General features: G+C 46.4%; 76 protein-coding genes and 1 riboswitch. Of the genes, 51 read left to right on the forward strand and 25 right to left on the reverse strand.

All coding sequences use genetic code 11. The features are described 5' to 3' along the window. Positions 1-227: 227 nt before the first annotated feature. The 3 genes from Q9R46_RS25460 (at position 228) to Q9R46_RS25470 (ending at position 2,257) form a co-directional block, all read left to right on the forward strand. A complete protein-coding gene (locus tag Q9R46_RS25460) occupies positions 228-851 on the forward strand; it encodes a deoxynucleoside kinase (protein ID WP_090917349.1) in 624 nt (207 codons plus the stop codon). Continuing rightward, positions 848-1,504, forward strand: a complete 657-nt coding sequence (locus tag Q9R46_RS25465; protein ID WP_145332922.1) for a deoxynucleoside kinase — start codon at positions 848-850, stop codon at positions 1,502-1,504. Before Q9R46_RS25460 ends, Q9R46_RS25465 begins: the two co-directional genes overlap by 4 nt. A 270-nt stretch (positions 1,505-1,774) precedes the next feature. After that, positions 1,775-2,257 carry a hypothetical protein gene (locus tag Q9R46_RS25470; protein WP_145415130.1) on the forward strand — a complete coding sequence of 161 codons (483 nt, stop codon included), beginning with the start codon at positions 1,775-1,777 and terminating at the stop codon, positions 2,255-2,257. A 106-nt stretch (positions 2,258-2,363) separates the two neighbouring features. On the opposite strand, the gene Q9R46_RS25475 is transcribed toward Q9R46_RS25470, so the two are convergent. After that, entirely contained in the window at positions 2,364-3,107 is a 744-nt protein-coding gene (locus tag Q9R46_RS25475) for a MerR family transcriptional regulator (protein ID WP_311282240.1), read from the reverse strand. A 336-nt stretch (positions 3,108-3,443) separates the two neighbouring features. Between Q9R46_RS25475 and Q9R46_RS25480 the strand changes: the two genes are divergently transcribed. Beyond that, on the forward strand, positions 3,444-4,631 hold the full coding sequence (locus Q9R46_RS25480) for an MFS transporter (RefSeq protein ID WP_311282298.1): 1,188 nt from the start codon (positions 3,444-3,446) through the stop codon (positions 4,629-4,631). Between the two features lie 40 nt (positions 4,632-4,671). Here Q9R46_RS25480 and Q9R46_RS25485 read toward each other — a convergent pair whose 3' ends face one another. From Q9R46_RS25485 to thiM, 4 genes are all read right to left on the reverse strand, one after another. Next, complete coding sequence (locus tag Q9R46_RS25485; protein WP_311282241.1) at positions 4,672-5,127, reverse strand: Lrp/AsnC family transcriptional regulator; 456 nt, start codon at positions 5,125-5,127, stop codon at positions 4,672-4,674. A 416-nt stretch (positions 5,128-5,543) separates the two neighbouring features. Continuing rightward, the gene (gene thiE / locus Q9R46_RS25490) at positions 5,544-6,209 is read right to left on the reverse strand and encodes a thiamine phosphate synthase (RefSeq protein WP_311282242.1); all 666 of its coding nucleotides are present in this window, start codon (positions 6,207-6,209) and stop codon (positions 5,544-5,546) included. Continuing rightward, positions 6,209-7,021, reverse strand: coding sequence for a bifunctional hydroxymethylpyrimidine kinase/phosphomethylpyrimidine kinase (gene thiD, locus Q9R46_RS25495; RefSeq protein ID WP_311282243.1), 813 nt, complete (start codon positions 7,019-7,021; stop codon positions 6,209-6,211). The genes thiE and thiD overlap by 1 nt, the downstream gene beginning before the upstream one ends. After that, positions 7,021-7,830: a hydroxyethylthiazole kinase gene (thiM, locus tag Q9R46_RS25500; protein ID WP_311282244.1), complete on the reverse strand. Its 810-nt coding sequence runs from the start codon at positions 7,828-7,830 to the stop codon at positions 7,021-7,023. Before thiM ends, thiD begins: the two co-directional genes overlap by 1 nt. Before the next feature lie 265 nt (positions 7,831-8,095). Beyond that, positions 8,096-8,198: riboswitch (TPP riboswitch) on the reverse strand. 227 nt (positions 8,199-8,425) lie between these two features. Between thiM and Q9R46_RS25505 the strand changes: the two genes are divergently transcribed. The 7 genes from Q9R46_RS25505 (at position 8,426) to Q9R46_RS25535 (ending at position 18,179) form a co-directional block, all read left to right on the forward strand. Continuing rightward, positions 8,426-9,307 (forward strand): radical SAM/SPASM domain-containing protein, encoded by an 882-nt coding sequence (locus Q9R46_RS25505; protein WP_090917367.1) that lies wholly within the window; start codon positions 8,426-8,428, stop codon positions 9,305-9,307. A gap of 254 nt (positions 9,308-9,561) precedes the next feature. Continuing rightward, positions 9,562-12,399 carry an S-layer homology domain-containing protein gene (locus tag Q9R46_RS25510; RefSeq protein WP_311282245.1) on the forward strand — a complete coding sequence of 946 codons (2,838 nt, stop codon included), beginning with the start codon at positions 9,562-9,564 and terminating at the stop codon, positions 12,397-12,399. 331 nt (positions 12,400-12,730) lie between these two features. Next, on the forward strand, positions 12,731-13,399 hold the full coding sequence (locus Q9R46_RS25515) for a pectate lyase (RefSeq protein WP_311282299.1): 669 nt from the start codon (positions 12,731-12,733) through the stop codon (positions 13,397-13,399). A 269-nt stretch (positions 13,400-13,668) separates the two neighbouring features. Beyond that, on the forward strand, positions 13,669-15,147 hold the full coding sequence (locus tag Q9R46_RS25520; RefSeq protein WP_311282246.1) for a sensor histidine kinase: 1,479 nt from the start codon (positions 13,669-13,671) through the stop codon (positions 15,145-15,147). Next, a complete protein-coding gene (locus Q9R46_RS25525) occupies positions 15,144-15,836 on the forward strand; it encodes a response regulator transcription factor (protein WP_311282247.1) in 693 nt (230 codons plus the stop codon). Before Q9R46_RS25520 ends, Q9R46_RS25525 begins: the two co-directional genes overlap by 4 nt. A gap of 120 nt (positions 15,837-15,956) precedes the next feature. Continuing rightward, positions 15,957-17,468, forward strand: coding sequence for an S-layer homology domain-containing protein (locus tag Q9R46_RS25530; protein ID WP_311282248.1), 1,512 nt, complete (start codon positions 15,957-15,959; stop codon positions 17,466-17,468). Positions 17,469-17,477: 9 nt separating this feature from the next. After that, on the forward strand, positions 17,478-18,179 hold the full coding sequence (locus tag Q9R46_RS25535) for an ankyrin repeat domain-containing protein (RefSeq protein ID WP_311282249.1): 702 nt from the start codon (positions 17,478-17,480) through the stop codon (positions 18,177-18,179). Between the two features lie 113 nt (positions 18,180-18,292). On the opposite strand, the gene Q9R46_RS25540 is transcribed toward Q9R46_RS25535, so the two are convergent. Then, the gene (locus Q9R46_RS25540; protein WP_311282250.1) at positions 18,293-19,258 is read right to left on the reverse strand and encodes a copper amine oxidase N-terminal domain-containing protein; all 966 of its coding nucleotides are present in this window, start codon (positions 19,256-19,258) and stop codon (positions 18,293-18,295) included. Positions 19,259-19,534: 276 nt separating this feature from the next. Here Q9R46_RS25540 and Q9R46_RS25545 point away from each other — a divergent pair, with 276 nt between their 5' ends. From Q9R46_RS25545 to Q9R46_RS25570, 6 genes are all read left to right on the forward strand, one after another. Then, a complete protein-coding gene (locus tag Q9R46_RS25545) occupies positions 19,535-21,958 on the forward strand; it encodes an outer membrane protein assembly factor BamB family protein (RefSeq protein ID WP_311282251.1) in 2,424 nt (807 codons plus the stop codon). Positions 21,959-22,112: 154 nt separating this feature from the next. Continuing rightward, positions 22,113-22,946 carry a methionine ABC transporter ATP-binding protein gene (locus Q9R46_RS25550; RefSeq protein WP_145332936.1) on the forward strand — a complete coding sequence of 278 codons (834 nt, stop codon included), beginning with the start codon at positions 22,113-22,115 and terminating at the stop codon, positions 22,944-22,946. After that, positions 22,943-23,614 carry a methionine ABC transporter permease gene (locus Q9R46_RS25555; protein ID WP_145332937.1) on the forward strand — a complete coding sequence of 224 codons (672 nt, stop codon included), beginning with the start codon at positions 22,943-22,945 and terminating at the stop codon, positions 23,612-23,614. Before Q9R46_RS25550 ends, Q9R46_RS25555 begins: the two co-directional genes overlap by 4 nt. A 52-nt stretch (positions 23,615-23,666) precedes the next feature. Further along, positions 23,667-24,503: a MetQ/NlpA family ABC transporter substrate-binding protein gene (locus Q9R46_RS25560; protein WP_145332938.1), complete on the forward strand. Its 837-nt coding sequence runs from the start codon at positions 23,667-23,669 to the stop codon at positions 24,501-24,503. A 232-nt stretch (positions 24,504-24,735) separates the two neighbouring features. After that, on the forward strand, positions 24,736-26,691 hold the full coding sequence (locus Q9R46_RS25565) for a methyl-accepting chemotaxis protein (protein WP_311282253.1): 1,956 nt from the start codon (positions 24,736-24,738) through the stop codon (positions 26,689-26,691). Between the two features lie 238 nt (positions 26,692-26,929). After that, positions 26,930-30,148 carry a response regulator gene (locus Q9R46_RS25570; protein WP_311282254.1) on the forward strand — a complete coding sequence of 1,073 codons (3,219 nt, stop codon included), beginning with the start codon at positions 26,930-26,932 and terminating at the stop codon, positions 30,146-30,148. Positions 30,149-30,170: 22 nt separating this feature from the next. Here Q9R46_RS25570 and Q9R46_RS25575 read toward each other — a convergent pair whose 3' ends face one another. Then, positions 30,171-30,845 carry a response regulator transcription factor gene (locus Q9R46_RS25575; protein WP_145332941.1) on the reverse strand — a complete coding sequence of 225 codons (675 nt, stop codon included), beginning with the start codon at positions 30,843-30,845 and terminating at the stop codon, positions 30,171-30,173. 74 nt (positions 30,846-30,919) lie between these two features. Beyond that, positions 30,920-31,768, reverse strand: a complete 849-nt coding sequence (locus Q9R46_RS25580; protein WP_311282255.1) for a helix-turn-helix transcriptional regulator — start codon at positions 31,766-31,768, stop codon at positions 30,920-30,922. 148 nt (positions 31,769-31,916) lie between these two features. On the opposite strand from Q9R46_RS25580, the gene fabF reads away from it, so the two are divergent. Continuing rightward, complete coding sequence (gene fabF / locus Q9R46_RS25585) at positions 31,917-33,155, forward strand: beta-ketoacyl-ACP synthase II (RefSeq protein ID WP_145333464.1); 1,239 nt, start codon at positions 31,917-31,919, stop codon at positions 33,153-33,155. An 82-nt stretch (positions 33,156-33,237) separates the two neighbouring features. On the opposite strand, the gene Q9R46_RS25590 is transcribed toward fabF, so the two are convergent. Further along, a complete protein-coding gene (locus Q9R46_RS25590; RefSeq protein WP_311282256.1) occupies positions 33,238-34,470 on the reverse strand; it encodes a nitrate/nitrite transporter in 1,233 nt (410 codons plus the stop codon). A 478-nt stretch (positions 34,471-34,948) separates the two neighbouring features. On the opposite strand from Q9R46_RS25590, the gene Q9R46_RS25595 reads away from it, so the two are divergent. From Q9R46_RS25595 to Q9R46_RS25615, 5 genes are all read left to right on the forward strand, one after another. Next, the gene (locus Q9R46_RS25595) at positions 34,949-37,243 is read left to right on the forward strand and encodes an FAD-dependent oxidoreductase (RefSeq protein WP_311282257.1); all 2,295 of its coding nucleotides are present in this window, start codon (positions 34,949-34,951) and stop codon (positions 37,241-37,243) included. 35 nt (positions 37,244-37,278) lie between these two features. Further along, positions 37,279-39,411, forward strand: a complete 2,133-nt coding sequence (nasC, locus tag Q9R46_RS25600; RefSeq protein ID WP_311282258.1) for an assimilatory nitrate reductase catalytic subunit NasC — start codon at positions 37,279-37,281, stop codon at positions 39,409-39,411. A gap of 317 nt (positions 39,412-39,728) precedes the next feature. Then, a complete protein-coding gene (locus Q9R46_RS25605; protein WP_311282259.1) occupies positions 39,729-40,148 on the forward strand; it encodes a hypothetical protein in 420 nt (139 codons plus the stop codon). A gap of 36 nt (positions 40,149-40,184) precedes the next feature. Then, on the forward strand, positions 40,185-45,158 hold the full coding sequence (locus Q9R46_RS25610) for a DUF4132 domain-containing protein (protein ID WP_311282260.1): 4,974 nt from the start codon (positions 40,185-40,187) through the stop codon (positions 45,156-45,158). Positions 45,159-45,427: 269 nt separating this feature from the next. After that, positions 45,428-45,880, forward strand: coding sequence for an acetyltransferase (locus tag Q9R46_RS25615; RefSeq protein ID WP_145332948.1), 453 nt, complete (start codon positions 45,428-45,430; stop codon positions 45,878-45,880). A 239-nt stretch (positions 45,881-46,119) separates the two neighbouring features. On the opposite strand, the gene Q9R46_RS25620 is transcribed toward Q9R46_RS25615, so the two are convergent. The 4 genes from Q9R46_RS25620 to Q9R46_RS25635 all read right to left on the reverse strand — a co-directional run bounded on the left by Q9R46_RS25620 (position 46,120) and on the right by Q9R46_RS25635 (position 48,152). Continuing rightward, positions 46,120-46,911, reverse strand: a complete 792-nt coding sequence (locus Q9R46_RS25620; protein ID WP_311282261.1) for a formate/nitrite transporter family protein — start codon at positions 46,909-46,911, stop codon at positions 46,120-46,122. Positions 46,912-47,002: 91 nt separating this feature from the next. Next, entirely contained in the window at positions 47,003-47,386 is a 384-nt protein-coding gene (locus Q9R46_RS25625; RefSeq protein WP_311282262.1) for a hypothetical protein, read from the reverse strand. Between the two features lie 236 nt (positions 47,387-47,622). Continuing rightward, positions 47,623-47,907: a hypothetical protein gene (locus tag Q9R46_RS25630; RefSeq protein WP_311282263.1), complete on the reverse strand. Its 285-nt coding sequence runs from the start codon at positions 47,905-47,907 to the stop codon at positions 47,623-47,625. 26 nt (positions 47,908-47,933) lie between these two features. Beyond that, on the reverse strand, positions 47,934-48,152 hold the full coding sequence (locus tag Q9R46_RS25635) for a hypothetical protein (protein WP_311282264.1): 219 nt from the start codon (positions 48,150-48,152) through the stop codon (positions 47,934-47,936). Between the two features lie 430 nt (positions 48,153-48,582). Between Q9R46_RS25635 and Q9R46_RS25640 the strand changes: the two genes are divergently transcribed. Continuing rightward, positions 48,583-50,970: an S-layer homology domain-containing protein gene (locus Q9R46_RS25640; protein ID WP_311282265.1), complete on the forward strand. Its 2,388-nt coding sequence runs from the start codon at positions 48,583-48,585 to the stop codon at positions 50,968-50,970. A gap of 31 nt (positions 50,971-51,001) precedes the next feature. Next, on the forward strand, positions 51,002-55,354 hold the full coding sequence (locus Q9R46_RS25645; RefSeq protein ID WP_311282266.1) for an Ig-like domain-containing protein: 4,353 nt from the start codon (positions 51,002-51,004) through the stop codon (positions 55,352-55,354). A gap of 236 nt (positions 55,355-55,590) precedes the next feature. Here Q9R46_RS25645 and Q9R46_RS25650 read toward each other — a convergent pair whose 3' ends face one another. Together Q9R46_RS25650 and Q9R46_RS25655 are read right to left on the reverse strand one after the other, a co-directional pair. After that, complete coding sequence (locus Q9R46_RS25650) at positions 55,591-55,872, reverse strand: hypothetical protein (protein WP_311282267.1); 282 nt, start codon at positions 55,870-55,872, stop codon at positions 55,591-55,593. Between the two features lie 83 nt (positions 55,873-55,955). Then, positions 55,956-56,948, reverse strand: a complete 993-nt coding sequence (locus Q9R46_RS25655) for a quinone oxidoreductase family protein (RefSeq protein ID WP_311282300.1) — start codon at positions 56,946-56,948, stop codon at positions 55,956-55,958. 208 nt (positions 56,949-57,156) lie between these two features. Between Q9R46_RS25655 and Q9R46_RS25660 the strand changes: the two genes are divergently transcribed. Further along, positions 57,157-58,017: a LysR family transcriptional regulator gene (locus tag Q9R46_RS25660; protein WP_311282268.1), complete on the forward strand. Its 861-nt coding sequence runs from the start codon at positions 57,157-57,159 to the stop codon at positions 58,015-58,017. Positions 58,018-58,032: 15 nt separating this feature from the next. Then, positions 58,033-59,133 (forward strand): threonine aldolase family protein, encoded by a 1,101-nt coding sequence (locus Q9R46_RS25665; protein ID WP_311282269.1) that lies wholly within the window; start codon positions 58,033-58,035, stop codon positions 59,131-59,133. Positions 59,134-59,205: 72 nt separating this feature from the next. Here the strand turns inward: Q9R46_RS25665 and Q9R46_RS25670 are convergent, their stop codons facing one another. Further along, positions 59,206-60,237: a PocR ligand-binding domain-containing protein gene (locus Q9R46_RS25670; RefSeq protein WP_311282270.1), complete on the reverse strand. Its 1,032-nt coding sequence runs from the start codon at positions 60,235-60,237 to the stop codon at positions 59,206-59,208. Between the two features lie 368 nt (positions 60,238-60,605). Between Q9R46_RS25670 and Q9R46_RS25675 the strand changes: the two genes are divergently transcribed. The 11 genes from Q9R46_RS25675 to Q9R46_RS25725 all read left to right on the forward strand — a co-directional run bounded on the left by Q9R46_RS25675 (position 60,606) and on the right by Q9R46_RS25725 (position 76,181). After that, the gene (locus tag Q9R46_RS25675) at positions 60,606-61,745 is read left to right on the forward strand and encodes a glycerol dehydrogenase (RefSeq protein WP_145332959.1); all 1,140 of its coding nucleotides are present in this window, start codon (positions 60,606-60,608) and stop codon (positions 61,743-61,745) included. Further along, positions 61,746-63,515 carry a dihydroxyacetone kinase subunit DhaK gene (gene dhaK / locus Q9R46_RS25680; RefSeq protein WP_311282271.1) on the forward strand — a complete coding sequence of 590 codons (1,770 nt, stop codon included), beginning with the start codon at positions 61,746-61,748 and terminating at the stop codon, positions 63,513-63,515. A gap of 529 nt (positions 63,516-64,044) precedes the next feature. After that, positions 64,045-66,192: a hypothetical protein gene (locus Q9R46_RS25685; RefSeq protein ID WP_311282272.1), complete on the forward strand. Its 2,148-nt coding sequence runs from the start codon at positions 64,045-64,047 to the stop codon at positions 66,190-66,192. A 478-nt stretch (positions 66,193-66,670) separates the two neighbouring features. Continuing rightward, positions 66,671-67,852 (forward strand): alanyl-tRNA editing protein, encoded by a 1,182-nt coding sequence (locus Q9R46_RS25690; protein ID WP_311282273.1) that lies wholly within the window; start codon positions 66,671-66,673, stop codon positions 67,850-67,852. Between the two features lie 20 nt (positions 67,853-67,872). Further along, positions 67,873-69,258: a DUF1963 domain-containing protein gene (locus Q9R46_RS25695; RefSeq protein ID WP_311282274.1), complete on the forward strand. Its 1,386-nt coding sequence runs from the start codon at positions 67,873-67,875 to the stop codon at positions 69,256-69,258. A gap of 154 nt (positions 69,259-69,412) precedes the next feature. After that, on the forward strand, positions 69,413-69,871 hold the full coding sequence (locus Q9R46_RS25700) for a GNAT family N-acetyltransferase (RefSeq protein ID WP_311282275.1): 459 nt from the start codon (positions 69,413-69,415) through the stop codon (positions 69,869-69,871). A gap of 343 nt (positions 69,872-70,214) precedes the next feature. Next, positions 70,215-70,358, forward strand: a complete 144-nt coding sequence (locus Q9R46_RS25705) for a hypothetical protein (protein WP_311282276.1) — start codon at positions 70,215-70,217, stop codon at positions 70,356-70,358. Positions 70,359-70,492: 134 nt separating this feature from the next. After that, positions 70,493-71,851, forward strand: a complete 1,359-nt coding sequence (locus tag Q9R46_RS25710; protein ID WP_311282277.1) for an amino acid permease — start codon at positions 70,493-70,495, stop codon at positions 71,849-71,851. A 311-nt stretch (positions 71,852-72,162) separates the two neighbouring features. Further along, positions 72,163-73,605: a WXG100 family type VII secretion target gene (locus tag Q9R46_RS25715; RefSeq protein ID WP_311282278.1), complete on the forward strand. Its 1,443-nt coding sequence runs from the start codon at positions 72,163-72,165 to the stop codon at positions 73,603-73,605. Positions 73,606-73,620: 15 nt separating this feature from the next. Beyond that, positions 73,621-74,100: a hypothetical protein gene (locus Q9R46_RS25720; RefSeq protein ID WP_311282279.1), complete on the forward strand. Its 480-nt coding sequence runs from the start codon at positions 73,621-73,623 to the stop codon at positions 74,098-74,100. A gap of 326 nt (positions 74,101-74,426) precedes the next feature. Further along, positions 74,427-76,181: a methyl-accepting chemotaxis protein gene (locus Q9R46_RS25725; RefSeq protein WP_311282280.1), complete on the forward strand. Its 1,755-nt coding sequence runs from the start codon at positions 74,427-74,429 to the stop codon at positions 76,179-76,181. 104 nt (positions 76,182-76,285) lie between these two features. Here the strand turns inward: Q9R46_RS25725 and Q9R46_RS25730 are convergent, their stop codons facing one another. Then, positions 76,286-77,191, reverse strand: a complete 906-nt coding sequence (locus Q9R46_RS25730; RefSeq protein WP_311282281.1) for a LysR family transcriptional regulator — start codon at positions 77,189-77,191, stop codon at positions 76,286-76,288. Between the two features lie 141 nt (positions 77,192-77,332). On the opposite strand from Q9R46_RS25730, the gene Q9R46_RS25735 reads away from it, so the two are divergent. Beyond that, a complete protein-coding gene (locus tag Q9R46_RS25735; RefSeq protein ID WP_311282282.1) occupies positions 77,333-78,376 on the forward strand; it encodes a 2,3-butanediol dehydrogenase in 1,044 nt (347 codons plus the stop codon). A gap of 202 nt (positions 78,377-78,578) precedes the next feature. Here the strand turns inward: Q9R46_RS25735 and Q9R46_RS25740 are convergent, their stop codons facing one another. Both Q9R46_RS25740 and Q9R46_RS25745 read right to left on the reverse strand, forming a co-directional pair. Next, on the reverse strand, positions 78,579-79,094 hold the full coding sequence (locus Q9R46_RS25740; protein ID WP_251507575.1) for a GNAT family N-acetyltransferase: 516 nt from the start codon (positions 79,092-79,094) through the stop codon (positions 78,579-78,581). Between the two features lie 470 nt (positions 79,095-79,564). Next, on the reverse strand, positions 79,565-80,332 hold the full coding sequence (locus tag Q9R46_RS25745; RefSeq protein ID WP_311282283.1) for a helix-turn-helix transcriptional regulator: 768 nt from the start codon (positions 80,330-80,332) through the stop codon (positions 79,565-79,567). Between the two features lie 217 nt (positions 80,333-80,549). Between Q9R46_RS25745 and Q9R46_RS25750 the strand changes: the two genes are divergently transcribed. The 4 genes from Q9R46_RS25750 (at position 80,550) to Q9R46_RS25765 (ending at position 87,416) form a co-directional block, all read left to right on the forward strand. Continuing rightward, positions 80,550-82,868: a beta-L-arabinofuranosidase domain-containing protein gene (locus Q9R46_RS25750; protein WP_311282284.1), complete on the forward strand. Its 2,319-nt coding sequence runs from the start codon at positions 80,550-80,552 to the stop codon at positions 82,866-82,868. Between the two features lie 899 nt (positions 82,869-83,767). After that, entirely contained in the window at positions 83,768-84,499 is a 732-nt protein-coding gene (locus tag Q9R46_RS25755) for a hypothetical protein (protein ID WP_311282285.1), read from the forward strand. Positions 84,500-84,511: 12 nt separating this feature from the next. Next, positions 84,512-86,200, forward strand: a complete 1,689-nt coding sequence (locus Q9R46_RS25760; RefSeq protein WP_311282286.1) for a vWA domain-containing protein — start codon at positions 84,512-84,514, stop codon at positions 86,198-86,200. Positions 86,201-86,276: 76 nt separating this feature from the next. Beyond that, complete coding sequence (locus Q9R46_RS25765; protein ID WP_145332981.1) at positions 86,277-87,416, forward strand: toxic anion resistance protein; 1,140 nt, start codon at positions 86,277-86,279, stop codon at positions 87,414-87,416. 89 nt (positions 87,417-87,505) lie between these two features. On the opposite strand, the gene Q9R46_RS25770 is transcribed toward Q9R46_RS25765, so the two are convergent. The 4 genes from Q9R46_RS25770 to Q9R46_RS25785 form a co-directional block, all read right to left on the reverse strand. Then, positions 87,506-88,120, reverse strand: coding sequence for a hypothetical protein (locus Q9R46_RS25770; RefSeq protein WP_311282287.1), 615 nt, complete (start codon positions 88,118-88,120; stop codon positions 87,506-87,508). A 111-nt stretch (positions 88,121-88,231) separates the two neighbouring features. Beyond that, on the reverse strand, positions 88,232-88,951 hold the full coding sequence (locus Q9R46_RS25775) for a YoaK family protein (protein WP_311282288.1): 720 nt from the start codon (positions 88,949-88,951) through the stop codon (positions 88,232-88,234). Between the two features lie 129 nt (positions 88,952-89,080). Continuing rightward, positions 89,081-90,118 (reverse strand): cupin domain-containing protein, encoded by a 1,038-nt coding sequence (locus Q9R46_RS25780; protein ID WP_311282289.1) that lies wholly within the window; start codon positions 90,116-90,118, stop codon positions 89,081-89,083. Between the two features lie 93 nt (positions 90,119-90,211). Then, positions 90,212-90,802 carry a TetR/AcrR family transcriptional regulator gene (locus Q9R46_RS25785; RefSeq protein WP_311282290.1) on the reverse strand — a complete coding sequence of 197 codons (591 nt, stop codon included), beginning with the start codon at positions 90,800-90,802 and terminating at the stop codon, positions 90,212-90,214. A gap of 193 nt (positions 90,803-90,995) precedes the next feature. Here Q9R46_RS25785 and Q9R46_RS25790 point away from each other — a divergent pair, with 193 nt between their 5' ends. Next, positions 90,996-91,754, forward strand: a complete 759-nt coding sequence (locus Q9R46_RS25790; protein ID WP_311282291.1) for an SDR family oxidoreductase — start codon at positions 90,996-90,998, stop codon at positions 91,752-91,754. Between the two features lie 233 nt (positions 91,755-91,987). On the opposite strand, the gene Q9R46_RS25795 is transcribed toward Q9R46_RS25790, so the two are convergent. Next, positions 91,988-93,022, reverse strand: coding sequence for a LacI family DNA-binding transcriptional regulator (locus Q9R46_RS25795; RefSeq protein WP_311282301.1), 1,035 nt, complete (start codon positions 93,020-93,022; stop codon positions 91,988-91,990). Between the two features lie 448 nt (positions 93,023-93,470). On the opposite strand from Q9R46_RS25795, the gene Q9R46_RS25800 reads away from it, so the two are divergent. The 4 genes from Q9R46_RS25800 to Q9R46_RS25815 all read left to right on the forward strand — a co-directional run bounded on the left by Q9R46_RS25800 (position 93,471) and on the right by Q9R46_RS25815 (position 98,478). Beyond that, on the forward strand, positions 93,471-94,760 hold the full coding sequence (locus tag Q9R46_RS25800) for a sugar ABC transporter substrate-binding protein (RefSeq protein ID WP_251507615.1): 1,290 nt from the start codon (positions 93,471-93,473) through the stop codon (positions 94,758-94,760). Between the two features lie 60 nt (positions 94,761-94,820). Continuing rightward, complete coding sequence (locus tag Q9R46_RS25805; RefSeq protein WP_145415057.1) at positions 94,821-96,176, forward strand: carbohydrate ABC transporter permease; 1,356 nt, start codon at positions 94,821-94,823, stop codon at positions 96,174-96,176. Beyond that, the gene (locus tag Q9R46_RS25810) at positions 96,173-97,009 is read left to right on the forward strand and encodes a sugar ABC transporter permease (protein ID WP_251507617.1); all 837 of its coding nucleotides are present in this window, start codon (positions 96,173-96,175) and stop codon (positions 97,007-97,009) included. Before Q9R46_RS25805 ends, Q9R46_RS25810 begins: the two co-directional genes overlap by 4 nt. Before the next feature lie 176 nt (positions 97,010-97,185). After that, positions 97,186-98,478 (forward strand): MFS transporter, encoded by a 1,293-nt coding sequence (locus tag Q9R46_RS25815; RefSeq protein WP_311282292.1) that lies wholly within the window; start codon positions 97,186-97,188, stop codon positions 98,476-98,478. Positions 98,479-98,626: 148 nt separating this feature from the next. On the opposite strand, the gene Q9R46_RS25820 is transcribed toward Q9R46_RS25815, so the two are convergent. After that, complete coding sequence (locus tag Q9R46_RS25820; protein WP_311282293.1) at positions 98,627-100,783, reverse strand: alpha-amylase family glycosyl hydrolase; 2,157 nt, start codon at positions 100,781-100,783, stop codon at positions 98,627-98,629. A gap of 500 nt (positions 100,784-101,283) precedes the next feature. On the opposite strand from Q9R46_RS25820, the gene Q9R46_RS25825 reads away from it, so the two are divergent. The 3 genes from Q9R46_RS25825 to Q9R46_RS25835 are packed head-to-tail and all read left to right on the forward strand — an operon-like array spanning position 101,284 to position 105,451. Beyond that, positions 101,284-102,681 (forward strand): alpha/beta hydrolase, encoded by a 1,398-nt coding sequence (locus tag Q9R46_RS25825; RefSeq protein WP_311282294.1) that lies wholly within the window; start codon positions 101,284-101,286, stop codon positions 102,679-102,681. Then, on the forward strand, positions 102,678-104,102 hold the full coding sequence (locus tag Q9R46_RS25830; protein ID WP_311282295.1) for a cysteine peptidase family C39 domain-containing protein: 1,425 nt from the start codon (positions 102,678-102,680) through the stop codon (positions 104,100-104,102). The genes Q9R46_RS25825 and Q9R46_RS25830 overlap by 4 nt, the downstream gene beginning before the upstream one ends. Then, complete coding sequence (locus Q9R46_RS25835) at positions 104,099-105,451, forward strand: class I adenylate-forming enzyme family protein (RefSeq protein ID WP_311282296.1); 1,353 nt, start codon at positions 104,099-104,101, stop codon at positions 105,449-105,451. The genes Q9R46_RS25830 and Q9R46_RS25835 overlap by 4 nt, the downstream gene beginning before the upstream one ends. Positions 105,452-105,730: the final 279 nt, after the last annotated feature.

Here is a 105,730-nt window from a genome sequence, read left to right on the forward strand (position 1 = left end):
AACACACTTGATGAAAATCAGGTGTGTTTTTTTGTGCGGACAATTAAGTTTAAGCTAAGTGGGAAAACAGTTTCAGTTATGGTACGAAACAAGTCTGACGAAACACCCTTATTTTGACTTGCTTTATACATAAAATACTGTCTTTCCATTGTGCCAAGCTGTGATACAATAGGTGAGGTCTATATAGAAACGGAACACGCATAATTACGAGGAGGAACCGTAACACCATGAAATCAGCCCCGTTTATAGCTGTTGAAGGTCCGATTGGAGCGGGGAAAACAACGTTAGCTACGATGCTTTCCCAGGAATTGAATCTCCCATTGGTTAAAGAAATTGTCGAGGAGAACCCATTTTTGGCCTCCTTTTATCAAGATATCGACGAGTGGAGTTTCCAACTCGAAATGTTTTTTCTGTGTAACCGATTTAAGCAACTAGAAGATACCGGCGCCCAATTTATTAAACAGAACAGCCCAGTCGTTTCGGATTATCATATTTATAAAAATTTGATCTTCGCTGAACGTACCTTAAAAGGAACGAAGCGGGATAAATACCGCCAAATCTATCATCTGTTAACGGATGACCTGCCCAAACCCAATCTGGTGCTCTACATTGAAGCTGAGCTGGATACATTGATGTACCGAATTAATAAGCGTGGGCGTTCCTTTGAGCAAGATATGGACCCTGCGTATATGGAGCAGTTAATTGCCGACTACAAAACAGGGATGGAGTATTTGGCCAATGGAACGAATCCGCCAGTCATTCTCAAGATTGATGCAGAGCAACTTGACTTTGTGGAACATCCTGAGGACTTCAGACAGATTGTTAATCAAGTAAAGGAGCTTATCATATGAATAACTATGGCATTCCAGCGAATGCATTAATTACAGTAGCAGGAACCGTAGGGGTGGGGAAATCCACACTAACGGCGGCACTTGCAGATCGATTGAATTTCAAAACGTCGCTTGAGCAGGTTGATCATAATCCGTATTTGGAAAAGTTTTATCATGACTTTGAGCGCTGGAGTTTTCATCTGCAAATTTATTTTCTCGCTGAACGTTTTAAAGAACAGAAAAAGATCTTTGAATTGGGCGGTGGTTTTGTACAGGATCGCTCCATCTATGAGGATACGGGCATCTTTGCACAGATGCATGCCGATCAGGGCACGATGTCTGCTACCGACTTTGAGACGTATAGTAGCTTATTTGAAGCGATGGTCATGACACCTTATTTTCCACACCCGGATGTTCTGATCTATCTGGAAGGCAGTTTGCCATCGATTCTTAACCGGATTAACGAACGTGGACGTGAGATGGAGATTCAGACAGATCGCTCGTATTGGGAGCATATGCATGAGCGTTATTCCGTGTGGATTAACCGGTTTACAGCGTGTCCGGTACTGCGTCTGAACATTGATGAGTACGATGTGCATGATCCCGCTTCAGTCGATGCTATTCTGGGGCAGATTGCGGCTGTTATTAAGCCTTCCAAAGAAGCTCAGGTATAAATTAATTATATTGATCCTCCGTAGGACAAGTTTAGGCGAAATAGACATCTCTTTTACAGTGATTCAGGCTGTGGAAGGGGTGTCTTTTTTTGATTTTTATATAAGTCAATTCCAAAAAAAAGGATTTAGTTGATCAAGCTTTATTGGAATATGTATGTATATAGCTATAAAAATACAGAAAAATGTTGAAATTTGAAGCTTTTTGTGGTTTTATAGGAAAGGTGAATTATGGAAATACAGTATAAGCATGACTCAGGAGGGAAAGACATCGTGGAAGAAAAGCAAGGAGTACAGATTGGAATGCCGATCATCGGTGGTTTGATTGCTGCCATACTGGGAGGTGTGGTATGGGCTGCGATTGCAGCTATGACGGAGTATGAGGTTGGACTTATTGCGATACTGGTTGGCGTGCTTTGCGGGTACGCTGTCGTGTTGTTCTCGAACAAAAAAATCGCAACGGTGCACAAGATTATTGCTGTTGTTTTCGCGTTGGTGGGTATCTTGCTCGGTAAATACTTAACAGTGGTTTATTTTACATCTGAATTGTTTACCGATACAAGTATGCTGACTCTGGTATTTGACGGAGAAATGATTAGTGCGTTTGCAGAAACGATACAAGAATACTTTAGCGAGCCTACAGATTGGTTGTTCATCGTTTTGGCGATTGTTTCTGCTTGGCAAATTCCAGGCCGGATGGCGAAAACAAGCATGGCATCAGAAGCATCAAGCTCTGATCAAGCACCAAGAGCGTAAGGAAGGTAGAAAGTTCTCGGAGTGGACATCGATATCAGGATGGTTCACATTGCGGCCGGGATCGGTGAAGGACGTAACGCCTAAAGGCGTTACGTCCTTTTTGATGTTATGGATTCTGCTCGGCGAATACAGCCATGGCATTACACATGAACTGTGCCAGCCCCTCCCCAAACTGATCGATGCTCCGTGTGAAACGTTCATCGTCTACATACATTTGGCCAAGGACTTTAAAGGCTTCCGGAGAGTAGCTCCCCAATCGATTCAGAACCATGTACCACTGTTTAATCTCGGCCTGTGCTTCGGCAGATTCGGGTGCAGTGTGGCGAATGGTAGCTAACCGTCTGAAGATATCATTCATCTGGTTAGATAGTTCATTTTGTTTGTCACCCGGCTGGTCATTTAATTTCTGGTTTGCCTCATTGACGGCTTTGTCACCCCAGCGCTCACGGGCCTCCTGTTCGTACGGATTTTGACTAAAATCGAAACCCTGAAATTGTTCTGTAGGGGTCATTTCAATCTCTCCTCTCAGATGTAATACGGTTTTATCGATGGTAGTAATCATTTGATCCAGACGCTGGCGTTTTTCCAGCAAAATGAGTTTGTGCATATGCAGTGCTTCCTCCGCATCAAAGGCGGGGTCATCTAAAATGTTTTTGATTTCTTTTAACGAGAAGCCGAGTTCTTTGAAAAATAAAATCTGCTGGAGTCGTTCCAGATTGGTATCCGAATACATTCGATATCCGGCAGCAGTGACCTCGTCCGGGACGAGTAACCCGATCTCGTCGTAGTGATGCAGTGTGCGCACACTGATCGAAGCAAGTTCGGAGACTTCCTTTACTTTCATGGCCATGGGTGAAACCTCCTTACACCATAAATTGTACAATGTCACGTTACGTGAGAGTCAATATGTTCATTTGGTTATGAAGGAGAAAGGCAACCAAGTCGAATAACTGTTTTTCCTTCATGTAAAGGACACCTTTTCCATTCAAGGGCACAAGAGGCAGATCAATGGAATTCAAAGCAAAGTATGCGAAAAAAAGGTTTTTCTTTGTTATCATGCTCAACTACCTTTGATGCTATATGCACAATCCCTGCTCATTTCTGTAAGCTTATCAAAGATAGCAAATGAACATTTGAGCTATCCAAAATACAGAATAAAGGGGCTTTCAATGTGATTTTAAACGAGATGGATTCCATTAAAGAAGACATATATGCCAAAAAACAAGGTCTTCCATGGGTTGCTTTGCTGGCGTTAGCTATGGCAGGGTTTATCTGCATACTTACTGAAAGTCTGCCTGCAGGACTACTACCTCAAATTGCCAATGATCTTGGCATAACGCAGGCAAAAGCCGGACAACTTGTCACGTTGTATGCTGCAGGCTCTCTGGTAGCTGCAATTCCGCTGACTGTGGCAACACGGGGGTGGAGACGCAGACCTCTTTTGCTGTTATGTATACTAGGCTTTCTCATATTTAACACGGTGACTGCCCTATCATCTGTATATGTTATAACGTTGATTGCACGTTTCTGTGCAGGGGTGGCAGCGGGGGTACTGTGGGGAATGACGGCTGGTTATGCACGTCGCATGGTGCCTGAGTCATTAAAAGGAAAGGCTGTAGCTGTTGCTATGGTAGGTACACCTTTGGCATTGGCGCTTGGTGTTCCGATCGGCACTTTTTTTGGAACTTATGCAGGCTGGCGCTTAATCTTTGGGACGGTATCCATACTGACGCTTGTCCTGATCGTATGGGTGTTCTGGAAAGTTCCAGATTATGAAGGCGAAGCCAAGCAAAATCAACTCCCGTTGCATCAGATTTTCTTGCTTCCTGGAATCCGGCCGATTCTGTTTGTAGTGCTTGCCTGGGTGCTGGCTCATAATATTTTGTATACTTACATTTCTCCTTTTCTGGCAGAGACAACACTGGCCCATAGAGTTGATCTGGTTTTGCTCATATTTGGCGTAACTTCAGTAATTGGCATTTGGATGATTGGGCTACTGATTGATCGTTACTTAAGGACACTGGTTCTATTAAGTATTGCAATATTTGCTTTTGCCTCAGCGGCGATGGGGATCTGGATCGATCAGCCGGCCGTTATCATTATAGGAGTAATCGCATGGGGACTGACCTTTGGCGGAGCGGCAACGTTGCTACAAACAGCCATTGCACATGCAGGAGGCCACAGTGCGGATATTGCTCAATCGATGTTGGTAACGGCATGGAATCTAGGGATCGGTGCGGGAGGTATGGTTGGTGCTATCCTGCTTCATTGGATCGGAGCTAGATTCCTGCCGAGCTCATTGGTGCTCTTGTTGTGTATTGCTCTTCTCATCACGTTTTGCTCTAAAAGGTATGGATTTCCCAGTTCGCGCTAAAAGGGGATATTTCCATAAACAAATCTGAGAAGATGAATGGTTAGGAATCCTTTGTGATCAGGAATTGGGGTTCTTCAATCAGGTTTTTGCACGCAATTGGCGAAGACATTGCGATAAGTGTAGTATAGGTCCCGTATTTATCACATTGATTTCCGAATGCCTCCAAGTCGGCAATAGAATCTGTCATGACTTTTAATAAATAGTTGTGTTCTCCGCTTACGCGATAACATTCTACAACTTCAGGCGAGGTACGGCAGAAATCAAGGAAAGCAGTGCATTCTCTAGTCTGAAATAGTAGATAGGATATACTTTGCTTACCTAATTTTTGCGGATTAATAATAGTGCGATACCCTTCAATAACACCACTTTCCTCCAGTCGTTTTACGCGTTCCGTGACGGCTGGCTGTGAAAGTCCCACCAATTTTCCTAATTCGGTCATGGACAATCTGGCTTGATTCTCCATATGAAACAGGATGTTTCTATCGATCTGATCCATAAACTCACTTCCTTTTATTCTATAGGAGATTTTTTGGAGATGCTTTTATATTCATAGTAATTAAAAGATAATGATCTGTAAATCTAAAGTATTATAGTAGAAATGATTTATATATTAAATGTGTTTGGGATGGAAGGGAGGGGGATGAGATCGATATGTGCGTGATGCAAGGTGGGAAGAAGGTGAGAAGAATGAAAGAATTTAAAGAATGCAGAAGGAGGTAAGGGGGCGCAAAAGGATGCACAGGTTGCGGAAGGATAAGGATTAAAGGGATGCAGGAGGATGTATAGATTGCAAAAGGAGGCAAAGGAAGCGAAGAATAAAACAAGAATGGAAAGGGGCGAAGAATAAAACAAGAATGCAAAGGATGCAGAGCGAGTGGCTGCATCCTTTGCATTACCGGGCCGGGAGCATGGCTATGCCTGCTCCCGGCGGGTGATCGCAGCGAGCTGTGCAGCCGCTGCGTGCACATCGGCCGCGCCCGCGATGGCGGAGATGACGGCTACGCCGTCGGCTCCAGCCGCCATCACGGCGGCCGCGGTATCGGGCATAATGCCGCCGATACCGACCACCGGAACTGCGATGCCTGCGGCGCGCAGTTCCGCAACCCCGGCGGGGCCCAGCACAGCGTGGGCATCCGCTTTGGAGCGCGTCGGGTACATCGGCCCGACGCCAAGATAGTCTGCGCCCGCCTGCACGGCACGGCGGGCTTCAAGGGCGGAGTGGGCGGATACGCCAAGCATCCGCCCATCTCCGATGCGGGCGCGTACCAGCGCCGCGTCCGCATCGTCCTGGCCGACGTGCACGCCGTCGGCCTCCACCGCCACAGCCAGCTCCACATCATCGTTCACGATGAACGGTATCCCGTGCTGGCTGCACACCTCGCGAAGCCGCAACGCAAGCGTTATGCGGGCTTCGCCTGTCAGGGCACCAGTTCCCTTCTCGCGGAACTGGAACAGCGTGATGCCGCCAGTGATCGCCTGGCGGAGCACCTCCACCGGGTCACGCGTCGTATTGACGCTGCCCATCACCAAATACAACGGCAGCGCGCGGCACACCGCTTCCGTATCCCATCTGCGCATCAGCGTTCACCCCGCTGTCTGCGCCGGTACGCAAAGTGATTCGTCGGCCCGTGCCCGGTCCCGAACCCCAGCTCATCTTCAATGGCTGCCTGAATGAATGCTCGCGCGGTCGTAACGGCAGCCAGAATAGGTGAGCCCTTCGCGAGTTCCGCCGTAATGGCAGCAGAGAACGTACAACCGGTTCCGTGGGTATGACGTGTCATAACACGAAGGTTCTCCAAATAATGAAAGGAATGCCCGTCATACAGGACATCAACAACCACAGCGCTCCCCGTATCATGTCCTCCTTTGATCAAAGCATACGTTGAACCCATCTGCGCCAATTGCTTGGCGGCTTCCTCACGCTCGCTCAGGTTCCGAATCGGCTTCCCGATAAGCAGTTCGGCTTCCGGGATGTTAGGTGTGATAAGCAAGGCGTGGGGAAGCAGATCCTGAATGAGTGCTTGCACAGCCTCCTGCTGAAGCAGAGGCGCACCGCCTTTGGCAACCATCACGGGATCAATCACCAGATTAGACCAGCCGTACTGCTGGCATTTTGCCGCGACAAGACGAATAATCTCGGCACTATATAACATACCTGTTTTAATAGCACGCGGCTGAAAGTCGGCTCCCGTTGAATCAAGTTGCTGGGCAATGCCGTGATAATCAATCGGAAACACCCCTTGAACCCCTGTTGTGTTCTGCGCGGCAATTGCAGTAATGACCGTCATGCCGTATACACCAAGTTCCTGAAAGGTTTTGAGGTCCGCCTGAATTCCTGCACCGCCGCCGTTATCAGACCCGGCAATCGTTAACGCTTGAGCAATATTCATCACACACCCCCACGAATCTGACGGATTTGTGCTTGCTCGGAGAACAGCGAAGGTGTGATCTGCGCCAGTTGATTTAACAATTCAATCTGGAAGCTGCCTGGCCCCTGATGAGCCGTTCGTGCTGCGGCCTGTTCAGCGGCTATACCGTAGGTTGAGACAGCTTCTACCACACTGTTCAGCATATCGCGTCCCGGCTCGCCAATCGCAGCAAAAGCACCAATGACTGAGCTGAGAAGACAGCCTGCCCCGGTAACTTGGGTGAGCAATGGATGTCCGTTGCTTGTGAGAAAAGTATGAAATCCGTCTGTAATAATGTCGTACTGACCTGTAATGACAACAATACAGTCAAGCTGTTGCGCTGCCTGCTCGGCAATGCCAATCCGGTCTCCTTCGCCAACCCCGGCATCCACACCTTTGATATTCCATGGTACACCAATAACATGAGCGACTTCGGCGACATTGCCTCGTAATACCGTAAGCCGAAGCTCACGAACCAGCATCTGTACTGTATCGGTGCGATATGTCGTGGCTCCTGCACCAACAGGATCAAGGACAACAGGCACATGATGTGCATTGGCCGATTGTCCGGCTAGACGTATCGCTTGAACGACCTTCTCATCCAATGTGCCGATGTTCAGAACCACCGCGCCGGCCATGCGAGCGACGTCAGCGACTTCTTCATGGGCATAGGCCATAAACGGAGAGGCTCCGAGAGCAAGCAGGCCATTCGCCGTAAAAGGGGCAACCACAAGATTGGTAATATTATGAACCAAAGGATTGAGTGAACGTACACGTTCAAGATAAGACATCTTCATTTCCTCCTTGATTTAGAATGATCTTGATGGTGATGAGAGTGAACCACACTCAGATATAGACAAAAAAAGCAATTTGTATCTTGCTCCCAATAACTACCTTCTTCTCATGGGATTACAGAGATTTCATATTGAGAACATTTGAATCCCAGCCAAATCGCCAAAATACAAAAAAAGCCCCGCCCATTTCCGGAGAAATGAGCAGAGCTATACGTGTGAACTGAAGTTGATCCCCGTCCAGGATAGAGATCATCCACTGCCAATAAAAGCCGCTCCACTTCCCTCCGCTGGTATAATCCAGATCAGGTTCGAAGGGTCCGAATCGTCGTATTCGTCTCAGCCTTAAGGCTCCCCTAGTGAAAATGTACAAGATATGCAGTTATATCCTCAGCATATATCCATCTCGTCTTAATGTAAATAGGACGTCAACGAAGTCTTGAAAATGGGCGGGGAATATACCGGAACTTTGTATAGATCCGCTATTGTGATTTACCTTAGCTCGTTAACCCGATATAATGGGGATTGGCCCATATGGCCGTACTACGAATGAGGGCAGGACCGTTGTTCCTCCCGGCAGAATGGGGACCCTGAGTTGAAAACGTTCAAGAAAGTATATATTGAAATTACGAGCATCTGTAATCTGGCATGCAGCTTTTGTCCACAAACGAAGCGAGCCAAAGGATTTATCGACCCTGAAGTCTTTAATAATATATTGGATCAGATCAAACCACACACAAAACATATTTACCTGCACGTCAAAGGGGAACCGCTGCTTCATCCCAAAATTGACCTGTTGCTGGATATGGCTCATGCCAAGGGATTTAAAGTGAACATTACGACCAACGGTACGCTACTACCGAAGACACAGCATAAATTATTGGGCAAACCTGCACTGAGACAGATGAATTTCTCGTTGCACAGCTTTGACGGCCATGAAGGTTCTACGGATCGCGACGGATACTTGCATAACATCTTGTCTTTTGTTCGTGAAGCGGTGAAACATAACGTCATTGTCTCGTTCCGACTATGGAATCTGACGCAGGATAACTTCACCAATGCTCAGATGAATCGCAATCGGGAGACGCTTGAGGTGCTGGAAAAGGAATTCAATCTGGACTTCCGTATTGAAGAAAAGGTTGTTGCAGGTAGTGGCGTGAAAATTGCACCTAACGTATACCTGAATCAGGACCATGAATTCCAATGGCCAAGTCTGGATGCACCTGAAGATGATGGAAAAGGTTTTTGTCATGCATTACGCAGTCAGGCAGCAGTGCTGGTTGATGGAACCGTGGTTCCATGCTGTTTGGATGGAGAAGGTGTCATCAACCTTGGAAACATTCATGAAAAGTCTTTTTCCGATATTGTGGATGGAGAGCGTGCGAACAATCTGGTATACGGTTTTTCCAAACGGGAAGCTGTAGAAGAACTTTGCCGCAAATGCGGATACCGCCAGCGTTTTGGAGCAGGAGCCTAAAATCATACGACAGATAACTAATGTGTTATTCGGTAATATTCCGGATAGCACATTTTTTTATTTCCATGTTAAGAGGAATAAGTAGTTACAATGTGATTCATGATTTCAACTAATATGTAAAATGGTAGTCTATTAATCTTGTTTTTATAAATATACATGGTATTATTATCCTACTGAACATAAAAGGAGGAGTAGTTCTAAAGTAATGTTTTTCTGCGCTAAATACCCTAAGTTTAAGAGGAGTGTGTCGAGTTTTGAATTCAAAATGGAAAAAGTTTAATCGAAAGTTGTCAGCAGTGCTCTCTACATCATTGATTGCCTCTATGTTTTCTATGCAATTGCTAGCCTCGGCGGAAGTGATCCCGTCATCTGTAACGTCATTTAAGGATGTTGAACAATCGTATGCCAAAACAGAAATTACGAAGTTAATTGAAAAAGGCATTTTATCCGGATTTGCGGATGGAACATTTAAACCCTCAGATTCAGTAACACGTGCTCAATTGGCAAAGATTATGGTGGGTGCGCTTCAATTAAAGCCTGACTCTACTGTAGCTAGTTCCTTTAAAGATGTGGAGCAATCCAAATGGTACGCTGGTTATGTATCTGCACTCGTTCAATCTGGTATTGCCCAAGGAACCTCGAAGGATACGTTTTCTCCAGATAAAAAAGTTACGAGAGAGGAACTGGCTGTATTCTTCGTAAGAGCATTCGGCTGGGAAACAAAGAACGCACCAACTCAAACAACGAAGCCACAGCTCGCTGATTTGGATAAAGTATCAGACTGGGCGAAGGATTCTGTGTCACTCGCATATCAATCCGGATTTATTAAAGGCATTGTTCAGAAAGACGGAACAACAACGTTTAATCCAACGGGTGTAGCGGATCGACAAGCATTGGCAAGACTTGCTTATGAGTTTGTCATGAATAAGTCTACATATGATAATATTATGATTCCTGCGAAGACAGACGAAGATAAAAACAACTCTAACCCCACAAAACCAGAAACAACGAAGCCTTCTGAAAACAGCAATAAAGGTAACAGTAGCAACAATAGCTCTACCGGAGATAATGGAAACAATAACAACACAGGTGGAAATAATGGTGGAGGTCAACAAACTTCCAGCAAAAACCTTACTTCTCCAGGCACATACACTTTGGGTAACGTAACTGGTAATGTCACGATTGGTTCTCAAGGTGTAATTCTGAAAGACACCAAGATCAATGGTAACCTTCAAGTTCTTGAATCTGTAGCTAATGGTGATGTTACACTTGATCACGTTACGGTTACAGGAACAACTAGCATTAAAGGTGGAGGACCTAACAGTATCCATGCACTGAACTCTGTTCTTGCGACTGTAATTGTGGATAAGGCAGATGGAAGTGTTCGTTTGGTTCTGGAAGGTGCGAGTGATGTACAACAGATTGAGATCAAGTCTGGAGCCATCGTAAAGAATGATTCCACAGGCGATGTTGGTCCAATTGAATTGACAGACTCTATTCCACATAATGCTGCGGTAGTGTTGAACGGAACGTTTGACTCTATTATGGTTCATGCAGAGCAGATTTCAGTAGAGTTTGGAGACAACTCCAACATCGGAAATCTCGAGGTGTTCCAACAAGCACTGAATACGGTTTTCAAAATCAATCAAGGCGCAACCGTAAATCGCGCGATACTGGATGCTATTGTGCAATTCTCTGGAGCGGGTTCGTTAACTTCTGCACAAGTCAATGTAGAGGGAAGTGACTTTAGCGGGCTGCAACAGCAGCCAAGAATTGAAGCAGATCCTACAGTGACTAGTTTGGTATACTTACCTGAAATTAGTGATCTTTCAGCTGTAAATGCTACGAAACAAATTGTGCTTACAGGCGTAACAGGCTCAGCGAACAAAGATGTGACGTCTCTTGCAAGCTGGGAAGTAGAAAATAACGGCATTGTCACTGTAAACTCGGGTAAAATTCAAGCTGTAGCTAACGGTACAACCGTTGTGAAGGCTAAATATGGAGAATATCAAATCCAAGTTCCAGTGACTGTTGCAGTATATAATGAATTGACACACCCAAGACTTGAAGGTGTTCAGGTTACCAATGGAAGTGCTAAACTGACATTTACCAATGGACTGGACGCATCTGAACTGACTGCTGAAGACTTTGTGGTACATGCATACTATAACGGTCAAGAGCGGGAATTGAGTAATTTGCAGTATCGCAATGGGGAATTTACATTTAGCCCTATCGATAGCTACGGTTCCACATTGTACATTACAGTTGATTCCAATACGGACAAAACTCAGTTTGCAGGAAGCCAAAGTGCTTCTGTAAAACTTACCGGATTCGGTGGACGTATTAAAGATGTCGCTGGAGCACCAGTAGCCAATTTGCAGATTTCCTTCAGAAAAGGTCTGGATAACAAAACGGGTGAGATTGTTGGTACGGTAACGACGGACACTTACGGTAAATATTACATCAATATGCAGCCAGGCATCTATACAGGTGAGCTTGGAGGCGGAGATACAAAGTACATTAGAACATATCTTATTGGTGTATCGGCAGTAAATGTAAATAACCAAAATGAAAATCAAACAGCTATTGAAATTCCGGCAGCTAATGAAACACGTTTTGTATTAACCTGGGGTAAAGATCCAGCAGACCTGGATTCACATCTTATCGGCCCGGCAGGTGATGGAGGAGTGTTCCATACCTACTACGTGGATAAACGTTATTATTATGATGACGAACTGATGGTAGATCTGGATCTGGATGATACTACATCTTATGGACCAGAGACGACCACGATTCGCCAATTGCTTCCGGGAACATATACCTTCTACGTACATCATTATTCAGGCACGAGTACAATCAAGATGTCCGGTGCTAAAATTGATGTATTCCACGGAGCTGTTCCAACGCCAAGTGCAACCTACACGGTTGAAGAAGGAAGCGGAAATGAATTGTACTGGATCGTTCTGAAAATGATTGTTGCCGAAGACGGTACAGTGACTTATGAAACTGTGAATCAATTTACGAATGTTAATCCGCTTCATACGCTAACACCAGAATCTTCTTCCCAAGAAACAAATGGGGCAGATGAGTAAGATAATCTTTGGTTAGACGAAGTATATATAGAACTCCCTGTTATTTTAAAAACAGGGAGTTCTTTTTTAGGTTAAAGATGATATCCAGACAATAAAGACGGCATATTCGAAGTTGATATCGGTATATATCAATGTAAAAACAGAATGTATATGTGCGAACAATGCAGAAGGGATGCCGAAAAATGTAAATATGGTCTCAAGATTATTCCTGTAATCTCCCTTTTTTTGTAGGATTAGGACAGGTTCCGAGCGTTGTTCTCTTCCGCAGTTTTGTGAGACAGGCTAACGTGCTTGGAGACAAATTCACTCATATTAAGGGAGGATGTTCATGATGAAAAAAATGTTAACGCTGTTGTTGTCCGCCGGTCTGGTCGCTTCCATATTTGGTGTACTGCCCGCAGCGGCTGCGCCAACGGTTGTAAACTCAACGATTGTTGTACCTAAGGGCACGACGTATGATGGACAGGGTAAAACCTTTGTGGCTAATCCATCCACCTTGGGTGACGGTTCTCAAGCAGAGAATCAGAAGCCGGTCTTCCGGCTGGAAGCAGGTGCTACACTGAAAAATGTCATCATTGGTGCGCCAGCGGCAGACGGTGTACATTGTTATGGTAACTGTAATATTTCGAATGTGGTATGGCAGGATGTGGGCGAGGACGCGTTGACATTGAAATCGTCAGGAACGGTAAACATTACAGGCGGTGCGGCATACAAAGCTTATGATAAAGTGTTCCAGATCAATGCTGCAGGCACAATTAACATTAAAAACTTCCGTGCCGATGATATCGGCAAGCTGGTGCGGCAAAATGGAGGCACAACATTCACTGTCAACATGACTCTTGATAATTCCAACATCTCGAATGTAAAAGATGCCATAATGCGTACAGATAGCAGCAGCTCCCAAGGCAAAATTACGAATACACGTTATTCCAAAGTGCCAACGCTATTCAAAGGATTTGCTTCGGGTAAAACGAGCCAGTTCGGTAATACGCAGTATTAAACTGTGCCAAGCTTAGTTATCCAAACCAGGTAGACTGGATCAGTGTACCAAGTTTATCTGTCGTACAGTGCGTTAGGAATCACTAATATAATTAAAGCCATATGCACCAAACAGGGTGAAGCAGCGTAAATGCTGCTTCACCCTGTTTTTTTGTGCTCATAACCGTACGACAACATCTAGCCTATTTGATTTGCATATGGGCAACAGGAAGCATCTTGTGATAACATGTGCACTAACTGTACCAATCGCAAGATTAAGAGGGGATACTTATGTCAATTCGCATCAAAATGTTGCTTTCGTTTACAGGCATGCTTGTTATCAGTCTCCTGTTTATTTTGCTTACAGCAAGTCTTTATACCATTGCGGCAACAGGAGATTTGCAAAGTTTTCGAGATATATACAAAGTCCATTATCAGATCAATCCACTGACGGAACAGGGAGAGACGATCTTTCAAGAGATGAAGTTTACGGCGAAAAGTAATCCGGACGAGCTACAGGACAAGGTATTGCTCCGGGAATATGATATGAAGCTTCGAGCCGAGAAATCGGGGCTCTACGTGAGGCGTGAGGACAGTCCGATCTTTGAATCGCGGACATTCCATCAACCCGGATTGGGACAGGCCCTTCCCGCCTATGATCTGAACAACAACCAGATTCGGAGCACGTTTAACATCGGTGAGCGCTTCTACGCATATGCCAAGTTTGATTTTCAGTATTCAGATGGAGAACGAGGCAGTATCTTTGTCATTCGGGAGAGAAGTCCGTTTGCAGAACTGACACGCAAGTTGTTACCTGTGATGTCTCTACTGTTGATTGGTGTCCTGATCATCGCTAACCTGCTTCTGTTCCGCTGGATTACACGCAGTTTCATTCAACCGTTGCATCAGTTACGAAGTTCGGCCGAACAGATTAAAAACGGTAATTTGTCTTTTAAGCTTAAACCTTCCTCCAATGACGAAGTTGGCCAGCTTAGTGAGGCATTTGAGAGTATGCGGAACCAGTTGCAGCGCTCCAATGAGTTGCGGCAGCAAGATGAGATTAACCGCAGAGAGTTGATCTCCAACATTTCGCATGATCTTCGCACGCCGATTACTAATATTAAAGGGTATATTGAGGGGATTCGGGATGGGGTAGCGAACACACCGGAGAAGATGGACACCTACGTCAACATTATTCATTCCAAAGCGGTTAGCATGGATAAACTGGTGGATGAATTGTTTCTATACTCCAAACTGGATTTGAACCAGGAACCCTTTGTGTTCAATCCGATAGATCTGGTTGATTTTATAGAGGATAGCATTGAGGAATTGCGATATGATCTGGAGGATAAGGGTGTAGTACTTGAATGGCATAACCGAGCATCAGGCTCCGTGGTGTCTGCTGTTGATCTCGATAAATTACAACGCACGGTAGTTAACATCGTAGAAAATGCACTGAAATATATGAATGATGACGACAAACGATTCCGCATTATACTTGAAGCCGATCAGGAGTGGAATACCATTACATTCCAAGATAATGGAAAAGGCATATCAGAGGAAGATCTGCCTTATATATTTGAGCGTTTCTACCGGGCCGAGCAGTCGCGCAACTCGTCTACGGGCGGAAGCGGTCTTGGGCTGGCTATTGCCCGCCAGATTGTAGACGGACATGGGGGCTTAATATGGGCTGAAAGCAAACCCGGTGAAGGCACGAGCATCCATATTCAATTGAGACGACTCAAAGACGAGAGGGGGATGAATCCATGACTGATATTCTGATCATTGAGGATGAAACGACCATTGCCGAACTGGAGCGGGACTATTTCGAACTCCACGGATTTACGGTAGATCTGTGTCATAACGGGGATGAAGGTTTGCGTCGTGCTCTGGGAGAGAATTACCGGCTTGTCATCGTAGATTTAATGCTTCCTGGTATGGACGGCTTTGAATTATGCAGGCTCATTCGTGAAGAGAAGGAAGTGCCGATCCTTGTTGTTTCCGCGAAAAAAGAGGAGATCGATAAAATCCGCACGTTTAATCTCGGTGTCGACGATTTCATTACGAAGCCGTTCAGCCCAAGCGAACTGGTCGCCAGAGCCAAGGCCCACCTGACCCGGTACGATAGATTGCTTGGTAAGAGCAAACCTGCCGAACAGGATGAGATCCACATTCGCGGACTCCACATCGACAAGGGATCACGCCGTGTATTTTTGAACGGAGAAGAGGTGGGCATTACCACCAAAGAGTTTGATTTGCTTGTATTTTTGGCGAGTCATCCGAACCGCGTGTTCAGCAAATCCGATCTGTTCGAACGAATCTGGGGCATGGAGTCGAATGGCGATATTGCAACGGTGACGGTGCATGTTCGCAAGCTGCGCGGGAAACTGGAGATTGACCCGAAACATCCGGAATATATCGAGACGGTCTGGGGTGCGGGTTATCGTTTCACCGTATAAGTTTAGAGAAAGATTCGACGCAGTTTATATATTGTTAATATATTTGTCCTTCGGAGTTTCTTTTTATCCCCTACGCTATAGATAGATGTAATAACTACCTACAGAGGGGAAGAACATTTCATGAATCTTACAGCTCGTAAACTAGTAGCACTGTTAACCATAACCGCAATGGGAACAGCGACACTCCCATTCACAACACCTCAAGCTCAGGCAGCTGGCTTCACAACTTCGATTTCAGCTACAGCGACACAGCTTACGAATCAACAGGTGCAGGCGGCCATCAAAGAACTGAACCGTCTGGGGATCATGAACGGATATAACGATCAATCGATGGGCGAGCTTCGGGCGATCACACGTGCAGAGTTAGCTTCATTGATATATAGAACATTCGATTTGCAGAACAAGACAGGAGACATTGCAGCAACGATAACGGATGTTCAGGCGAATGCTTGGTATGCACCGTATGCTCTGAAAGCAGTGGAGATGGGCATCATGCAGTCCGTGGAAGGAGAGTTCCATCCTCAAAGCCCGGTAACTGATGCGGAGCTGGAAGAGGTCGTATCTAAAGCATTAAAACGGGATGTAAAGTCAGTACATCACTGGATGAGTGCTTTCTACGAAGAAACGGGCTCTGTGACACGGGGCGAAACGGCAGTGTTGCTTCAGAAGGCGTATCAAGCCGTTCCTTCGGTTCAAGTCCGCATTGAGAGTATCAAAACGTTGAATAACATGACGCTCGTGATCACTTTGGACAAGCCGCTTACGGCAGAAGATGAAGTGTTTGCCAAATCCCGAACAGACTTTGCGTTTAGCGGGGGACTAACCTTAACCAATATGCCTCGTTTGAAAACAGGTTCTGTTGCTACATACATCGTGCCGACATCCGTTCAACAAGCTGGGGAAACGTACACTCTGACATATAAAGGTCAAGATGCCGGTTCATTCAAAGGCAGTGACGTTAAAGTAAATATGACTCAAGTGCATCAGGTTACGAATGATACGTTTGAGATTGAAGCTTTAAAGGAAAACGGAGTAGTGGATTACGGTTATATTATTTCGGCATACAGCGCTGGTCGGGGGGATAACGCCTTCATCCTGAACGATCAGGAGCAGGCAGACGGCAAAACATATCAGATTATTTCGTCCATGCAGGCAAGACAAGTTACCATTACGCCGGAAAGTGGCGAACCGATCATTGCCAAGTATGTTCCGTTTACGCAATCGACGGATGGCAGACAAGAACCCAAATTCCGATTGCCAGAAGGTCAGATTCTGAAACCAGGGGTATCTTATACCGTGACTTCTGAGTGGGCGAATATCGAACAAGCTTCGTTTACGGCGAAATCGTTTGAATCATTAGTGGTTGAGCGTGCCCAAGTTGCAGGGGAAACGTCCATTGAAGTGACACTTGCCCAAGATCCGGGAGATGAACTATTCTCTGGACGGAGTGTTACCCTGAACGCACCAGATGGGCAAGTCCTGACAGCTACGTATAAATATTCGAGCCGGAAAGGTGCAACAGGTGTATTTGAACTTGCGAGTGGAGAAAAGCTGATCTCCGGCACAATCTATACGCTGAACCCGGTTGGCGATTGGAGTATTGCATCATCGGTAACGGTGGTACAGCAGTAAGGAGGACCTATGAACAAATCCCTGATGCTGATTATTCTGATCAGCAGTGTGCTGTTCGTTCAAGGCTGTATGCTTAACGAAAAAAGTAATCTAAAGGAGGGAAGTCACATGGCTTCACTAAATCAGCAGTTATTCAGTGCAGCTGAAGCAAAAGATGCGAAGAGTATCGAAAAGCTCCTTCAGCAGGGGGCAGAAGTTCAGGCTCAAGATCAGAGCGGAAGAACGGCCCTGATGATTGCAACGTACAATCAGGATACCGCATCTGTGCAAAAGCTGATTGAAGCAGGTGCGGATGTTAACCAGCAGGATGACATGTTAAATAGTCCGTTTTTATATGCGGGTGCTGAAGGGTATTTGGATATTTTGAAGTTAACTATTCAGGCAGGAGCAGACCCTGCTATCACAAACCGGTACGGAGGAACGGCGCTCATCCCCGCTTCGGAGCATGGATACGTTGACGTGGTGCGAGAGCTATTGACCAATACCACGGTAGATGTGAACCATGTGAATAAATTAGGATGGACAGCATTGCTGGAGGCGATCATTCTAAACGATGGCAATGAACGGCAACAGGAGACCATTGAATTGCTCATTCATCATGGGGCTGATGTTAATCTGGCTGATGGCGATGGTGTGTCTCCCCTCCGTCATGCCAGAGCAAAAGGCTTTAAGGAGATCGAAGCTATTTTGTTGCAAGCAGGTGCAAAGTAGTGACTCGCTAGTGCTGCGGGCAAGCAGGTATCTGCGAAGAAAAAACTGAAGAAACAACAAAAAACGGGATGGAGCAGCTTTGGCTGTCTCATCCCGTTTTTTGTTGTTGTGAATTATTTTTGTTCCTCAGGTACTTCAACGATAACCTTGCCTTTGGCTGGCGTAGCAGAGCCGCTTTCAAGTGAGCCTTTCTTGTTCATCATCTCGTATGAGGTTTCCTCCAGCATGAGGGAGTATTTGAAGGATACGAGTGTTTTACCTGCAACAGAAGGGCGGATTCCTGCTTCAGCAACGGGCTTGGTTTTAATAAAGAACAAATCACCAAGCGTTCCGGCTTGTTTACCCAGATTTGCCTGCCATTTCAGCAGGGCATTGCCGTTTGCAATTGTATAGTAGCTGACCAGATCATTATCCTCAATCATGAAGAAGTGATCCTTTTTACCCTGCTCAAAAATATAAGCTGTCGATGAATCCACGGGTCCAAGCGGGCTTTTCACCTGCAGGCGCGGTTGACCGAGACTTGAAAGCCGTGGCAGCTGCAACGCTGCTTCACGGGCAACCGTCAAATCGGAGCCGTTGTAGTCCTTCACTACGGAAGCATTGGTGGTGTATATATAAGCTTCCTTGGCAGCCTGATTCCAGCGTACTTGTGCGCCAAACGTTTCACCGATGGCACGAAGCGGAAGCATAGCTTTCCCTTTGACCAAGATTGGAGCCGAGGACAAGGAGGCATTTTGTCCATTTTTTTTCATCGTTTTACTATTGGGTGTCAGCACGTATTGGTCACTGCCTGTTTTGATGGTGATTTGTTTGCTCTTATTATCATAACCGAAGGTATAATCTCCGAGAAATTGCAGTTCAGTCAAGGCAATGTACGTGACTCCTTGGCGGATGACCACCTCGTATTCTGCTGGCACATTGTTAACATAGGCCATAGGTTTTGTTGCAGCGGCGGCTTCAGCCACCGTAGGCGTGAACAGTGCAGGAGTTACTCCTGCGGTCAGAATGGAGGCGGCCAGCAGCATCTTCCATTTTTTCTGCTTCCAAATGGAGTTGTGTGATAGTGTTTTGTTTTTCATAATCAATCTCCTTTCAGATCATTAGACGGACTGATTATCCTAAAAGTTGCATATTATTGGAACATCCATAAGATATTAACCTAATTCTTGTATATTAAACTGTAGGATGAGGACGTAAAATGAAGCTCAGCTAAGGAAGGCACAGATATTGTGAAGTTGGACATACAATAGAGTATAGAGGATATGATTTTTCCAAAATTCATTCGGAAAACAGGTAACTTTTTGAGATGGGGAGCGTCATATATGGAAATAACTTCTATTGGGGGATGAATGTGTGTGAAAAAGGAGCGTAATCAGAGCATATGGCGTTATACTTGCTGCGTTACCTTAACGGGAATTACCGTGCTGCTGCTAACAGGATGTATGACGCCAGATCCCCAAACGTATGCGTTAGGCGGACAGGCTCAGGACTCAACGATAAAGGCCACTGATATGAAAGCTCCAATTCAAGTCTCCGATACGATTTATAACGACTTAGCGTTGCCCGGTTCACCAACCTCGCTCTCAGCGAAGCAAATTTCCGCCAAGCTCCCCTACAAGAAGGGAGAACAAGTAAAACTCGGAGAGGGTTTGCCTCTTTACAGTGGCCGGAAGGATCACCGCGTTGCGATAGATCAGATGAAGATTACATATCTTACTATACCGAAGGAAAAGTATACGCTGACTGGAGTTCAGGGGGAGTGGATGCAGGTCAAGAACCAGCAGCAAGATAGCTACTGGCTTCCTGCCTGGTATGCGCTTAAGCAGAGTGACAGCATAACGCAAACCGATCCTCATACGTTCACTGTTCGTACAGGCGGCAAACTATATCTCACTCCGGACAGTACGATAACTTGGCCTTCCGACCAGGAGATATTGAAGAGCGCATTCACCGTGGCTGAGTGGAAGGATTGGGTCGGCGTGTCCATTGCTCCCCGGATTTGGAGCAAGGAATGGACAGGTTACCACCATGCACTGCTTTGGATTAAGAAAAGGGATGTTACAGGTCAAACGCCTGTATCAGATGGATGGTTTGTAAGTGAGCCATCGTTACCAATCTCTATGATCCGCCATCTAGTAGATACCAAGCTGAATCAGACCACGACCACCAAGCAGGTTGCCAAGTGGTTAGGGGAGCCGGATTGGAAGGAGCAGTCCAGAAATCTGAATGAACCAGGTGATCCGATGCGAGTTAGGCAGACCTGGAGATATGAGAGGCATGATGCACATGTATTGTTAACCTTTAATAACAACGGCAAGCTAACTGAGATTCGCTGGAATATGCCAGCGAGTCAGGATAATGAGGCAGATCTCCGAAGTTACGAGCGTATGGGTACGTTTAGTTATATCACTCAGGTTGCTGTAGGGAAGTCTCTCCCGCCAACACTATCATGGAAACCGGATTGGGTGAATCAGGGAGATCTGAACTATACCTTTTTACAAGCGGGTACAGATGATGTGCTCCTCATGAAGGGGGACGACGGCGGGTTTAGCGGCATGCATTATGATGATTCCTACTACGCGCTGGATCGACATACAGGGAAACTACTCTGGAGAGTGCATAACGGATATGGTCCAGCTCAAGCGGTTTTAAATACCAAGCGGGATGCCGTTACGCTATATACAAGTTATGACACAGATCGCAAACAATATCTGGATCGCGTACGCCATATCAATCTGAAAGACGGAAAGCTTTTATGGGAATATAAGCCGCAGGGACAAGATAAGCAGAATAACGATACAAACAAGAAGAATACAGCTGACGATAGGGTATGGTTGAACGGCATTAAGGCTGCCCGAAATGTAGTTATTGTAGATATCCCTGCGGCTGAAGGCTCCAGCAATGGATGGATTCATGTGCTTAATAGTTCAACCGGTAAACGGTTATGGACTAAGAAATTAACGACAGGATATCAATTGGTTAATCGGAATGCCGATGAGCCTTGTGTTCTGTATCAGGAGAAAAATCAGCTTGTTGCCGCAGATCCTCTAACGGGACGAACGGTTTGGCAGGTGGAGGCAGCACCACCCGCGATAGAACTTATCGAGAACGATTCCTATTTTGACGGCATCCATCGTTATGATCCTTTTGCCTCAGCACCCCTTGGACGCTGGATGTTGCTGGAAGATCAATGGGTGTTACTTGATCTGACTTCTGGCAAGAAGCGATCTCAATTTCCTGCCCGTACAGGGCAGCAGTTAGAAGTGCTGAATGACGGTATGGTGCTGATTCGTGAGAATCAAAAAGGAGATCGTTACGGTGATTACGGCGACTATACAACCTCCTTGTTTGACCCAAATACAGGCAAGATTCGCTGGACGGTTGATGCGAAGATTGAACGCGGACTTCGAGAAGCGGATCAGCTGTATGTCATTAGAAACGGATATCCTGCCTCTATCGATTACCGTACCGGGGAGACAAGGTGGGATACGCAAGAATCTGTTGGAGCAAACCAATATTCGACCAATCAAGGCAGTTACCTCATTATCGGAGATCGTTTGTTGCTTCCGCGAAATGAAGACTTGCTTGTGATGGATAAAAAGGATGGGACGCTGCTAGGGCGTGTGCATGATGTAGTCATGGGCGCTCCGGAGCATCGGGATCGGGATGCAAAGAATGGCATGGTCAACCGAATTGACGATATGGTTTACGTTGGCTCAGCTAATGGACGTTTCCGTGTCCTTCCAGCTGATCTGCTGGAAGGAGAGATCTCTTTTTAAAAGCTTGTCTGAGCTGCCATGTTGTTTTATTATATATGAACAGGATTGCTCGCGCTCCGGTTATCGGCTGTGCGGGCTTTCTTCATGTGTTCTTGAAAGATTCTTGAGAGATACTTGAAGGAACCATACATGATCATTCACGGGAGGAATCTCCATGATTTCATTATATGGTGTGAGCAAACGGTTCAACGAGCGCGGTTCCCGTGCGGATCAGGGATTCGAGGCCTTGCGATCCGTCTCGCTTGAAATAGGTAAAGGGGAGATTCATGGCATTATTGGTTCCAGCGGGGCAGGAAAGTCGACCTTGCTGCGGATGCTCAACGGTTTGGAACAGCCTGATGCTGGAGAGGTCACCGTCAATGGTCAGCAACTAACCGGAATGAACGAGCGAGACTTGCGTCAGGCACGGCGGTCCATCGGTATGATCTTCCAGCATTTCAATCTGGTCAGCAATCGCACGGTGCTGAGCAATGTGAGTATGCCCCTGGAACTGGCGGGCAAATCACGTTCGCAGCGGCGAGAGCGAGGGTTAGAAGTACTTCGATTTGTAGGACTGGAGGACAAAGCGACCCAGTATCCGGCTCAGCTGAGCGGAGGACAGAAGCAACGCGTTGCTATTGCCAGAGCGCTTGCCAGTCATCCGGCTGTATTGCTCTGCGACGAACCAACGTCTTCACTTGATCCGCAGACAACAGGTGGAATATTGGATGTGCTTCGTCATGTGAACGAAACGATGGGGGTAACGATCGTCGTTGTTACCCATGAGATGGAGGTAGCTCGTCGGTTATGTCACCGCATTACGGTGATGAAAGAGGGTCAGATTGTGCGTACCCTATCTGAATCAGAAGTTCGCAGTATCCCGGTTCCGCAGCCGGATATTCTTACTTCACTGCTTGCAGACGACACTATGGGTGGAACAGGAACGAAAAAGGTAACGGGAACGGGAACCACTCTCCACCGTCTGGCGGAACAGGAGGACAGGCGATGATGTTACCTGATTCGGTCCTTAAATATCAGCATGAAATCTGGCAGGCCATTGGAGAAACATTTGTGATGGTGGGAATATCCATCGCGGCAGCAGTGCTGGTCGGTTTGCCTCTCGGTACGCTATTGTACCTGTTTCGTAAAGGGCAACGATACCAGAATCGAGCCTTGTTCACGGTTCTGGGCAGTCTTGTGAATATCATTCGTTCCTTTCCATTCCTGTTGCTAGTCGTCTTCATGATCCCGTTCACTCGGTTGGTTGTAGGCACATCCATCGGTACGTTAGCTGCAACGGTGCCTTTATCGGTCATTGCTATTGCTTATTATGCCCGCCTTGTCGAACAGGCGCTACTCGATGTGCCTAAAGGTGTCATCGAAGCGGCCTCCTCTATGGGAGCCTCGACCGTGCAACTTGTCCTTAAATTCCTTTACGTGGAGGCAAGGTCTGGTCTTGTGCTGGGACTTACCACAGCAACGATCAGTTTTGTTTCCTATTCTACCGTAATGGGGATTGTGGGCGGCGGCGGTGTTGGTGATTTTGCTATCCGTTACGGTTACCAACGCTTCGAAACGGAAATTATGATATTTACCATTGTTATCATGATTGTGCTGGTACAGATGATTCAATTCACCGGCAGTCGACTGTCTCGCTGGCTGGATCGCAGATCCTGACGAACCCGCTAAAAACGACTATACATTACACAGAGAAGGGGTAAACATCCAAATGAAAGCAAAATTAATGCTCATGTTGCTCGCGGTTATGCTCGTTGTATCCGCCTGCGGTAAAAAAGAAGAAACGCCTGCTACTGAAGGGGCGAAGCCAGAATCACAAGCCGGACAGGAAGTTACACTAAAAGTAGCGACATTGATTCCGCCAATGACGGATGTACTGGACATCGTTAAACCGCTTCTTAAAGAAGATGGCGTAAACTTGGAAGTTGTTGTACTTTCGGATAACGTACAGCCGAATACAGCACTGGCGAACAAGGAAGTGGATGCGAACTTCTTCCAACACGTGCCGTACATGAAACAGTATAACGAGGCGAACAATGCGACGCTGGTGCCTGTTCAGCCCATCTACAACGCGATCTATGGTGGATACTCCAAAACGTACAAGTCCATTGATGAACTGCCAGAAGGTGCAACGATTGCGATCGCGAATGATCCTTCAAACATCGGGCGCTCCCTCGTCATGCTGGAGCAAAACGGCCTGATTAAACTCAAAGAGGGTGTAGGTTTTAATGCGACACAAGCGGACATCACAGAGAACAAAAAGAACTTCAAGTTCAAAGAAGTAGATTTGCTGATGCTTGCCCGCATGATGGATGATGCAGATCTGGTAGCCATGACTCCTGCCTATGCGAGCCCGCTCGGTTTGACACCGAAGAAGGATGCCCTGCTGACCGAGAAGGACGATTCTCATTTTGCAATCACGTTGGTAGCTCGTGAGGATAACAAGGACTCCGAAGCCATTCAGAAGCTGGCTAAACGTATGGCTGGCCCTGAAGTGAAAGCCTTTTTCGAAAAAAACTACGCAGATATTGCTATTCCCGCATTCTAAGGTACAGACCAGTATAGAGATTTAAACATAGAGATCCGAGCAAATATGCTTGGGTCTTTTTGTTTTTGATCTGACTTCTGTTAACAACTGTTTAGAAACTTAATAGGACGAGAGTTAAATTCGTTTAATTTAGTTAATATTTTTTTTGTATGTTAGTGCAAATATCAATTTAATATGGAAGAGGTAGAGTGAATTGTCGTTGAAAAACAAAAAAACAGGTTGGTTAGGAAAGATGGCAACCGATTTTAAGGTCAAACTGATCATGTCCTTCATTATCTTTTTGGCGGCCCCTTCTATCACTATAGGTGTATTGTCTTATAACAATGCCAAAGAGGAAGTAAGGAAACAAATTCTACATAGCGCAGAGGAGAACGTGAATTTAGCTAATAGTACGATTGATTTAATCATCAATGTGAAACGTAAACAGGTTGAATATTATGCGAAGGTTTTTACCGCAGACACCATGAAAAATTCAGAAGCAAACATGCTGGAGGAAATAAAGGGATTCATCGGACAGAACCCGGATGTGGTTCTCGTCAGTGTAGGTGATCAAAATGGTAAATATATATCTTCTTCGGATACAGCTACCCCACAAGATTATGATCCTCGAACCAGACCTTGGTATACAGAAGCGATGAGTCAACCTGGTCAGGTTATCGTCACAGACCCGTATACCTCCACATCAACGAATTCAGTTACGGTTTCAATTGCAAAGGCATTGGACGACCGCTCTGGTGTAGTCAGTCTTGATCTGGATCTGAATGATATTAGCAGTAGTATAAGCAAGATCAAGGTAGGGGAGCAGGGATATGTGGTCTTGTTGGATCGTAGCCAAAAATATATCTCTCACCCGGACAACCCGGCTGGTTCAGAGGCGAAAGAGCCATTTTGGGCAGAGGTATTTAATCACGAATCGGGCACATTTGATTATCTCTATAATGATGAACCCAAGTTTATGTACTTTTTAACGAATGGTTCAACGAATTGGAAAATCGCAGGTACGATGTTCACCGCCGAGGTGGATGAGGCGACAGCTCCGATTCTGCATCGTATGATCATTGTGCTGTTATCTTGCCTTGGCGTTGGGGCCGTAATTATCTGGCTTGTCATGCGATCTATTATTAAACCGATCAGAGAATTGAAAAATCAAGCGATACAAGTGAGTGAAGGAGATCTGACACAGACTATTGTAAGTAAAAGTTCGGATGAGCTTGGTGAACTTAGCGACGCTTTTGGCAAAATGCAGACGAATCTGCGCTTGCTGATCCAGAATGTAGAGCATAGCGCAAGTCAGGTCGTTTCTTCATCCGAAGAGATGACGCAGAGTGCAGAAGTGACCAGTGCTGCGAGTGAACAGGTGGCTAGAGCCATTCAGGAAATTACGCTGGGGGCCGAGAAACAAATGCATGGTATTGAGCATAATCATGAGGCCATGCGCGAAATTACGTCTGGTGTGACCAATATTGCGGAGAGATCGGTTCATGTGTCCGAGTTAGCCAAACAGACCACGTTACAGGCAGAAGAAGGTGGAAACACGGTTAAGCAGACGGTAGATCAGATGAAATCCATTCAAGAGACCGTCTTACAGATGAGTCGTATCATTCAGACTTTGGATGAACGTTCTGAGCAAATCTCGGCGATCACAGAGCTGATGGGAAATATGGCGAAACAAACGAATCTACTGGCGCTGAATGCGTCGATTGAGGCTGCACGTGCAGGTGCACACGGGAATGGGTTCGCCGTAGTAGCTGGAGAAGTTCGCAAGCTCGCAGAACAATCCCAGCAGTCTGCTCAAGATATTACTACACTGACATCTGCGGTCCAGAAGGATACATTGGAATCCGTTGATATGATGAAGAAAGTGGCATTAGAGGTCGAACAGGGCATGGAGGTTTCCACTGAAGCTATTCAGAAGTTCGAACGTATTCTGGAGAGTATGCGTGAGACTACACCTCAGATTGAAGAGATCGCAGCCACTTCACAGCAGATTACGGCTGGAGTACAGGAGGTTGGGGCTGTGTCTAGCGAACTGGCAGGTATTGCTTCAGCGAATGCTTCAACTTCGGAAGAGGTCGCAGCCTCATCGGAAGAACAGCTGGCTTCGATGGAGGAGATATCCGCTTCTGCAAGAAGTTTGTCAAGTATGGCAGAACATCTGCAACGTCTGATCCAACAGTTCAAGTATTAGGGAGCCGTGAGGCTCCTTTTTACATTGTATCAGATGTTATATGTTAATATATGGAATCTGTATCGATGGGTAAATGTTAGAAGAAAGGAGGCAGAATTGTGGAGATATAAGGCAATATCCGCAATTGAATAAGGGGGGGGCTCGTAATATGATTTGATTATTGCAGAGATAAAATCGGCCAATGGGACCTTTTTTCATAAATGAATTAGCGCTGAAGTCGTAACTTGGATGGTGAACTTTGCTACGTGATATTGTTTTAAATTTTACTTTAATTTTAATTTTTGTCTTCCTCATTCATCACTATCTGAATCAATTAAGCAATCGGCATAAGCCATCATTTACCTCTCGCCTGATTATTGGGATAGCAATGAGCATGTTAGGTACGGCGTTATATTACTTCTCCATTATATTGGATGACGGTACGATGCTAAACTTTAGATCCATTGTATACCTTCTCGCCGCTTATTATGGGGGAGGCGGAACGGCGTTTATTACCTTTGCAGGTTTGTGGGTTTTTAGAATTAATGCCGGGTTTTGGCCGTCCATTGAAAATCTTGATTATGCTTTGTATGAGCTTTTGTTTGTATTAGCTGCATCCCTGAATTTCAAGTATATACACCGATTTATTTTCCGATGGTTTTCCGGATCGTTCCTGTTCATTGCGGTTTATCAGTTCACGATGTACATGACGTATCCGGCGACACCCTATAGTCATGGGATTACCTTACTGTCTCAAATTCTATGTATGCTTCTGATTGTATTGTTCATCTATTTCCTGAATCAGAATCATCAATACAGACAGTTGGTGGTACAAAAAGAGCAGGAAATGCTGGAGATGCTGCGTAGACAGCCAGGGTTTACATTTAAACTGCACAAGCTGAACGGAAAGTTTGAATTTCTTTTGCTCGAAGGGGAGATGTTGTCTCATCTGGGTATGGACATGCGAAGTCTGGAGCAGAGCTTCCAGCTGGGAACCATTAACGCACTGCCTCAGGAGAAAATTCAATTTTTGAAAACACAATTCAACCGCGCCTGGAGAGGCGAACACTTTTTTTTCGAGATTGAGCACAAAGGAAACTATGCTCTGGTTAAGCTCGGGCCTTTTCTGGAGGGCAAAATGGTGAAGTATGTTATTGGGTATGGACTTGATATTACAGAACATCGTGCTGTCAGGCGAAGGATTCAGGAAAGTGAGGAGCGCTATCGTTTGCTGGAGCGAGTGTCCTCCAATTGGGTTGCAGGATTGGACAGTGCGGGAAACATCGTCTCCATTAACCAGAAATTTCTCGATGTCCTTCAGGCGGATCGGCAACAGGTCATTGGTCGTGCGCTCGCAGATTTACTCGTGATGGAGAAATCAGATTGCTGGGTTACCGTTTTGCAAAAGGTTATCTCGTCTAAAACCAATCATGAAGCGGAATTGACCTTCCGGATCGGAGAAAGTGATGAATTGCATGTTCGTGTTCATCTTTATCCGCTCAAGTCATCCGGTTCCTGTGAGCAAATTAAAGCTGTCTTTCAAGATATGACAGATCAATATCACAGGGTGAAGGCGGATAAAGCCAGTCAGGCGAAGAGTGAGTTTCTGGCCTTGATGAGCCATGAATTGCGGACGCCTCTGAACAGTATTACCAGCTTCAGTTCCTTGTTGCAACGAACAGATCTTACTCCTCAGCAACAGGACTATCTTGGCAAGATCACCGTATCCTCACAATCTTTACTTGCGTTGATCAATGATATTCTAGATTTTTCGAGAATTGAAGCAGGTATGTTTAATGTGGAGAATGTCCCCTTTTCCCTGGAAGATGTATTTAAACGAGTGGCGGATCAGATCAGTACAGCTATCGGTAACAAGGATATTAAAATTATTTTTCATACCGATCCCGAGCTGCCTTTAACGGTCATTGGTGATCCGTTCAGGTTGGAACAGGTTCTTATTAATCTGCTTAACAACGCCATTAAATTTACGGATGAAGGGTATGTCATATTTCATGCAGAAGTGCTCACATTTGAGGATAAACATGTTGAAGTTCGGTTTGAGGTAGAGGATACCGGGATTGGCATCTCCCCCGAACAGATGGAGCGTTTATTTGTTCCTTTCAGTCAGGCCGAACCATCGACCTATCGAAGGTACGGAGGCTCTGGCTTGGGTTTGGTCATTTGTTACCACCTGATCACCTCTTTAGGTGGAAGTTTGCAAGTAGAAAGTGTGCTTGGTGAATACAGCATGTTTACATTTGAGTTGGTGTATGAACTGACAGAAACAGAGGATATTTCTTTCTTGCCAACCTACCCTTTGTTATATGCAGTGAATGATGTGATGATTGTGGAAAGTGATAGAAGAGTTGCGGAAAATCTGGAGCAGATGTTGCGCTCATTTGGCCTCAGGCCTCGAATCTATTCTTCTGTTCGAGAAGTGCCGGGCAACGATAAATATGATGACGAGGGGGATGAAACATCTTCTCTTTTGATCATGCTCGATATGGATACGGAACCTGTACACGATGAACCCAGCTGGGAGCGTTTGAAGGACCGGCTGAAGGATACCCGGATTCAGGTGTTAGGGTATACGCGTGGGGTTGGTGAGAATGCTCTTGAAGGCAAGCAAAATTCGATTGATCCGAAGGCACTCTTGTTTAAACCGATTACCCGTGTCGGGCTGTTTGAAACGTTGTTGACATTGCAGGATGGAGAAGTGCAGAATTTGAACCGAATTACAAATCAGGATGAGTCATCAAATCGAATGAATCAGGGAGCCATTTTGGTGGCAGAGGATCATGAGATCAATCAGATCGCCATTCGGGCGATGCTACAGCAACTTGGCTTTGAAGTGAAAGTGGTGAAGAATGGAAAGGAGATACTTAGCGAACTACCTGTTCAGCCATGGAAGCTGATTTTGATGGATTTATTTATGCCGCTAATGGATGGACTAGAAGCTGTTAAACACATTCGTCAGATGAGACAGTACGATCACTTACCCGTTATTGCACTTACGGCAAATAGCATGAAGAAAGATCATAAGGAATATATAGAGGCAGGTATGAATGCTGTTCTGACGAAACCGATTGATGAACAACAGCTCCAAGATGTACTGGTAGCCTGGATTGATCTGAGGGGCTTGCATGAAATCAGGGGGATTGATACGGATAAAGCCCTGAAACAGATGGATAACAAACCGCACATTTTGCAGTACGCGTTGAATAAGTTTGCTCTAGAATATAGCAGATTTGAGCAAAAAATGCAGATTTATCTTGAGCAAAAGCAAATGAATGATGTTGTACGGAGTACACATTCTCTCAAAGGTGTTGCAGCCCACCTGCATGCTGTGAAACTGCTGCAGGCCGTTCTGCATCTGGAATCGCTTTTGTCTCATCCATCTTCGGAAGTAGAGTTGACCCTCAGCCTGCAACGGGTTCAGCAAGAAATTGATCATATTTCAGAATCACTACCATGGTAAAGATGGCTAGCAGAGGTTATGCCTAAGGTGTGAATTTATACCCGACCCCCCATATGGTTTGAATATATTGGGGGTTTTTCGGGTTATCTTCAATTTTTTTGCGGAGTTTCGTAATATGTACATCAATGGTCCGATCATTAATATAGGCATCTATTCCGCGAATGGCCTCAATTAAAGCGTACCGACTGAACACTTTGCCAGGATTAAGCACAAACAGCTTCATGATCTCGAATTCGGAGAACGTCGTTTCGACTCTGCGATGGTTTAACAGAATGGTCCTACGTGCCACATCAAGGCTTAACCCTGATTCCGTTTCGGTCACTACAGAGTTTTCCAATAAAGCATAGCGGCGTAAAACAGCCTCGATGCGAGCCTTCAGTTCCTGCATGCTGAACGGTTTACAGACAAAATCATCTGCGCCGTCGGTTAAGGAGCGAATACGTTCAGACACCTCAGTTAACGAAGAAATGACAATCATCGGTAGGGAGGTATGTTCACGCATGATTGCGCATGGATTTTTCCCACCTGAATCAGGTAACATCAGGTCTATTAAAATGATATTTGGTCTGGTTTCAAGCTGCAAAAGTGCACACCCGATGGTGTCCACACGGTCTACTTCGTAGCCTTCACCTTGTAAATACAGGGATAAAGTGTCGCCCAGCATGTTGTCGTCCTCTATAATAAGCACTTTAGTCATGGTGTTCCTTTCTGAATCCACGTTATATAGGTATGTTAGGTAATAGATGTCGCTCTCCCTGGCAAGTAAGCAGTTCAGGATTCATTACTTCGATCGAGCAGTTGCATGAGTTTACGCTCTGTTGCCGTTTCTGGTGCGGGTGTATAAATGCTGCATCGCAAATCGGAATTGCCTTGAATCTGTAGTGAGGTCAGGTCGAATAACATTTTTCCCGCTCTGGAATGTCTGAATTCAATCCATACATCAGGAGCACTGCTTACGCTGCTTTGTTTCCACAATGCTTGAAAGTCAGGGTGGCGATTCATCATATCATCCAAAAATAAATTATACCATTCATCGTCGACATAACGACCATAATAGCCACGAAAAATAGATAAAAATCCGCTGACGAAGTCCTCCCAGTTCACTGCAAGCCTGCGCAACTCTTTTCGATCAAATACCAGACTAATCATATTCCGCTGCTCTAAGGGGATCTGTTCAAAGTTCATAAAAACTTGTGCGGCAGCCTCATTCCAGCCGACAATGAAACAGCGCCGATCAGAGATAATGGTAGGACAATAGCGCAGTTCCTGCAAGATTTTCTGCAATGACGGGTGAAGCTGAAGCGTGTCTGGTTCCGGCACGGGCAGATTTGAATAATGCTCCGTAGCTAGAGAAAACAAGTATTTACGTTCATCTGCAGTGAGTCTGAGAGCAGAAGAAATGCTATCCAGTACAGCATGTGAAACCTGAATGCTTCGTCCCTGTTCCAGCCAGGTATACCAGGTCGTGCTAACGTTAGCTAATTGGGCGACTTCTTCTCTTCTTAAACCAGGTGTTCTTCGCCGGCCTCCGGCAGGCAGGCCAACGGATTCCGGAGAGAGTTTGGAACGCTGTGTTTTCAAAAAAGTGGATAACGCCTGTAGTCGAATAACATCACTCAATGGATCACCTTCAATCTGTTTATCATGGTAGTCATTATACTATGATAAATGACAACTTGTAATAGGATATACAGAAATGGCACTATGAATGCATAAGCATCAGGAAACTGAATGAAGAACGTTACAAGGAGGACAAACCGGGATGAGTATGGAACGAGTTGTGATTACAGGAATGGGAGTAATTTCTCCACTCGGCAATGATGTAGATACATTCTGGGGCGCTTTGAAGGAAGGCAGATCAGGAATTTCTCCGATTGAACATCTGGACAGCGCTTTGTATAAAACGAGAATGGGCGGATTGATTCGTGATTTTGATGGTGAAGCCAGATTTGGACGCAAAGAAGCCAGGCGTATGGATCGGTTTGTACAATTTGCTGTTGCGGCAGCAGATCAGGCGTTATCGGATTCCGGTCTAGTGCTGGAATCGCTGGACCGGGAGCGAGTAGGTGTATATATTGGCTCAGGTATAGGCGGTATTCAGACCTTGATGGATCAGGGCAGTGTCTTGTCGGAACGCGGAGCATCGCGGGTTAGTCCAACGCTTGTTCCGATGATGATATCCAATATGGCGGCGGCCACCGTTAGTATGAGATTCGGATGCTGGGGGCCAACGCTCTCTCCGGTAACGGCTTGTTCCATTGGCAACACAGCTATTGGTGAAGCGTACCGGCTGATTCGCCACGGAGGAGCAGATGTTATTTTTGCAGGAGGTACAGAAGCAGCAGTCACAGAAATATCGCTTGCGAGTTTCGGCAATGCAACAGCATTATCTACCCGAAATGAAGCTTATACAGCGGCAAGCCGGCCCTTTGATGCAGGCAGAGACGGGTTTGTGATGGCAGAGGGGGCAGGGATTCTGGTCGTGGAGGCCCTGTCTCATGCACTGGCAAGGGGGGCGAATATTCTCGCTGAGGTGATCGGATATGGAGCTACCTCTGACGCGTACCACATGGTAGCCACCCATCCTGAGGGTCGGGGAGCTTATCTTGCCATGAGGGCAGCGTTGCGCGATGCGAAGCTGGAGCCTCAAGATATCGGTGTGATCAACGCTCATGCGACCAGCACAGAGGCGGGTGATCTTTCTGAAACGAGAGCGATTAAACAGCTTTTTGGTGAGTTGGCCTATCATATCCCCGTAACAGCGAACAAGTCCATGACAGGGCATATGCTTGGTGCCGCAGGGGGAGCAGAAGCGATATCTCTCGTTCAAACGCTGCGACAAGGCATCATACCGCCAACCATTAATCAGGAGCAGAAAGATCCCGAATGCGATCTGGATTATGTCCCAAATGTCGCGAGAGAAGCAGTCTTGCAGACGGGCATGTCCAATTCTTTCGGATTCGGCGGACATAATGCGGTTATTATTCTTCAGAAATATTCAGCATGAGCAGATGGCTGGATAAACGGACATTATAAAAACAAACAGCGCCGCCAATATGGCTGCGCTGTTTTCATGTGTAGGCAAGGAATCAAGACGTCAGGGAAGTTGAATCCGCAATACCTTTGCCACTTCTGCTTAGCCAGCTTACCCGCCAGCGGGATTGCATGAAGAGAACAAGGCACATCGAAGCGGCAGCGATGAGACTGAGGATGACAAATCCTGGCGTGTAAGATTGATAAGTGCTGTACAGTTGGCCCAGAATGAGTGGTAACGCGTAACCTCCCAAACCTCCGGCAGCACCTACGATACCTGTCATCAGGCCGATCTCGTTGCCAAAACGTTGTGGAACCAGCTGGAATACAGAACCATTCCCGGCCCCAAGGCACATCATACCGAGGAACAGCATGGCGATGACTACGGGAAGCGGCGGCAGGAAGGATACACCCAGAAGCATGATGCAGGCGCCGGAGTACAAGAAGGTAAGCATCCGGGTTCCGCCAATTTTATCCGCCAGAAAACCACCAACAGGCCGGAAGAAGCTGCCTGCAATGACACAGAACGTCGTAATGTCGGCGGCATGAACGGCAGAAAGTCCGTATTGGGTATTAAAGAAAATGGTCAGATAATTACACAGTCCAACGAAACCGCCAAAGGTGACGCAATAGAAGGCACAGAAGACCCAGGCATCTTTTTGCTTAAGCAAAGTTCCGTACTGGGATAACTTCTTAGGCTCTGGACGATTCGGACTGTTTTTGGCGAAGATGGAAAAGAGGATAAAGACGATAACAATCGGGATGATCGCGAGTCCGAAAACAACTTCCCAGCTACCAAAATGAGTGGCCAGACGATTGGCAAACAGGGTAGCGAGAACCGTTCCGCTATTACCTGCCCCGGCGATCCCCATGGCAAGACCTTGATGTTCTTTAGGATACCACTGACCTGCAAGAGGTAGTGCGGCTGCAAAAGAAGCGCCCGCTACGCCGAGTAAAAGAGCTACGACATACAGTTGGCTGAGCGAATCCACCCATAACCAGCCCAATATCAATGGAACGAGGGTGAATAACATACCGATTTGAGCGGTTAATTTGGGACCAATATAGTCGGACATGAAGCCAAGCACCAGCCGCAGAATAGAGCCCCCGAGAATGGGCAGGGCGACCAGATTCGCTTTTTCCAATGGGGTCATCGGATAATCCATGGCAATAATAACAGCGAGCGGACCGAGCATACCCCAGATCATAAAACTGATGTCAAAATACATAAATGCTCCGAACAGCGTGGGCTTATGCCCGCTTTTCCAAAAACTTTTGCTCTCTACCATTCCTCATCGCTCCTCATCCAAGTAGGTTCTTTGTTATGTCTCTATGTTTTCGTTCGGGCAGAAAAAGGCCGCAAGCCGTCCTGAATTAGAACGATTTGCGGCCCCGTTGCCGACAGGCGGTACACGTCTTTGTGTTCCCGCTTCTGAGATGATCACATCGCTGTGATTTTGATTCAAATTATAAAAAGGGAAAAAGGTAATGTCAACAAAAATAACATTAAATTTTAAAATATTTATTCCATGATCCAATTTTCATTATTTAATGTCAATTTAGTTGACATATATTTTAAATTCAATTAATCTGAATTTAATAAGAATCTACACAATGGCGTGTAGAGCTCGGAGGCAATGGTGCCCCTTTTCCCTTAATGGAAAAGGGGTTGTTCTGTTTTAAATCGAAAAAGGGGTCTTTGCGTTTTCAATCAGAGAGAGGTAATTCTGTTTAGTTTGCAGATGTGAAAGGGATAGGGGGCAGCCCATGAGTAGAAAGAAATTAGTGGTTATCGGCAATGGCATGGCTGGAGTGAAATGTGTAGAAGAGATTAATAACCTGGAGCCGGATATGTATGAGATTGTGATCTACGGGACGGAACCCCGCCCCAATTACAATCGAATTATGTTATCCAAAGTACTCCAAGGTGAGCATTCCATACAAGACATTATCATCAATGACTGGACCTGGTATGCGGAGCGTAATATCCGGCTGTGCACAGGTGAGACTGTTCATCGGATTGACACCCGTACGAAGTTCATTGAGACGGAAGCTGGCAAAAAGGAAACCTACGACATATTGATCCTCGCGACAGGGTCCTCTCCGTTTATTCCGCCAATTCCGGGCATTGATAAGGAGCGTGTAATGTCTTTTCGGTCTATTGATGACTGTACTCGCATGTCAGATTACTCCAAAGAATACCGCAAAGCGGCTGTCATCGGTGGTGGATTGCTTGGGCTGGAGGCTGCAAGGGGGCTGTTGTATCTAGGGATGGAAGCGGTGGTGGTCCATAATGCACCGTATATTATGAATCGACAACTGGATTACGAAGCTGCAACGATGCTTCAACGTGAGCTTGAAGATCAGGGCATGTCCTTTCTTTTGAATAAAAATACGCAAAAAGTTACCGGACGTTCACAAGCGCAGGGTCTGCTTTTCACAGATGGCTCCAAACTGGAGGCACAACTGGTCATTGTTGCTGTCGGGATTCGGCCGAATGTGGATCTGGCCAGGAGAAGTGGCATTGCTACACAGCGTGCTGTTGTGGTTGACGATCATATGCGTACCAGCGTACCTGATATATATGCCGTGGGAGAATGTGCAGAGCATCGGGGGATCAGTTATGGTCTGGTAGCACCGCTGTATGAGCAGGGAAAGGTGCTGGCGCGCACATTGTGCGGACAGGAGGTGCCGGGGTATACAGGTTCTGTTCCTTATTCTCAGTTGAAAGTATCGGGGGTAGATGTTTTCTCGGCAGGAGAAATCAGCGGTGACCGAATGCAAACAGCGATTCAGCACTTCGATGGCATTCAGGGCACGTATAAAAAAGTGCTGATGCAAGCTGGCAAGGTTAGAGGTGCCATTTTGTTTGGCAACACGGTTGAGGGCACGGCCCTCCTTGGTCTGGTACAACGTGGAGCCGATGTAGCTGAGCTTGCCTCCAAGGAAGATGCGCCAGATCCTGCAGTAGCAGCAGCTGCTGCTCTTCCAAGCCAGGAAACGGTCTGCGCTTGCAACAATGTAACCAAAGCAGCGATCTTAAAAGCCATTCAGGAGCAAGGATTGGAAACGGAAGAACAAGTGAAGCAACAAACCAAAGCTTCAGGTTCATGCGGTGGTTGCAAACCTATGGTATGCGCTCTGCTGAAACACGCTAAACGTCTGGAACTTGATGGAGGTGTTAGCACAAGTGCTGAATCAGGCGGTACGAAGGAGAAACCTGCCGTGCTCCCTGTATGTCACTGTACGGAGATGAGCCACGCAGAGCTGAAGCATCGGGTGAGCGTTACCTTGGAGACATATGAAAAAGAAGCTGACATTTGGAAGGTTGGATCTGGGGTCATTCCATTAAAAGACACACAGATCAATTCACTGTTGAAGGAGCTGAACTGGCATTCGGAACACGGGTGCCCGGCATGCCTTCCTGCAATTCGCTATTATATTTATGTTTCAGGATTAATGCTGTCCTCTACAGAAAATGATATGAAAACAGAGCTTAACGGACTGGAAACGGAAGATTTACAAGGGGAACTTGCGCAGGAACATGATCAGATGGTTCACATCTATTCGGAGCAACATGTATCATCACTGGCTTCCAATATTACTGTAAGCGATCTGGAGACGAGACTTCGTACCGATTGGGACACTGCAACGATGCCTTCCGAAGTGAACATCGCTATTGCTTGGGGTTCTCGATCCCCGGTGAATGTACTGGTTTCCGATTTAGGATTGCAGGCTTCCCCGGCTGGATGGGAAATTTACGTCGGAGGTCATGCTGGGCATCCGGTGAAGGAGGGCTCTTTGCTCGGGACAACGGAATCAGAGCAACAAGCGTTCATTCTCGCATCGGCCTGTCTGCAATGGTACCGACAAACGGCTTGGTTTGATGAACCTTTATGGATGTGGACTGAACGTCTGGGAGAGATTTCGATTCGGGAAACGCTTTTGGATACACAATTCCAGCGAGAACTTACGTTTAATCGTGCACAGGAGCGCGAAAAGGATGCTGAGCGTGGAACGGAGACTCTTTTTGAAAAAAACATTGCTCAGGTGAAAGCTTGAAGGCTTAAATGAATAACCCGGAAAGGTAGGAGAGCATGATGATGGACGCGGTAAATACAGAACAAGCGAAGTCGAGGTTATATGTAAAAGAGACCCAATGTCCTTATTGCAGTGTGCAATGCAAAATGTCCGTAGAAGAGCTTGCCGCTCCCGTTGCAGGTCAAAAAGTGGCGGAGTATACGGTTCAGGGTGTGCCTAATAAGGCTTCGCAGGGCCGCCTGTGCGTGAAGGGAATGAATGCTCATCAGCAAGTGTTCAGTTCCGAGCGTTTGATGTATCCGCTCATTCGCCGTCAAGGAGAATTGGAGCCATGCTCATGGGATGAGGCAATGCAGACGATTGCTGATCGGTTGCAACAGCTTCAAACGACGTATGGTTCTGATTCCGTAGGAGTATACGGCGGGGGCTCGTTGACCAATGAAACCGCATATCTGCTTGGAAAATTTACACGTATAGCACTCGGCAGCAAGTACATCGACTATAACGGCCGCTTCTGCATGTCAGCAGCAGCTTCTGCCGGCAGCAAAGTTCTCGGAATGGATCGCGGATTAACGTTTCCGCTCTCGGACATCCCTAAAGCAGCATGTATCATTCTGGCAGGAACGAATGTAGCTGAGTGTCAGCCAACGCTCTTACCGTATTTTAATGAAGCCAAGGAAAATGGAGCGTATATTATTGTGATTGATCCTCGCAAGACAGCAACGGCAGCCATTGCCGATCTTCATCTCCAGGTCAAACCGGGTAAGGATGCACTGCTGGCCGATGCAATGCTAAAGGTAATCATGGATGCCGGCTTGGCTGACTCCAGCTTTATTCAGAAACGGACAACCGGATACGAACAGCTTGTGCAGGAGATGGAAAGTCTCAACCTTGAGCAGGCCGCGAAAGCATGCGGGGTTGAAGTGGACTTGATTCGTCAGGCGGCACTGGCTTATGGCGAAGCTCCTATTGGTATGATTATGACGGCACGCGGGGTGGAGCAACAGACGGACGGACATATGGCTGTCCGACATTTTCTAAATCTGGTGCTGGCAACCGGAAAGATCGGCAGAACAGGTTGCGGATATGGCGCAATTACTGGACAAGGCAATGGACAGGGGGGACGGGAGCACGGACAGAAAGCCGACCAGCTTCCAGGGTACCGTTCCATTGAAAATGAGGAAGACCGTGCATATATAGCATCTGTCTGGGGGGTAGACCCCACTCTTTTGCCAGGCAAAGGTGTATCTGCTTATGAGATGATGGAACGTATCCATGAGCAGGACATTCGCGCATTGCTCGTGATGGGTTCTAATCCGATCGTTTCAAATCCCAATGTAAGCTTGGTAGAGGAGGGCTTGCGTAAGCTTGATTTTCTCGTCGTAGCCGATATGTTTCTGTCTGAAACGGCCAGATTGGCCGATCTTGTACTGCCCGTAACCGCTTATATGGAGAACGAAGGCACACTCACCAATCTCGAAGGGCGTGTTCTCCTGCGGGAACAAGGAAGGTCTGCACCGGGGGAGACGTTAGACGATTGGGACATTTTATGCCGGATTGCTGAGAAACTGGGCAAGGGTTCGTTGTTCCAATATGCGAAGGCCGAGGATATTTTCAACGAATTGCGAGTCGCGAGTCGTGGCGGGGTAGCGGATTACTATGGGATTACGTATGAACGACTTCGAAATGAACAAGGAGTCTACTGGCCTTGTCCTTCCGTAGATGAGCAGGGCGAAGGCATGTTGTTTCATGAACGATTTGCTCATGTTGACGGAAAAGCTACGTTTACTTCAGGAGCCAGTCAAGGGTGGGATGATGTTTCGGAAGCTTTTCCCTTGATTCTAACGAATGGGCGTATTCTCGCTCATTATCTAACAGGTGTGCAAACACGCAGAAGTCCAGCACTTGCTGCTCGTGAGTTAGAGAACTTTGTGGAACTGCACCCGTCAACCGCGGCTCGCCATCGCATCCGTGACGGAGAGTGGGTAGAGGTTCAGTCGGCCTACGGAAGCTTCACTGTCCGTTCACGAATCAAGGCATCCATCCGCGAGGATACGCTGTTTGTCCCCATGCACTGGGGTGGAATCCAAAATGTGAACCGGGCAACACGGCCTGATCTCGATCCCTTCTGCCGAATGCCTGGATTCAAGACTGCGGCCGTGAAAATTCAGCCGTTACGACTGGTCTAACCATTGGATCAATGCACTGTTCCAAGAATAAATAGCTGCCCATCTCATGAAGTTTTGCGGGATGGAGCGGCTTTTTGCGTTTTATGTGCAACTCAGCTTTAGTTCGCAGGTTCGATGGAAACATGAATATTGGCCCATGAAAGAGGTGAGTAATTTCGTTATGATGTTCATTAGGGGTACATATGTACGTATTTGTTCTGTTTTACAAGATGTCGCTACAGGGTATTAACTGTTGATGGATAAGGAATCCATATATTTGTAATAAAATGTTTTTTTGAATGGGTTTTAATTGAAGTAACGAAAGGAGGAATGATCCATTGAATGTATGGATTACAGTGAAAAGTCTGGGCAAACGCAAACCGGCTCTTGCGAAACAAGCCGCTGAACTTCCGGAAACAACAAGCACACTTCGGTTGCTTATCGAGAACATGGTTGAACAACAGGTGCAAGCTTTTCGAGAGAGGAAGGACGCAGCCGGGATGCTTGTCTATCTAATGCCCGAAGACATAGACGCGCAGGGCGCTATGGGAAAAGTGGGTTTTGGCACAGTACATGGTGAGGGCAGTCCAGACTTGAAAGAGGCGAAGGAAGCCGCGATGCTCGCCTATGAAGACGGGCTGTACAAAGTATTTCTGAATGATGAAGAATTGGAAGATTTAGATCAACCATTGAACATAGAGGATGGAGCTCATGTGACCTTCATCCGCTTCACGATGCTAGCGGGACGTCTGTGGTAGGTAGAGCAGAAGCAGTATGACAAGGAGGAGAACAGGATGAATCAGGAAGATCAGGTACAGGCGTATATTGAGGGATTACAGGAGAAAGCAGCTACGCTTACAGGGGCAAAGCTGGAAGTAGCGAAATATATGATAACGTTGGCAGAATCAACGTACTTGCGTGGGGATGAAGAAGACTATTTTAATATAGAAAGACAACTTATCAACCTTGCGATCGAGAAGCAACAGCCATTATTTCAGCCAATACTTGAGGTGCTTGAGCACCTGACCTCTGAAGCATTTGTTGCCAGATTCCGCTATATTGCTGAAGGAGCTACGCTGTATCCATATAGTACAAGCTATGAACGCAGACCTTTCCGGACCTCCGATCCAAGACAACATGTCGTTCATGTGCTACGCAAACTGCTCGGTTTATTCCGAATGGAGGCTAGAGGATTTAGTTTGAACGAGTATTTGACCGTTCGTGAGCAAAACATGCTTCATCAGCATGAGTTCCGTTCGGTACTGCCGGACTGTATCGCATATGAACTGGATCATTCGAACATAGAAGTCAAACAGGCACTGCACGATATTATATATGGGGATAACCAGACTGCTTTACTGACCGGAGAGATGATCAAAGGTATCTTTATGAGTGAACAGGCCGAAGCCTATCATATGGTGGGTGAACTCTTGATTGCAGCCAGATTGCAGGAAGGGCTTCGCCAGAGCATTGTGGAACGAATGGACGAAGGTACGTTAGAAGCGTATATTTACATATTAAAAATCATTCTGGACAACAATCTAATACGGTTCAGTTCTGTCGTCAGAGCATTGGGCGTGTGGACAGGGATCGGGATTGAAGCGGCCAACCAGCGTGTGGCAACACAATTACTTGAACAGGTCTACGAAGCGCTAGTACATGAGGATATTCGTGAGGCGTGGAGACAGGAGAAAAATGCTAATAAACTGTACATCAGTCTGTGGGCCACAGCGGTCATTGAAGAGAATGACTTGCAACCTAAGGTTACAGAGATCATGGACCAGGGTGAGATGTACCAGAAGATTGTGGCTCAGTACGTTCTGGCTAACAGCCAGTACTTGGGGCTTCGTCTTGCTATGGCGCGTAATCATCTGGGTGTGCAGCATCCGGAATTAATACACTGGGTTGTGAAAAATTATACGGCGGCGTATTCGCACAATTGGAGCTTTGAAAAGGGGGAGCACCAACGTAGTGTCTATGTACCTCGCTGGGATGTGCTTGAAGATAAACAGGCACGCCACCATGATTTTGATCAATTCAAACAGATGCTGGATTTCATTCCTAAGAGCGGTTCAGGCGGGCCTTCAGGTGTGTTGGATTTTGTGCACTATCAGATCGATAGTGATGACGTCATCAAAAAAATGTTGTATTTGGCTGCTTATGATATGGATGCGGACTGGATTGCTGAGATCATTGCTCTCAAGGATCGATTAAGCCCCGAAATGCGCGGAGAGCTTCTGTCGCAGTTTGTGCAAGAGCCTGATAACGAGGTGCAGCGCCAGTTTGTGTTCGAAAGTTTGTCTGACAAAAGCATGAGTAACCGTGAAAGTGCATTGCAAAAGGTGAAAAAGTTGGTATTAACCGAAGATGAGCTACAGCAGATGGAAGTACTGTTAAAACTCAAAACGGGATCTCTGCGGCAAAAGGTAATTCAAGTTCTGCTGTTACAGCCTGTTGAAAATTTGAAGGATTCAGTTCAGCGATTAATGAAAACCAAGAATGAGCTACAGCGTCTGGGTGCACTTGAACTGTTAACGGAGATCAAAACGGATGCAGCGCGAGTAGAGCAGCTGGAACAGCTCAAGCCATTCGCAGAAGAACTAGAGAAGCCTACAGCCAAGGAACAGAAGCTGCTCGACAAACTGCTGGATGAAGGAAGTCGTTACACGGCCTCCAATGGATATGGTTTATTTGACCCGAATCAACGGCAACCGCTGTTGGATGAAGAACGTGACCTTTCTGGCAACAAACCGAAGGATATATTTAATGGTTCATTGGATAAGATCAGTGCCTTCCTGAAAGGATTAAATGAACTGGTTCATGAGCACAGGGATCATGAATATGTGGTGGAGTATTATGCAGGTTACAAAGATACCCTGTTAGTCGGAACCAGCCTTCGTTCCAAGGTTCCTTATGCCGATCGGTCGAAAATGAAACAACTGGATCAGTTTCCGCTGGATGAAGTGTGGAAGCAATATTTCGAGCAAAACGGTCTAAGCAGTATTGAACTGCTACAGCTATATGTCGAACTGCAGTTAGGCAAGCTGAACAGCACCTTGGATGAACATTACTCCTTTTATCGAGAGCAGTATGATTACGACCAATTAAGGAAGATGCCATTACTAGAGGGTTGGCGCAAAACATTTGCCGAACAGACCTACCCATTGAATGAGATGGTGAAGCTGCACGAGATGATGGGCACACTGCCATATAAGGATCAGGTTCATGCATTGATCTCGGCTGCATTTCTGGATAGTGATTCAGCTGAGATTTTCGAGACTGCAGAGAAGACATGGGCTTCAATTATTTTAAGTATGCCTGCAGAGCATATGGAGAAGGAAATGGGGATGCTTCAGATCTTGACAGACCCATGGAAATATATCGTCCGGAATGCCGTGTATGACGATGCGAGCTTCAAGCGATACTTCCAGACAGCCTATCAATTCTCCGATCTTGTCGAGCCTTACCATCCGTTATCTCTCCTGTCACTCGACGATTTCCTGCGAGCCTATCAATTAGAGCTGATTGATGATCAGGAGATTTACCGTCAGCTGATGGTTGGACAGTCCCGTTATCTGTTCATCCGTGACATGACTTCAGCGCGCACAGAGCAGATCAAAGATGATCCGAAGCTGATTCATCTGCGCGATACGGTGGTCAATCGCATTCTGGAGATTGAACTGACCCGGGGGGAACTATCTACTGAAGTGAGTAATCTGGCTATGAAACTGGAACGCATTGAGAGCATGGAACACTGGGTGCATCTGGTTGCTGCCATGGATCAGGATACGTTTGTTCGTGGGTATATTTATAGTTATGGTGAAGGGAATACAACGCGTAAAGAAATGTTCAGTTATCTGATTAAGCACTGTCATCCACGGGCTGGGGAAGATGAACAGTTGCTGGCGGAATTGCTGCAGAAGTATCCGGTTAAGGAGAAGAAGCTGCTGGAAGCCGCCATGTATGCACCGCAATGGATGGAACTTGTGGCGAAACATCTAGGCTGGAAAGGGCTTCGTAGTGCGGCTTGGTACTTCCATGCTCACATTAATGAACAATTCAGTGCGGAGAAGGAAACAATTGTTGCGCATTACTCCCCAATTACGCCGCAGGACTTTAATGATGGGGCCTTTGATATCGCCTGGTTTGAAGAGGCTTATGCTGAGGTTGGAGAAGAGCGATTCAACCTGTTGTACGATTGTGCGAAGTACATCTCGGGCGGAGCCAACCATCGCAGATCACAATTGTTCGCAGATGCAGCGCTTGGCAAACTCAGTCTGAAGGACATGTATGATTCGGTAGCAGACAAGCGGAATAAGGATCACTTACTGACCTATAGTCTGATTCCGCTGGCAGAGGAACGGGATCGGGATGTAAGAGAGCGTTACGACTTTATCCAGAAGTTTCAGTTGCAGAGCAAGCAGTTCGGGGCGCAGCGGCGCGCGAGTGAAGGGTTGGCTTCCCAGATTGCACTGGGTAACCTTGCACGAAACGCGGGTTATGCTGATGTAACACGTCTCATGTGGGATATGGAAGCGCGTAAGCTGGATGAGGTGAAATCGTATTTCGAACCGTGTGCACTGGACGACGATACGACGGCTCAACTCGTCATTGATGAGGAGGGGCAGTCTGATCTCGTCATTGTCAGCAAAGGCAAAGTGCTGAAGTCAGTTCCGGCTCGTCTCAAAAAGGACGGATACATTGCACAGTTAAAGGAGTTGAAGTCCGATCTGACCGATCAGTATCGACGCGCTAGACAGGAACTGGAGCGTTCCATGATAGCAGGCACGACCTTTGATCGTCAGGAGATCGCGAGTCTGATGCTCAATCCGGTTATTCATCCGCTACTAAGGACGTTGATCTTCAAATCAGGTGAACAGCTTGGAAGATTTGATGTTACCTCCGGTGGATTGCTTGCTCCAGGCACAGAGGGAGTTACTTATGCCTTGAAGGAAGAGGATCAATTGCTGATTGCGCATCCGCTACATTTGTATAAGAGCGGCAAGTGGAGTGAATTCCAGCGTGATCTGTTTGTTCGTCAGGAACGTCAGCCGTTTAAACAGGTGTTCCGCGAACTGTATCTGCCAAATGAAGATGAGCTTGCTCAAGGTATGGTTTCTCGCCGCTATGCAGGTTATCAGATTCAGCCGAATAAAACGGTAAGTTTGTTGAAAAGCCGTCAATGGACGGTAAGTTATGAAGAGGGATTGCAAAAGGTGAGTTATGAGCATAACTTGATCGCTAATCTCTATGCGATGGCGGACTGGTTCTCTCCAGCAGATACAGAGGCACCTACGCTGGAGACCGTTCAATTCTATGATCGTCGCACGTATAAACCTGTAGAATTGAAGGATGTACCACAGGTGTTCTTCTCAGAGGTCATGCGTGATATTGATCTCGTGGTTAGCATCGCACATGTTGGCGGTGTGGACCCGGAAGCAAGTCTTACGACCATAGAGATGCGACATGTCATTGTGAATGAGTCTTTGCGTTTGCTCAAGCTGGATAATGTGCGTTTGGACGGCAATTATGCACGAATCGAAGGTGAACTGGGTGAATATGCCGTTCATTTGGGAAGCGGTAATGTCTTTAAGCAGGCCACTGGTGCAATGTATATCGTACCTGTGCATAGCCAGCACCGGGGAAGAATCTTCCTGCCATTCCTGGATGAAGATCCAAGAACCGCTGAGATTTTGTCCAAAATCGTACTGCTGGCTGAGGACAAGAAAATCAAAGATCCGCAGATTCTCGCACAGCTTCAGCAATAAAAATATATGTGTAGCATTAATATGCCTGAATGACTATAGACCGCCTCACTTGAGGCGGTCTATTGGTCATACCATTTTTTAATGAGAAAAGAAGCGGTGTAATCTATGGATTGGATTGGCTATATAATAGTGTTGTTTGCAGATGTTGAGGATGACAGAATATGTTAAGATATACGCAGGAATCAAGGTACATACGAATGGTACATGAGTAAGTACGGATGGGATTCTGCGCTACATTATGTTTTCAGGCAAAGGAGAGTGCACAAGACATGTTAATGGTACCTTATCGGGAGCAGGATCACGCCAAGTTAGTAGCCATCTGGGAGCGTGCTGTTCGAGCAACGCATACATTTCTGGAGGAGCACCACATTCTGTTTTATAAAAAGATGGTCAGTGAAGCATTGGAACAAAAACAAGTAGAAATATGGGAAGCGCTGGATACTGAACAAGAACCGATCGCTTTCATCGGTCTGGACAATAGCTTTATTGAGATGTTGTTCGTGGACGAGTATTTTCAGGGACAGGGCGTTGGGCGATTTCTGATTCATCAAACGATGAAAATGAAGGGCACTGAGCTTAGAGTAGATGTAAATGAGCAGAATGAGGATGCAGCCCGGTTTTATGAGAAGATGGGATTTGTACAGACAGGACGATCTGAACTGGACAGCTCAGGTAATCCTTTTCCGTTGCTTCATCTGGAGATGAAGCGAGCAGAGGCTTAATTAGGGGAAATCATCTGTCAGGCTTGAGTGAGAATGGTTTAAAATAATTCTCTGAATTACTTCGCATGTTTGATTCAGTGCGGCTATTTCATCAAGCCTGTCGAGTAAAGTGACGACAGGTAAAAGTAAAAACCCCGGTGGTAACTCCTGTATGGGAGTCGCTGCCGGGGGTTTGAGTCTCCCTTACTGGTGAACCGCGGTCATTAAACCGGGCAGGGAGGGGCTATTTTTCAAAAAAATTAATGTGCCTCTTCCTCGTCCAGGAACGGTTTGTTCACTGCATAATACATGAAGCCCATCAGCAACACGCCCCCCACCAGATTACCAAGCGTTACAGGCACCAGGTTGTGAATCACACCACCGAATGAGATCGTGCCCGGGTGGTTTAACACAAGCGCAATCGCAAACGTACACATATTCGCAATGCTGTGCTCATATCCCGAGATGAAAAAGCAGAACACAAAGAGCATCATGGCAAACATTTTGGCACCATTCTCTTTCATAAACATCGGCACAAAGAACGCCAGGCACACAAGCCAGTTACAGAGGATTCCGCGGAAAAAGAGCTGCATCGCCGGGGCTTCCATTTTGTGCTCGACTACACTTAACAAAAAACCGTTTACCTGTGCTGAATCAAACAGTCCCGTCAGGTAGATTAGCAGGGCAAACACCGCCGCGCCCATTAGATTTCCGCTATAGCTCGCAATCCACAGCTTAACCACTTCAAGCCAGCGCAGCTTCTTGCGTAACGCCGCATAAGTGTAATAGAACGTATTGCCTGTAAATAAGTCACCGCCGCCATAGGCAATCAAAATAATTGCCGCACCGAACGTAATGGCCGCCATCGGGTATGTAAACGGGGAATTCTCCATATAGAAGAAATTGCCCGTCTTAAAAGCCACGATGACCCCGAAGCCGATAAACATGCTGGCCAGCATGGAGCGTGACAGATATCGCAGCAAACTTTGCTTGTAAATTTTGTGTTTCTTCAGAGCAAGCTGCTCGACACCCCGTAAACCTTCCGTTTCCATAATTCTCCTCCTGTATGTAATGAATCATCCAACTTTTCTACATTATACCTGTAATTTGCTTCAATAGTTGACCGAAATGAAAGAATTTAAACTATACACCGAAAGGGAACATGCAACTCTGCCAAATGTCATTCAGTTGTGCTTCTGTCGGTTCATGCGGAACATGCTCTTCGGCGTAAGACCGTTCCAGCTTATTGCGCATAAAGGATTCCGCATGGGGATTAGGGCGAGAGTGAAACTGTTTGGCATATTCGCCATGAACGTCTGCTTCTCTCAGTTTGCTTAGTGCACTGTTTAATAAAGGACTGCCTGCATACAACAAAGATTCAGTCTCTTCACATTCGAATTTGAGAAAAAGAAGTGCCTTCTGAATGGCATGAATCTCGCCTTGAGTAAGATGTACTGTTTGAGTCGTTTCTTCTGTTAAACGTTCGCCAGCTTGATCTGGTGATTGCTGTTTGTCGTTCGAATTCATTAATAATCACGACCCGAGATAGATTGAAGTTCCCGTGCTGCCGAAGTACCGAAATCGGGATGCGTTTGCAGTGATTCTAGCGCCAACACAGCCTGTGGGAGATGTTTGTTTGCTTTTACAATATCAAAAGCAGCACTTTGAACCAGGATGTAGGCTTCCGCTTGAATGACATCCAGAGCCAGTCCAATTTCAACTTCGGTAACGGGGAGAAGAGCTAACGCTAGTAGAGCATAAATCTATACATCCTCGTCTTCTTCGGGATTACGTACGAGCTGTATTGCGGCTTCACGGATGTTAGGCAAGAGGGGAGAAGTTTCTGCCATACCGAGGGCACGCCAAGCTTCAATACGTACTAAATCTTCCTCCTGCATATTCATACCAAGAGCAAGGACTTGCGCAGTGAGTTCAGCATCATGTAATTCGATGATCTGACGAAGTGCTTCCTGTTTTTCTCCTGATGTGGCTACATCAAAATGAGGAGATCCAATTGCAACATGTTTTTCTTTATCTTCATTAGACATGTATATCATTCACCTCCTGAATAAGTTCAAGATCTGGGCGGGAGTTGAATTGGGCGTACTTGAAGCGCCTCCTCTATGATCTGCTCCGCGGTTAACTCACGTTCGTCCCAAAAAATCAGATTGCTAACCTCTGCATAAGGCAAAGCCTCCTGCACCTCTGTTAACATATCATCCAACTCTTGCTCCGTCCCTTCCGCGTTCATGATTTTGCGAACTAATACGACGAGATGTTCATGATTGGACATTACAGTACCTCCTGAATAATGAAATGGATTGAATGAATAAGGTGGTGCAAGCCCGTTTAATCCGACATGGGCTGATCCCATGGATCGGGATTAGACAGAAAACTCCATTTATATAGTTCTATTATAACTGAATTAGGGAGGTAAGACTTTGAAGTAGTAAATGAAAGAGTAACTAAACTTCGACTCGATTTATATATTCACATATTATATTCGAATACATTTTTTTGTGTTTATTAGCTAATTATTTGGATGAATTTTCAAAGAATAATTCTGAAAAATCATTAAAAATGATGTTAGCTGAAGCGTTATGATTCTCATTTATTTAAATGTTACTTTATGGATATGTTGCATGTTTTTCTGTTCAGAATTTGTTCAGAATATTCTGCTAGGATATTTGCCGAAAACGAAGTTTTTTTAGGAGGAAAGAACTATGATTTACGATTGGAAAAAAGTTTTGCTCACTGTTACGGCAATAGGATTGCTTTACGGAAATCAAAGTGTGCACGCTGCAGAACAAACAGAATCCACAACGAGTGTATTGTCGAGTTTTTCAGATCAGAAAAATATTAGACCAACATCACTTCAATACGTTCAGGAAGCTGTTAAACAAGGGTTGATTTCAGGTTATCCTGACGGTTCATTCCATCCAGAGCAATCTCTAACACGAAGGGAAATGGCTATTTTATTAGCAAAAGCAACTCAATTAAAGGTTGATCAATCAGCATCTCAAAGTTCCGGGCAAGCAGACTGGGCCTTTCCCTATATTGAGGCAATACGTGCTAAAGGGTGGATGACAGGAGATGCCCAGGGTAATTTTCATGGTAATGACCCCATTCGACGTGAGGAACTTGCTTCTATTCTAGTGAGAGTGACAGGTATACAAGGGATACAGGGAGGGTTGAAACAATCCATCTCAGATGAATCTAAATGGAGTGGGTGGGCAAAGTCGGAGATCCATACAGCTTTAAAAATGGGACTCTTAGAGACTAATGACGGGGTGTTTGACTCCAAAGCTCTTGTCGAGCGTCAGGACATTGCCCAAATACTTGTTGATGTTTTTCAATCTGGGGAACAAACAGCTACATTAACTGATTTGGATGGTGATGTTGCATATATTAATGGACGTCCTTTTGTCATTAGCGGAGAATTGCAAAAGATCCTAAGCACGGGAAACAAAATGGCTTTGCAGAAGGCTGTCGTTACCTATAATGCACAGACACGTAAAATTTCTTCTTTATCTGAGATTCAGTTGATGCAGAAGGGTACAACTGAGAACCCTGTTACTCTGGATACTAGGAATTCCGGGTTTCAAGGTTTAATCTCTGTCGCTGTCAATCATGTTGTGTTAGAAGCTGACTCATTGTCTCAAGTGGTTTTGAAACCTGGAGCGAGTGAAGTGACAATTGACGGGAACGTTGGGGTGTTACGTGTGGAAAATACCGAAAAGATGGTCATAAAGGGAAGTGGTACGTGGAAAGAGATTCAATTAAAAGATCCAAATTCAGTAATTTCATTGCCTGACAGTATAAAAACGAATCAGGTGATACTCCCTGATGGAGGGAAGTTGTCACAAATCATTCGAAATACGCCACAACCCGCGACACCGCCCTCTAGTAATGCAGGGAATAGTCCGTCTGGTTCAGGTTCTAATGGATCAACTGAGCCTTCAACGCCCACACCAGTTCCAACGCCAACACCTGAAACACCTATTGTTGTTGTACCACCTTCTCCAGTAAATCATAAGCCAGTAGTTAAAGCTGCAATTCCTGATAAAAGTGTACTTATGGGAGATAGCGTACAGGATATTGATCTCCAACTTGTATTTACTGATGAAGATCAAGATGAACTCAAGTATGAAATCTCTTCGATTGATTCTACCATTGCTTCTTTGGAGATTGTAGGGACGACCTTAAAAGTACAACCGTTAGCCTTGGGGAATACAAAGATTACAGTGAAAGCTTCGGATGGTAAAGGAGGAGTTGAGAGTGTTTCCTTCAACTATGGAGTACTGCCGAATGTAGTCATACCACCAATTCCCCCAATTAATCCGCCGATTCCACCGATCATTCCAATACCAATTAATCACCCACCGGTGTGGGTAAGGGATATCTCCGATGTGAAAGTGGATATAGGTACAGAGCGTAAACAGGTGCAGTTGGCAGACATATTCAACGATATTGATGGAGATCAACTGATATACACAGCGGATTCAACAGCAATAGATGTAGTAGGAGTCAAAGTAGAAGGAGATATGCTGACCTTGGAGTTCCAAAATAAAACTGGATCGGCTACGGTCACTGTTAAGGCCAAAGATCCTAAAGGCCAGGAGGCGGAGACTACTTTTTCTGTAACTGTAGAAGACCCGGATAAAGGCAAAGGACTTTTTATATCGGAAGTGGTTTGGGGAGATAGTTACGACCAAGCTATTGAACTGTACAATCCAACGTCCAAAGCAATTAACGGAGAAGATATTACTATTGTTCGTAGTGATTCAGTCGATCCGATTACACTAGATTCTGCTATGATCATTGCTTCAAAAAGTACACTTGTGGTTGCGGAAGAACTTAGTATGTCTTTTGATGATGGTTATTATTATGTGAGTCTTCACCTCTCTGGACAAACAGATCCTGTAACGCTGACACTCTATTACAAAGGCAATATTATTGATACTGCATCTATCGTTCCTGCTAAATCCTTATCTAGGAAGAGAGAAACGCTCAAGGGTAGCGTAGGTGAGTATTTATCAGCAGACTGGAACGACATGGGTAGGAATAATTTCGACGATTTGGGTACATTCGCACTCCTAAGCAAGCCATAATTGAGATGAAGCTAACATGAGAAGGAGAAACATGATGCATATAATGAAAAAAACAGCACAGATCGCTCTTGTCGCTTTGCTTTTTGCCCAGGCGTTACCGGTTAATGCCCAAGTTCAGCACCAGAACACAACTGAAAATACAACATTAACCATGAGTGCAGCTAATGAGAATACTGATAAAACATCGTCCAGGGATCAGATGGAAAAAGCTGTGGAGAAAGGGCTTATCCAAGGCAACCCGGATGGTGATCTCCGGATAGATGAGGATATTACACGTCAGGAACTAGCCACTGTACTTGTAAAAGCGCTAGGCCTTCCGATAGAATCCAAACAAACGCAACCATTTGCAGATGTGAAATCAAATCGTTGGTCGGCACCTGCTATAGAGGCAGTTAAAAAGGCAGGATTTGTGAAAGGTGATCAGAACGGACTTTTTCACCCGCAATCAAAGATAACTGGACAAGAGTTAATTTCCATATTGGTACGCGCCATTTCTCAGGATCCACTAACCAATACAAACGAAGATTTACCAACGGATTGGAAAGATGCCAGTACGTGGGCTACTCCTTATATACAAAAGGCTCTGGAGGACAACTTATTAAGTGAGTATACCGGTAAAAATAAAGTGAAGCAGGGGCTGAGCCGGGGGGAAGCTGTTGGTATGATGATGTCGGCTATTTTCCCAGAAACTCGTCTGTCTGTTATACAATCGATTCAAGGAAATCAGGCTCGAATAAATGGTGTAACTTATCGTGTTTCGGAACAGGTTTCTAGTCTCTTGAATGAACGAAATAAGGAAGTTTTAGAGCAAGCGGGCATACAGTTCAAGAGTCAGAATGCTACGATTAATGAGATTAATGTTTTAGAGATCAGATCAGGTGGGAAAGAGCCTGAGGCAGGAAAGGCGGAGTTCAGCAACAATCTCATATTGGATGGGAATAAAGCTATACTACATGGAGATTTGAGAGTCAAAGCTGACTTTATTTCGATTCAGCATGTAACAATGAACGGAAAACTTGTTATCTTACCTGAGTTAGAACATGATTTTTATGCTAAAGATGTGAAAGCTTCAACTGTTTCCGTTCAGGGCGGTGACAGTAACACGGTTGTATTTGAAAATTCAGATCTGACTAGCATGAATGTGAATAAGCAGGATGTGCATGTGGTACTGTCTGGTACAACGACGGCTCGGGAAGTGAATGTGCAGTCAAGTAGCGTCATAGATGTAGACAAGACAGTTAATCTTCCGCTATTGAATATCGTTGAAGGCGCAAGTAGTGTGAAACTAAACGGGACATTGGACACAGTTAAAATAAATACATCCCAGCCGGTACAGCTTAATGGTAATGTTGATCTGAAACAGTTGGCTTTAGATGGAGCGGGTGCGGTCCGTTTAAATACGTCAGGTTCAATCCAACAGCTTTCAGTGAATAATACAGCGGCAAAAGTGAGCATGACGGGCTCTACTCAGATCGCGCAGGTGTCTCTAGCTCCCGGGGTATCGCCCTCGGCTGTGAGCGGCAATACTGGATCAGCGAGTGCTCCTCCTGCATCTTCATCCACAGGAGGAACAAGCGGTGGTGGAGGTAGCAGCAGTACGGGGAATACGACCAATCGTGCACCAGAACTTATGAAACCTTTTGAAAATCGGAAATTTACAGAAAATGGACAAGGAATCTCGCTTAACCTGAATCATTATGTAACTGATCCAGACGGTGATAACCTGACATATACGGTCGTGTCTTCAGCACCTTCTATTGCTAAAGTGATAGTACAAGGCGGGGATCTAGAAATCGTTCCTCTTGCTCATGGCACGGCAACTGTAACGGTTTCTTCAAATGATGGTCGTGGTAAAAGGTTAAGATCTACATTTGAGGCCCATGTAAACGCAGCACCATTTGCATCACTAATTCCCGATCAGGAACTTCGATTAGGGGGAGGTAGTAAAGATGTAGATCTCATGATTTATTTTATGGATGATGAGAAAAGTGAGTTTGAATTGGTGTATAGCGCGACAAGTAGCTCGTCCGACATTGTGGATACAGAAATTGTGAGCTCTGGATTAGGCAAGTCTGTGCTAAGAATGATACCGAAACAAAAAGGCCAAGCCATGCTTAACATTAAAGTGGATGATGGACAAATAGCGGACGATGGAAGTACAGGGGTTACAGAGGTCACTATGAAAGTTGTGGTTCTGCCTTCGCTCAACCGTGCACCTATTGGCGAAGCCCCGATGAAGATCGATACGTTTTTTAAGGATGGCATACCCTTGATCAAGCTTAACGAATACTACACAGATCCTGACGGTGACCCCTTGTTATTTACAGTTCAATCCTCTGATTTGAGTGGCTTAACTGTGGAGGAGAACGATGGTGAAGTCAAGCTGACTGCTCTTCAATTGGGAACATATACGATATCGTACACTGTTAATGATGGCAGAGGTGGAGTTATAAGTGATTCATTTGATGTCCATGTTCAGCTCAGGCCGAATCGCAATCCGGAAGGGGGATTACCTGGCTGGCTTGTTGATTACCAAAATATTTTAGGGAATCCTATTCCATTAATCACTTTAAATAAATATTACTCTGACCCGGACGGTGATTCTCTCACATTCAGTGCAGAATCATCGGATTCAGATGGGTTAGAAGTAGAGAATAATGAGGGTGTACTTAGCCTGACTGCTCTAAGGGTCGGAGACTACACGATTAACATAACAATAGAAGATGGGAAGGGTGGCAAGATCACCACAGCATACCAGTTGAAGGTAAACCCTAAACCGAATGAGAGTCCAGTCCTGATCAACAATTTTCCTGTTCAAAAGCTGTTTTTGGGTAAGGGAGATAAGGTTATTGACCTTTCCATTTATTTTAATGATCCTGATGGGGATGTATTAACCTATACAACACCACTAGATTTTAATAATTATTTTCCCGCGTCTGTGCAAATCCAAGCAGATAAGTTGGTTATTCAGCCAAAACAGACGGGTTCCTTTCAAGTGGCGATTAAGGCATCAGATGTTCATGGGAAGTCAGTGACTGCTTATATGGATATTGAGATTCTGGAAGCTGGAGAAGTTACATCCATTCCGAGTCAAACGATAACTTGGCCATGGTCAGTATTTAATCTTGATTTATCAGCATACCTCGTAAATTTTGATACGGCTTCTACAACGGTGACTGCTTCTTCTAGTGATAACCACATTGCTACAGTCTCCGCTTACGGTACGCAGCTTTCGATTTTGCCAGTGGGAGAAGGTAATACAATTCTGACATTAACGGTGACCGACCAGAAAGGTCGGAGTGAGCAAACATCCTTTGATGTAACTGTAAAAGGACAGGCTGTTGTTCAAAATTCGGCTCCCGAAGTCGTAGCCAGCATCTATGAACAAGTGTTAACCCCGGGCGTAACGAATGACCGTTCATTTGACCTTAGCCAGCTTTTCAGTGATTCGGATGGAGATGCACTGCAATACTCGATAAAGGATAGCTCAAATGAAGCAGTAAGTGCGAGTATCAATGGCAACTTGTTGACTTTGAAGCCTGGAACCGGAAATGCTATAGCTCCATTAACCATTATTGCAAATGATGGTAAGGGCGGAACGGTGGAATATTCTTTTAATGTTCGCACGGCTTCACTGGTGAATGACGGGATAGTAAATGTGAATACGAAGTTAGGAGTCAAAGATGCGCTGACCTATTCAATGGCTTCAGCATTCCCAAATCAATCTAGCTTCGAAATGTACAGCGGTACTCCGGATTCGACTTTCACCGGGCCGGATACGATGAATACGAACCAAATTGCTTTATCCGTCTCTCCATTGCTGTACTGGATCATTGGTAATGATGGAAGAGCCGTGGTTCTTAAGGTGAATTCGCAGCCTCAAGGTTTGCCTGAGTTGTTCTTTTCACAATATGCGGATGCAGGAGACGGGCGCAGTATCGTTCAACTGTATTACACGGGGGACGGAAATACCTCTAATAAGGCAACGGGGTATCAGGTAGAAGTTCATCAATGGATGAAGAAGACATCTACGAAGAAAGTGACAACGGTCAATGTGTTGGATGTTAATCCTAACGTACCATATGTGTTTATTAATTATACGTTTTATGATTATATGGATATTACTCCAGGCTGGTACTACAATGAAGAATTGCAATTGTACAATCCAAATGAGTACAATGTAGTGGCACTGGTACTTAAGAAGGATGGACGAATTGTAGATGTGTTAGGTGATCCCGACTCACACGATCAATTCATGCCTTCAGGTGGAACGTTTATTCGTAAGAGTGGAATTTACACAGGGTCTCAACAATTTTCATTAACGGGTGAATGGAATGAGTTTCCAAAGGGCACCTGGCAGTATGTAGTTACGCACACACCATAGGAAATAATATATTCTCATTAGACTGCAAGTTTTTGTATAACAAAGAAAACCTTCATACCGAATAAGGTACGGAGGTTTTTTATTTGTGTGCTTTATGTAAAATTAAGTAAACATTGAAAGCACAGATTGTTACATGAGCTTGTACCGAACATTATTATCCGCCCGCCAGGTTCGATAATCTTCTCGTATCTGGGAAAAGTGGTGGTGAAAGCCCGTTTAGTCTAACATAGCTCACTTCATGGATCATATTTTACGAAAATGGGTAGCATTTTTGGTGCTAATGTGAGATGTAGCGCATCTGACTTTTGAGTCTTATAAGAGATGATATAGTCCCCAAAGTGCGGCTCATATTCAAAGTGTTCAAATGTGATCGTTTGATCTGGATATTTGACAGCTACGTATAAGGTTGTAGCTCCTCTAGCCAGCAATTCCTTCACCAGAGGGATCTGAGCAGAGAGCAAAAATACAATCAGCACAATGATAGCGCGTTTCATGTAACGTTTAAGAAAACGAGTCAAAGACAAAACCCCCTATCTGAAGACCAGTCTAAGCATTAGTCTATCATTGATAAGGGGAAAGTTCATGGTAAAAAGGTCGTTGTTTAGTGCATCGTAATCGCGATATTGCCGAACTGCTCGCCTTTTTCCATCCGTTCAAACGCCTGTGCCGTATTTTGCAGTGGATAAGTGTTGTCTACAACGGGACGAATCTTATGTTTTTTTACCCAATCCAGCATCTGCACAAACTCCTCACGGCTGCCCATAGAAGTGCCGATCAAGCTGATCTGCGGAAAAAAGATCGAACGAATCGGCAGATGTAAATCATCGCCTGAACTTGCGCCAAACATCACGATCCGGCCGCCGGGTCTGATGACACTTTCGTATTTGGGAAACATCACGTGTCCAATGCTGTCCAGAATGATGTCTACAGGCTCGCCAGAATTCATCGTGTCATTCCAATCCGAATGACTATCCCAGGCTTGATCAGCCCCAAGACGCAATGCCTCCATTCGTTTAACCTCACTTCTGGAGGTTACGGTTACCTTGGCTCCTGCAGCTACAGCCATAAGCAGAGCATACGTAGCGACGCCACCTCCAATGCCAGGAATAAGGAGGTGATCACCTGCTTTCAGCCCCCCGCGAGTGAACAGCGCACGATACGCTGTCAGTGCTGAAAGAGACAATACACCAGCTTCAATCCAGGAGAGATGTTCAGGTTTGGGCAACACATTGCTGGCAGGTAGCGTAATATATTGCGCTAGTGTTCCATCCGAAGGGCCTCCGACGATACCGGGAACCACAGGCACTTCTGCGGTATATTCCCAGCCGAGCGTCGGGTGAATGATGACTTCTTGGCCTATGGAGATATGTTGCACGTCTTCGCCGACTTCTACCACAATGCCTGCCCCGTCCGATCCGGGAATAAGCGGAGTGTCTTGAGGCGTACGATCTGACATAATGAAGAGATCCCGGTGATTCAGTCCAGCTGCGCGAAGCTCTACGACTACTTGTCCGAGGCCTGCTTCAGGTGTTGGACAGGTTGAATATTGAAGACCTTCAAGGCCGGGTTGACCTGAATGTATGATTGCATTCATCGTTTTGGATACGTTCATGGATGTTACCTCCCTGTATAATATAGTTACTCTGTCATCGTTAGTGTTCTTGTAAAGTAGATAGATGACCCATTACGGAGTCATTGTACAGGTGAGATGGAAACACGTAAAATAAACAAAAATGAAGGTCAGTATCATGAATATTGATAGATAAGAAACGTTCACATAAAAACAAGCAGGTGAAAAGCAAATGGATGCAGGTGATTTGAAAATATTCCAGGCGGTTGCCCGCGAAGGCAGTATCAGCAAAGCCGCTATTGTACTTAATTATGTTCAGTCCAACGTAACCACACGGATCAAACAATTGGAAGATCAGCTTCAAGTGCCGTTATTTCATCGCTCTAATCGGGGGATGCTGCTCACTCCGGCAGGGGAGAACCTGCTGGGATACGCAGATCGAATATTGGAATTATTAGATGAAGCTGAGCAGGCCGCACAGGAAGGAAGTCCACCGACAGGAAACCTTCGTTTGGGTTCGATTGAGACTGCAGCCTCCCGTTTCCTGACACCGCTTCTGGCGGAGTACTGCGCATGTTATCCGAAGGTACGTTATTCCCTTGTCACTGGTGGCACACACGAGCTGAATCAGAAGGTTATCGCCCATGAGTTACATGGCGCTTTGGTGTATGGCCCGGTCAAACATGAGAAGCTGAATTATATAAAAATGTACGACGATGAACTGGTGCTCATTGTTAAACCGGGCGAACATGACATGTCAACACTGCTCAGCAAGCCGATGTTGTTTTTTGAGGTTGGATGCACGCACCGAGCTCAGGCGGAGGATTTTTGGAAAACCCAAGGGGTTCATTCATTAAAAATCATGCAATATGGGACACTCGATACCATTATTAATGGTGTTACTTCCGGGTTGGGCGTATCCTTGTTACCCCGTTCTTCGGTGGTTCAAGCGGCATCCAGAGGTGAGGTGCAGATTGTATCATTGCCTGACCCTTATTCTTGTCTGGAAGTAGGATTTGTTTATGCTCATGGTGAACATAGTTCTAATGCGCTCCAAGCTCTGGTGGAGATTATGACGGTACCGGAACAGTAAAAGGAGAGATTGATTTTGGCAAATAACAAATTAAAACTTGCCGACGCATTCGGTCAGGCGGCGTACATTGTATGCGGGCATGGCAGCCGCAAAGTGAAAGTGCTGCAGGAAGCGCTGGAACAGGTGGATGGAGAAACATTCAGTGACCACTACGGTCATGGTTCAATGATTGATGAGTTTCAACAGGAGATGGCAGATGTGCTAGGGAAGGAATCGGCGGTGTTTTTCCCAAGTGGTACGATGGCGCAACAGATTGCACTTCGCATCTGGTGTGACCGGGCAGGTATCAAGCGAGTTGCGTATCATCCGCTGTCTCACCTGGAGATTCATGAAGAAGATGGGCTAAAGGAGCTGCATCAGATCGAAAGCATTTTGCTGGGCGAGGCGGATCGTTTGATTACACTGGGCGATGTGAAAGCGATTAAGGAGAAATACGCCTGTTTGTTACTTGAACTACCGCAACGTGAGATTGGTGGGCAACTGCCGGCGTATGAGGAACTGGAAGCGATCTCGTCGTACTGCCGGGAGCAAGGGATTAAGTTGCATCTGGACGGAGCACGATTGTTTGAGATCACACCTTATTATGAGAAAACACCAGCGGAGATATGCAGTTTGTTTGATAGTGTGTACATCTCTTTTTACAAAGGCATTGGCGGCATTGCGGGAGCCATTCTTGCGGGGGATACAGACATCATGCAGGAATCCAAAGTGTGGAAACGGCGGCATGGCGGCGATCTGATCGGCCTGTATCCGTATATTCTCAGCTCCCGGTATTATTACCATGAACGTGTTGGCAAAATGGGACATTATTACGAGCAGGCCAAGGAGCTGGCCTCACTGTTCAATGCATGCCACGGGATTCGTACGGTTCCCGAAATCCCTGTATCCAATATGTTTCACGTTCACTTTGCACTCGCAGCTTCCGAGGTTGAGACCTTGCTCGTGCAGATGGCGCAGAAGTTTGATATCGCGGTTACATCCTATCTGAACAAAACCGGAGGCAACGGTTGCTCATTCGAAATGTCGACAGGGGATCGATACGATACGGTGCCGCAGGACAAGTTACGAGATGCACTGACTTGGCTGGACGGGGAGTTACAGAAACAGCTATCTTAAAGAGCCTGCCATCTGGGTGGAGGAGCAGATCGAAGGCTAAGCTGCTTGTCGATGTGATATGGACTGGCGCTTTCACTGCTCCTGAATATATTTACGATAGAGTGCAGGCGTGATTTCCTCGAACTTTTTAAATATTTTAATAAAATATCCCGATTCATTAAATCCCAGCTCATCGCTGATCTGTGAGACGGGCATGTCCGTGACCTCCAGCAGCTGCTTGGCCCACTTGATTTTGAGCTTCGCGAGATAGGTGGTGAAATTTTCACCTGTCTCCTTGGCAAATAACCTGCTGAAATAGCTTGGACTTAAGTGGCACAGGTCTGCTGCCTGTTTTAACGATACTTGTTCGCTCTTATGGCTATGGATATATTCAAAAGCAGGCTGGAGCACCGGATTAAGGCTCTCCGTATCACTGGGACTATTTTTGAGATAAGCATCCGCAATGGCATTGGTCATTTCCTTTTTGATCGACTCAATGTTGCGGATCGAATACCCCGGCAGGATGGTGGACAAGTTAACGGACTCCTGATTGCCAGAAGCCTTCTCGAACATTTCGACTAGAAGGTTTTTATTCAAAGCTTCCTCTACAATATAGTTGCACAGTAGCGACAACATATTCGAAATTTTTACAATCTCCTCATACGTCATGACGGGTAATTGGTCGTAATCTGCCTGCAACTCCTTCATTTTCGCGTCATGCATCGGTACGTTTTTGGACGTCACGATCTGCTCCAGATCGCTTCCCTTCTCGGGATCGGCCAATTTGACTTGTCCAGCCATCACCGCGCCAATATATTTGCCATCAATCGTAATTGGAATCGCAATATCAATGATATTGAAATGACAGAGATAAACGTAAGGTTCGTTAAGGCGAACAGCCTCCAGACCGCCGCGAGAGTCACATTTTTGACAATAAGGAAGAAGCTCGGGGTCTTTGCGAACGTTCTGGCAAAATGCCTGACAGCTGCTATGGCTTGTGACGGGAATGCCTTTATAATCGACGGTAAGAATGGCAAGTTTGGTGACGGTGGCAAGGGAATCCTGAAGGCGTTTCCACTTATCCAGATCGAGTATTTTATTGATGTGCAGATATTCTTTAATCATGTGAAAAACCTCCGTGGCAGACCGAATTCTTCGATCGGAGAGTCGTTAAAAAGTTGAAAGTTGTACATATTAAGACGTGAACAGGACGGGTAATGGAACATGGGAGGTCAAAATTCAACCATCTCATGACAATAACATACCACGATTACGCGAAAAAGCAAAAAATTACGATTGCAAATTATAATAATTTGTTATCAAAGTCCACTGTAAACCTCTTGCTTCTGCGTTATATTTAGGTCAATTGCAACAATTAAAATTTGATGTAACACGGAGCAAGGCATCTTAATCTCTGAATATCAGTCAAGAGGGACAAGCGTTGCACCGCAAAGACATTCTATTAAATCTACTTTTAGGAGGCATATCATATTATGAGAAAAGCATTTATCAGCCCAACCAAGTACGTGCAAGGCGAAGACGAATTGTTGAACCTGGGGTATTTCGTAAAATCCTTCGGAGATTCTGCATTGTTGATTGCTCATCCGGATGATGTACAACGTGTCAAAGCTAAACTGGATGCAACAGCAGAGAAATTCAACATCTCGTTTGTTGAAAGCGGTTTTAGAGGCGAATGCTCACGCGAGGAAGTCGCTCGTTTGCAAGAAATCGCGAAAGAGAAAGGCTGTACATGCACGATCGGTCTAGGCGGCGGTAAAGCCATTGATGCAGCAAAATGTGTAGCTGAAGGCGATGCACTGATTATCTGCCCAACGATTGCAGCAACAGATGCACCGACAAGTCACTCGGCAGTATTGTACACACCGGAAGGTTCTTTTGACGATTATGCATATTTCAAGCAAAGCCCAAGCGTGGTGCTTGTAGATACTACCGTTATCGCTAACGCACCAACACGGTTCCTCGTATCCGGTATGGGAGATGCATTGTCCACTTACTTTGAGGCAAGAGCGACATCCAAATCTTATTCCCGTGTGAATGCAAGTCTGCCGATGGGTTCCCGTGAAGGATACACACCTTCTGCTGTAGGAACCAATGCAGCGCTGGCGCTTGCTAAATTGTGTTACGAAATGTTGCTAACAGATGGCGCCAAAGCAAAAGTAGCGAGTGACAGCAACGTGGTAACTCAAGCCCTGGAAAACATCGTAGAAACCAACATCCTGTTGTCCGGTCTTGGATTCGAAAGCGGCGGTTTGGCTGCAGCACACGCGATCCACAATGGTCTGACGGTTCTGGAAGGCACACACCACTATTTCCACGGTGAAAAAGTGTCCTTCGGTACGATTGCACAGCTCGTTCTTGAAAATGCACCAACCGAAGAATTACACCAAGTGATGGATTTCTGTCTTTCCGTAGGATTGCCTGTAAGTCTTGCAGATATCGGCGTAGAAACCATTACACAAGAAGAATTGTTGAAAGTAGCAGAGATTGCGTGCATTCCAGAGGAATCCATCCACGCGATGCCATTCCCGATTACTGTTCCTGAAGTAGCCGCAGCGATTGCAGCAGCTGACCGAATCGGACGGGAGTACAAAGCACGCCAGGAGGCAAAATAAATGAAAAAAATCATCAACCAGGCTGAACATGTTGTCATGGAAATGTGCAACGGGATTGCGCTCGCGCACCCGGAGCTGGAATTCCTGAAAAAATATAAAGTGATCAAACGCAGAGAGATTCAAGCGGACAAAGTCAGCCTGATCAGCGGCGGCGGCAGCGGTCACGAGCCAGCACATGCTGGTTATGTCGGCAAAGGTATGCTGGATGCGGCGGTGTGCGGAGATGTATTTGCATCCCCTTCCCAAATCCAGGTATATCAAGCGATCAAAGCAACGGCAAGCAACAAAGGTACACTGCTTATCATCAAAAACTACAGCGGCGACATGATGAATTTCAAAAACGCAGCGCATCTGGCTGAAGAAGATGGCATCAACGTGCAATATGTACGTGTGGAAGATGACATTGCTGTGCAAGACAGCCTGTATACGGTAGGACGCCGTGGTGTGGCCGGAACGGTTCTGGTTCATAAAATTGCCGGCGCCGCAGCGGAAGAAGGACGTAGTCTGGAAGAAGTGAAATCCGTTGCGGAGAAAGCGGCACAGAACGTGCGCAGTATCGGTTTTGGATTCACTTCTTGTACGGTTCCTGCCAAGGGAACACCAACCTTCGAAATCGCGGAAGACGAGATGGAGTTCGGGGTAGGTATCCATGGTGAGCCAGGTATTCGCCGGGAGAAAATCGTCTCTGCAGATGAGCTTGCGGGACGTATGGTGTCCGCATTGCTCAAAGATATGAAGCTGGATCAAGACGCGTCTGCCGAGATTGCTGTGCTTGTGAACGGTTTTGGTGCGACACCTCTGCAAGAACTGTACTTGCTCAACAACTCGGTTCAACGTGAGCTTGCAGGACATGCAGGTCTTAACGTAGCGACGACATTTGTAGGCAACTACATGACCAGTATCGACATGGCGGGTGCATCGGTAACGATTCTGAAGCTGGATGATGAATTGAAAACCTTGTTGTTTAAGGAAAGCGACACACCTGCATTTAAAGTGTCTGGTCCTCCAATGGCACAAGTTGCTTACTCTGAAGCGCTCGAAGCAGTTGTGACGGAAGACGCTCCAGTATCCTACGAGGTGCAGACGAATGCATCAGCAGCTGTTGTTGAAAATAATCAGTTCTCGCTGGATAACATGGTTTACCTGATCGATAAAATGGGCGAGATCATCATTAAGAACGAAGTACCGTTCTGTGAACTCGATTCCCATGCCGGTGACGGCGACTTCGGGATGAGTGTAGCCAAAGGCTTCCGCCAATTGAAGCGTGAGTGGAACCACATCGTTAACGAAGAGAAAACAGATATCGGGTCATTCCTCGATGCGTGCTCCCTAGTGATCATGGAGTATTGCGGCGGAGCATCCGGCCCAATCTGGGGTTCGGCATTCCGTGCAGCGGGCAAAGCGGTAGGTGAGAAGCAACATTTGAATGTCGCTGAATTCGCAGAAATGATGCAGGCAGCGGTACAAGGCATTCAGGCAACAGGTGAGCGTTCCTTCGGACGCGGTGCGGTTGTAGGCGATAAAACACTGATCGACGCACTCGTTCCATGTGCAGATGCCTGGATACAAAGCGCGGAATCTGGCGATGACTTCAAGTCTGCATTTGCCAAAGGTGCGGCCGCAGCGGTTGAAGGCGCGAAGAAAACGGAAGACATCGTAGCGCGTATGGGACGTGCAGGTACGGTCGGTGACCGTAGCCTGGGATATCCGGATGCTGGCGCGTATGCGCTGGGTGTTATTTTCACTGAGCTGTCCGAGTCTTTGAAGTAAGAGAGAGTTCATTAAATTTGCTTGCATGACGATATAGATATACAGGGCTATACAGATATGAACTGACACAGGTGACGGCGCCGGAGTCCGGCGTCGTTATGTGTGCCTTTTTTAGGCCATATTGAGTCAATATTTACATGTACTCATTTACATCAAATTTAAATAGATTAATTTTGATTTATTGTTGGCGTCTACTGTTTACTGCATTATGACATGCTGTTTTCCTCATTTTATGAACGGAAGCGTACGCATAGTGATATCTATTTATCTATATAATTTGAACTAAAGATTTTACACAGTCCACTCCGATGACAGAAGAACCTTCCAATCGCTGTTATCCCCAGATTTTTTGGATTCCCTATTCCAAAGGGAAAAATCCGGTGATAAAGGCGAAACCTATGCTTCCGATGTAGCTTTCTTTCAGAAAGCTTTCAGCTTCGCTTTTCCAGGTTTTTTCTGTCCTCTCCGTTATTGTGTAAAAGAATAGTTCAAGTTATATCGCATTTTATATTGCTTAAAGGAGCCAACTATGAGAACAGTCACATCATTCTTGAAAAAACCGCAGGGGTTGCTGGTTTTATCACTCGTTCTAGTCATTTTCGGCAGCTTGTTTGCCGGCATGTTCAACACATCCTTCTATTCCGTCAAGGTTAAAGAGATCAAATTCCAGGCCGATCACGGAACGTTATCGGGTCTGCTGTACATGCCAAAAGGCGCGGGTGCCGATGACAAAAGACCGGTTATTATTACGACGCATGGTTATTTGAACACGAAAGAAATGCAGGATGCACCTGCCATTGAAATGTCCAGACGTGGTTACATCGTGCTGGCACTCGATATGTATGATCATGGGGATTCTCGCTGGAGTGCACCTATTCCGGTGAAAGATATGTTCGGTACGTTCTGGATCTATTCTCAATTTGATGCGGCTAAATATATCTATGATCAGGACTTCACGAAAAAGGATGACAAAGGTAACGCGTACGTTGCCGTTAGCGGTCACTCCATGGGCGGATTCTCGACACTGCTCTCCATGTACATGGACGAGATGACTTCACTGCAAACAGGACACCGTATGATCTATACAGGCATCTCTGTAGGCGCAGATTATTCGTATGCCGCTGCCGTGGCTCCGCAGGATCAGCTGCAAGCAGCTTTTGGAAGCCGTACAGTAGGAATGATTGCGGGTAAATATGACGAGTTTTTCTTCAATAAATCCGACGAAGAGAAAACAGCCGCTGAAAAAGAAATCAAAGGTACTGTAATGCGTAAGGATTTTGCCGCAACCATCTCAGGTAAAGCATTCCTTGGACTCGCGGCAGATGCACCTAGAGCGGAAACGGACAAATTCAGGGAAGTAAATTCCGGTGACTTGATGGTTGATGGCAAAGTGGTACGTCCTTCGCAAACGGGCGAGCACATCATGTTCACTCCGAATCAGACTCACCCGTGGAACCATTTCTCTCCAACAACAACGGGACATCTGATCGACTTTTACGCGCATGCTTTCAATGGGGTAACGTCACCGAACCAGACCAATGTGAATCTGGGATCGGGAAATCAGATCTGGTGGGCGAAGGAAGCCTTTAACTTTGTAGCCTTGATTGGCTTCTTTCTGATGATTGTACCGTTGATTACGTTGTTACTCAGACTGCCATTGCTTCGTAAAGCGGTTAGCAACGAGATCGCAACAGTTTCCGCTGCCGTAAGTGGCAAGCAAAAAACGATCTACTGGCTCGCGATTGCGTTCAGCACGCTGATTCCTGCTATTCTTTTTCCAACACTGATGGATAAATCAGCCGATGGACTGAACGTACTACGGATTATTGCTCTGATCTTGTTCATCGTAAGTGTGCTTGTTGCAGTCATTGGATTCGTCCTGGCTGGCAGCAAAAAGAATGATTATGCCGCAAGCCGCCGGATGAAAAACATGGGCGTAGGCAGTATATTGCTCGCCGTTGTATCTCTGGTAATGTGGATTGTATTCAACTATGCAAACAAAATTGTCGTTACAGCCACATACTTCAATGAACCAACAACGAACCAGATCGTATACTGGGCATTGGTATCGGCGTTGATTATGATTCTGGTGACCTTTGCATTCCACTATTTCTCCAAAAAGGATGCGGGCACTCGTTTCAGTGATTACGGTATTAGCTTGAATATCGGAACCATCATTGCCAGCCTTGTGACAGCTGTACTCGCGATTGTAATCGGGTATGCACTGTTGTTCGCGGTGCAGGCGATCTTCGGAACGGACTTCCGCATCTGGACATTTGCGGTACGTACGTTTGAACAGGCACATTTCGTTACTGCCTTGCGTTATGCTCCGCTCTTCCTGATCTATTACTTTGTAAGTGCTGTTGCACTGAACGCCAATACACGCGGCAAACGCGGCGGTATGTTCCTTGCGATTGTACTGAATGTCGGTGGACTGGTATTGTGGATGCTGGCACAGTATGGCAAAGACTTTATGACAGGTGTGGCGCTGTATCCAACTCAAGCACTGAACGGCATTCTGTTGTTCGCGCTGGTGCCATGTCTGATCATCGCTGCCGTATACGCACGCAAATTGTTTGAGAAAACAAACAATGTATGGCTCGCGGCATTTGTTAATACGTTGCTGTTTACGATGGTGACGGTGGCTAATACCGTTCTCTTCTGGAACTTGGTTTAATGTGAAAAAAGATATGGCGTGGCCGATGGATTACACTTGACCACTCCGATGACTGACTATGCTGGTTGCGGTAGACACACGGGAACGCCGCAGTCAGAAAACCTTTCGATCGCCCTTATCCCCCGATTATTTTGATTGATTCCCTGATGGGAACAATCCGGTGACAAATGCGAGCGCTCCGCTTCTCCAGGTCCTTTCTGTCTGCTTTGTTCTTGGTGTCTACAAGGGAGCATTCGTCTGCCATCTCCGTTTCGGTGTAATCAATCGGGGCGTCCATATCCAACTTTTTCAGATTAAACGTTGGATAAAGAATATAGATCGCTCTGTAGGCTGTAGCTTACAGAGCGGTCTTTTTATTTTGAGTAAAAAGTAGAGATCGGTGGAGATCAAGATGGCAATATTGGCGTTAGCTATGGGAAATAGTGTAATCTGAGAGTAGATGTAACATACTTGACCGAGAAGGGAACGAATCCATTCAATGACTCAAAAAATTTACTATGATGCTGCTTACACACGCGAGTGGCATACACATATTACCAATCGAGTGACGAAAGAAGATGGCGTATACGTGACGCTCGCCGAGACGGCATTTTATCCGCATGGAGGCGGACAACCGTGTGATCTGGGACAGATTGGCGGTGCCGCTGTTCTGGATGTGAACTTGGAAGACGGAGAAGTATGGCATAAGCTGGAGCGTTCCCCGGAGCAGGATGAAGTGCACTGTGAGCTGGATTGGGAACGAAGATTTGACCACATGCAGCAACATACGGGCCAGCATTTGTTATCGGCAATTACACTAAAACTGACGGATGCCCTGACACTCAGTTTTCACCTGGGCATGGACTACGCAACGATTGATGTGGCTACAGAGAGCCTCAGCCCGGAACAGCTGGCTGAAGTCGAGCAAGAGGTGAATCGGCAGATTGTTCGCAATGCTCCCGTTCGCGCTTCATGGGTTACCGCGGAAGAAGCCGCGCGATTGCCTTTAGTGAAGCAGCCCACGGTGAAGGAGGACATTCGCATCGTGGAGATCGAGGGTGTGGAGTACAATGCCTGCGGTGGTACACATGTGGCTGCCACAGGTGAGATCGGAATCATTAAACTGCTGAAAACGGAGAAGATCAAGAGCAACACACGAATTTATTTTAAATGCGGTACGAGAGCTTTGAACGAATTCACGGCAATTCAACAGGTGTTGAACGGCATTACGACCAAATTAAAGACAAGCCGTGACGAACTTTTGGAGCGTGTTGAGAAAATGGAACAGGAGCAGAAACAGCTGCAAAGCGAGCTGAATGCTGTGAAATCCACCAATGACGCTTACTACGCTCAGGAACTGCTAGCCGCACGGGAAGGACTGGTCATTGCCCGGATTTTCGAGGAGAAATCACTCAAGGACATGCAAAGCCTTGCTACCAAACTTACGGAAGAGCATGAAGGTTTGGTGCTATTTGCCAGCATCTCGGAAGCGAAGGTTGTACTGGCACAGAACGGACAGCCGCCGGAATGGGCGTGCGGGCCGTTTTTCAAAGGAAATCTCGGGGCTTACCAAGGCAAAGGCGGCGGCAGTGAGAAAATAGCTCAGGCAGGATTTGCGAGCAGTGAGGATGCGCTTGCGTTTTACGAATTCACCAAGGAGCAACTTGGCCACCATTCCTAAAGGTTGAAGGAGGCGGAAGCATGACAGAACGTATTCCGTGTGTACGCGAAGGATGCGACAACATGATTTTACCAGCAACAGCAGCTAAAACAGGTGGGTACTGTATGCCTTGCAAGCAGGAAATGGAACGAGAGGCACACCAGCGTTATATTGAAGCGAATCGGCGTGATGTCGATCTGTATGAGGGCATTACGGATGCGGTGCAGATTCTGAAAATCATGCATGAACCTCGGACATATAACGAACTTATTCGATATGTACCGTATAAATACTCCATGGAACAAGTGTATCTTTCCCTTTCGGAAGAGCAACAACATGAGATGAAGCGTTATGCCATGGCCTTGATCCGCTCAGATGACGAGGATGGCGGTAAAGATATCTTGCTGTATCTTGTTTGTTATCATGATCTGCCTCTGACAGCGGAAATTCCTGAACTTTTGGAGCGGGAGATTGTTTATCCAGCGGTTTTGTTCAAAAGCGCCTCTGGCGAGACGCGAGATCATCTGATTCAACAGGTGAACAACGATGGGGAGAATCGTAACCACTTTCTAATCATGCTGGCTTATATCGGTGACGAAGTGGTTGTACAACAGTTCTTACAGTGGAGGCAGGCTCCGCCCCTGTGGGCCAGCGAGCTGTATGTCGCACCTGAGTGTTACACGTTGCAGGCGGGTTGGGAGTTAACCGAAGATGGTCAACGCAGAGAATTGTTTATCACCCCGAGTTATTCATTGTATGAAGCAGAAGGCAGTGTAGGGGAAAACGAGGGCAAGAACCTTGATGGTGTTCCGATATCCTTGCTTGTGCCAAACTCCAATTTTTGTCCGTGGTGTGGTAGTTCATTGATCAGCTTAATGAATTTACATGTAAAACATCCTGCGCTTCAGTCAGTGGACTGGAAGTTTCCACAACTGGATGTGCAGACTTGCTTGGTGTGTAGCAGTTACAGTGTGGTTTACATGGAGATGGATGCAGAAGGGAATGCCATCTGGAGCAAGCATAATGTGAAGCCTGATGAATTGGGTGATATTGATGTGGAAGAGATGAGCGTAGATATTTTGGGAATTGGCTCAAGTGTTTTAGAGGTAGGTAGCTTTGCTGGCGCGGGAGAAAGGCTAGCAGGGATACAGCAACAGGTACAGCATCGTCTGTTTCATATTGCGACGGAATCGCGGCGGCCTTTTCATGGCAGTGAATGGGCCATGGAGCCCTCACTATCCCAGGTTGGAGGTCATCCTGGTTGGGTGCAGGACGCAGACTATCCTGCATGTCCGGCCTGCTCAGCTACGATGAAAGCAATCGGTCAGCTGGACGGTGAGATGATTCAGGAGAATGGCGAAGGTGTGTATTACATGTTTGCGTGTGAGCCGTGCCAAATGACAGCCGTATCGTATCAGCAATCATGATATTGTTATCAATCCTATCAAACCAATTTGCCTGGCTACTTTTCTAGCACCAACCTACTCTTGTCATAAAACCTGACATGGTTGTAAAATATAATTATCTATTAACTTCGTAGAGAATTAAACACATTACAAAATGTCGGCAGGAGTGGAAACGATGGAAATAAGAGTGGATGATTTGAGTGGGGATCAGGTAAAAGCGCTAATCGCGGAACATTTGATGGGCATGGCAGCGGATTCGCCGCCGGAAAGTATACATGCACTGAATCTGGATGGACTTAAAAAACCGGAGATCACGTTTTGGTGTGCATGGGAAGGCGATGAGTTACTTGGTTGCGGAGCCATGAAGGAACTGAACGCTGAACATGGTGAACTGAAATCAATGCGTACGGCTTCCGCTCATTTACGCAAAGGGGTAGCTCGCCATATGTTGGCTCATATTATTGAAGAGGCCACATCTCGCGGATATCAGCGAGTCAGTCTGGAAACGGGTTCGATGGATTCTTTTATTCCGGCACGCAAGTTGTATGAAGACTTTGGTTTTGAATATTGCGATCCGTTTGCTGATTATGTTCCAGACCCGAACAGTTCATTTATGACAAAAGTTATTAAATAACATTATAGATGACGAATCTAAACGAAAACAGCCAGTCTCTTTAGTATAGGGAGGCTGGTTTTTGACGTTTATTTATGTGTTGAAGTGTTTATGGATTTGAAGTAAAAATGAAACATTTGATACAGTTCATACAGCGCAAAAAGTGGTAAACTGAAATTCGGGAATTGAACGCTGTGACGCACCAAAGAATGGAGAGTGCAGGAGAATGCTCTACTAGTGGATTGAAGGAATGAACCCATTGTTCGTTGTATTCGTAATGTGTCCACTAATCGCTCTTATTCTGGGCGTCTGCTGGTACTCGATAAAATGGTGCAATAGGGTGATCGCATGGGGTGTATCTCTCTTGTTACCATTGCTGTATATAACCAGTGACTGGGGAACGTTCACTTCCAATCTGGATGCATGGCTGATGTACGGGGTGGGATATAGTTTGGTAACATGGGCAACATACCGATTACTTTGTACGCTTAAAGGGTATAAATCTTAGGCATGTCATATGTTTGGGATGAATTGGTCATACAGAATAGGTGGGCTGTTTCATCATGGTTAGGGTATACTGAATTTTATTACTCAAAAATAGACAAGGATTACAGACGTTTTTGTACCTCAGGAGGATTTCAATTGGCTCAGACTCAGACGGAAGAATCATTACAAAAAAAATTAAAACCTAGACACATCACCTTTATGGCGATGGGTGGTGTTATTGGGACAGGCATTTTTAAAGGCAGTGCAGGCACGATTGGACTTGCAGGCCCAGGTGTTATTGTAACGTACATTTTTGCCGGACTGTTGTTGCTTGTGGTTATGGCTGCGATGGCAGAGATGGCTACGGTGTACAAGAACAGAAATATGAAAGATTTTGTACAGGAAGCGTTCGGTAGCCGAGTTTCGTTTATTATGGGATGGATGTACTGCTTCTTGTGGTTATCGGTATGTGTCATCGAGGTTATTGCTGCGGGCAGTTTCCTGCAATATTGGTTCGCGGACGTACCACTATGGATGCTAAGTCTGGCGTGTGCGGCGTTCATTATATTGGTGAATTTACTCAGCGTGGGTGTGTTCGGTGAGTTTGAGTTTTGGCTGGCCGGGATCAAAATTGCGATGATTATTATTTTTATCGTGCTCGGGGCAGGGCTGATCTTTGGTATTATTCCAAGTGACAACACACCATATTTACAAAACTACACGCAGGCGGGTGGGTTCTTCCCGAACGGATGGACATCGATCTTCTCTGCACTGCTTGTGGTTATGTTCTCGTATGGAGGATCGGAGCTGATCGGCCTGACCTTGACGGAAACGGAAAATGCGGAGAAAGTGATGCCCAAGATCGTGGGCAATTTCATGTTCAGAATCATTTTGTTCTTCACGTTGCCGATTCTGATTATCTGTGGTCTGATTCCTTGGAACGAGATTGGGCCGGAAAGCAGCCCGTTTGTACAGGTACTGGCATCAACTGGCCTGCCGGGTGCTGCACATATTATGAACTTTATATTGGTGACGGCGGTGCTGTCCGCAGCGAACTCGGGTATCTACGGGGCATCCCGCATGATGCATTCTATGGCCGTCGGCGGGGAGGCGCCTAAAGCACTCGCCAAAACCAACCGCAACGGTAGCCCCATTAATACGTTGATGGTGTGTACCGTTGTTCTGATGGCAGGTTCCTTGTTAGGACTGTTTGCCCAAGATCAGCTGTTTAGAGTGTTACTTGCTGTTCCGGGATTTGTCGTGATTCTGGTCTGGATCTGCATCGCGGCTTCTCAGCTTAAATTGCGTAAAAAGTATCCGGTGCAGCCTACATTCAAGGTTTGGGGATTTCCTTACATCACCGGAGCTGTTGTCTTGATCCTCAGCGTCATTGCTCTGATGTTTGTGTTTGATGAAGGCAACCGGTTCAGTATTAGCATCTGTCTCGGTGTACTTGCATTGCTCACGATCTGGTCTTTGATTCGATTCCGCAAGATGAATAACAAATCAGCTTAAAGAGGCTAAGTAAAAACAAGGTACAGATGATCTCACATTGTTGAGATGTCTGTACCTTTTATCTTATATGACAATAGTAAGTTTTGAATCGGTGCAGTGGGGGACATCTAGGTCGCAAAGACTGTTACAAATAGGGCGTACTGGGGGTAATAGGAACTAAAAGATTAAGACAGCAGTCTCTACGAAAAGAATTTCAATCCAGTTATACTGAAATCCCAAGTGCTGGTGGATGAACTGGCATATATGAGAAACAGAATTTTCGTATAACAACGAAATACATAATTAGAACGATATCGATAACGAGGTACACTATGACAACGATTAAAGTAACCCCGGAACAGCTATTGTCCGTTTCGAAACAGTTCGCTACAGCCCAAAGTCAGATTGCTCAGATGAATTACGTCTTGAAACAACAGCTATTCGAAATTGAGAGGCAGTGGAACGGGAGTACCAAGGAACGATTTTATGCTGATTTCATCGCGGCGCAACGAGTGATGGACAACTTCAGTTCACTATCCCTCTCGATTGCCAAAACGCTTGAAGGACATGCGGAGAAGTTCAGACTGGCGGATCAGCAGACTACGCAATCCTATGATGCCAATTGTATGCCGCCTCCACCGGATGAATGCCGGGCTCCCACTGTAGACAATCGTAATGCTTTTCAAAAATCGGTGGATAGTTTGAAAGAACTCGGTACTGGTTTTATGCAGGCTGCAGATGACCGCTACCAGAAGCGTTACGACAGTGTCGGTGGATTTCTGGACTATTGGACGTTTGGTATCCCAAGTGGTCTGGTGGAAGGTTACATGGATAGAGCGGATAAAGCCTTTAATTCTGCCAATGATACAGCCAATTGGCTGACATTTGGCATCCATGGTACAATCCGTGAAGCGATATTCCCCTCGAATGCCTGGTCCAGCGAGCATTGGGCCAATATGATGGGCATGGGAGGCATGATGGTCGGCGGTGGCCTCACTGCCAAGATGATCAAACCGCATAATTTACTGACATCGTCAGGAGGCGGTACTAAGGTTAGTGTTTTGAACCAACGGCCGGGAACTGGCCAGATGACGGGCGGTTTTAACGGATTTAAAGACCCGCGTCTTCAAGTGATGGACAATATTGCGGAGAGTAAAAAGGCCCGGGAATCCTCTAAGTTCTCTGAATTTGTGGAGAAGGAAAAGGAGATTGGTAAGGGAACAGGGAGTACTGGCTATATATTAGATCCTGTTCAAATGAGAAAATATATAATTGTACCAGAAGATGGATTCCAAGCTCTTCTTGAGAGAAAATACATCGAAATTAGAAAATCAGGTGTTGAGGATATTGGAGTAGTAGCGAAGAATACAAATTTAACAGAGGAACAGATTTTAAGGATGAAAAAACATCTGTTCTTAGACAGAAAACAATTATCTGTATCTGGTAAACCATATGAGGAGTTGTACTTTCAGGCAGACGCAGATATTGCTTACGCATGGCAGAAGGCTCAAAAGAACGCACTAACTGAAAAGGAAATAGAATGGTTTGAAAAACTTGCCAATCATGAGCTTAAAGAAAAGCAATATATGGATGGCGGTATGCCCTTAAGAGATCCGTCTACATGGAATAATGACACAAAAAGATTTGATCCCGATCCTTTAAAAAATGCACACGATAAGGCAAATATAACAGATCCCAATCCAACAGCATCCTTCCCAGGTTATGATTCTGGTTCAGATTTTATTAAACATATGGATGATGTGATTGATTATTAAATATGAGGTGAGAGCATGTATCTTAAACAAGCAATTGCAAGGATAAATAATATTGATTGGAGCTTGGTGGGCGGTATTGCTTCTAAAGTGGAGGCTGACTTGGCGTGTGAATTCCTGCGAAGATTGGCCTGTTTTTTCAAAGAAGAAGGGATCAGACCGATAAAACCTTTAGTTGCTGACATAGCAAAATTACTAGGTGATACTGAAGAAGTTGAGGTATCGGATTATTGCAATTCAGAAGTTGTTGAGTTTTTAGGAGAAAATATATATGTGAAAAATATTATTCAATATTATTTACATCTTGCTAAGTATGCTGAAGAACGCCCAGAAACATATAGACATTTGAATGTATATGAACCTTTGATTAAAATTCTTGAAAGGAAGGGGCTGTTTGTTCTTAGAATAAATGCTTTGGATATTGTGAACGGATCACATATCCCTTTAGAAGACTGGTATGAAAATTTTGTGAATATGAACTCCCTTGAAATAGATTAGTTAGGGGAGTTTACTGTTTGATTACAGAAACGACCCCAAAGTACAATCCGATAAAAATGATAGAATCTTAAAGAAAACCTCCAACTACTATGTTGGAGGTTTTCTTTGCCTAAAATCCTCTGAAACACCGCGCTTCATAAGCCTTTTAAAGTTACCACTACCAAAACTAGCACATCAATGATAGCGTTTTTATATAAATCCAATATTTTCTTGCGTATTTCGACATATTCATATACTATTTTCCCATACTTAGTGCTTCAAACATATGTTTTTTGGGTACGGCCTAGTCAAAAAGGCTTGGGTTCGTGGGGAGGAAGAGGGAGCAAATGATCGGTTTTTTCAGGAAACGTCTGGTTGTGCGCATTGCGGCTATTGTTACACTGGTCATTACGATTATAGCAGCGGGAAGTATGTTGACGCAGATCGCTAATGTGAAACTGGCTGCGCAGGGGGCTATCAAGAGTTACAATATTCAGATTGCCGAGAGTTATGTGGAACAGCTGGATACAGCAGCATATGTGGAGTTTGCCAAGGACCCTAAGGAAAATGGGGAGTATCTAAGCATTCGGGATGAATTGGACGATTTCCGAGAGCGTATTGGTGCCATGTATGTGTATTTCGTCAAAATAGATGATAAAGGAACTCCGCTTATTATGGTGGATGGTATGAAGGATCCGGATAAAGCTTCAGCAATCAACGAAGTAACAGACATTCCGGCAGATGCGGTACAGAAGTTGCTGCAAGGGGAAACAGCAAGTTCGCCGATTATAAATAACCCGGAGTATGGTAATTATATTTCTTCCTATGCTCCTATACTGGATAGCAACGGTGCTCTTGCAGGTGTAATTGGTATTGATACAGGGATATCTGTTATCGAAGGTATTGCAACCGATATTTTGAAATCAAGTCTTCCGTTGTATGTGATCCTGCTGGTCGCTACACTGGTGGGTATTGCTATAGTGATGTGGTTTATCGTTAGGGGACTGCGCCCTCTACATCCGCTGAAATCGAGTGTGGAAAAGATGGCACAGGGCGAGCTAGCCGAAGCTAATCGTATTTTGACAGCATATCGTCTAAAGAGCAAAGATGAGATCGGAACAACGTATCAGGCAATGATACATATGTCTGGGAATTTAAATAAAATCGTAAGTGATATGGTTGGAGGGGTAGCTTCAACAACCGAATTGTTATCCGAATCCACGAAAGAGTTTAATCGGAGTACCGAAGAGATGCTTGCCATGAGCAAAACAGTGGATCGTGCTGTCGAGGAGATCCAACAAGGTGCACACACGCAGAAGCAAAGCGCAAGTGACAGTGCACATGCCATGGAGGAGATTGCAAAAGGCATTAACGATATATCTGAATCCTCCAATGTAGTGTCAGATGCAGCAACAGCGGCGCTAGCTACGGCGGAATCTGGGCAGCAACGCATGACCGTGATGAAGAAACAGATGGAAAACATCTCTGCGGTATCTGGAGAGGTTACGACGATGGTGAAGGTGTTAAACAACTATTCAGCTGAAATCGGTGGTGCGCTGCATACGGTGCGTGACTTTGCAAGTCAAACCAAACTGCTCGCGCTAAATGCTTCCATTGAAGCTGCGCATGCGGGGGAGCATGGAAAGGGTTTTGCGGTTGTGGCAGAAGAGGTGAGGAAACTTGCCGAAGCCTCCAGTTCGTCTATGGAACGAATCTCGGATTTATTACTTCGTATTGAACAGGAATCACAGCAGATTGGTTCCCGAATGGGGGTTACTGCACAGGAAATTGGTCAGGGTGTCATATTTACAACAGAAGCGGAGCAGGCATTCTCACAAGTTGTGGGCGCGTTCCAATTGGTTACCCAGCGCATTCAGGAGGTTTCTGCTGCGGCTGAAGAAATTACGGCCGGATCGGAAGAGGCGGCAGCTTCGGTCAACACCATTTCGCAGATTTCTGCAGGCGTGTCAGATCACTCGGATGAGATTTATCGTTTGATGCAGGATCAATCGGTGATGTTCCGTAAGGTGGCCGAAACGTCTACGATGCTGGAACAGCAGACGAATGAGATGAGTGAAGCGGTGAAAAAGGTAAAGGTGTAAGTGAAGCGGCAACTAAATTAAGAGGAAATGAGTAAAGTGCTTCGCCACATGGCGAAGCGCTTTTTTTTGCTAGGGACATATAACCTATCTATATGAACAGCAGATCATAGATGACCGAGTTCTATCGCTTGTTTGAAGCGCCGGGCAAATTGTTCTGCCGCAACTGCAGCCTCCCTGAATTCCGTCTGCACGAAGCCGATCTGCATCTTAGGTTGCTGAATCTCGGTAATCTCCACCATCTTAAGTAATCCTTCCTTCCAAAGCGGATGTTGATGAAAGGAAAAATCATGCCCAATAGTCGCGGCAATATTATTGGTTAACACGGTGCTGATGGCCTCCGAATTATTGGTCTTGAATAAGATGGATAAAGGCCCATATTCGTAGGTGAATTCTTGCAGAAAATCCTCTATGAAACCGTCCCGATATAACGCAAGGTTATAGTCTTTTAGTTGCTCAGGCGTCACACGTGTGTGCTTGGCCAGTTCAGACAGTTGATGGGTGCATACAACAAGCTTGCTTGAATACATCGGTGTAAAATGCAACCCATCCAATTCGCGCAGCTGTTTTGCGTATATGGCGATAAAGCCCAGATGAGTTTTATTGCTCCGAATGTCCTCAATGATTTCCATTGAACCCTTCTCTTCAATTGATAACCTCAATTGTGGATGATCCCGTTTCATATCGGCAACCGATTGCACCAGGTAAGGCATAACACTCGGGAAAGTAGCTACGTGAAGATCACCGGTTAGCGTAGATGTCGTTGCATTTAGCGATTTTAATTCATCGATTCGCTGTAAAATGTCCAGTGCTTTGGCAATAAATTGTTTACCCTCCGGTGTGGGATGAGCGCCCTGTCTGGATCGCTCGAATAGAACCAACCCCAACTCTTTTTCCAGGCGTTGAACCGATTGACTGATCGCAGATTGCGTGACATGAAGATGCTCTGATGCGGCAGAGAATGATTGCGTTTTGGCGATTTCAACAACGTATTCAAGCTGTTCCAGATTCATGCGACCATCCCTTTTAATATTAGTATAAGTAATGTTAACATAAGTATCTATAAATATGAATAATGAGTGAACAGGGATATAATATATAGACAAGCAGGACAATCTTTTATTAACAGTTTAGATAAAAAGGGGATGTACAGGATGAAGGCAGCAGTCTGGTATGGTCATAAAGACGTGCGTGTGGAAGATCGTGAGGTTCCTGTTGCGAAGTCAGGACAGGTTCAGATCAAAGTGGAGTATGCCGGAATCTGTGGCAGTGACTTACACGCGTATCATCATGGTGTAGGTATTCAAGAGGGAGAGAATCATCCGCTTTCAGGACAAAAAGCGCCGCTGACACTGGGGCATGAGTTTGCAGGAACAGTAAGTGCTCTAGGTAATCATGTAAGCGGTATCAGTGTGGGTGATCGCGTGGTGGTAGAACCTCTCTACCATTGTGGAACGTGTGAGTACTGTATTCAAGGTAGATACAATCAGTGTACTCAATTTGGTTTTGTCGGATTGAACGGGGATGGCGGTTTTGCCGAATATGTAGTCGTGGAAGCGTATATGGTGCATCCGATCCCGGATCAAGTATCCTTTGAAGAAGGGGCACTTGTTGAACCAACTGCGGTTGCTTTTCATGCCGTACGTCACAGCAAGCTGAAAGTGGGAAATAAGGTTGCTGTATACGGAGCTGGGCCGATTGGTTTGCTGACTATCTTGTCAGCCAAAGCAGCTGGGGCATCTGAAGTGTACGCTGTCGATGTATTCGAAGATCGTCTGGAACTGGCGGCTAAACTTGGCGCAATTCCGGTAAATAGCAGTAAGGTGGATGCAACACAGGTCATTACGCAGCAATCGGGTGGAATCGATGTCGCGTACGAAGCAGCTGGCGTGCAACCGACGATGGACAGTGCTGTGTCCGTGATTAAAAAAGGTGGAGAAGTTGTGGTGATCGCCGCAATTCCGAACCCGCTTCACGTAAACTTCTTCGACATGCTGGTAAAAGAAGCGAATCTGACGGCTACACTAGCGTACCGACACATCTTCCCTGAGGTCATCTCACTCATTGCAGAAGGCGCACTCGATGTGAAACAGGTAATCACCAAAAAAATTAAGCTGCATGATGTTGTGCAGGACGGGCTTGAACTGTTGATGAGCGACAAGAGCCATGCGAAGATTCTGATTGAGATTGGCGGTTAAGCTCAGGTTCAAGATGCTACTCTTGTAACGTTATGATATCAGGTTTAAACGAGAGGGCTGTTCCACTTGTCATCTACAGATGGCAGGAGGAACAGCCCTTTGTTTTATGTTTATGGGATAAAGAGACATAACATTCTCCAGAATGCAAGATTACTTTTGACAAGCCTAGTAATTCCGCACTACGATGTCGTCCTTTAAGCCCTTATCTTATCTCGTAACGATAGCAGATTGCCTGCCCACCGCCCGCTACGGAACTGAACTCCGGATCTTCGATAAAGCCAAAACGTTCATATAACCGGATAGCATTGACCATCTGACCACCGGTATAGAGATAAACTGCGTTTTTGCCCAGCTCCTTCGTGGATTCCACACACCGCTGAAGCAGCTCGCGCGCAATGCCATGTCCTCTCCACTCGGGATCAACACCTAGCAGACGGACAAATGGATAATCAATCGGCAGTTCAAAATTGGGATAGGCTTTATGTGCCGTTTCAAACAACTGAACGGTACCGACAATCCGATCTTCGATCTTGGCTACCCATAATTCAGTCAAATATGGATTGTCCACAGATTCGCGGATATCTTTCAAGTAGGCTTCCCAACGATCCGATTGCTCAAAAGAACTCTGGTATTCCGCGTAACTGGCAACCAGAATGTCAACAATCTCAGCATGTTCAGCTGGGGAAGCGGGATGAATCGTTATGGCAGCCGTCGTCATGTTTAAATTCTCCTTTTCTTATGAGTAAAGTAGGGAATAGTATTTCCTTGCATTATAACACAGGGGATTCAATCCTCTATATTAGAATCTTCTATAAGAGATTTCAACATTTCTATATCTTTAAGAAAAAAATCTAACGATCACCAGAGACGCTATTTGCCGCTTTTTAAGCGGTAAGAAATTCTAACGATCACCATGGAGCTTATCTTGGGAAAATCACCCGTTTTTCAACCCAAAAGGCTGTTTTTAGACCCGATAACGTTACTGGTGATCGTTAGATTTTCAATCAATCTATTCTAAGTTAAATAAGCTTCCTGGTGATCGTTAGAATTTGGCCCAAGCCCAAGCACAACTTAAGTGCCCAAGTGCCCAAGGGTTAAAGTGCTTATGTGTGGATGATCTCGTCAAGCATCATCGATATTAACCATTAACGACAGGATGTTCTCTTATATCCATTTATATACAGGAGCTTATAAACGATTGAGCTGCGTACTGTATAGATGATTGCGATATTCGGTTGGCGTACTTGCCTCGTGTTGCTTGAAGGTGCGCAGAAACAGCTTATAGTCACGAAAGCCGCATTGGGCAGCAATCTCCTTCACACTGGCATTGGTATTGAGCAACAGTCGTTTGGCGCGATGCATGCGTTCGGTGAGGATATACGTTTTGAGTCCGATCCCTTTTTCCCGTTTCACCATTTTGGAAATATAGTCCTTGTTGAAATTAAAGTGCCCCGCAATCTCGCTCACCGTAATGTTCAGATGCAGATGGATATCGACCCATTTACAGATATGATCCACCACGGCGTTATGCGGGCGATAGTCTGTGCGCAGATTACGTTCCATTTCTTTGAGAAGTAATAGCGCAGCAGCATCCGCCTCTTCGGACGAGAAGGAGGACACATGAAGCAACTGTTTGAACATCTGATTTGCCATAGAAGGAACCTGAATGGTCGAATGAGTTGGAAAGTCACAGAATAAACCAGATGCTGTCCCGTAATGCATCCAGTAGAAGCTCACAGGTGCATCACTGATCTGGTAACCATAATGAGTCCGACCCGCTTTTAAAAATAAAAGATCATCCGCACGAACGACGTATCGTTTGTCATCCTCCGCAATATACATTTCACCTTCCAGCATCAAAATGATCTCATGCACCGGCATGCTTCGACGCATATGGCTCCAGTTGCCCTCGGATATGAATTTTCCACATAAATAGTGCTCCACTGGTTTTGACATAGGACGGATTTATCCACCTTTTCTTGGATTCTGAGTCTGCTGTAACTGTAGTTTATTTGATAATATGAGGACATTCAAGGGTGGAATCTAGATGGCGGAGATAAGTTCTGGCCTAAATACAACACGGATTTTATCCTTTGTCTCTAAATCCAGCCTACTGAGGAGAAAAGAAAAGAAACCATATGAGGTTATTACATATACCAAAGGAGCGAGCCGCATGATCGATACGAGAAAAGGATTTCTGGGCCCCGCACAGGTTAACTTGCTGGAAGGTCCATTTCAAACGTCACAGCATATCGGAGAACGCTACTTGTTATCACTGGAGATCGACCGCTTTCTGGCTCCATGTTATGAAGCTCACGGCTTGACTCCACGCAAGCAACGTTATACAGGCTGGGAGGCACGCTCGATCAGCGGACATTCCCTCGGACACTACATGTCGGCTCTCGCGGTGACGTATCAGGCGACGGGGAATTCCACCTTAAAGCATACGCTCGATTATGCTGTGAGTGAACTGGCAGCAATTCAACAGACGACGGGTAGCGGGTATATCGGAGGTTTGTCTGAGGAGGCTTTCCGCATTGCTTTTCGTGCGGAACATATCGGTGGATTCAACATCGGTGAATATTGGGTTCCGTGGTACAGCGTGCATAAAATCTATCGCGGTCTGATTGACGCTTATCAAATGACGGGCAATGAGCAGGCGCTTGAGGTGGTTACACGTTTTGCGGATTGGGCAGTGGATGGACTGAACTCCATGACCGAGGAGCAGATTCAGACGATGCTGCTGTGTGAGCATGGCGGGATGAACGAAGTGTTTGCCCAACTATATGGGATTACAGGAAACGTAGCCTATCTGAAGGCTGCTCGGCAGTTTACGCACCAACTTATTCTGGAGCCGCTAGAGCAGGAGCGGGATGAGCTGCAAGGAAGGCATGCCAACACCCAGATTCCCAAAGTCATCGGCGCAGCCGAAATCTACAACCAAGACCCTGCACAGACGTCGTACCGGACAGCGGCACAATTTTTCTGGGATACGACCGTGCAGCATCGTTCTTATGTCTTTGGCGCGACGAGCATATCCGAGCATTATGAAGCAAAGGGCATGGAGAGCCTCGGCATCAAAACCGGGGAGAGCTGCTGTACCCACAACATGATGCATCTGACGAAGCAACTGTTTGCCTGGAACCCGGACAGTGCGTATATGGACTATTATGAGAACGCGGTCTATAACCATATCCTTGGCACGCAAGACCCGACTACGGGCAATAAAACCTATTTTGCCTCCACCCTGCAAGGGCATTACAAAATCTACGGCACACGTGATACGGCTTGGTGGTGCTGTACCGGATCAGGCATGGAGAACCCGGGCAAGTATGCTGAGGCGATCTATTATGAGGATGAGCAGGACTTGTATGTAAACCTGTACATCGCTTCCGAGCTGGAGTGGGCATCACAGGGACTAAACTTAAAGCTGGAAACCGACTTCCCCTATTCGGAAAAAGCAACCCTGACAATCACCGAAGGCGGCGCCTCGGCTTGTCTAAGACTACGCGTGCCGTCCTGGCTCCAGGAGCCGATGACGGCAACCGTAAACGGGGATTCGGCCCAGTCGTATACACGTCTGGAACCCGGCTACTTGTCCATCGACCGCACCTGGTCGGCGGGCGATGTCATCACCATTACGCTGCCGATGGCACTGCGTAAATATACAGCCCGGGATGATGCCCACAAGGTGGCGTTCCAGTATGGCCCGATTGTGCTTGCCGGTGCGCTGGGTAACGAAGGGCTACCCGAGGATAGCATTATCGACGAAACTGCGCTGAATCCAAAAACAGCTCCCGTGCCCGTGATCCAAACGGAAGAAGAGGATGTGAGCCAGTGGATCAAGGTTGTCGATAAAGGCACACTTACATTTGAACTTAGTGAGGAAGTGACGTCCACCGGAGAAGCCGTGAAGATGATCCCGTTCTATGATGTGCATCATGAATTTTACACAGTGTATTGGGCGTTGAATGATGAAGGGGATGCGCTGGAGAAAGCGTTGAATGATATCACCATCGACAGCGTGCAACCAGACGGCCAGCAGGATGAGATCGGGCATCAAATGGAGAGTAACTGCCGCGGAGAGCAGTATAACGGCTCCGGTACAGACGGCCGCAATAAGTTGTATATGTGGCGTGAGGCATACGGCGTGAACGGAGCAGCATTCAGCTACCGCTTGGCTGTAGACTCGGATGCCCTGAATCATTTGTACGTAGCCTATTGGGGCGGGGACTATCTACATTTTGACCGAGAGGGTATCCGATATGAAAGGCAATTTAGTATTTTGGTGGATGGTATTGTTGTCGGTGAACAACGCATTCATATGAACAAGATCGGAGAGGTATTCCGTGCGAGCTATGAGATCCCGGAAGAAGTCACCAGAGGCAAGGAGAGTGTAACCGTAACATTCCAGGCTATCGGGGACAGGGGCTGTGCGGGAAAAGTGACAGAGGTTCGCACAACACGCAGCAGACTCGATTTTTTCGTGTGAGCGTCTAAGGAAGAAGCCTGATGGACGTCCCAGCACAAAGCTCTAAATTCTAACGATCCGTACGGAGCTTATTTGGTCGATTCAGGCATGTTGAGAAATCTAACGATCACCAGCGACGTTATTTCACCCAAAACGGACTAAAATCAGCGAAATCACATCTCAAATGTGAAAATAGCGTTTCTCATGATCGTTACATTCTGGGCTGGCGCAAAAATCATTAAATAGCGTCATTTGTGATCGTTAGCCTATTGAGTAGTGAGTAGGTGGGATTCGGATGTGACGAATATTAACTTACAAAAGACGAAATGGAGATATTCGCCGTTTCGTCTTTTTGGCGTGCAATTCTCTTGCGAAATCTCTTTCTCGCACCCCATCCTACTCCAGCCCGCCAAGACAAGTCTATATAAAAAATGACACGTAACCTGATTTTCCACGTATTACCGGATAACATTTCATTTACCACTAACGAACCTCCGTAGTTTCTGGTTGTCCAGCAGTTCTTCTTATCTGCAAGTTGCGAAGCTCGTTCTGTTTTGTCCGTGAAAAGAATAATGGGATAAGCTCTATCCACGTATATTACTATGAAGAGTACTGCTCCGAGATGATAGCTTATGGAGCACCCATACCTGCCCGGTTGTTCTTTTAAATATCAGGCAGAAATCATTCAACAATCACTCGAAGATCACTCGAGGATCTTTCAAATTCACTCAAAGATCACTCAAACTTCAAGTCAAACATCCACTTTATAGCAAGCTAATACTAGCGTAAATAACCCCTGCCATTTTCCAATCCTATCCACCTGAGAGCGTTCACATCATGTACAATAAGAAGATGAGAGACAGGGAATATACGACATGTAATCCTAATATCTAACATGAAAGGAGGCCGTAGGATCGACTATGACCAGGTACATACAATTGTTTGGGCTCATCATCGGCATCGTGGCCGTGAATGTTCTGGCCTTCTCCCCGGGGTTTGCTGGACTTGGATTCGGAGAGAGTGCATTCCAAACCGCGCTTTCCGTGACGCTACTTTTCGGAAGCGTACTCGCACTTTTCTATGGCAGCTACACATTATTGTTCAAACAGCCGGTCGTTTTGCCTGTGAAACAGATCGAAACCCATGAAGATTATGTGGAGGCTTTATCTTTTTACAGACGCATCAAAATCCTTGAAGAAGATATTACGCTGGGGCTGTCCCAACTGAACCGGATGAAAAAGAAAAAAGAAACCCTGATGAACGTGCTTCATCAACGGTTTGATCCCGGCGAGCTGAGCTTTAAGAAATTCGCTTCGGTCACGGAAGAGGTAGAGAAGCTGTTATACCTGAATATCCGCAGCATTCTGAATCGACTGAATGTCTTCGACGAAGCCGATTATGCCAGCATGATGAAAGCCAAATCCCCTGCGATTCCGCAGAAGCTTTTTCAAGAGAAAACGAAAGTGTACAACGATTACCTGACCTATGTGAAGGACTCGCTTCACACGAACGAAGAGATTTTATTAAAGCTGGATCAGCTGTTGCTGGAGATTTCGCGTCTGGACAGTTTCGAAGCCGGAGATATTGAGCAGATGTCTTGTATGCAGGAGATTGATCAGTTAATCAAGCACACCAAATTATATAGACAGTGAGGGGTTGCACCTATGGCAAAGAAGGGAAAGTTTTTTCTCATATCGATTATTATGCTCATACTCGTGTTCGGTCTCGTTTATGGCGGAATCACACTGACATCGAACTTTGGCAAGTCTACCACACAGGTCACGACCGAAAATGCAGGTAAGGAACTTGGCAAACTGTACGCGGACATTGCACCAGCTACCGCGGAACCGGTGAAAGGACAGATTGACCTCGATCCGGTTGATGTTGCAGAATCCCTCCCGGACATTTCAAAATTCCCGGTTACAGTAGAGAACACGACCAATGATTTCGTTGAAATCTTCTCCTCCACCGAGAAATCGGGTAGCGGCGTGGATGGATGGTTAACTGAGGTCGCAGAGGCATTTAACCAAGCGAATATCACGGCCGGAGGCAAACAGGTATCGGTCAAAATCCGCAACATTGCTTCGGGTACAGCCACGGATTATATCAAGTCCGGCAAATATGTGCCCGATGCCTTTACCCCGTCCAATGAACTATGGGGCGAGATGGTGGAAGCCAGCGGAGTGAAGACGAAGCTCATCTCGAAGCGGCTTGTTGGCAACGTACCGGGAATCGTCATCTCCAAAGCCAAATATGATGCACTGGTGAACACTTACGGCTCTGTGAACGTCAAAACGATAACCGAAGCTATTGCCAATAATGAGCTGACGATGGGATATACCGATCCGTTTGCGAGTTCTACGGGACTGAATTTCCTGGTTACCGCATTAAATACGTATGACAGCGCCAATCCGCTGGGCGAGAAAGCGATCCAAGGCTTTGAGAAGTTCCAGGCGAATGTACCCTTCACGGCGTCCACCACGATTCAGATGCGGGAAGCGGCCAAGTCGGGCAGACTGGATGCTTTTGTACTGGAATATCAGACTTATGTGAATACGGCCGATCTCAAGAGTGGATATGTGTTTACCCCATTTGGCGTAAGGCATGACAGCCCGCTGTATGCCCTTGGGCAATTGCCACAAAACAAGCAGGAGATCATCCAGAAGTTTGCCGATTTTGTCACGCAAGAGCAGTATCAGAAAAAGGCAGTAGAGTTCGGCTTCAACGGCCTGCAAGATTACAAATCCGAGCTGGCTACGGTGGATGGTGGAACATTGCTGTCCGCGCAGAAAGTCTGGAAAGAGAAAAAGAACGGCAGTAATCCAATTGCCGCTGTGTTTGTGACAGATGTATCGGGGAGTATGGCCGGAGAACCACTCAACCGTCTTAAAGAATCTTTGCGCAAAGGCCAGAAGTATCTCGGTACGGACAACAGCATTGGTTTAGTTTCATACTCCAGCGACGTGACCGTAAATTTGCCGATTGCCAAATATGATACGAACCAGCAATCCATGTTTGTCGGAACGGTGGATAGTTTGCAAGCAAGTGGTGGAACAGCGACATTCGACGGCATCGTGGTTGCAATGAAAATGCTGGAGGATTACAAAGCAGCCAACCCTAACGTGAAACCGCTGATTTTTGTTCTGAGTGATGGCGAGACGAACGAAGGACATTCGCTCAAAGATATTCGAGACCTGGTGGAGACGTACAAAGTGCCGATCTACACGATTGGATATAATGCCGACATCAAAGCCCTGGAGAGCATCTCGAGCATAAACGAGGCAGCGAGTATTAATGCGGACACCGATGATGTCGTCTACAAAATCGGAAACTTGTTTAACGTACAGATGTAAGTCTAGATTAACGCACAGATGTTATTAACGTTCATATGTAAGCAGATACGGATGTAACCAAAAGGGGGAACTGCGAATGTCGTTTACAATGGAAATACCGAGCCAGAAGGAAATTCAGAAGGTGATTGAAGAAGAGATCAAACCGGTGCCGGCCGAGGTGGCGGAACTGCAGCAGGTAGCAACTTCGAATGTGGATATGATTATGAACCTGGACCTCGAATCTCTGGAGAAGCGCAAAGAAATTTTGCAATCCATTGACGGCTTTGGCATGAACACCATGCGATCCTCTTCCGAGAAAAACGCGCTGCTTCAAGTCTCCGTTGGACATTTGTCCAAGACGGGAGACGAGGGCGGTCAGGTCGCCAAAGGCTTGACCGAGCTGCACATGCAACTGAAGGATCTCGACCCAAGCGTGGTCGATTTCGCCAAAACAGGCTTTCTGGGCAAGCTGTTCAACCCGCTACGCGCGTATTTCCTCAAATACCAGAAAGCCGACGCCGTCATCGCCGATATTGTCGTTTCACTCGACAAGGGCCGCGCCACGCTGCGTAACGACAACACCACGCTTGAGATCGAGCAGCAGAGCCTGCGCGAACTGACCAAGCGGCTGCAGAAGGAGATTCAGCTTGGCATGTTGATGGATGAATCCATTGATACACAGATTGAGACAGCCAAGGTTCGCGGGGAAGACCCTGAGAAGGTGCGTTTTATTACCGAAGAAGTATTGTTCCCGCTCCGTCAGCGTGTCATGGATCTGCAACAGATGCTGGTCGTTAACCAGCAGGGGATCATGGCGATTGAAGTGGTCATTCGCAACAACAAAGAGTTAATTCGTGGTGTGGATCGGGCGAAAAATGTGACGATCTCCGCGCTTAAGATTGCAGTCACCGTTGCCAGTGCACTATACAATCAGAAGATTGTCTTGCAGAAAATCGAGTTGCTTAACCGTACCACCAACGATCTGATCGCCGGTACATCCAAAATGCTGAAGGATCAGGGGACAGCCATCCAGAAGCAGGCTTACGAAGCAAGTATCTCGGTGGATACGATGAAGCAGGCTTTCACGGATGTGCTTTCCGCTCTGGACTCGATCTCGGTCTACAAACAAGAGGCCTTGCCAAGAATGCGCGAGACCATTGGTCAGTTCCGTGAACTGGCGGAGACCGGAGAACAGCAGATTCAGCGATTGGAAAAAGGACAGAAGCTTGGTCTGTAATCAATCCATGAAAATAACTAGAAAAAGCAACCATTCCCTAATGACTAGTTAAGGGTGGTTGCTTTTTTTGCAATAGTTGCATGCAGGGATTACTCGTACCCAATTTTGTCAGCATACGCCAACAATGAGTCAGTAACTTGGTCTAGAATAACATCGGCAGCTTTAACTTTAGCATTACCTTGTTGAAGGATCGTGTAGTTCACTTTGTTTTTGGAAACGGCTTGTTTGTAGAGGATATAACCTTCAAGCTGCATATAAGTTCCTTTGATGAAGGAGGTATGAATTTTTTTGATTTCTGGGTTGTTGGATTGGATCAGTTTTGCTTTAGAGACGAATTTGGTGTAATTCGGAATTACCGTATTCGTCAGCTTGAGAAACATCGATTTTCGATTCGCTGAAGATACGGTGTTACCAACACTACTCAAGGAATCAATGGCTTTAGATTCATAGGACTCGATAGCAAAAATCTGATCCAGATATTGTTTTAATTCCGCTTTTTCCTGAATAAACTCATCTTCTGCCTCAGGCTCTTCTGTATCGTCTATTAAATCTTCCTCAAACTGATACTCGTCCGCAAACTCGTCCTGATCCCAATATGTAGAGAATTCACCTGTGGCAGCATTGGCTTGAGGAGCAGGAAAGAGAAGCACCCCGCCAAGCAAAATGAAACTGGCCATTAATGAGATAATACTTGATCTTTTCATGTGAAATGTCACCTCCTTGTATCCTATTTCTGCACTCCTCTATAGTATACATGAAGCCGAGTGGGATTTCCTAGAACTAAAGGTGAAAAACGGTTGGCCCGCAAATCCGGGTCAACCGTTTTTCAGACGTTGCATATAAACAACATAGGGGATAACCAGGACAAGAAACAACAGAGCTACAGTGAGGGATAGGAGCAGACCGTTATTAACGAGCATCCAGGCGCCCAGTGCCGCGCCTATGACAAAAATAAACCAAGATAGTGCCAGCACAGCCCACTCGGACGCGGGAGCTTTGCCACGTACAGCTTTGGCCAGAGCCTGACCGATCCCAAAAAGCGTACCGGAAACAAAGCCTTTGCCTACATCTGCATGTGCAACCATCTGATGCATCGTATTTTGCATGCCCATCGCCATGGTGAGCGGGAATATAATATAATGCGTGTGGAACAGGAGCGACAACAGGATTGCGAAGAGAAACAATACACACTCCACGCCCAAAATAAGGGTCAGATGCCATTTTCCCCATGACTCTGTAATGAAAGTGCCCACAAATGCTCCTGCAATAAATAAAAGAACGACAGTCCCTGTCATTGCCCATAGCGCATAATCTGCTTCAAATAGAGCGATGCCCAGCTTGGTGCTGTTGCCGCTCATGAAGGATAAATACACTTTACCCAGCCCCAAATATCCAATGGAATCGATGAAACCGGCAAGCAGTACAAGAACGGACGATAACAAAAGCCGGGAAAATCCCGGCTCTAAACGTTCTACCGTGTGTCCGATACTCTCGTTGTTAACGTTCGGGGAAGACGAGTCATGTACGGAATGCATAGGCATCTGTCCTCCAGTTTCAGGTAAACATCAGGTTCGCTTATTCTCGCTTAAGTTTACGTTATCATTCCCTTAACTGAGCTAATCTCCGGGAATGAACCTTGCAAAACTCACGTATAGCCTTCTTCGTTATTTCCCCTTGTTCTGATCCGGTGCAATAAACAGGGTATCGTCAGGAAGCTGTTCTGCCTCCTCACGGGACATGCCCAGATTGGTGGAGAGTACATCTACCGGATTGCCTGAGATCCACTCACTGAGATCGATGGCTTCATAGTGTCCACTGTTGAATCCAATGAGTACACGGCAGACGTCATCACCCGTATTTTTGATGTAATGCCCCGCACCCATCGGAGCGTAACCGACATCCCCAGCTTCGAACTGTTCAGTGACGGCTTGTCCTTCAGCGAGAAACACGGTCATTTCGGCAGTGCCGCTGATATAGTACTGCCACTCATCCGCATTGGGGTGCCAGTGCAATTCCCGCAGGGCGCCCGGTTGAAGCTCGATCAGAGAACCCGCCATCGTGGTGGAGATCGGAAAGTCTTCGACGGTTACCGTACGCTGCGTACCACCGCCTGGGGCGCGACGTGGCTGTTTGGCATGCAAGGGATAACGATGAGGAGTGGTCAGTTCCGAGTTACGGCGATAAGTCGCAGAGGAGGAACTGTCATCCGGTACCGGACCTTTGGCAAAATAGGCTTCGCCCTGATTCAGTTTGGCAGCTTGTTCGAGGGAGATACCAAGGTTCTGTGCCACGATATGATCCGGTGTCTGAGTCAGAAAGTCGGTAATGCTGAACGTATGATCCTCCGAAAAATCCCCATTGTCGAAAATCAAAATGAAGTGGCATTCGTCCGGCCCGAGTCCCTGGATGGAATGACCGTATCCGCGTGGGAAGTACCATACATCTCCGGGTTCAAAGGTATCGGTATACGCGTGTCCGTCCGGATGGATAACGGTGGTACGACAGGAACCGCTGATCACATATGCCCACTCGGCCGCATTGGCATGCCAGTGCAGTTCACGCATGCCGCCTGGTTCCAGGCGCATGGATACTCCCGCAATACCGATAGATGCGGGGAAGTCATGAACCGAGGCTCCGCGAGTAATGCCGCCGGGACCGGTACGGGGTTCTTTTTGCTCAAGACGATACTTGAAAGATTTCATCATCATTCCTCCTGCTTCAAATTTGAATTCACTAGACAATGTGTAAATAATTGAATATAACTATAATATTATACCCATATTTTGAGAAAATATTCATTTTTTTAATCGTTGTGCGGGCGTAAAATGAATAATTTTAAACAACTCTTCCGCCATGTAGGTGGGACTGTGTTTGAAATCCTGTCTGATCCACTCCATGATCATGCCGAATATGGCATGAGACTGATAACTTGCGAGCAGTTCCGGGTTAATATGGGGCGGGAAAGTATGAGTCAGATCCTGCAAAGACAGATCCCGCAGCACATCACAGATCATACGCTGAAAGCTGGATGAAGCTTCCGATTGCACAACGAGAGTGTAAAATTGGGCGTGCTGATGCACATGTTCGAAGATGGCAATGGCGGAAGAGGGCATTTGTCCCACTTGAAAATCCTCCATCCCCTCGTAAGGCTTGCGGAAAGAGGTCACCAGATCGTGAGTCACATCATGCAGGATTTCGTTGAACAGATCTTCCTTGTATTGATAATGTCTGTAAAAGGTTCCCCGATTCAGATCAGCTTGTTGCACAATATCCGAAATAGAGATTTCCTTGAAATTTTGCTTCTGCATCAAATGAAGCAGTGCCTCCTTCAGGGCGGCTTTGGATTTGCGGATTCGTCGATCCATCGCGTCTGATGTTTCAGGCATTGGAATTCCTCCCGGGTGATATTTATTAAAAGATAATATACAAACAGGTGAGAGCGTGTTGTTTAACGTACATTTGGAACGTTTTTTACTGATTGTATCGAAAAGCTATGACTTATTATACTAAAGATAAGAGATAATGAACATTTGTTGGTTATCTTTATGTAAGCGAATACATCGTAGGAGGCATAAACAAATGAAACTTGAAAATAAAGTGGCCATTGTCACAGGTGCAGGATCGGGAATGGGCAAAGCCATTGCCACATTGTATGCGCAAGAAGGAGCCAAGGTCGTTGTTTCCGATATCAACGAGGAAGCAGCTCAGGCTGTCGTTCAAGAGATTCAGGCAAACGGTGGAGAAGCCTATGTTCTTCTGGCTAATGTAGCGAAGGAGGAAGATGTCCAGCAACTGATTGATCAAACGGTGAGCCAATACGGTACAGTAGACATTCTGATCAACAATGCGGGGATCATGGATGGGATGGAGCCAGCTGCGGATATTACGGATGAGCGGTGGGAAAAAGTATTTGCTGTGAATACAACAAGTGTGATGCGCACTACACGCAAAGTACTGCCGATTTTCCTGGAGAAGAAGCAGGGAGTTATCGTCAATATTGCTTCAGCAGGGGGCTTGCACGGTGGACGGGCAGGAGCCGCATATACGGCTTCCAAACATGCTGTGGTGGGCTTTACCAAAAATACAGGATACATGTATGCCGAGCAAGGTATTCGTTGTAATGCGATTGCACCAGGAGCCGTTGCGACCAACATCGGGACAACCATGACGGACATTAACCCTTTCGGTGCGGGACGGCAGCAGCAGGGAATGGCCATCAATCCACGGGTAGGAACGAGTGAGGAGATTGCCAAAGTGGCTCTGTTCCTTGGATCAGACGAGTCCAGTTTTGTAAATGGTACTGTCATTACGGCTGATGCAGGCTGGAGTTCGTATTAATTTGTTGGCAGATCGTGCCTTGGAGTACAGGATAGTTCTGCCGCTTAACAAGCACAGGGAAATAAAGTGAAGAAAATAGAGTGGAAAAAATATAGCAAAAAAATTAGTCATTGAAAGCAAAGGAAAAGCCGCAGAAATGCGGCTTATTTGGCATCTGTGCTCATCACATATCATGCCTGAGTTTTTAATAAGGACAAACGTTTGCACTTTGCAAAAAAAATAAGGTAGAGCGCTTAACTCAGGAAGGGCTTTGCCTTCAATAATAGGGAGGACTCACGTACAATCAGGCGGTGCGGGATAATAACCGGATTCTGAGCGAGAGGCTCGTTGCCAAGAATCTTGAGTAAAACCTGAACTGCGGTATACCCGAGCTGGTATGTGCCAATATCAATGGAACTGAGCGGAGGTGAAGCAAGTTCGGACAACGCGATATTGTTAAAACTGACCACACTGATATCCTCGGGCACTCGATATCCCAGCTCCGCGAGTGCTCTTAACACACCAAAAGCGACATTATCATCGATAACCACAATGGCGGTAGGCCTGTCAGGCAGCGACATAAAAAGGGACATTGCCCGGAAGCCGCTTTCCTGCAGGAATTCACCCTCCACGATCCAGTCGTTCGTTGGCATTAACCCGGATTCTTCAAGAGCCTTCCGATATCCACGCATGCGATCATGCGATAACGTAATATCCGGCGGACCGCTCACAAAGCCGATGCGTGTGTGTCCCTGTGCAATAAGATGTTGCGTTGCATCATACGCGGTCTGCACATTATCGTTGTCGACCATAGGTGCATTCGGATGTGTCTCACTTCGGCCAATGAGCACAAACGGGAATTTTTCCTCTTCGAGAAAAGAGATGATGGGATCGTCCCGTTTGGAACCGAGCAACAGAATACCGTCGACCCTGCGCCCATGCACGAGACGGGAAATGGCCTGTAATTCATCATCGGAGGACGTCTCGGTGGACAGCAGTAACTCATAGTTGTTACGAGTCGCGTGGGTAATAATGCCGCGCAACAACTCTCCAAAGAAATAATTTTGAAAAAGTTCCTCCGCAGGACGGGGGAGCATAATTCCAAGCGTCTGCGTTGTTTTGGATACAAGGCTCTTAGCCATCATATTGGGATGATAATTAAGTTCTTTCATAATTTGTTTAACTTTAAGAGATGTTTCCGTACTGATTCTGGGATGGCCTGAAATCACCCGTGACACTGTAGAAGGGGAAACACCCGCCAATTTGGCAATATCCTTGATCGTAATCATGTAAAAAACCCCTTCTGATTCAATCATTTCAACATTCTCCTATGGTAATGCAAAGGGTACCAGAAATCAATTGTTAACTCGTTAACCCGGAATGTAAGTAGAGCAAAATAAAGGAAGAAAGAGTTAGATCGAGGAAATAGGAAATTACTGTGAACAAAATTCAGGATATGGTTAAATTTAAAGGAATACAGCTTGTGCAAACGTTTGTGCAAATAAAGTTTGATATTGTATGATGTGGTATATATTATAGCGCTTACATCATTGGATTTACATGCTTTTAACTTGTTTACCCCTACATATCGAATGTTTCAGTGACCTTGTGTTCCGTTTTGAGCAAACGTTTGTACAACGATTCACATGGAACACAAATCCTGACTAGATACGGCGTTTAAAGGGTGAAAAGCGCAAAATTTTCTTGAACTACACAGAGGGAAAGGGGACATTTCACATGAGAAAATGGCAAGGCACAGTTCTATCCATCGGAATGGCTTTTACACTAGCCGCATGTTCAACCGGAGGAGGAGGAAGTTCTACTCCGGCAGCGCCAAGTGATAATCCAGAGGATACGGTGCAACTGACTGCAGAGAATCTCCAGCCAGAGGAGGGTGCAACACTGGTCATCTGGGAGGATAAAAACCAGAGTAGCTTTATTGAGCAACGAGTCAAAAAATTCGAAGAAAAATATGGTGTCACGGTCAAAATGGAGGAACTGCCGCCAACAGATCAAGTAACCAAGTTAACGACGGACGGCCCTGCCGGGCTTGCCGCGGATGTCGTTGTGTTCCCGCATGACAAGATTGGTAGCGCCTCGGAAGCAGGACTTATTCTGCCTAATGATATCTTCGAAGCTGAAACCACAGCCAATACCAGCGAGAATGCGCTGAAAGCGGTGACGTTCAAAGACATTTTATACGGATATCCGTACAGCGTCGAAACGTATGCCCTCTTTTACAACAAAGCCTTGTACCCCGAAGCACCGAAAAACTTTGACGAAATTATCGATTTTGCCAAAACGTTTAACAATGCCAAATCCAATCAGTATGCGCTGATGTGGGAATTACAACAATTCTATTATAACTACGCCTTCCTGGCATCTCAGGGTGGATATATCTTTGGGGACAACGGGATGGATAGCAGTGACCTCGGTTTGAACAACGAAGGAGCGCAGAAAGGGGGAGAATTCCTCCAAAAGCTGAAGGCTGAAGTGCTGCCGCTCAAGATGGGCGATGTGAACTACGATATCAAAAAAGGACTGTTCTCCAGCGGCAAGCTGGCCATGGATATTAACGGACCTTGGACCATTGCCGACTATCGCAACGCCGGAGTCGATTTTGGGGTCGCTCCCCTTCCTGCTATTGACGGCAAGCCGATGACCTCCTTCTCGGGTGTGAAAGCCTATTACGTCAATGCGTTTACCCAGTATCCTAATGCTTCCAAGTTGCTCGCTGCATTCCTCTCGAACGAAGAAGCCCAGATGGAGAACTTTGACATGAACGGTACGCTTCCAGCGAACAAAAATGTGGCGGCAGACGCCAAAGTACAGGAAGATCCGATCAACAAAGCCTTCCTTGAACAATTCAACAACTCGACACCGATGCCTTCCCTTCCAGCCATGGACAGTGTATGGGGACCGATTTCGTCAGCCATTACAGATATTTGGGACAGCGGCAAGGATGTGAAAGCTTCACTCGACAATGCTGTGAAACAGATTAAGGAGAGCCTGGCAACCACGCAATAATGACAAAACAGCCATGACACGATGAACGATGAATGATACCAAACGGAGAGGAGGGAGCATATGCGACAACCGCATGTCCCGGTGTCAGCCCAGCCCAATAGGGAAAAGCAGCACCGGATGACGGCAGCCATATGCTCCATCATACTGCAAGGTCTCGGACAGTTATACAATCGGCAGTGGATTAAAGGCATTGTTCTATTGCTACTGGAGGGAGCAGGGCTTGCATACCTGCTTCCTCGGCTGTCCCAAGCGGTATGGGGGATATGGACATTGGGGGAGAACACACAGCGTTTTGTGAAAGTAAATGGTTCAACGGTGCTTCAAAAGGGCGACCATTCCATCTTTTTGTTGCTTGACGGGATTATTGTGCTCTTGGTCTTTTTTGTGTTTGTGCTTGTTTACATTCTGAACATCCGGGATGCGTATATGACCGGACTTGCAAGAGAGCAGGGGAAACCTACGCTGGGAGCCGCGGCAACGATGCGTAATGTGATGGACAAAAATTTTCCGTATCTGTTCCTGTCCATCCCGGCACTCGGTATTCTGTTTTTTACAATCATGCCGATTCTGTTCACCGTTACGATTGCGTTTACGAACTATGCCGCACCGGATCATATTCCACCAGCCAAGCTGGTGGACTGGGTAGGGTTCAAAACATTTACGGATCTGATCCAGCTCAAATCCTGGAGCCAGACGTTCTACGGGGTGCTCACCTGGACAGTCATCTGGGCAGTCTTGGCGACAGTAACGACGTACTTCGGCGGCGTGCTTGTAGCTTTGTTAATTGAACAGAAAGGCATTCGCTTCAAAAAGTTGTGGCGTACCATTTTTATTTTGCCTTATGCCATTCCACAGATTATCTCGCTACTATTGATGCGCAATCTGTTCAACGGTCAGTTTGGACCGATCAATACGTATATGCGAGCGTTCGGACTGGAAGGCTTGCCTTGGCTGACGGACCCGTTCTGGGCCAAAGTTACTGTCATTGTCGTCAACATGTGGATCGGTATTCCGGTCAGCATGGTGCTCATTTTGGGTGTGCTTACCGCTATTCCGCGTGATCTGTATGAGGCAGCCGAAGTGGACGGCGCTTCCGCGTTCCAGAAGTTCAAAATTATTACGATGCCGTTCATTTTATTTGCCACGACACCGGTGCTGATTATGCAGTTTGCCGGGAACTTCAACAACTTCAACGTCATTTTCCTGTTAACGAACGGTAACCCGCTTCGCGGAGACTATCAGTATGCTGGGGCAACGGATTTGCTGGTGACCTGGCTCTACAAACTCACGCTCGACAATAATAAATTCAACATGGCTTCTGCGGTAGGCATCATCATCTTCCTGATTATCGCTACCTTCTCCATCTGGAATTTCCGCCGCTCCAAATCATTCAAGGAGGAGGACATGATCCAATGAAGAAACGCAACAATCCGATTCGTCTGACGCTCAGTTACGTGCTTTTGCTGATCATTGCCGTCGTATCCGTTTATCCTGTGCTGTGGATTTTTCTGTCGTCCCTGCGTCCCGGCGCCGCATTGTTCAGTGAACGCTTATGGCCGGAAAGTTTCACTCTTTCTCACTATGGAGAGCTGTTTAACAATCCGTCCTTTATGTACGGCAGATGGTATATGAATACGCTGAAAATCGCCTTCTTCACGATGATTTTCTCTACATTAATGGTGACGCTGGGCATGTACGCGTTATCCCGGTTCCGTTTTCGGGGGCGTAAAACGATTCTGTCCACCATGCTCATTCTGGGCATGTTTCCAAGCTTCATGAGCATGATTGCCATCTATATTATTTTGTTGCAAATCAAACTGCTCGACACGCATGTTGCGCTTATTCTGGTTTATTCCTCAGGCGCGGTGCTGGGCGGATTCATCGTCAAAGGTTTCTTTGACACCATCCCGCGCAGTCTGGATGAAGCAGCTCGTATCGATGGCGCAAGCCATCTGCGTGTGTTCACGAGCATCATTCTGCCATTATCCAAGCCGATGCTAACATACGTTGCTTTAACCAGCTTTACGGGGGCATGGATGGATTTTATTTTTGCCCGGCTCGTGCTGCGTACCAAGGAAAACTGGACTCTGGCCGTGGGCATGTGGGATCTCGTAAACCGGTATCAGGACAGTAACTTTACGATGTTTGCTGCAGGAGCCGTACTGATTGCTATTCCAATTACCCTGCTGTTTGTATTCCTGCAGCGTTTCCTCGTTCAGGGTCTGACAACAGGGGCATCCAAAGGTTAACATCTCTCTACGGCCTCAGTAATGGCAAGATGAGCCGCACTTGCGACAATTCGACCAGGCACTTCCGCAACGTCATGTCTTCGTCGACTGGCCACGCTTCGGAAGTGTCTGCTTGTGCTTAGGGGTACGGAGAATTGAATTCAGGCTTTCTGATTCGAAAAGGAGGAACGTGATGTATGAGCATGAACCCTTCCAGTGAGCCTGAGGCTGCAGCTACAGCCTATCCAGGGGGACAAGCTATTCTGCAGAGCAGTGAAGCTCCGCGCACCCTATGGCGTAACAGGACGTTCCGCAGAATCCTGTACGGGTATGGCATATCTGTTTTTGGGGACTGTTTTAATAGTATTGCCATCAGTCTGTGGGTACTTCAGACAACGGGCAGTGCTAAGAGCATGGCTGCTGTGCAGATCTGCAATATGGTGGTCAGTTTTCTATTTGGATCAGTAGCGGGTACGGTGGCCGATCGGCTGGATCGAAGAAAGCTGATGCTGGCTTCAGACGTGTTTCGCGGTGTGATCGCTTTGCTGGTTGCAGTTAGCCTGTTCAGCTGGCAAGTACCTTTTCCTGTATTGCTGTTGTTGCTCTCATTATCGATGTTTTCCAGTCTGTTTCAGGCCCCAGCATTTCATGCTTCCGCTGCCAGCATCGTGGGTAAAGAACACATCCAGCAGGCAACGGGTACCATTCATCTGGTGGACAATCTGGCTCGTATCAGTGGTTTGGCGGCAGCCGGGGTCGCTGTAGCTGCGTTCGGCGGTTTTGTCGCCATCCTGATTACGGGGGCAACTTTCCTATTGTCTGCAATCTGTGTCCTGCTGGCAGGGCGTTTTCCACAGGTGGTGCGTGCCAGTGGTGACCCGAAATCTTTTGCACAAGCGTGGCGCAGTTCGTTTGCTTACATCTATCGGAGTCGACTCATTCGTTCTATTGTTTTACTCAATCCGCTGCTACTTCTCTTTTTTATGTCAGCCATGATGCTCATTCAGGTGATGGCTGTTAACGTATGGAAGGCGAATCCAGTTCAATTTGGTTTGATTGAGACCTGCATTCCTCTGGGGTATATGATTGGATCAGGGGTATTGATTGCTTCGGGAAAAAGATTGAAACATCGCGGACGCTGGGTCTTTATCGGCTTACTTGTGTTGGGACCTGTTTATATGCTTCTGGCGAATGTATCCTCGCCTCTCGTGGCCTTGCCGCTTATCATAGGTGGAGGAGCCATGTTTGCCTGTTGCACGATGCTCACCCAAATTATGCTTCGCACCGCCGTGCCAGATGAGATGCAGGGTAGCGTTTATGGTGTCGTCGGCACCATTACGAGTACAGCGCCGATTCTGGGCCTGACGGTAGTCTCGATCTTCGCGGATCACTGGGGTGCCGCCGCCGTATTGGAAGGCGTAGGTATGATGTTGCTTGCAACAGGAATCGTTGCCATCACAACCTTGAAGTCCATTCGAACCTATACTTAGACAATCATACAAATGAAGACAGGCGGTTCTTTCAACAAGATCTTAACGAAACATCCCTGTCACTGATCCGATCGCATAGCAAAAACCCGGAATATACGCTACATTTGCGTATTCCGGGTTAGCTTGTGTTTTCAATGATATGAAGTTCTTACTGCCAGTTCACCGTAACGGTGGCTGTTCCGCTCGCCGGTGTAGTGAATGTGTGGTTAGAACCGTTTTCCCATGTAATCGTTGAACCGTTTTTCTTGAAAAATTTGAACTCCAGCTGTTTGCCTGCCGGTACGCTGACATCATAGTACCAGGTTGGGTATTGATGAATGACCTGATTGAATGCTGGCCCAATGGCAGTCGAAACGGTGCTCCAATTACCCAGTTCAGCCACATTGCCTGTCAAATAGAGGTTCTGTCCAATCGTTGTGGACGCATTGTTTACGACGAAGCGAACCGTGACCTGATCGCCAGTCAGGATGGTGAAGTTGTTATAAGCATTGCTGTTTACCCCGCTTGCCGCAACCTTGACTGCATAGTTTCCAGCGGCTACGGAAGGGATGGTTACTTTAATCTGTGTATCTTCCCAGGACGTAATCGCTGCCCCGGTAACCGCTGTGGTGCCGAAGTAGACCGTGCCTTTCGTCGAGCCGAATCCACGGCCATCGATTGTCACCACATTACCGGGTTTCCCCATAACCGGACCGACATGACCGATAGTTGGTGTCGTTTCGGCTGTTGTGTATTGCCATACTGCCGTTGCGCCCGCAGCAAGGGTGAAGTTGTTAATACTGCCGTTCGTGGATGTGATGTTATTTCCGTTCAGCACCCCGCCAAGTACATCCGTGTATGAGCCTGTAGGTAGGGAAGTACTCAATCCTGCAATGCTTGCCGATGTGGAAAGGTTGCGGTTTACCGCGACAACGGCTACACTCTTGCCGAATTTGCGCTCATAAACATATACATCATTGTTAATCCAGCGCTGTTGCGTGGAACCGTAGGCAATGGCCGGATTGGATTTGCGCAGAGGTGCGAGTTTGCTGATGACGTTAAAAGCTGTAGTGGATTTGGAGAACGAAGGCATTTTGGCCCGGTTATCCGGATCGCCATTCCCCGTTAGATACTGTTCAGTACCATAGTAGATGGCAGGTACACCACGTGAAGTCAATGTGAAGGCCAAAGCCTGTTCCAGGCGGCGATTGTTGACCGCACTTGTTTTGAAACGATCCATATCATGGTTGTCGATAAACGTCACCTGATCGTTCACTTGGTTGTAGTCCGTAGCTGTACTGTTAATCATGGAATCCAGAGCGTACATGTTGGACGTGTTATCACGGAACACATTACGCACAGCAGAGTTGAAGCGGAAGTCGAGCAGGCTCATACCAGACTTGTTAGCAAAGTCCGTGTTATCTGCATCGGATGCGGCCGATCCCAGGAACCATTCTCCAAAAGTGAACACGGGTTTGTGTGCGTAGATGGAGGACATCCAGCTCTTTTGCCAGCCGAGAGGCATATGTTTCACCGCGTCCACCCGAATGCCGTCAACGCCCATATCAAGCCACAGTTTGATGGCATCTTTGAAGTATTTGTCGATGGTCGCATTATTGTGGTTGAAGTCGGCCAGGTCATATAAGTTTTTGTAGATGCCGTTCTCCAGGGAAGAGAAGTCGGAGCCGCCATTGTGATGGAAATATCCGTTGGTATCATTCGTGTAACCGCCTACCAGTGTACCGTTATCGTACAGTCTGCCATTTTCGGCAAAAGAGGTGTCGGTTTCCATCGCTGGAGAGGTGTGGTTCGGTGCAAAGTCAATGACAATCTTGATTCCTTTGGCATGAGCCGTCGTAACCAGGTTCTGAAAATCCGCCATCGTGCCAAAGTATGGATTGGTCTTTTTGAAGTCCCGAGCCCAGTAGCCGTGGTAGGCTGTGTTGGTTACACCGCTGTAGTTGATCGTTGCAAAAATATTTTCGACAGGCTGGGAGATCCACAACGCTGTGACACCCAGATCACTGAAATAGTTATCGTTGATTTTGTTGATTAACCCTTGCCAGTCTCCGCCGCAGTACAGCTTCAAATTGCTGCATGTGGCATCATAAGCGGCTCCCGTAGCATTGTTGGAGGGATTGCCGTCCAAAAAGCGATCCGTAAATACTTGGTAGATCACATCTGTACTGAAGCTCTGTTTGTTGGTCACAGCGGTGTCCGGATCGGCGTAGACAGCGGAAGCTGGCAAGAACGGCAGGGCGCTGCCGGCAAGCAAGCCGAGGGTCAGTGTGGTGCTGAGGAATGCGCGTTTGGCCATTTGAAACATGGTAATCCACCCTTCGTGAATGTAGTAGTTTTTGATAAACAACCAACGGACTTTGGATTGTAGCGCTTACAATAGTACAGGTTGATTCACTGAGATGTTTGGATTCCTCCTTCCAGGCGCAAACGCAGACAACCCCGGTATCTCCATGGGGAGTTACCGGGGTTGTCCTAAACCACTGGGGTTTAAAAGCATAGCCCTCGAGTTATGATCACAACGCTATCTTAAGAAAATTTGGTTTTTATGTCAATAACTTTTTTCTGAGTATTTTTTTTCTATTTTTATATTTACAAAAGTATCCCACTCGATTTAAACTATTCGCAGATTCAATCAAATTAAGGGCTATGCTTTCCGGATCAGCTTGTAATTCAGCTGACTTATCCGGGACAACCCCGTCTCTCCTGAGGCGGGGTTGTTTGTTGTCACCTAGGATTCACAGCAGAATCCGGGGGAGGTTTGCTTAGTTAGTTTGTCCTGAGGGAAAAGGAAGAGAGAGGCGGTTGATGGCAGTGAGCACAGGATCGGTTATAGCGTGTCTGAAAAACATTCAGGCATCGCAGCTCGGCAATAAGAGAAACATTTACGTATATCTTCCTTCAGGTTACGAGGAGCAGATTGAACGGCATTACCCGGTGTTGTACGTTCATGCAGGACAGCGGGCTTTTGGGACATCCAGTCCGGGAAACGAAACGTGGCAACTTGACCTGGCAGCAGATGAACTCATCTCTGCTGGCCGGATTGAACCCATCATTATTGTTGCCATTGCCCACGTTCGTCCGGTTACCCGCAACGAGTTCTATCACTACGTTGATGCTGAGCAGGAAGCAATCGGCATAGGAGGCTCCGGAATTGAATACGAGCAATTTATTATTGATGAGCTTAAGCCGATGATTGATCAGCGATACCGGACAAAGAGAGATAGAGATAATACGGGATTACTCGGTTCCTCGGCGGCTGCATTATGCACCTTGCATATCGGGATGCGTCATCCAGATGTGTTTGGCAAGCTGATCATGATGTCTCCGTACTTTGTGGATGCACAATTGGATGAACAAGCTGAGAATGGACTGCGGGAGAAAAACATGTACCGACTGCCGGATACCATTCCGGATGTGGACATGTGGGTGGATATTGGAGACACCGAAGGACTGTTCTTGCCTGAACAGGTAAGAAGGGCTGTACAGAAGATGCTGGATCGGGGAGCGGATGCAAAAAAGCTGGCTTACTTCGAACAGGCAGACGCTTGCCATCAGGAAGCGGATTGGGGAGCGCGAGTGCAATTCCCCCTGTTGTACATGTTCGGCCAAGAAGGGCAACCGACTTCATTAGAGCTGTATGGCAGAGATGTCATCGGACTAGAAGGTGGAATGCAGGTAAGGGTTCAGGCGCGGTTCCAGTGTGAGAACGGTTTGAGTCAGACCTTGCTAAGCGGAGAGTATGTTTCAAGTCATCCTGAAGTTCTTCAGGTTCTTGCAGACGGTACGCTGATTCCTCAGGCCATAGGAAGTGCTACGATTACGCTGGAATCGGGTGATTTAACGGCTACACGAGATTATAGAGTTATATCTGAACTAACCCCCGTTGTAGAGGTCTGTATGCAGGCAAAGCTTACACCAACTTTCAGGTCTTCGGAGCCATGGGAAGAATTCATCTACGGCGGGATGGGCATGAAGCTTATGCATGCAGGGGATGGTCACTATGAAGGCTGTTATCATCTTCCGCGAGACAGTGGCTTCTCTTTCCGTTTTACCCGTGGTTTCCGGCAATTCGAGACGGATCAGGAAGGCAATCCCACTGCCAATCGCGTATTTCGTGCAACCGAAGACATGTCTCTCCACTATCATATTCAGGCTTGGGGCAGTGCATCTGCCAAAGTAGAAATAGGAGGCTTCCTCAAATGATAATCCAATCCTTCGCTCCAACACTGGACATCCCTTACTATTATCCATGCAATTTCCCCTTGATTCATGAAGTGCTTGAGCGGCAGGGTTCCGTTTCAAGTCTTGCCATGCTGGCAGCCAGCCGATTATATACGCTGCCATCATGCGAAGATAATGGCTTGGTGAAGACTTATTTTCACAAGCTGGATTATGAGGAACCAATCTGGAAGATCAATGACCAGCGGGAGCTGGGCAGCTTTGAGGAAGGAAAAGTGCAGATCCGGCGGCACCTTGAAACGGGCAGACTTTTTTTGGCGACGGGCACCAGCTATCATCTGCCGTATTGCGACGATTATCACAACCCTGAGTATATTAACAAACATGTAAAACAAGGCTCACGACACTACCTGATGGATCATTGGCTTGCCGTGTATGGCATGGATGAAGACCATATGTATGTCTACGACCCTGTGTTTTACAAGTTTAAAGGCAAAGTGGAACATGCAGCTTTTCAAGATTTTTGGAGAGGGCATCAGACGATCCCTGAACTTGCGGAGGTTAAACGGAAGGAGACGCTGCGAACTTACGGAACAACGGATATTCAGGCCAAAGTCCTGCTGGATTCGCAGGGGTACCGGGAGATGCTGGCCCAAGCACTGACTACTCAGGTACATGAATTTTTGACAGGTAGAACGGTCATGGAGGGAGCACGGCGTTTTTATTTTGGACATGCTGTCTCTACCAGTCTAATCGATGCACTGGAAGGAAATGCAGGAGGGAATGCAGAGGGCGAAACGCGAATATCGGGTCTGCTTTTTGATATGCGATGGAGTCGATATTATTTCCGGGATGTGCTTAAGGAGTCTGCTGAGTGGCTGGGTGCGCCGCTTGACCGATACGCCAAGGAATATGAGAACATCATTCTCCGATGGGAAAAGGCCAATAGCTTGCTTCAGGTGGCAAGGATGAAGCAGCGTGAAGGGTGGCAAGCTCAGTTGTCAGGTGTAGTGCAAGAGCTAGCCGTAGATGAGTACAACTGGTATTCGTCGTTAAGAAAAGCACTGCCTCAAGCTTCCACATATCCGCGGCAATCCCAAACAGATATAGACAACGCAAACGAACACAAGGCAGCTCTGCTGCGCATTGTACTGGATAGCTGCCGGGAGCTGAATGCGTATCATAACACATTGATTGCCTTGGATGAGGGCGGTAATGCACCACTATATGGTCGGGATGGACGACTGAATTCACTGGAACTGGTGTCTTTACTGGCTGTGGTAGAGCAGGGCATTGAAGAGCATTGGGGAAAAGGCCTGGGGAACGCTCTCGCCGAGATTGCTGCTGCTTCCTTGCCGGAAAGCCCTTATCAGACGGTAGGCTCGCTGGTGAATTATCTTGCACAGCAGCAGACCTTGAGTAGTGATGGGGAGGGTGTGAGGTGATTGATTTTTTGCTAGAGCGATTTGCGGCTCACGGGCAGCACCCGGCGTTTATTTGGGAGGATCAAGAGTACAGTTACGACTGGCTGGTTCGTCAGATTTTTCTCATGGGAGAATGGATCGCAAAAGAGGGGATATCGGGGCAAGTTGTCACATTGGAAGAGGACTATTCTCCCTATGCAGCATCAGCAATGCTGGCATTGCTTGGAGCAGGGTGCATTGTGCTTCCGATCGACCGTAATTTGGTCGAAGCGAAACGGGACGAGTACATAAAGCTTGCACATGTAGCTGTACGCTTGGGTATAGAAGCAGGCAAGCTTTTGGTGAGGCAGATGCGCAAGACTCATGAAGAAGAAGCAATGCCGTCCATTTTGACTGAATTGCGACTGGAGCAGATTGGCGGATTGGTTCTGTTCTCCTCAGGATCTACGGGAGTGAGTAAGGCGACGGTTCACCGGGCAGACCGGTTGTTACAGGCCTTTCGACGGCAGGTGCGTCCGCTGCGTACTATCCCCTTCATGATGTTTGATCACATCGGCGGGGTGAACACCATGCTACAATCGCTATCCAGCGGCGGGTGCCTGTGTATTTTGATGAACCGTACTCCGGAGGAAGTGTGCCATACCATTCAGAAACATCGTGTACAGGCGCTACCTGTATCCCCGACTTTTATGAACCTGCTGCTTCTGGGAAAACAAGACGAGCATTACGACCTTTCTAGCCTGGAAGTGGTCTCTTATGGCTCGGAAGTAATGCCTGAGTCGGTTCTGAATGCCTGGACCCTGCGCTTTCCGAGGATCAGGACGATTCAAGCTTACGGCATGTCCGAATTGGGGATTTTACCAACACGCTCCAAAGAACCGGGTTCGCTGTTATTTTCCATTCAGGATGACGAGGTGAAGTGTCGCGTTGTAGATGGGGAGTTGCAGATTCATACCGCAACGGCGATGATGGGTTACCTGAATGCTCCGTCTCCTTTTACAGAAGACGGTTGGTTGCGAACGGGAGATGAGGCAGTGGCGGAGGGAGGATATATCCGTATACTGGGTCGTCGTTCCGAGATTATTAACGTAGGTGGCTGGAAAGTGTACCCTGCTGAAGTGGAGAGTGTGCTTGAAGAGATGGATGGCATTGAAGCGGCGGTAGTTACGGGAGAAGTGAGCGGGATAACAGGCCAGCAGGTGAAAGCGACAGTGCGACTCGCGGGCCCTAGTTCACTGAAAGAGCTTCGCAGGGCTATATGGGCTTATTGCCAAGACAAACTGCCTGCATACAAAATTCCGCAGAAAATTGTGATTACAGAGGAAGCACTCGTCAGCACCCGTATGAAAAAGGTCAGAAAGCCGGTATGATCGCCGCCGGATCAGGCATAACTGTTTTATCAGAGGATGATCAGGCTCAGGTTGCACGCTAAATCGTTTGATTGGTCTTGATTCAATAAGCAATAGGCGCAAGCTGACAGAATCTAGAGTTTTAATAAGATTGACGAATCCAACAAACAGAATTGATAAACTGGAGAACGCATGAATCCGATTGGATGTGCGTTTTTTTGTTATACAGGAGAAGCGTCCCAACCCAACCCAACCCAACCCAACCCAACCCAACCCAACCCAACCCAACCCAACCCAACC

The sequence above is a fragment of the Paenibacillus sp. RRE4 genome, assembly GCF_031844205.1.
GTDB classification, from domain to species: domain Bacteria; phylum Bacillota; class Bacilli; order Paenibacillales; family Paenibacillaceae; genus Paenibacillus; species Paenibacillus xylanexedens_B.

Coding starts and splice junctions, on each gene's coding strand:
- Q9R46_RS25460 (WP_090917349.1), top strand. CDS start 228: ATGAAATCAGCCCCGTTTATAGCTGTTGAAGGTCCGATTGGAGCGGGG.
- Q9R46_RS25465 (WP_145332922.1), top strand. CDS start 848: ATGAATAACTATGGCATTCCAGCGAATGCATTAATTACAGTAGCAGGA.
- Q9R46_RS25475 (WP_311282240.1), bottom strand. CDS start 3,107: ATGGCCATGAAAGTAAAGGAAGTCTCCGAACTTGCTTCGATCAGTGTG.
- Q9R46_RS25480 (WP_311282298.1), top strand. CDS start 3,444: ATGGATTCCATTAAAGAAGACATATATGCCAAAAAACAAGGTCTTCCA.
- Q9R46_RS25485 (WP_311282241.1), bottom strand. CDS start 5,127: ATGGATCAGATCGATAGAAACATCCTGTTTCATATGGAGAATCAAGCC.
- thiE (WP_311282242.1), bottom strand. CDS start 6,209: ATGCGCAGATGGGATACGGAAGCGGTGTGCCGCGCGCTGCCGTTGTAT.
- thiD (WP_311282243.1), bottom strand. CDS start 7,021: ATGAATATTGCTCAAGCGTTAACGATTGCCGGGTCTGATAACGGCGGC.
- thiM (WP_311282244.1), bottom strand. CDS start 7,830: ATGTCTTATCTTGAACGTGTACGTTCACTCAATCCTTTGGTTCATAAT.
- Q9R46_RS25515 (WP_311282299.1), top strand. CDS start 12,731: ATGAAAAAAATGTTAACGCTGTTGTTGTCCGCCGGTCTGGTCGCTTCC.
- Q9R46_RS25520 (WP_311282246.1), top strand. CDS start 13,669: ATGTCAATTCGCATCAAAATGTTGCTTTCGTTTACAGGCATGCTTGTT.
- Q9R46_RS25525 (WP_311282247.1), top strand. CDS start 15,144: ATGACTGATATTCTGATCATTGAGGATGAAACGACCATTGCCGAACTG.
- Q9R46_RS25530 (WP_311282248.1), top strand. CDS start 15,957: ATGAATCTTACAGCTCGTAAACTAGTAGCACTGTTAACCATAACCGCA.
- Q9R46_RS25535 (WP_311282249.1), top strand. CDS start 17,478: ATGAACAAATCCCTGATGCTGATTATTCTGATCAGCAGTGTGCTGTTC.
- Q9R46_RS25540 (WP_311282250.1), bottom strand. CDS start 19,258: ATGAAAAACAAAACACTATCACACAACTCCATTTGGAAGCAGAAAAAA.
- Q9R46_RS25550 (WP_145332936.1), top strand. CDS start 22,113: ATGATTTCATTATATGGTGTGAGCAAACGGTTCAACGAGCGCGGTTCC.
- Q9R46_RS25555 (WP_145332937.1), top strand. CDS start 22,943: ATGATGTTACCTGATTCGGTCCTTAAATATCAGCATGAAATCTGGCAG.
- Q9R46_RS25560 (WP_145332938.1), top strand. CDS start 23,667: ATGAAAGCAAAATTAATGCTCATGTTGCTCGCGGTTATGCTCGTTGTA.
- Q9R46_RS25565 (WP_311282253.1), top strand. CDS start 24,736: ATGGCAACCGATTTTAAGGTCAAACTGATCATGTCCTTCATTATCTTT.
- Q9R46_RS25575 (WP_145332941.1), bottom strand. CDS start 30,845: ATGACTAAAGTGCTTATTATAGAGGACGACAACATGCTGGGCGACACT.
- fabF (WP_145333464.1), top strand. CDS start 31,917: ATGGAACGAGTTGTGATTACAGGAATGGGAGTAATTTCTCCACTCGGC.
- Q9R46_RS25590 (WP_311282256.1), bottom strand. CDS start 34,470: ATGGTAGAGAGCAAAAGTTTTTGGAAAAGCGGGCATAAGCCCACGCTG.
- Q9R46_RS25595 (WP_311282257.1), top strand. CDS start 34,949: ATGAGTAGAAAGAAATTAGTGGTTATCGGCAATGGCATGGCTGGAGTG.
- nasC (WP_311282258.1), top strand. CDS start 37,279: ATGATGATGGACGCGGTAAATACAGAACAAGCGAAGTCGAGGTTATAT.
- Q9R46_RS25610 (WP_311282260.1), top strand. CDS start 40,185: ATGAATCAGGAAGATCAGGTACAGGCGTATATTGAGGGATTACAGGAG.
- Q9R46_RS25615 (WP_145332948.1), top strand. CDS start 45,428: ATGTTAATGGTACCTTATCGGGAGCAGGATCACGCCAAGTTAGTAGCC.
- Q9R46_RS25620 (WP_311282261.1), bottom strand. CDS start 46,911: ATGGAAACGGAAGGTTTACGGGGTGTCGAGCAGCTTGCTCTGAAGAAA.
- Q9R46_RS25625 (WP_311282262.1), bottom strand. CDS start 47,386: ATGAATTCGAACGACAAACAGCAATCACCAGATCAAGCTGGCGAACGT.
- Q9R46_RS25630 (WP_311282263.1), bottom strand. CDS start 47,907: ATGTCTAATGAAGATAAAGAAAAACATGTTGCAATTGGATCTCCTCAT.
- Q9R46_RS25635 (WP_311282264.1), bottom strand. CDS start 48,152: ATGTCCAATCATGAACATCTCGTCGTATTAGTTCGCAAAATCATGAAC.
- Q9R46_RS25640 (WP_311282265.1), top strand. CDS start 48,583: ATGATTTACGATTGGAAAAAAGTTTTGCTCACTGTTACGGCAATAGGA.
- Q9R46_RS25645 (WP_311282266.1), top strand. CDS start 51,002: ATGATGCATATAATGAAAAAAACAGCACAGATCGCTCTTGTCGCTTTG.
- Q9R46_RS25655 (WP_311282300.1), bottom strand. CDS start 56,948: ATGAATGCAATCATACATTCAGGTCAACCCGGCCTTGAAGGTCTTCAA.
- Q9R46_RS25660 (WP_311282268.1), top strand. CDS start 57,157: ATGGATGCAGGTGATTTGAAAATATTCCAGGCGGTTGCCCGCGAAGGC.
- Q9R46_RS25670 (WP_311282270.1), bottom strand. CDS start 60,237: ATGATTAAAGAATATCTGCACATCAATAAAATACTCGATCTGGATAAG.
- Q9R46_RS25675 (WP_145332959.1), top strand. CDS start 60,606: ATGAGAAAAGCATTTATCAGCCCAACCAAGTACGTGCAAGGCGAAGAC.
- dhaK (WP_311282271.1), top strand. CDS start 61,746: ATGAAAAAAATCATCAACCAGGCTGAACATGTTGTCATGGAAATGTGC.
- Q9R46_RS25685 (WP_311282272.1), top strand. CDS start 64,045: ATGAGAACAGTCACATCATTCTTGAAAAAACCGCAGGGGTTGCTGGTT.
- Q9R46_RS25690 (WP_311282273.1), top strand. CDS start 66,671: ATGACTCAAAAAATTTACTATGATGCTGCTTACACACGCGAGTGGCAT.
- Q9R46_RS25695 (WP_311282274.1), top strand. CDS start 67,873: ATGACAGAACGTATTCCGTGTGTACGCGAAGGATGCGACAACATGATT.
- Q9R46_RS25700 (WP_311282275.1), top strand. CDS start 69,413: ATGGAAATAAGAGTGGATGATTTGAGTGGGGATCAGGTAAAAGCGCTA.
- Q9R46_RS25715 (WP_311282278.1), top strand. CDS start 72,163: ATGACAACGATTAAAGTAACCCCGGAACAGCTATTGTCCGTTTCGAAA.
- Q9R46_RS25720 (WP_311282279.1), top strand. CDS start 73,621: ATGTATCTTAAACAAGCAATTGCAAGGATAAATAATATTGATTGGAGC.
- Q9R46_RS25725 (WP_311282280.1), top strand. CDS start 74,427: ATGATCGGTTTTTTCAGGAAACGTCTGGTTGTGCGCATTGCGGCTATT.
- Q9R46_RS25730 (WP_311282281.1), bottom strand. CDS start 77,191: ATGAATCTGGAACAGCTTGAATACGTTGTTGAAATCGCCAAAACGCAA.
- Q9R46_RS25735 (WP_311282282.1), top strand. CDS start 77,333: ATGAAGGCAGCAGTCTGGTATGGTCATAAAGACGTGCGTGTGGAAGAT.
- Q9R46_RS25740 (WP_251507575.1), bottom strand. CDS start 79,094: ATGACGACGGCTGCCATAACGATTCATCCCGCTTCCCCAGCTGAACAT.
- Q9R46_RS25745 (WP_311282283.1), bottom strand. CDS start 80,332: ATGTCAAAACCAGTGGAGCACTATTTATGTGGAAAATTCATATCCGAG.
- Q9R46_RS25750 (WP_311282284.1), top strand. CDS start 80,550: ATGATCGATACGAGAAAAGGATTTCTGGGCCCCGCACAGGTTAACTTG.
- Q9R46_RS25755 (WP_311282285.1), top strand. CDS start 83,768: ATGACCAGGTACATACAATTGTTTGGGCTCATCATCGGCATCGTGGCC.
- Q9R46_RS25760 (WP_311282286.1), top strand. CDS start 84,512: ATGGCAAAGAAGGGAAAGTTTTTTCTCATATCGATTATTATGCTCATA.
- Q9R46_RS25765 (WP_145332981.1), top strand. CDS start 86,277: ATGTCGTTTACAATGGAAATACCGAGCCAGAAGGAAATTCAGAAGGTG.
- Q9R46_RS25770 (WP_311282287.1), bottom strand. CDS start 88,120: ATGAAAAGATCAAGTATTATCTCATTAATGGCCAGTTTCATTTTGCTT.
- Q9R46_RS25775 (WP_311282288.1), bottom strand. CDS start 88,951: ATGCATTCCGTACATGACTCGTCTTCCCCGAACGTTAACAACGAGAGT.
- Q9R46_RS25780 (WP_311282289.1), bottom strand. CDS start 90,118: ATGAAATCTTTCAAGTATCGTCTTGAGCAAAAAGAACCCCGTACCGGT.
- Q9R46_RS25785 (WP_311282290.1), bottom strand. CDS start 90,802: ATGCCTGAAACATCAGACGCGATGGATCGACGAATCCGCAAATCCAAA.
- Q9R46_RS25790 (WP_311282291.1), top strand. CDS start 90,996: ATGAAACTTGAAAATAAAGTGGCCATTGTCACAGGTGCAGGATCGGGA.
- Q9R46_RS25795 (WP_311282301.1), bottom strand. CDS start 93,022: ATGATTACGATCAAGGATATTGCCAAATTGGCGGGTGTTTCCCCTTCT.
- Q9R46_RS25800 (WP_251507615.1), top strand. CDS start 93,471: ATGAGAAAATGGCAAGGCACAGTTCTATCCATCGGAATGGCTTTTACA.
- Q9R46_RS25805 (WP_145415057.1), top strand. CDS start 94,821: ATGCGACAACCGCATGTCCCGGTGTCAGCCCAGCCCAATAGGGAAAAG.
- Q9R46_RS25810 (WP_251507617.1), top strand. CDS start 96,173: ATGAAGAAACGCAACAATCCGATTCGTCTGACGCTCAGTTACGTGCTT.
- Q9R46_RS25815 (WP_311282292.1), top strand. CDS start 97,186: ATGAGCATGAACCCTTCCAGTGAGCCTGAGGCTGCAGCTACAGCCTAT.
- Q9R46_RS25820 (WP_311282293.1), bottom strand. CDS start 100,783: ATGTTTCAAATGGCCAAACGCGCATTCCTCAGCACCACACTGACCCTC.
- Q9R46_RS25825 (WP_311282294.1), top strand. CDS start 101,284: ATGGCAGTGAGCACAGGATCGGTTATAGCGTGTCTGAAAAACATTCAG.
- Q9R46_RS25830 (WP_311282295.1), top strand. CDS start 102,678: ATGATAATCCAATCCTTCGCTCCAACACTGGACATCCCTTACTATTAT.